70 protein-coding genes, 1 tRNA gene and 1 other annotated feature are annotated in these 86122 nt (G+C 38.5%); of the genes, 56 read left to right on the forward strand and 15 right to left on the reverse strand.

The genetic code is table 11. From position 1 onward, the window contains the following. The first annotated feature begins 592 nt into the window (after positions 1–592). The 16 genes from J7E63_RS10195 (at position 593) to J7E63_RS10270 (ending at position 20416) form a co-directional block, all read left to right on the forward strand. Positions 593–1927 (forward strand): ABC transporter substrate-binding protein, encoded by a 1335-nt coding sequence (locus tag J7E63_RS10195; RefSeq protein WP_215011738.1) that lies wholly within the window; start codon positions 593–595, stop codon positions 1925–1927. 146 nt (positions 1928–2073) lie between these two features. Beyond that, entirely contained in the window at positions 2074–2964 is an 891-nt protein-coding gene (locus J7E63_RS10200; RefSeq protein WP_214716526.1) for a carbohydrate ABC transporter permease, read from the forward strand. An 84-nt stretch (positions 2965–3048) separates the two neighbouring features. Beyond that, positions 3049–3891, forward strand: coding sequence for a carbohydrate ABC transporter permease (locus J7E63_RS10205; protein ID WP_215011740.1), 843 nt, complete (start codon positions 3049–3051; stop codon positions 3889–3891). Between the two features lie 167 nt (positions 3892–4058). Next, complete coding sequence (locus J7E63_RS10210) at positions 4059–5522, forward strand: arabinan endo-1,5-alpha-L-arabinosidase (RefSeq protein ID WP_215011640.1); 1464 nt, start codon at positions 4059–4061, stop codon at positions 5520–5522. Positions 5523–5891: 369 nt separating this feature from the next. Further along, positions 5892–7589, forward strand: a complete 1698-nt coding sequence (gene araB / locus J7E63_RS10215) for a ribulokinase (protein WP_215011641.1) — start codon at positions 5892–5894, stop codon at positions 7587–7589. After that, positions 7583–8278 (forward strand): L-ribulose-5-phosphate 4-epimerase, encoded by a 696-nt coding sequence (araD, locus tag J7E63_RS10220; RefSeq protein WP_215011643.1) that lies wholly within the window; start codon positions 7583–7585, stop codon positions 8276–8278. Before araB ends, araD begins: the two co-directional genes overlap by 7 nt. A 114-nt stretch (positions 8279–8392) precedes the next feature. Beyond that, on the forward strand, positions 8393–9877 hold the full coding sequence (araA, locus tag J7E63_RS10225; RefSeq protein ID WP_215011645.1) for an L-arabinose isomerase: 1485 nt from the start codon (positions 8393–8395) through the stop codon (positions 9875–9877). A gap of 236 nt (positions 9878–10113) precedes the next feature. After that, on the forward strand, positions 10114–11604 hold the full coding sequence (locus J7E63_RS10230) for an alpha-N-arabinofuranosidase (RefSeq protein WP_251033472.1): 1491 nt from the start codon (positions 10114–10116) through the stop codon (positions 11602–11604). 21 nt (positions 11605–11625) lie between these two features. Next, complete coding sequence (locus tag J7E63_RS10235; RefSeq protein ID WP_214716536.1) at positions 11626–11898, forward strand: DUF6171 family protein; 273 nt, start codon at positions 11626–11628, stop codon at positions 11896–11898. An 88-nt stretch (positions 11899–11986) separates the two neighbouring features. Continuing rightward, on the forward strand, positions 11987–13498 hold the full coding sequence (gene arfA, locus J7E63_RS10240) for an arabinosylfuranosidase ArfA (RefSeq protein ID WP_215011647.1): 1512 nt from the start codon (positions 11987–11989) through the stop codon (positions 13496–13498). A 113-nt stretch (positions 13499–13611) separates the two neighbouring features. Continuing rightward, positions 13612–14664, forward strand: a complete 1053-nt coding sequence (locus J7E63_RS10245) for an aldose epimerase family protein (protein WP_215011744.1) — start codon at positions 13612–13614, stop codon at positions 14662–14664. Between the two features lie 48 nt (positions 14665–14712). Continuing rightward, a complete protein-coding gene (locus J7E63_RS10250) occupies positions 14713–15957 on the forward strand; it encodes a sn-glycerol-1-phosphate dehydrogenase (RefSeq protein WP_215011649.1) in 1245 nt (414 codons plus the stop codon). A 19-nt stretch (positions 15958–15976) separates the two neighbouring features. After that, on the forward strand, positions 15977–16927 hold the full coding sequence (locus tag J7E63_RS10255; protein WP_215011651.1) for a glycoside hydrolase family 43 protein: 951 nt from the start codon (positions 15977–15979) through the stop codon (positions 16925–16927). Between the two features lie 34 nt (positions 16928–16961). Next, positions 16962–17930, forward strand: a complete 969-nt coding sequence (locus J7E63_RS10260) for a glycoside hydrolase family 43 protein (protein ID WP_251033473.1) — start codon at positions 16962–16964, stop codon at positions 17928–17930. 101 nt (positions 17931–18031) lie between these two features. After that, positions 18032–19408, forward strand: coding sequence for an MATE family efflux transporter (locus tag J7E63_RS10265; protein ID WP_215011653.1), 1377 nt, complete (start codon positions 18032–18034; stop codon positions 19406–19408). A gap of 33 nt (positions 19409–19441) precedes the next feature. Then, positions 19442–20416 carry an aldo/keto reductase family protein gene (locus J7E63_RS10270; RefSeq protein ID WP_215011655.1) on the forward strand — a complete coding sequence of 325 codons (975 nt, stop codon included), beginning with the start codon at positions 19442–19444 and terminating at the stop codon, positions 20414–20416. Between the two features lie 103 nt (positions 20417–20519). Here J7E63_RS10270 and J7E63_RS10275 read toward each other — a convergent pair whose 3' ends face one another. Further along, a complete protein-coding gene (locus J7E63_RS10275; RefSeq protein WP_215011657.1) occupies positions 20520–21407 on the reverse strand; it encodes a helix-turn-helix transcriptional regulator in 888 nt (295 codons plus the stop codon). A 248-nt stretch (positions 21408–21655) separates the two neighbouring features. On the opposite strand from J7E63_RS10275, the gene J7E63_RS10280 reads away from it, so the two are divergent. From J7E63_RS10280 to J7E63_RS10290, 3 genes are all read left to right on the forward strand, one after another. Further along, positions 21656–23425, forward strand: coding sequence for an ABC transporter ATP-binding protein (locus J7E63_RS10280; RefSeq protein ID WP_215011659.1), 1770 nt, complete (start codon positions 21656–21658; stop codon positions 23423–23425). Further along, the gene (locus tag J7E63_RS10285) at positions 23412–25193 is read left to right on the forward strand and encodes an ABC transporter ATP-binding protein (RefSeq protein ID WP_215011661.1); all 1782 of its coding nucleotides are present in this window, start codon (positions 23412–23414) and stop codon (positions 25191–25193) included. The genes J7E63_RS10280 and J7E63_RS10285 overlap by 14 nt, the downstream gene beginning before the upstream one ends. A 241-nt stretch (positions 25194–25434) precedes the next feature. Further along, on the forward strand, positions 25435–26361 hold the full coding sequence (locus J7E63_RS10290; RefSeq protein WP_214716552.1) for an ArsR/SmtB family transcription factor: 927 nt from the start codon (positions 25435–25437) through the stop codon (positions 26359–26361). 156 nt (positions 26362–26517) lie between these two features. Here J7E63_RS10290 and J7E63_RS10295 read toward each other — a convergent pair whose 3' ends face one another. Continuing rightward, positions 26518–29073 carry a LamG-like jellyroll fold domain-containing protein gene (locus tag J7E63_RS10295; protein ID WP_215011663.1) on the reverse strand — a complete coding sequence of 852 codons (2556 nt, stop codon included), beginning with the start codon at positions 29071–29073 and terminating at the stop codon, positions 26518–26520. 352 nt (positions 29074–29425) lie between these two features. Here J7E63_RS10295 and J7E63_RS10300 point away from each other — a divergent pair, with 352 nt between their 5' ends. From J7E63_RS10300 to J7E63_RS10345, 10 genes are all read left to right on the forward strand, one after another. Further along, the gene (locus J7E63_RS10300; protein WP_214730861.1) at positions 29426–30367 is read left to right on the forward strand and encodes an arabinan endo-1,5-alpha-L-arabinosidase; all 942 of its coding nucleotides are present in this window, start codon (positions 29426–29428) and stop codon (positions 30365–30367) included. Between the two features lie 574 nt (positions 30368–30941). Further along, the gene (locus J7E63_RS10305) at positions 30942–32579 is read left to right on the forward strand and encodes an extracellular solute-binding protein (RefSeq protein WP_215011665.1); all 1638 of its coding nucleotides are present in this window, start codon (positions 30942–30944) and stop codon (positions 32577–32579) included. Between the two features lie 196 nt (positions 32580–32775). Then, positions 32776–33633 carry an ABC transporter permease gene (locus tag J7E63_RS10310; RefSeq protein WP_215011748.1) on the forward strand — a complete coding sequence of 286 codons (858 nt, stop codon included), beginning with the start codon at positions 32776–32778 and terminating at the stop codon, positions 33631–33633. A 58-nt stretch (positions 33634–33691) separates the two neighbouring features. Further along, complete coding sequence (locus tag J7E63_RS10315) at positions 33692–34594, forward strand: carbohydrate ABC transporter permease (RefSeq protein ID WP_215011667.1); 903 nt, start codon at positions 33692–33694, stop codon at positions 34592–34594. 92 nt (positions 34595–34686) lie between these two features. Next, a complete protein-coding gene (locus J7E63_RS10320; RefSeq protein WP_215011669.1) occupies positions 34687–36966 on the forward strand; it encodes a glycoside hydrolase family 127 protein in 2280 nt (759 codons plus the stop codon). 51 nt (positions 36967–37017) lie between these two features. After that, the gene (locus J7E63_RS10325) at positions 37018–38013 is read left to right on the forward strand and encodes a LacI family DNA-binding transcriptional regulator (protein WP_215011671.1); all 996 of its coding nucleotides are present in this window, start codon (positions 37018–37020) and stop codon (positions 38011–38013) included. A 59-nt stretch (positions 38014–38072) separates the two neighbouring features. Beyond that, complete coding sequence (locus J7E63_RS10330; RefSeq protein ID WP_215011750.1) at positions 38073–39089, forward strand: Gfo/Idh/MocA family protein; 1017 nt, start codon at positions 38073–38075, stop codon at positions 39087–39089. Between the two features lie 58 nt (positions 39090–39147). Then, positions 39148–39774: a YesL family protein gene (locus J7E63_RS10335; protein WP_215011673.1), complete on the forward strand. Its 627-nt coding sequence runs from the start codon at positions 39148–39150 to the stop codon at positions 39772–39774. A 277-nt stretch (positions 39775–40051) separates the two neighbouring features. Next, positions 40052–40756, forward strand: coding sequence for a DsbA family protein (locus tag J7E63_RS10340; RefSeq protein ID WP_215011675.1), 705 nt, complete (start codon positions 40052–40054; stop codon positions 40754–40756). Positions 40757–40758: 2 nt separating this feature from the next. Next, a complete protein-coding gene (locus tag J7E63_RS10345) occupies positions 40759–41169 on the forward strand; it encodes a disulfide oxidoreductase (RefSeq protein WP_215011677.1) in 411 nt (136 codons plus the stop codon). Positions 41170–41227: 58 nt separating this feature from the next. On the opposite strand, the gene J7E63_RS10350 is transcribed toward J7E63_RS10345, so the two are convergent. Continuing rightward, positions 41228–41317, reverse strand: coding sequence for a YjcZ family sporulation protein (locus J7E63_RS10350; RefSeq protein ID WP_214730871.1), 90 nt, complete (start codon positions 41315–41317; stop codon positions 41228–41230). A gap of 232 nt (positions 41318–41549) precedes the next feature. On the opposite strand from J7E63_RS10350, the gene J7E63_RS10355 reads away from it, so the two are divergent. Continuing rightward, positions 41550–42533, forward strand: a complete 984-nt coding sequence (locus J7E63_RS10355; RefSeq protein ID WP_215011679.1) for a 2-hydroxyacid dehydrogenase family protein — start codon at positions 41550–41552, stop codon at positions 42531–42533. Between the two features lie 48 nt (positions 42534–42581). Here J7E63_RS10355 and J7E63_RS10360 read toward each other — a convergent pair whose 3' ends face one another. Next, positions 42582–43847 (reverse strand): FAD-dependent oxidoreductase, encoded by a 1266-nt coding sequence (locus J7E63_RS10360; protein ID WP_215011681.1) that lies wholly within the window; start codon positions 43845–43847, stop codon positions 42582–42584. Positions 43848–43986: 139 nt separating this feature from the next. Continuing rightward, a complete protein-coding gene (locus J7E63_RS10365; RefSeq protein ID WP_098930639.1) occupies positions 43987–44433 on the reverse strand; it encodes a Dps family protein in 447 nt (148 codons plus the stop codon). A gap of 361 nt (positions 44434–44794) precedes the next feature. Between J7E63_RS10365 and J7E63_RS10370 the strand changes: the two genes are divergently transcribed. The 10 genes from J7E63_RS10370 to J7E63_RS10415 all read left to right on the forward strand — a co-directional run bounded on the left by J7E63_RS10370 (position 44795) and on the right by J7E63_RS10415 (position 57521). Continuing rightward, positions 44795–45388, forward strand: coding sequence for a cell wall hydrolase (locus J7E63_RS10370; RefSeq protein WP_215011683.1), 594 nt, complete (start codon positions 44795–44797; stop codon positions 45386–45388). A gap of 377 nt (positions 45389–45765) precedes the next feature. Then, complete coding sequence (locus J7E63_RS10375; RefSeq protein WP_215011685.1) at positions 45766–47127, forward strand: APC family permease; 1362 nt, start codon at positions 45766–45768, stop codon at positions 47125–47127. A 212-nt stretch (positions 47128–47339) separates the two neighbouring features. Beyond that, positions 47340–47630, forward strand: a complete 291-nt coding sequence (locus tag J7E63_RS10380; RefSeq protein ID WP_215011687.1) for an SAV0927 family protein — start codon at positions 47340–47342, stop codon at positions 47628–47630. Positions 47631–47652: 22 nt separating this feature from the next. Next, positions 47653–47901 carry a biotin/lipoyl attachment domain-containing protein gene (locus J7E63_RS10385; protein WP_215002421.1) on the forward strand — a complete coding sequence of 83 codons (249 nt, stop codon included), beginning with the start codon at positions 47653–47655 and terminating at the stop codon, positions 47899–47901. A 116-nt stretch (positions 47902–48017) separates the two neighbouring features. Beyond that, on the forward strand, positions 48018–50141 hold the full coding sequence (locus J7E63_RS10390) for a sigma 54-interacting transcriptional regulator (protein WP_215011689.1): 2124 nt from the start codon (positions 48018–48020) through the stop codon (positions 50139–50141). A 249-nt stretch (positions 50142–50390) separates the two neighbouring features. Beyond that, complete coding sequence (locus J7E63_RS10395) at positions 50391–51884, forward strand: aldehyde dehydrogenase family protein (RefSeq protein WP_215011690.1); 1494 nt, start codon at positions 50391–50393, stop codon at positions 51882–51884. 25 nt (positions 51885–51909) lie between these two features. Then, a complete protein-coding gene (locus J7E63_RS10400; protein ID WP_215011692.1) occupies positions 51910–53283 on the forward strand; it encodes a putrescine aminotransferase in 1374 nt (457 codons plus the stop codon). 28 nt (positions 53284–53311) lie between these two features. After that, positions 53312–54682, forward strand: a complete 1371-nt coding sequence (gene gabT, locus J7E63_RS10405; protein WP_308161941.1) for a 4-aminobutyrate--2-oxoglutarate transaminase — start codon at positions 53312–53314, stop codon at positions 54680–54682. A 39-nt stretch (positions 54683–54721) separates the two neighbouring features. Continuing rightward, positions 54722–56143, forward strand: a complete 1422-nt coding sequence (locus J7E63_RS10410; RefSeq protein ID WP_215011752.1) for an NAD-dependent succinate-semialdehyde dehydrogenase — start codon at positions 54722–54724, stop codon at positions 56141–56143. Between the two features lie 253 nt (positions 56144–56396). After that, positions 56397–57521, forward strand: coding sequence for an HAD family hydrolase (locus J7E63_RS10415; RefSeq protein WP_215011696.1), 1125 nt, complete (start codon positions 56397–56399; stop codon positions 57519–57521). A gap of 45 nt (positions 57522–57566) precedes the next feature. Here the strand turns inward: J7E63_RS10415 and serA are convergent, their stop codons facing one another. Continuing rightward, positions 57567–59210 carry a phosphoglycerate dehydrogenase gene (serA, locus tag J7E63_RS10420; RefSeq protein ID WP_215011698.1) on the reverse strand — a complete coding sequence of 548 codons (1644 nt, stop codon included), beginning with the start codon at positions 59208–59210 and terminating at the stop codon, positions 57567–57569. Between the two features lie 63 nt (positions 59211–59273). After that, positions 59274–59486 (reverse strand) — a binding site (T-box leader). 285 nt (positions 59487–59771) lie between these two features. On the opposite strand from serA, the gene J7E63_RS10425 reads away from it, so the two are divergent. After that, complete coding sequence (locus J7E63_RS10425; protein WP_215011700.1) at positions 59772–61067, forward strand: homoserine dehydrogenase; 1296 nt, start codon at positions 59772–59774, stop codon at positions 61065–61067. Positions 61068–61165: 98 nt separating this feature from the next. Then, the gene (thrB, locus tag J7E63_RS10430; protein ID WP_215011702.1) at positions 61166–62083 is read left to right on the forward strand and encodes a homoserine kinase; all 918 of its coding nucleotides are present in this window, start codon (positions 61166–61168) and stop codon (positions 62081–62083) included. Here thrB and J7E63_RS10435 read toward each other — a convergent pair. Beyond that, positions 62076–64625: a bifunctional diguanylate cyclase/phosphodiesterase gene (locus J7E63_RS10435; protein WP_215011704.1), complete on the reverse strand. Its 2550-nt coding sequence runs from the start codon at positions 64623–64625 to the stop codon at positions 62076–62078. The two genes, thrB and J7E63_RS10435, sit on opposite strands and share 8 nt — an antisense overlap. Before the next feature lie 420 nt (positions 64626–65045). Between J7E63_RS10435 and J7E63_RS10440 the strand changes: the two genes are divergently transcribed. From J7E63_RS10440 to J7E63_RS10485, 10 genes are all read left to right on the forward strand, one after another. Then, positions 65046–68294 (forward strand): winged helix-turn-helix domain-containing protein, encoded by a 3249-nt coding sequence (locus J7E63_RS10440; RefSeq protein ID WP_215011706.1) that lies wholly within the window; start codon positions 65046–65048, stop codon positions 68292–68294. A gap of 155 nt (positions 68295–68449) precedes the next feature. Continuing rightward, entirely contained in the window at positions 68450–69631 is a 1182-nt protein-coding gene (locus tag J7E63_RS10445) for a substrate-binding domain-containing protein (RefSeq protein ID WP_215011754.1), read from the forward strand. A 105-nt stretch (positions 69632–69736) separates the two neighbouring features. Next, entirely contained in the window at positions 69737–70510 is a 774-nt protein-coding gene (locus tag J7E63_RS10450) for an ABC transporter ATP-binding protein (RefSeq protein ID WP_215011708.1), read from the forward strand. Further along, the gene (locus J7E63_RS10455; protein WP_215011710.1) at positions 70488–71195 is read left to right on the forward strand and encodes an ABC transporter ATP-binding protein; all 708 of its coding nucleotides are present in this window, start codon (positions 70488–70490) and stop codon (positions 71193–71195) included. Before J7E63_RS10450 ends, J7E63_RS10455 begins: the two co-directional genes overlap by 23 nt. 18 nt (positions 71196–71213) lie before the next feature. Continuing rightward, on the forward strand, positions 71214–72074 hold the full coding sequence (locus J7E63_RS10460) for a branched-chain amino acid ABC transporter permease (RefSeq protein WP_215011712.1): 861 nt from the start codon (positions 71214–71216) through the stop codon (positions 72072–72074). Positions 72075–72081: 7 nt separating this feature from the next. Then, complete coding sequence (locus tag J7E63_RS10465; protein ID WP_374193719.1) at positions 72082–73080, forward strand: branched-chain amino acid ABC transporter permease; 999 nt, start codon at positions 72082–72084, stop codon at positions 73078–73080. Between the two features lie 12 nt (positions 73081–73092). Then, positions 73093–73272: a hypothetical protein gene (locus J7E63_RS10470; RefSeq protein WP_088089358.1), complete on the forward strand. Its 180-nt coding sequence runs from the start codon at positions 73093–73095 to the stop codon at positions 73270–73272. An 18-nt stretch (positions 73273–73290) separates the two neighbouring features. Continuing rightward, entirely contained in the window at positions 73291–74313 is a 1023-nt protein-coding gene (locus J7E63_RS10475) for a 3-oxoacyl-ACP synthase (RefSeq protein WP_215011714.1), read from the forward strand. Next, positions 74306–75202, forward strand: coding sequence for an intracellular short-chain-length polyhydroxyalkanoate depolymerase (phaZ, locus tag J7E63_RS10480; RefSeq protein WP_215011716.1), 897 nt, complete (start codon positions 74306–74308; stop codon positions 75200–75202). The genes J7E63_RS10475 and phaZ overlap by 8 nt, the downstream gene beginning before the upstream one ends. Before the next feature lie 113 nt (positions 75203–75315). Next, positions 75316–76815, forward strand: a complete 1500-nt coding sequence (locus J7E63_RS10485; protein ID WP_215011718.1) for an acyl-CoA synthetase — start codon at positions 75316–75318, stop codon at positions 76813–76815. A gap of 35 nt (positions 76816–76850) precedes the next feature. Here the strand turns inward: J7E63_RS10485 and J7E63_RS10490 are convergent, their stop codons facing one another. Further along, positions 76851–77168: a spore coat protein gene (locus J7E63_RS10490; RefSeq protein WP_215011720.1), complete on the reverse strand. Its 318-nt coding sequence runs from the start codon at positions 77166–77168 to the stop codon at positions 76851–76853. Next, on the reverse strand, positions 77165–77371 hold the full coding sequence (locus J7E63_RS10495; RefSeq protein ID WP_215011722.1) for a hypothetical protein: 207 nt from the start codon (positions 77369–77371) through the stop codon (positions 77165–77167). The genes J7E63_RS10490 and J7E63_RS10495 overlap by 4 nt, the downstream gene beginning before the upstream one ends. A gap of 136 nt (positions 77372–77507) precedes the next feature. Between J7E63_RS10495 and J7E63_RS10500 the strand changes: the two genes are divergently transcribed. From J7E63_RS10500 to J7E63_RS10510, 3 genes are read left to right on the forward strand one after another with little or no spacing between them, the layout of a single operon-like run. Next, entirely contained in the window at positions 77508–77717 is a 210-nt protein-coding gene (locus J7E63_RS10500) for a spore coat protein (RefSeq protein ID WP_168245424.1), read from the forward strand. Between the two features lie 14 nt (positions 77718–77731). Continuing rightward, entirely contained in the window at positions 77732–78091 is a 360-nt protein-coding gene (locus J7E63_RS10505; protein ID WP_215002380.1) for a spore coat protein, read from the forward strand. Between the two features lie 18 nt (positions 78092–78109). Next, the gene (locus J7E63_RS10510; RefSeq protein ID WP_215011724.1) at positions 78110–79246 is read left to right on the forward strand and encodes a zinc-dependent alcohol dehydrogenase; all 1137 of its coding nucleotides are present in this window, start codon (positions 78110–78112) and stop codon (positions 79244–79246) included. A gap of 37 nt (positions 79247–79283) precedes the next feature. Here the strand turns inward: J7E63_RS10510 and J7E63_RS10515 are convergent, their stop codons facing one another. Together J7E63_RS10515 and J7E63_RS10520 are read right to left on the reverse strand one after the other, a co-directional pair. Beyond that, on the reverse strand, positions 79284–80195 hold the full coding sequence (locus J7E63_RS10515) for a selenium metabolism-associated LysR family transcriptional regulator (protein ID WP_215011726.1): 912 nt from the start codon (positions 80193–80195) through the stop codon (positions 79284–79286). A 136-nt stretch (positions 80196–80331) separates the two neighbouring features. Beyond that, positions 80332–80904, reverse strand: coding sequence for an RBBP9/YdeN family alpha/beta hydrolase (locus J7E63_RS10520; protein ID WP_215011728.1), 573 nt, complete (start codon positions 80902–80904; stop codon positions 80332–80334). A gap of 214 nt (positions 80905–81118) precedes the next feature. Between J7E63_RS10520 and J7E63_RS10525 the strand changes: the two genes are divergently transcribed. Continuing rightward, complete coding sequence (locus tag J7E63_RS10525) at positions 81119–82459, forward strand: DEAD/DEAH box helicase (RefSeq protein ID WP_251033475.1); 1341 nt, start codon at positions 81119–81121, stop codon at positions 82457–82459. A 53-nt stretch (positions 82460–82512) separates the two neighbouring features. Here J7E63_RS10525 and J7E63_RS10530 read toward each other — a convergent pair whose 3' ends face one another. The 4 genes from J7E63_RS10530 to J7E63_RS10545 form a co-directional block, all read right to left on the reverse strand. Continuing rightward, positions 82513–84051: a solute symporter family protein gene (locus J7E63_RS10530; RefSeq protein WP_215011732.1), complete on the reverse strand. Its 1539-nt coding sequence runs from the start codon at positions 84049–84051 to the stop codon at positions 82513–82515. Next, on the reverse strand, positions 84051–84377 hold the full coding sequence (locus J7E63_RS10535; RefSeq protein ID WP_215011734.1) for a DUF485 domain-containing protein: 327 nt from the start codon (positions 84375–84377) through the stop codon (positions 84051–84053). Before J7E63_RS10535 ends, J7E63_RS10530 begins: the two co-directional genes overlap by 1 nt. Before the next feature lie 343 nt (positions 84378–84720). Continuing rightward, positions 84721–84793: transfer RNA gene (locus J7E63_RS10540), tRNA-Ala, on the reverse strand. 81 nt (positions 84794–84874) lie between these two features. Further along, positions 84875–85570 carry an MgtC/SapB family protein gene (locus J7E63_RS10545; protein WP_215011736.1) on the reverse strand — a complete coding sequence of 232 codons (696 nt, stop codon included), beginning with the start codon at positions 85568–85570 and terminating at the stop codon, positions 84875–84877. Between the last annotated feature and the right edge of the window lie 552 nt (positions 85571–86122).

The following is an 86122-nucleotide window of genomic DNA, read 5'->3' on the forward strand; positions in this document are numbered from 1 at the left end:
AAATCAGTTTCTTACTCTACAAATTAATTATTAGCGACACATCCAAATTGTGGACAATTAATTAGGAATTTTAACAAACCAACTGGAAAAATAGCTGGATATAGGTGTTTTATTAGCCACGCTAAATATTATAGAAGATATTTGAACGACTGTATAAAAGTTGTACCAAAATTTTGAACTATACTTGTACCTATACCAAAATAAGATTTAAGACACGTCCGTACATAAATTTATTTTTTAACATTAAAATGATTGACATGTACGAACAGGTATATTACTATTTGAACTATAGAGAATACGCTTTCAAATTTTCACTGGAAACGAGAAAAAAGACCCAGAAATTATAGACGAGACTTGGTTAATTTAAATAATTGAGTTTTTTTAGGAGGGATTTTTATGTAATCGCAGACATATCCGTACATCTAAACTAAATAGGTTAATAGAATTACTTACCAATCACTGCAATTATGTTTTAATTTTTTTAGTAAACTGTTTGCGCTTACAATGCTTCTGTTTAATTGCTCTTCTAAGTTAGTATATCAATTTTATTGGAGGGATTTACTTGTTTAAAGCATCTAAAAAGCTAGGTACAATGATGTTGCTTGCGATTATGGTCATCAGTTCAATTCTCGCAGGTTGTTCAAACTCAAGCTCAGGCGATGGAAAGAGCGGCGGTAAAACTGAACTTACCTTTATGTTCCGTGGTCAGCCTAAAGAGTTGGACGCTTATAAAGCTACTGTTAAGAAATTCGAACAATCTCATAAGGATGTAAAAGTTAATGTTGTCTCTGTTGCTCCTGACCAATATGATACGAAATTAAAGGCAGCGATTGCAGGACACAAAATTCCAGATGTTTTCTTCTATAATCCAGCTCAAGTAAAAGCATATGTAAACTCTGGTATTCTACAAGATATCACAAAATATGTTGAAGGCTCAAAAGATGTTAAATTAGAGGATATTTGGGAAAAAGGTATTAATAAATACCGTTATGATGGTAAAACAAATGGTAAAGGTGCTATCTATGGATTACCAAAAGATCTTAGTGGATTTGCACTAGGTTACAATAAAGACATGTTTGAAAAAGCAGGTATTCCACTACCTGACAAAGATAAACCATATACTTGGGATGAATTTATTGATGTATCGAAAAAATTAACTCAAGATACAAATGGCGATGGAAAATCTGATCAATTTGCTACTGGTTTTAACGTTCAATGGTCATTAGCACCATTTGTTTGGAGTAATGGAGCAGATTGGTTGGATGAAACAAAAACAAAAGTTGCTATAGATGATCCTAAATTCATTGAAGCATTACAATGGTTTGCAGATCAACAAAACGTACACAAAATTACTCCATCTATTTCTGAAGCACAAACTCTTGATACGTATCAAAGATGGATGAAGGGTGAATTAGCTTTCTTCCCTGTTGGTCCTTGGGATATGGCAACATATGCAGAACAATTAAAGTTTGACTATGATTTAATACCATGGCCAGCTGGTTCAACTGGAAAAACATCTGCATGGATCGGTTCACTTGGAATTGGTGTAGGCGCTACTACAAAGCATCCGAAAGAAGCTGCTGAATTAGCAATGTACCTATCTGCTGACCAAGAAGGACAACAAGCATTAGTTGATGCACAAGTGCAGCTTCCAAATAGTGTGAAAGTTGCTGAAGAATGGGCTAATGATTCTTCTATTAAGCCAGCAAATAAACAAGAATTCTTAGAAATCATCAATGATTATGGCCGAGACTGGCCTGCAGAATCTACCTATACTGGTGAATGGTATGATGAATTCTATAAGAATATTCAACCTGTACTTGACGGCAAGCAAACTGCTGCTGAGTTTGTAAAAAAAGAACAACCAAAAATGCAAAAGCTTTTAGACGCAGCAATCCAACAAGAAAAACAATCAACTAAGAAGTAAAAAAACTCTCAGACATAGTGTAAATGGTGCTAGTTTATTAAAAAGAATCTAGCACCATTTATTCCTTTTATCTAACTTTTTTGTAAAAAGAAATTTAGAGAAAGGGAAATGTAGTATTTAAATGCTTATTGAAAGGGTGGGGGAAGTTGAAAACGACATCGAAGCTCTATCGAACTGAACAGAGATATGCGTACCTATTTATTGCAGCGCCAGTTATAGGATTCCTCTTGTTCGCAATGGTTCCTTTACTTTATTCGCTTTATGGAGCCTTTACCGACTGGAACGGTCTGGGACAAATGAACTTTATTGGTCTAGAAAACTTTAAGAATTTATTCCAAGATGAATATTTTTATAAATCAATGTATAACACGATTTTTATGATGATTGGAATTCCAATCGGGATTGTCCTAGCGTTATTACTAGCATTAGCGTTAAATAAAGGAATCCCTGGAACCAATACATTTAGAGTTATCTACTACATTCCGGTTATTTCATCGATTGCTGCGATCTCCATTTTATGGCAATGGGCTTACAATGGTGATTATGGATTAGTTAACCAATTTTTAGGCCTTATTGGCATTGAAGGTCCTAACTGGCTCCAAAATACATCTACTGTCAAACCTGCCTTGATCATTATGGCTGTCTGGAAGGGACTAGGATATACGATGTTGCTCTATTTAGCAGCACTTCAAAGTGTGCCGAAATCCTTTTATGAAGCAGCTAAATTGGATGGCGCGAACGCATTCCAAGCATTTTGGCATATCACCCTGCCAATGGTGAAACCAGTAACCTTCTTTATTATTGTAACGAATATTATTGGCGGTGCCCAAATCTTTACTGAGATTAACGTCATGACACCTACTGGTGGACCTGAATATAGCTCAGCATCTGTTGTATTCTACATTTGGCAAAAAGCATTTGGTAACTTCCAATTAGGTTATGCATCTGCAATGGCCTTGGTACTGGGACTTTTCATCTTTATTATTACCCTAATCCAGTTTAAGATAAATGAAAAAAATTCATTTGATTTGGATTAATATAGGTGAATATCAGAGTAATAGAAAGGGGCTTGAAAAATGGAAGTTGCAGTTGCAAATAAAAAGTCGGTTAAATCAGAACCTATGTCTGAAAAGAAAAAAAATCGAATTACTAATACAGTAGTATTTGCCTTACTAAGTCTAGGTGCAATCTTTATGGTAGCACCATTGTTATGGATGTTTTCAACATCTATTAAGACGAAAGAAGATGTATTTGCCTTACCGCCAGTATGGATTCCTAATGAAATTTCATTTAGTAAATACTCCGAAATTTGGAGTATGGGCCCACTGCTATCTGGTATTGGAAATAGTTTAATTGTCGCAATCACTGTTACTGTGATTGGAACATTTACATCCAGCTTAGCAGCCTTTGCTTTCGCAAAATTACAGTTTAATGGTAAGAATAAAATCTTCATGCTATTGTTTGCATCGGTTATGATTCCTTACCCAGTTGTTATGATTCCGCAATTCATCATGTTTTCGAAAATCGGCTGGATTGATAGTTTACTACCTCTAATCGTACCGGGACTGTTTGGTAACATATTTATGATTTTCTTTTTACGACAATTTTTAAGCAGTATACCAAATTCAATTATTGAAGCGGCCAAGATTGATGGATGTTCGTATTTTCAAATCTTTTACAAGATTATCTTTCCGCTCATAAAACCGGCAGTTGCTGCCCAGTTAATTTTATGGTTCATGGGAATTTGGAATGACTACCTCGGTCCAATTCTTTATTTGAACTCACCAGAGAAACAAACATTGCAACTCGTTATTGCAAACTTTAATGCATCATATGCCATTCAGAGTGATTACCCTCTTATTATGGCAGCATCGATGATTGCATTATTGCCGATGTTAATTGTATTTATTGTATTCCAAAAGCAAATTATCGAATCAATTGCCATCTCTGGAGTAAAAGGATAATACAACTAAATCAATTACTGGTGCATTTATAATTCATTTTTATAGTTTAATAGAACGAATGAGTAAAGGCACTTATCATCATATTTTTCTGATAAGTGCCTTTTGTTATAGGTATAAATGAATTTTAAGATTACTTATTTGGTTCAATCAATCTAGGAGAAAAAATAATGAAAAAGAAGACAAAATTTATACTGATAGGTTCACTTCTATTGGTGGTTATGATCCTAGCTAGCTTAAGTTATCAACACTTACAACAACGGAATGGTGATTTAATAGGGATTGATTTGCCAACTCCGCCTGCAACATCACCGATTAAAAATGTTAATAGTGATGTCATGTATAAAGAAAAGGAGTGGACAACTAATTTTACTCATGATGGGGCCATTTTAAAGACCAATGACTGGTATTATGTGTTTTCAACGGATTATATGGTGGGGGCACCTCCTATTCCCGGGATCCAAATTAGAAAATCCAAGGATTTAATCCATTGGGAATTTGTTGGCCGTGTTTTTGACCAAGTTTCTAAAGAGGCGTGGGAGTGGACACATGGGACTACCTTCTGGGCACCCACCGTGGTTGAGATGAACAATAAATATTATTTATATTATTCTGTCTCTGAAGTGGGGAAAAGGAACTCTTACATTGGACTTGCGACAAGTGACACAATTGAAGGACTATGGAAGGACGAGGGTGCTGTTTTTAAATCAAAAGAAGGTGATGCCAATACCGTCAATGCGATCGATCCAGATCTTACATTTGATGAACAGGGACATCCATGGATGGTATATGGTTCTTATTTCGGCGGAATTTTCATTACAAAGGTCGATAAGAATACGGGAAAATTAGCAAATCCTGATGATGAAGGTACGCTGATCGCCCAAAGAAAGGACATGAATTTTGGTATTGAAGGGCCAGAAATCATCTATAACCAAAATACTGGTTATTATTATTTAACTGTTTCTTATGATTGGTTAGAAGATTCGTACAATGTAAGAGTCGCTCGATCTAAAAGCATAACAGGACCCTTTTTAGATTATAACGAAAACAACATGATCGACATTGGTGATGATTCCTTTGATACTGGTAATAAACTTGTTGGTGCTTATTCCTTTGGGAAAGATCCTGGCTGGATCGGAACGGGACACAATGGCTTGCTGCAAGATGGCGATGATTTTTACCTCATTCACAATGCCAGGGCTGGTGAGGATAAGTATTGGTCCCATTTACATGTAAGAAAAATGTTCTGGACAGAGGATGGCTGGCCTGTTGTTTCTCCTGAACGGTATGCAGGAGAAACAGAGCAAAAAATCACAGAGTCCAATATCATTGGAAACTGGGAGCAAATTATTCTCAACCGTTTTGATGAAGGTATGCAAAATTCCAAGAAGCTTCACCTATTACCAAATGGAAAAATAAAGGGACATAATGATAAAAGTAGTTGGAAGTTAACAGGAAAGAACACCTTAGAACTGTCAATCTATGACCCCGGAGTGGCCCCGAAAGATTTTTGGAAATATACGGTAAAGGTTATTCCAGGCTGGGATTGGGAGAATTGGAATGGAAGCTTGGTGTTCACTGGGATGAATCAAGAGGGTACCGTAATTTGGGGAAAAAAACGGATTGAAAAATAGTTTAATAGGAATGTCTTAAAAGTATTTTAGTTTATGACTAATTGGAACGAGATAATAACATGAAGGTAAAAGCATTTGATCTTAATCGTGTCCGTATTACTAGTGGACCAGAAAACTTGAATTAATTTTTAAAATACCATTGAAAAAAATAAGATAGATGGTAAAATCTAATTAAGGTTATACGTACAAGTTAGAGTTATTCGAATAACTTGTAAGTATTAATGATAATATTATCATCAATTCGTCGCAATCTTGTACGTATGATAAATACTTAAAAAAGAATAATATTTTCATTGAATTAAATCGTAAAATGAAAGCCCTTTAAATTAGTTTTTGTAAACGTATTCTTATAAAGGACAGGTGATTTTGATGGCTAAGTATTCGATTGGTGTCGACTATGGTACACAATCAGGAAGAGCTGTACTTGTTGAAGTAGGAACAGGCAAAGAAGTAGCGACTGCTGTAAAACCCTATACCCATGGTGTAATGGATGAATTCTTACCGAATGGAACAACAAAGTTAGAACATGACTGGGCATTACAGCATCCGGCAGACTATCTTGAAGTTTTAGCGATTACTATTCCAGAAGTATTAAAGCAAGCACAAGTTTCTAAAGATGATGTTATTGGATTAGGAATTGATTTTACTGCTTGTACGGTCCTGCCAATTGATGCTAATGGTACACCATTATGCTTCAAAGAGGAGTTTAGCAACCACCCTCATAGTTATGTGAAACTTTGGAAACATCACGCGGCACAAGATGAAGCAAATCGCTTAAATGAAATCGCTGAAGCCCGCGGAGAACAGTTCTTACAGCGTTATGGCGGCAAGATTTCTTCTGAATGGCTTTTCCCAAAAGTATGGCAAATCTTAAATGAAGCACCTGAAATATACGATGCTGCAAACCAAATCTTAGAGGCGACTGATTGGGTTATCTCTGAGTTAACTGGAGCGATTAAAAGAAATAGTTGTACGGCTGGCTATAAAGCGATTTGGCATAAGCAAGATGGTTATCCATCCAATGAATTTTTCAAAGCACTTGACCCACGATTGGAAAATGTGGTGGAAGATAAACTCTCCACAAAGATTGTTCCAATTGGATCAAAAGCAGGGGAAATCACTGAAAAGGCTGCAAAGCTAACCGGTTTAAATCCTGGTACAGCCGTTGCAGTTGCTAATGTTGACGCACACGTAGCAGTTCCTGCCGTTGGGATCACGGAACCCGGTAAATTATTAATGATCATGGGAACCTCTACTTGTCACATTTTGTTGGGAGAAGAAGAGAAAATTGTTCCAGGTATGTGTGGTGTAGTTGAGGATGGTGTAATCCCTGGGTTTATGGGTTATGAGGCAGGTCAATCTTGTGTGGGTGACCACTTCGAATGGTTAACTGAGAATTGTGTTCCAGCGAGCTATCATGAAGAAGCAAAAGAAAAAGGGGTTAACATTCATCAACTATTAACAGATAAGGCAAGCCAATTACAAGTTGGTGAAAGCGGTCTTCTTGCGTTAGATTGGTGGAACGGCAATCGCTCAACCCTTGTAGATGCGGATCTAACTGGTGTTCTTCTTGGTGCTACTCTTTTAACAAAGCCAGAAGAAATCTATCGTGCATTAATTGAAGCAACTGCTTATGGTACCCGGATGATCGTTGAGACCTTCCGTAACAATGGTGTACCAGTAAATGAGGTATACGCTGCAGGCGGAATTGCTGAGAAAAATGCGATGATGATGCAAATTTATGCGGATGTATTAAATATGGATATTAAAATCTCAGCTTCTTCACAGACTCCAGCCCTTGGTTCTGCGATGTTCGGAGCAGTTGCAGCTGGAAAAGAGCGCGGCGGTTACGATCATATTACAGATGCAGCCAAAGATATGGGAAGAGTAAAAGATTATATCTATCAGCCAATTAAAGATAATGCAGGGGCTTACGATCAACTTTTCAATGAATATGCACGCCTTTACGACTACTTTGGCCGTGGCGAAAACAATGTCATGAAAACGTTGAAAAAGATTAAAAAGGAAAGCTCCTTAGAGAAGAAGGAGGAAGAAGCAGTATGTTAGAAAGATTGAAAAGAGAAGTATTGGAAGCTAATTTACAACTTCCAGAACATGGTTTGGTTACTTTTACTTGGGGAAATGTGAGCGGGATTGACCGTGAAACAGGTCTTGTGGTTATCAAACCAAGTGGTGTTCCGTATGATGAGTTACAAATTGATGATCTTGTTGTCTTAGATTTAGATGGAAATATTGTTGAAGGGTCATTAAGACCTTCTTCAGATACACCAACACATCTTGCTTTATATCGGGCACTCCCGCTAATCGGCGGAATTGTTCATACACATTCTCCAGGGGCTACAAGCTGGGCTCAAGCAGGGCGTCCAATTCCAGCACTTGGAACAACACATGCGGATTATTTTTACGGAGAAATTCCATGTACACGCACCCTGACTAAAGAGGAAATTGAACGGGGATACGAGCTTGAAACAGGAAATGTCATTATAGAAACATTTGAAAAAGTAGGACTTGACCCTGTTGCAATGCCTGGAATTTTATTATCAGGTCATGCTCCATTTAGCTGGGGGACAAACGCAAACCAAGCAGTTCACAATGCTGTAGTTTTAGAAGAAGTGGCCAAAATGGCGTTAAACACTTATATCCTAAACCCGCAAATTAAACCTATTGACCAATTCTTGCTTGATAAACATTATCTTCGCAAGCATGGTGCAAATGCCTATTACGGACAAAAGTAGACTTAGAGGAAAGCAACCGCTTTAATCAGAGATAACTTGTACGGATAACTGGTTATAGATTACTAATTAATTATTGCTATAAAAATATCTTGCATTTACTTAGGAGGAATTATCTTGTTAACAACAAAAGCTTATGAATTCTGGTTTGTAACAGGAAGTCAATTATTATACGGAGAAGATGTACTACGTCAAGTTGAGGAAAACTCAAAAACCATCGTAAACGGGTTGGCTGATGATTCTGCAGTAACTTATAAGTTGATTTTTAAATCAGTAGTAAAAGATTCTGATTCAATTCGCAAATTGATTCTAGAAGCAAATGCTGCTGAAAATTGTGCGGGTATCATTACTTGGATGCACACATTCTCACCATCAAAAATGTGGATTGCAGGTCTTTCTGCACTACAAAAGCCTTATCTGCATTTAGCTACACAATTTAACCGTGATATTCCTTGGGATTCAATCGATATGGATTTCATGAACTTGAATCAGGCTGCACATGGTGACCGTGAACATGGATTCATCGCAGCACGAATGAATGTAAAACGTAAGGTTGTAGTTGGTCATTGGGAAAATCCAGAAGTAAGAGAACGTGTTGGCAGCTGGATGAGAACAGCAGTAGCATTTGAGGAAAGCAAAAACCTTAAGGTTGCAAGATTTGGTGATAATATGCGCCAAGTAGCGGTAACAGATGGTGATAAGGTAGAAGCGCAAATCAAGTTTGGCTGGACAGTAAACGGTTACGGAGTAGGTGACCTCGTTCAACGCATGAACGATGTAACTGAACAAGAAATTGACCAGTTAATGGCTGAATACGAAGAGCAATACGATATTACTCAAGAAGGACTTACTGATAGTCCAGTTCGGGATTCCATCCGTTATCAAGCTAGAGTTGAACTTGGTATGAAAGCATTCTTAACTGAAGGCGGTTATACTGCATTCACAACTACTTTTGAAGATTTACATGGTATGCGTCAGCTACCTGGTTTAGCTGTACAGCGTTTAATGGAACAGGGCTATGGTTTTGCTGGTGAAGGTGACTGGAAAACAGCTGCTCTTGTTAGATTGATGAAAATTATTGCGGGTAATGAAGGAACTTCCTTCATGGAAGATTACACGTATCATTTTGAGCCAGGTAAAGAAATGGTCCTTGGTGCCCATATGCTTGAGGTTTGCCCAACCATTTCAGCAACACGTCCAAAAATCGAGGTTCATCCACTTGGAATTGGCGGTAAGGAAGATCCTGCTCGAATCGTGTTTGATGGAAGAGGCGGCTCTGCCCTAAATGCAACCATTGTTGACCTTGGACACCGTTTCCGTCTGCTTGTTAATGAAGTGGATGCTGTACAGCCGGAAAAAGATATGCCAAAACTTCCTGTTGCACGGGTATTATGGGAGACTCAGCCATCATTAAGCCAAGCGGTTGAAAACTGGATCCAAGCGGGCGGGGCGCACCATACTGGCTTCTCTTATAATGTAACAACTGAGCAGCTTAGAGATTTTGCTGAACTAGCTGGAATCGAGTACCTAGTTATTAATAAAGACACAAACACTCATGCATTCAATAACGAAATCCGTTGGAATGACGTTATTTTTCGTTAATAAGTGGCACTAATTAAGTAATCTTTTTAACTATAATAAGCAGGGCTATTAGAAAAATAATAGTCCTGCTATTAAGTTGACACATACATTTCTAGGATTGCTAAAGAATATGGATTTTCCCCTGATAGCATCATAAACAAAATCCAAGACCGTCTATAAATTTCTTTTAATAAACCAATAATACAAGAGTTGTGGACTCCTTTTAAATTCTATCAATCTAAAAAATGGAGGCGTTAATGTTGGCGAATAATGTAATTATCAACACGGATATTCAAAAAGGAAAAATCAATAAAAATATCTATGGCCATTTTGCAGAACACCTTGGAAGATGCATTTATGAAGGCATTTGGGTTGGTGAAGATTCTTCCATCCCAAATACAAAGGGTATTCGTAATGATGTGTTAGCAGCATTAAAGAACATTATGGTTCCAGTCCTCCGCTGGCCGGGCGGATGTTTCGCCGATGAATACCACTGGAAGGATGGCATTGGTCCTAAGGAAAACCGCAAGCGCATGGTTAATACCCATTGGGGCGGCGTTGTAGAAAACAACCACTTTGGAACCCACGAATTTATGCTTCTTTGTGAATTGCTAGAGTGTGAGCCTTATATTTGCGGAAATGTGGGGAGTGGTACTGTTCAAGAGATGTCCGAATGGGTTGAATACATGACATTTGAAGGCGAATCACCAATGGCTAACTGGCGCCGTGAGAATGGTCATGATGAGCCATGGGAATTAAAATATTTCGGCGTAGGTAACGAAAACTGGGGCTGCGGTGGTAACATGCGACCTGAATATTATGCCGACCTATATCGTCGTTATCAAACATATGTAAGAAACTATGGTGATAATAAAATTTATAAAATTGCCGGCGGAGCCAATGTCGATGATTATAATTGGACAGAAGTGTTAATGAAAAATGCCCACTGGTTAATGGATGGGCTAAGCCTTCACTATTACACCATTCCAGGAGATTTCTGGCTGGGTAAAGGATCTGCTATTGATTTTCCGGAAGATGAATGGTTTATTACCATGAAAAAAGCACTTCATATGGATGAGTTAATCACAAAACACAGCACCATCATGGATAAATATGATCCTCAAAAACGTATCGGCATGATAATAGATGAATGGGGAACATGGTTTGATGTAGAGCCAGGAACAAATCCAGGATTCTTATATCAACAAAATACAATCCGTGATGCGTTAGTGGCAGGATTGCACTTTAACATCTTCCATAATCATAGTGACCGTGTTCAGATGACGAACATTGCCCAAACTGTCAATGTACTTCAGGCCATGATTTTAACAGAAGGCGAAAAAATGATTCTTACTCCTACCTATCATGTATTTGATATGTACAAGGTCCACCAGGACGCAGAACTTTTGGCTGTTGATTCTTCATTTGGCTCATATGAGTACAATGGAGAAACATTACCACAAGTAACTGTATCTGCATCAAAAAATACTGAAGGTAAGGTTCATATCAGCTTTTGTAATATTGATCACCAAAATGAAGCTGTTTTGGATCTAGATCTTCGCGGCGTTCAGGCAGCAGTGACAAACGTTTCAGGTACGATTATTACAGCCGACAATATGAATGCTCACAATACATTTGAACAGCCAGAAGTGGTTAAGCCAGTTGAATTTACGGATGTAACTGTGGAAAACAACAAATTGGCGATCAAACTTCCAGCAATGTCTGTTGTTACATTAGTTATTGAATAACTAAGAAGGCGGGAAATTACAGTGAGTGAAAAAAGTCTATGCAAAGGCTGCATCGAAAGTGTAATTGTAACAGAAGATGTCATCGATGAACTCGTAAAAGAGGCTGAGGAAGATGGCTCTGTTATTGTATCGGATGAAGTCTACGAAGCAAGATTAAAAATTTGTGAAAACTGTCCTTCCTTTCAATACGGTACGACTTGCGCTCATAGTGGATGTATTGTCCGCTATCGAGCCAAGTTTAAAAACAAAAGCTGTCCATTTGCTGGTAAACCGAAATGGGAAAAGGTTAGTTAGTCGGTAATCTCTACTATTAAATTATTTTGATAATATATCTATTTGCTTGCATGATTGTATGTAGCAGGATATGAGAGGAAGAATAACAATGGCTGCCAAAAAGGCAAAGATGATCTTAGAGAAAGATTTTAAAGTATCCGAGATTGATAATCGTATATACGGCTCTTTTATTGAACATTTGGGTCGTGCAGTATATGGCGGGATTTATGAGCCAGGACATCCTCAAGCTGACGAAAATGGATTCCGTCAAGATGTAATTGAAATGGTAAAAGAACTTCAGGTTCCCCTTGTTCGCTACCCAGGCGGAAATTTTGTTTCAGGCTATAACTGGGAAGATGGAGTAGGTCCTCTTGAAAATCGCCCACGTCGATTAGAATTGGCTTGGCGTACAACCGAAACTAACGAAATGGGAACAAATGAGTTCATGAAATGGGCCCAGCTGGTAAACGCGGATGTAAACATGGCCGTTAACCTCGGAACACGCGGGATTGATGCTGCTCGAAATTTAGTCGAGTATTGTAACCATCCCGGCGGCTCTTACTATAGCGATCTACGAAAATCCCATGGAGTAAACGATCCTTATACCATTAAGACTTGGTGTTTAGGTAACGAAATGGATGGTCCATGGCAGATCGGTCACAAGACGGCTGCTGAATATGGCCGCCTTGCTCAAGAAGCGGCAAAAGTAATGAAGTGGGTTGATCCTACGATCGAGCTTGTTGCATGCGGAAGTTCACATCGAAATATGCCTACATTTACAGATTGGGAAGCAACTGTCCTAGACCATACCTATGATCATGTCGAATTTATTTCGCTTCACCAATATTACGGCAACCATGATAATGAAATTTCTAACTATTTAGCTCTTTCTTTAGAAATGGATGACTTTATTAAATCTGTCATTTCAATTGCCGACTACATTAAAGCTAAAAAACGCGGCAAAAAGAATATCAATCTATCATTTGACGAATGGAATGTTTGGTATCACAGCAGAGAGCAGGATAAACTAATTGAACCTTGGAGTATTGCACCGCCACAGTTAGAAGATATCTATAACTTTGAAGATGCTTTATTAGTAGGCTGTATGCTGATTACTTTATTAAAGCATGCCGATCGTGTGAAAATTGCCTGTCTTGCTCAATTGGTAAACGTAATTGCGCCCATTATGACAGAAGATAACGGACCTGCTTGGAAGCAAACGATTTTCTATCCGTATATGCATACTTCTGTTTTTGGCCGTGGTGTATCATTAAATCCAATCATTTCAAGCCCTAAGTATGATAGTAAAGATTTCACTGATGTTCCATATTTAGAGTCAACTGCTGTTTACAACGAAGAACATGAAACATTAACCATCTTTGCTGTAAACCGTCACCTTCAAGAAGGTTTAGAGTTAGCTGTCGACATACGTAACTTCGAAGGTTACCAAGTAGTAGAGCATATCGTACTTGAAAATGATGATATCAAGCAAACCAATTCCGCTAAAGGTACACCTGTTGCACCTCATTCTAACGGAAATGCTAAGGCTGATAATGGCGGAGTAACAGCTGTACTGCCTAAATTATCTTGGAATGTAATCCGTTTAGCTAAACGCAAGTAACTCATGCTTATTCCATCTCCTTTTGATCCCCTGATTGAAAGGAGATGGAACTATTTTTGTATTTAAATGTTATCAATACGAGCGAAAATAGAAGAATGAAAGGCAGGATTGATATGAAAGTTATCCAAGAGAAGGTTGGTCAAATAAACAATCAAACCGTTAATTCATTTACACTTGTAAACGACCACGGTATGGAACTAACATGCATCAATTATGGTTGTATTATTAGTAAAATTATGACTCCGGACAAAGAAGAGAATTATGAAAATATTGTTTTAGGATATGACACGTTACAAGAATATCAAAATGGAAGTTATTTTTTTGGAACGGTTGTAGGACGTGTGGCTGGCCGGATAAAGGGTGGATCATTTGATCTTGATGGAAAAAAATATACCCTGGCAAAAAATGAAAACAACAACCACCTCCATGGGGGGAATAAAGGGTTTGATAAAGTTATTTGGGATGCCTCCGTTACCGAGAATGACGAAGAAGTAAGTGTTCAATTTTCATACCTAAGTCCGGATGGAGAGGAAGGTTACCCTGGAAATTTAAACGTAAAGGTAACCTATACAGTCAATAATAATAATGAACTAACCATCCAATATTCTGGATTATCGGATGAAAGTACACTATTAAATATGACCAATCATTCCTATTTTAACCTAAGTGGAAATATTAAACGGGACATTCTCAACCATTCTCTATCTATTAAGAGTGATAAGTTCCTAGAATTAAATGATGAATTACTTCCAACCGGAAAACTACTGGACGTTGAAGGCACACCATTTAATTTTACTAGTGATAGATTCATTCAATCCGGGGTTGACTCCAATTATCCTCAAAATCAATTAGCCGGCAATGGGTATGATCATCCCTTTTTACTAACATCAAACCATGACCAGGAAATTATTCTTAAAGATTCCGAGAGTGGCCGTACATTGACAATTGAAACAGATGAGCCTGGAGTAGTCGTTTACTCTGGAAACCAAATAAAGTCAGAAGGTGAGATTTATGGTGTTCCTTCCCGTAAATACCTTGGCATTTGTTTAGAAACCCAGGGGCTGCCAGATGCCATCCACCATCCTAATTTTCCTTCTTGGGTCCTTAAAAAAGACCAAGTTTACACATCTGTAACAAAATATAAGTTCGGGCTAACAGCCAATTAAGTAAAGCAAGAATGAGGGTAAAGTTTTGAAGGAGCAGGAGGAACAATAATGGAAAGAGTAATAACAGAAATTATCAGTCTAGCAAACAGTTGTGACTGCGGCAATCATCATAATGGGATACCGATTGAGACAATTTTAGTTGGCAACAATGTATTAAGGGAAGCAGCAGTCTACTTAGAAAGAAAAGCTTTTAAAAAGGCAGTCATCATTGCAGACGAACATACTTTTCGTGTTGCTGGAGCAGACCTAACCAAATATTTATCAGCAACTAAGGTTGGTTATTCTACCTGTTTATTAAAGCCTGACGAGAATAATGATGTAGTGGCGGACGAAAAGTCTTTAGTGCAAGCATTGTTAGATACTTCTCAAGATACTGATGTCATTATAGCTGTAGGTTCTGGTACCATCCATGATATCGCTCGCTTTACAAGTACTAAGATAAAAATTCCGTTCATTTCTGTCCCTACTGCTCCTTCTGTCGATGGCTTTACATCAATGGGAGCACCATTAATTGTTAGAGGAATAAAGCAAACTTTTCAAATGATGGCGCCAATTGCGGTATTTGCTGATTTACACGTATTACGAAATGCACCAAAGAAAATGATTGCAGCAGGATTGGGGGATATGTTAGCCAAATATACATCCCTAGCAGATTGGAAGTTTGGAAGTCTCACTGTCGGTGAGCCATATTGCCCGCTAGTTGCAAAAATTACAAGAGAAGCACTTGATATATGCGTTGAAAAAGCAGATAAAATTGCCGCTGTAGATGAAGAAGGCATTCGTATCCTCATTGAGGCCCTCATTAAATCCGGTTTAGCCATGTTATTATTTGGCCAATCCCATCCTGCTTCTGGAGGGGAACATCACCTTTCACACTATTGGGAGATGGAATTTTTACGACAAAACCGCCCTCAAGTCCTTCATGGGGCAAAGGTAGGGGTGGCGGTTTCTCTCCTAGCGGATGTATATGAAAGGGACTTTATCCAACTAATTTCGGAATTTACAAAATTAGAGGATAATATTAAAACAACTGATGATGATAGTATCGTGAAAAATATTAAAGAAAACATTCAAGAAATTAGAGCTGTATACGGGGCTATTCCAAAAGCTTCTCAACTACGTGAGCTTATAGAACAAGTTGGAGGCGAAACAATGCCGGGACAATTGGGAATTGACGAAGATCTTGTGGTGCGTAGTTTAACCGAAGCTCATCAGCTAAGAGACCGTTTCACCGCTCTAAAGTTTCTAAATGAAGTAGTCAAAGTTAGTCATCAAGTTAAAGTTAGAAATTAAACGGAAAAGGTGATCAATTATGCCAAAGGCTGAAACATTAAATAATCCCATTGTCGAGCAGCGTGCCGATCCATGGGTATATAAACATACAGATGGTTACTACTATTTCACAGCATCGGTCCCAGAATATGACCGGCTTGAAGTCAGAAGGGCGGCAACAATTCAGGGATTAGGCGAAGCCGAACCTATAGTTGCTTGGAGAAAGCATGAAGAAGGCCCGATGAGCGCCAATATTTGGGCACCTGAGATTCATTACATCGACGGAAAATGGTATATCTATTATGCGGCTGCTAGAGCAGACGAGATTTTTGACCATCGTATGTATGTGATTGAAAATGATTCCGAGAACCCGCTTGAAGGAACTTGGTTAGAAAAGGGGCAAGTGAAAACAGATTGGGAGTCCTTTTCGCTTGATGCCACTACCTTTGAGCATAAGGGGCAAAGATATTATGTTTGGGCACAAAGAGACCCTGAAATTGTTGGAAACTCAAATCTTTACATCGCTAAAATGGTGAATCCGTGGACGATTGAAGGTCCTCAAGTAATGATTACAAAACCTGAGTATGATTGGGAGACCATCGGCTTTTTAGTGAACGAAGGTGCAGCAGTCGTAAAGAGAAACGGAAAAATATTCATCGCCTATTCTGCGAGTGCCACAGATTACAATTATTGCATGGGTCTCCTGACTACAGATGAAAATAGTGATTTAATAGACCCAACATCTTGGAAAAAATCAGAAACACCTGTGTTTCAAACAAATGAAGAAACAAGCCAATATGGACCGGGACATAACAGCTTCACGGTTTCTGAAGATGGAAGCCAAGATATTCTTATCTATCATGCTCGTAACTATCGGGATATTGAGGGTGACCCGTTATGGGATCCAAATCGCCATACTCGGGCTCAGATTTTTACTTGGAACGAAGATGGTACACCGAATTTTGGCGTTCCGGTAGCAGATGCAAAATAATTTAGAATAGCGACATCTTGTTATAGGGGAGATTATGATGGTAAAAGTAACAATCGAAGAAGCCAAAACATCAAAGGATCTGATTATTGAGCAAAGAGCGGATCCATGGGTATATAAACATACGGACGGATACTATTACTTTACTGCATCTGTTCCTGAATATGACCGTATCGAGGTTAGACGTTCAAAAACAATCCAAGGCATAGCGGATGCAGAAACCGCGGTTGCTTGGAGAAAGCATGAAACAGGACCAATGAGCGCACTGATTTGGGCACCGGAGATTCATTACATTAATGGCAGCTGGTATATATATTACGCGGCTGCGCCATCAAAGGAAATTATTGATGGACTTTTCCAACACCGCATGTTCGTAATTGAAAATAAATCTGCTAACCCGCTAGAAGGAAAATGGGAAGAAAAGGGTCAAATCAAAACCGATTGGGAATCATTTGCCCTGGATGCTACCTCTTTTGAGCATAATGGTCAACAATATCTTGTTTGGGCTCAAAAGGATCTTAACATCAGAGGTAATTCCAATCTATACATTGCACCATTAGAAAACCCTTGGACCATCAAAGGACCGCAAGTGATGATTGCAAAACCAGAATATGATTGGGAAACGATTGGCTTCTGGGTAAATGAAGGACCAGCGGTTTTAAAGAGAAACGGAAAAATATTCATTTCTTATTCGGGAAGTGCTACCGACGAAAATTATTGCATGGGACTACTAACTGCGGATGAAGACAGTGATGTAATGAATCCAAACTCCTGGAGTAAATCTACAGAACCTGTATTTAAAACTAACTATGAAGCAGGCCAGTACGGTCCTGGTCATAACAGCTTTACAGTTTCTGAAGACGGAAGCAAGGATATCCTTGTCTACCACGTGAGAAACTATACAGAGATTGTTGGAGACCCGCTCTATGATCCGAATCGGCACACATGTGCGAAAGAGTTTACCTGGAATCCGGATGGAACTCCAAACCTTGGGCTTCCTAAGTAATTAAATAAAACGGACATTCAGTGCATTTACAAAAAAGAGAGAAAAAGATTCATATCATCTTTTTGATATGAATCTTTTTCTGTAGGAGGTGAAGATAAAAAATGGGAAATTCAATTGATCAAAATAATAGAAAAATAACTTTACTTGCCATTACCTGGCCAATTTTTATTGAATTGCTGCTTCAAATGATCATGGGGAGCACCGACACCATCATGCTGTCGCATATTTCTGATGATATTGTGGCCGCTGTCGGAGTGGCAAATCAACTTGTCTTTTTTGGTATTCTAATATTTAGTTTTACTGCAACTGGGACGGCTGTACTTATTTCACAATATTTAGGGGCCGGCTTGAGGGAAGGTGCTAAACAAGCGGCTGCTGTCTCAGTATCGATCAATTTGGTAATTGGCTTAGTTGTAAGCTGTTTAATGGTCATTTTTAAAGGCCAGCTATTAGAGTTATTCCACCTTAAAGATGATATTGCAGCGATAGGTTATGAGTATCTATCGATTGTCGGCGGAACCTTATTTTTACAGGCCATCTTAATTACTGTTTCTTCTATTCTTAGGGCAAATGGATTTACCAGAGAAGCCATGTTTGTATCGATTATGATGAATGTGATCCATTTAGCGGGAAACAGTTTGGTTATTTACGGCTTATTCGGATTCCCTGAAATGGGAGTAAAAGGGGTAGCCCTTTCAACTGCTTTTAGCAGGGCGTCAGCTCTCATTATTGCCTTTATTCTTATGTATAAGCGGCTCCCAATAAGAATTAAACGAGAAGATTATTTTCATTTCGATTTACCGCTTATTAAAAAAATCCTAAAAGTTGGTATCCCAGCTGCCGGGGAACAAATCAGTTACAATACCAGCCAAATGGCCATGACAGCCATTACAGCTATACTTGGAGCAGCTGCCTTATCTACTCGTGTTTATACTTGGAATATTATGTCCTTTATTATGCTGTTTGGATTAGCGATGGGACAGGGGACACAAATCCTAATAGGATACCGTGTTGGAGCGGGAGACTATGAAGGAGCGTATCGTCAATTATTTAAGAGCCTTAAATCCAGTTTTGTTATTTCCATTTTAGTTTCCATTTTAGTTTCTTTTTTCAGAGAAGACTTAATGAGTCTGTTTACAAATAATAAAGAAATTATTCATACAGGCAGTACTTTATTATTATTATGTTTAATTCTTGAACCAGGCAGGACCTTCAATTTAATCGTAGTAAATTCACTGAGGGCAACTGGGGATGCCGCTTTTTCCGTAAAAATGGGAGTTCTCTCTATGTGGGGGCTTGCTGTTCCAATATCTTATATCTTAGGAATTCATTTTGGTCTGGGCTTAGCGGGAGTATGGATTGCCTTTATTGTAGATGAGTGGTTTAGAGGGATTGTCATGTATTTTAGATGGAAGAGCAGGGCATGGGAGAAAAAGGTATTAGTCGTAAATAAAAAAGCTGCAGCTGTAAGTTCCTAATATATGAAACAACTAAAGAAGGAGGAAGGATAAATGAAATATCGAAAACTTGGAAATAGTGGTTTAAAGATTAGTGAAATTGGTTTAGGCAGCTGGTTAACCTACGGAAAGGCTGTTAACAACCAAACCGCATATGATTGTATTCATAAAGCCTATGAACTAGGCATCAACTTTTTTGATACTGCTAACGCGTATGAAGGGGGAAAAGCAGAAGAGGTGCTGGGCGAGGCATTAAAAGCTTATCCGAGAAGCAGTTACGTCGTAGCAACCAAACTATTTTTCCCAATGGGAGCTGGGCCAAACGAACGCGGACTTTCCAGAAAGCATATCTTGGAACAATGTGATGCCAGCCTAAAACGTTTAGGGTTGGATTATATTGATCTTTATCAATGTCACCGTTTTGATCCGGAGGTGCCCGTTGAGGAAACCTTATATGCTTTAGATGATTTAATCAGGCAAGGGAAAATATTATATGCCGGTGTAAGTGAATGGAGTGCCTCACAAATTGAAAACGCGGTGGGGATTGGAAAGGCCAATTATTTAAGACCAATAATATCTAATCAGCCCATCTATAATATGCTTGAGAGATATATAGAAAACGAGATACTGCCGGTTTGTACCGAAAAAGGACTGGGGCAAATCGTCTTTTCACCATTAGCTCAGGGGATATTAACGGGGAAATATAAACCAAATACTGAAAAACCAGAAGATAGCCGGGCAGCTAATGATGCGACCAACTGGGTTATCAATAGCTATTTTAGGAATGATGTACTTGAATCTGTGCAAAAGTTGAATGAGCTGGCTAGTGAATTGGGAGTTACGTTAAGTCAGTTATCACTTGCTTGGATTCTTCGTCTTCCGAGTATTAGTTCGGCTATTATCGGAGCCAGCCGGCCACAGCAAATTGAGGAAAATGTTAAAGCGGTTGATATTGAATTAAGTAATGACGTTTTACTGGAATTTGAACAAATTCTTGGAGAAATAAAGGATTTTGCTCCTTTAAGGTAGTTTGGAAAGCCCATTATGATCATTTTCTTGATCATAATGGTGCTTTTTTTATTAAAGTATTATAAATATGAAGCTAAATCGGACGATTGCGTTTTTTCTACTATCATGAGTTATTTATCGGGATTTTTCCTATATATTGTTTTCGAAACTGATTAGGTGATAAACCCTCTAGTTTTTTAAAGGTTCTACTAAAATAGGCGGATTGAGTAAACCCACAGCTTTCTGAAATTCTATCAATATTCCAATCGGTTGAAACTAGTAAGATCTTTGCTTGATCCATTCGAATTTTATTAACATATTCAATCGGTGTGCAGCCCAATGCCTGAATCATGCATCTTGCAATATGGTTTGGATGGAATCGAAGCGCATGACCAAGATCCTCATATGTAATCTTTTTTGCATAATTCTTTCTCAAATAAACGGCAGCTTTTTCTGCAACAGCCAAGGCAGGCATAGAGTTAGCTAAGTGCAAATGATTTGAAAGTTCCTGAAGCAATTGTTGAAAGAGTACTTGTCGCTGCCATTCCCCGGAGTAAATCGATTCATTTTCGGATGTAATAATTTTTGAGCACAGCCTTTCAACAGCTTCGGGATTGGATAATTGACAAAATTTAGGTAGTGTTATTCCGAAAGGGTTTTCAGAAAAGACGTTTCTGCATTCTAAAGCTTTTTTCTCATTGTTATGAAAAGGTTTAGAGATGGTAAGATCCTTCCATCCTTTCGATGTAATGAAATGAAACCAAAAAAAATGGGTAACTTGATCACACGGTGAGATTGAAAAATGATGCCGATCTGGGGAGAGGATAAGGGTCTTTCCTTCACAAACCTGAAATTTATGATAGTCTTCACCCATGTGTAATTGTCCTTTTGTAACCACTAATAAATCAAAAACACCAATGTTGTTCCGGTTTATATGTGATTCACCAATATCGAAGGTATGTTCACCTGCCGCTAGAAGAGTCGGCAAAGGCGGGGCTAGTAATTGGAGCATTTTCTTTCTCCTCAAATGTTAGGATTGTGCAATTTTTTGTTATGATTATACATTTTATTCTTTAATTATAACACTATAATAGGTTAATGAATGTTTTTATTTTTATAATTGAGGTGAAAGAAACATGGGTGAAAAATAAACAAACTCTTACTATGGACCTAATATACTTATGTCCATACATATAATGGAAAATTCAACAATATGATGTATTTATGTTTAAAAGCTCTTCAGGGAGGAGGAAGTCGATCATGCAAAGCATGCGTTGGGCATGGGGGTATATAAGGAATTCTCGTGTTAGATTATTTTTTGGTCTTCTTTTGGCTCTTGTTGTTTCCGTATTAAATATGATCAATCCATATATCGCGGGTAAAATCATTGATAAGGTCATTTATGGACATCAGAACGGTCTATTATGGTATCTTTTGGGGTCAATGATCATAGTAACTCTAGTTAAAACCATTATCCGCTATAATTATCAATTGATTTTTGAAGTTATTTCTCAAGGTGTCATATTTACGATAAGAGGGCAGATGTATGACCGGCTTAACCAGTTGGATTTCAGTTTTTATGACCGGACCAAAACGGGAGATATTATGGCCCGAATGACCGGTGATATGGAAGCTGTAAGGCATTTTACGGCTTGGGTTATTTATATGATTTTTGAAAACCTTACCATTTTACTATTTGCGATTGGGTTTATGTTTTATATTAACCCGCTATTAGCATTGGCCATGCTGGCAGTCACGCCAATTATCGGCTTTTTTGCTACGCGGTTATCCTTTACCGTTAAACCTACTTTTTCGGCGATCAGGGGCCAGTTTGCCAGGCTGAATTCAGTAGTGCAGGAAAACATTAGCGGGAATCGAGTCGTTAAGGCCTTTGCGAAGGAAGATTACGAGATTGAAAAGTTTTCAGTAGAAAATGAGGCCTTTAAGGAGAAGAACCTTGCCTCCGCAAGAGTTTGGGAGAAGTATCTGCCCGTCCTCGATTCACTAGCGGGAGTATTAACGGTTGTCATGATTTTAGTGGGAGGCACTATGGTCATTAATCATTCCCTTACTTTAGGTGAATTAGTGACTTTTAATTCCCTGATTTGGGCATTAAATAATCCAATGCGTATGGCTGGATGGTTAATCAATGATGTTCAGAGGTTTATTGCTTCAGCTGAAAAAGTGGAAGATTTGTTAAATACAAAACCAGAGATCAAAAATGAAGGAAAAAGATTTAATGTAAAGCACATCAATGGGGTAGTGGATTTTAATCAGGTTTCGTTTAGCTATGGTGACGAACCGGTTTTAAAGGATATCAGCTTTAAAGTGATGCCAGGACAAACGGTTGGTATTATCGGACCAACCGGTGCAGGAAAATCAACATTAGTCAATCTTTTAAGCAGATTTTATGATGCAACAAGCGGGGAAGTAAGAGTCGATGGTCTTAATGTAAAAGAATGGGATATCGCTAAATTAAGGGATAGCTTGGCAATGGTAATGCAGGATGTCTTTCTTTTTTCAGATACAATTGAAGGAAATATTGCCTACGGGAACCCAGAAGCTACCTTAGACGCAGTACAATCTGCTGCCAAAATGGCAGAGGCCGATGATTTTATTTCCAAGCTCCCAGAAGGATACGACACCATTATTGGGGAACGGGGGGTAGGTCTTTCCGGAGGTCAAAGACAAAGGATTGCGTTAGCCCGGGCGATTCTAAAAAATCCATCCATCCTGATCCTGGATGATACAACATCAGCTGTGGATATGGAGACAGAGCTACGTATCCAACGAACATTAAAGTCCATTTTAAAGGAGAAAACCTGTTTTATTATCGCTCATCGGATTTCATCTGTAAAAGAGGCAGATATAATTCTGGTAATGGAAAATGGCACGATTATTGAAAGAGGAAAGCATAAAGAACTGCTTGCGAAAAAAGGGTATTACTATAAAGTGTTTAGGAACCAAAATGGGAATTTTGATGGTAAGCACGATGGTGAGGATGTGATATATCTCAATGGCGCGCAATAAATTTGATGTAGATGAAGAATTGGAGTCCCCGTTTAGTTTTATTCATCTTAAGCGGATGTTTGCTTATTTAAAACCTTACAGAAAAAAGATCCTTTTAATCGTTTTTATCATGCTGATTGCTAGCTCTGCCAATTTAATCGGTCCTTATTTGATTAAAAATGCCATTGACGAGAAGATTCCAAATAACGATGTTGCTGGTTTATGGGGTCTGGCCGGAATTTACTTAATCGCCCTCTTTATAACCGGAATTTGCATGAAATTTAAGATTAGAATGATGTCTCAGATTGGGCAAAGTGTCATCCTTCATATTAGGAAAGATTTGTTTACCCATTTGCAAAAGCTATCCTTCTCATATTATGACAGCCGGCCGCATGGGAAGATTTTAGTAAGAGTCGTAAACTACGTAAACTCATTAAGTGATCTATTATCTAATGGACTAATTAATTTGATTACTGACCTTTTCAGTCTTTTCGTGATTATCGGTTTTATGTTAGCCATTGATGTAAAGTTAACGCTTATGGCCATGCTGGGTTTTCCAATCCTTGCAGCAGTAATCCTCCTTATAAAAAATGCCCAGCGAAAGGCATGGCAAACGTTAAGTAACAAACAATCCAATATGAATGCTTATATTCATGAAAGTATCAATGGAATTAAAGTGACTCAAGCTTTTACGAGAGAAGAAGAAAATAAACGCATTTTTAATAATGTATCTGAAGGTTATCGCAGCTCATGGATGAAGGCAGTACGAATTCAGTTTCTGTTATGGCCTTCGATTGAAAACATTTCAATACTGACAACCTCATTAATATATGTTGTTGGTATATCGCTGATTGGTAATGGCGTATCAGTTGGGGCTTTGGTGGCATTTGTCGGCTATATCGGAATGTTTTGGGCACCAATCGCAAATATCGGGAATTTCTACAATGCGATTATTAATGCAACAGCCTATTTGGAACGAATTTTTGAAATGATTGATGAACAACCAACGGTCAAAGATCGTCCGAATGCTGTAGAACTTCCTTTAATCAAAGGAAAAGTAGAATTTAAAGATGTTATTTTTGGATATGAAGATGGGGAACAAATCCTAAAGAACATTAATTTCTCTGTCAATCCTGGTGAAACGATAGCTCTAGTCGGGGCAACTGGTTCGGGTAAGACAACGATCGTCAGTTTGCTAAGCCGTTTTTATGATGTAAGCAGAGGACGAATTGAAATTGACGATATCGATATTAACACGGTCACTATTCCATCTCTCAGGAAGCAAATGGGTGTCATGCTTCAAGATCCGTTTATTTTTTCCGGCACAATTATGGATAATATTCGGTATGGACGGCTTGATGCTACAGATGAAGAAGTAATCGAAGCGGCGAAAGCGGTTCAAGCACATCCATTTATTAGCGGATTGTCAGATAGATATCAAACAGAGGTCAACGAAAGAGGCACAAGGCTTTCCACTGGTCAGAGACAACTCATCTCCTTTGCCCGTGCACTGTTAGCTGATCCGAAAATTTTAATCCTGGATGAGGCTACATCATCAATCGATACGGAAACCGAGCTTGCCTTGCAAAAAGGACTTGAGACTTTATTGGCGGGCAGAACTTCCTTTATAATTGCGCATCGCCTTTCCACGATTCAAAATGCAACACGCATCCTTGTGATCGATAAGGGCAGAATTATTGAGGAAGGCTCTCATCAAGAATTAATGGATCGAAAGAGTTACTATTGGAAGCTGCATCAATCACAGCATAAATCTTTAGAAGTGGGGTAAGCTGCAGAAGAAGAGAATTATCCAACTCAAAAGTTCCATATGATGGTTCCGGGTGAAAGATTTATTTATCATAAATAATTAATAATTCATAAAATGAGAAGAGTATACAGATGCCTGTATGCTTTTTTTGTACTAGAAAAAGAAAGAAAGTTTGTCATATAGTCTTGTATAGGCCTCTTTATAGTAGTATTGTATTATTGTTAATATATTTATTAATGGTTTTTAAGGTGGAGAAGTAGAAATGAATTTAGATATTTCGGAACATTCATTGCCTGTTTTTGAGGCACTTGCCAGCAAGGTAAGGATAAAAATTATTCATCTCCTGGCTGAGCACCCGCGAAATGTAAAGGAATTGGCTGAAAGTCTAGAACTTAGCAGCGCAATCATGACCATGCATGTCAATAAATTAGAAAAAGCTGAAATCATCCATTCGGAATTAATTCGCGGCAAAGGTGGACTACAAAAAAGGTGTTTTCTGAATGTTGAGAGGTTAGAAATTGTTTTCCCTTCGAAAGAGCGTGAAATAAAGAAATTCCATGCAACAGAAGTGTCAGTGGGTCATTATACCGATTTTTATGTCGAACCTACATGCGGTTTGGCAACCGCAGAAAAAATTATAGGAGAGTTTGATGATCCTCGTTACTTTCTTCACTCTGACCGTATGAATGCAAAAGTGTTGTGGTATAGTAAAGGATTTATTGAGTATAAAATACCTAATTTTCTGCTCGGAAATCAGGAACCTAACGAACTAGAAATATCACTAGAAATATCATCAGAGGCTCCTTTTACTAATAACAATTGGCCATCTGATATTTATTTTTCCCTAAATAATACTTTATTGGGTAAGTGGACAAGTCCGGGAGATTTTGGTGACAGCCGCGGGAAATATACGCCTAACTGGTGGCCATCAGAGATCAATCAATACGGCTTGCTAAAACGCCTGAGAATTACTTCTGAGGGAACATATATGGATGGAATAAGGATATCAGATGTGAGTCTTGACGATGTAAACATCCATGACAAGCAATGGACGTTTCGGATTGCCGTCCATGAAGACAGTGAAAATGTCGGTGGAGTAACACTATTTGGTGCAGGATTTGGGAATTATAATCAGGATATTCTTTTTCGGCTCTATTACAGTGACAAAGAATTAACTAGAGCTGAATAGAAGGTTTTGTTAGGTAAACTGCTGGAAATCAGTGGTCTACGTGACTGGAAAGTGGCTGATGCAGAGTAATCGGTCACGTAACTCTCAAAAACAATAATTAACAAAGCTTAAAAGAAAAAAATCGTATGGATCAACCATACGATTTATTAAATTTTATTAGTTTGTCTTTGCTAATTCCGCAAGTTGTGACGGTGTTAATGCACCTTCATAAATCCGTAAGTCATCCATTAAACCCTTATATGGAGTATCCCACCAGTTGACAGCTAGGCTAAATTTGCCATCGGAAGTCGTAAAGATATTGGAGAAGTCTGATCCTGTATACTTTTCAACACCATTTACATAAACTTTAATCGTGCCATTATCAACTGAGAAAGCCAAATGTGTCCATTCACCAGTTTTGATGGTTGAACCGATAGGGGCATCATACCATCTTGCGCTGCGTGACCAGACCATGGTGTTATTGGCTGCCGGTCCTTGCGGAAGAAGGCTCACCCAGTTATTAGGATCTTTTGCTCCAAAGAAAGTTGTAGTGTATGTGGTTAATTGTTCAGGTTTTAACCAAAGCGATACAGAATACTGGTTGCTTTTTATGAGCCCGTCTGGTAAGCGAACGCCAGATGCTCCGTTAAATACGGCGGCTTGGCCATTTTTTCCGGCAGCATAAGTAATGCTGCCGCCTGTATTATCGATTCTATTTCCGGTTAAATTACCATCAGCAAATTTTCCATTAATGTCACTTAAATTATTATCAAATCCATAATATGCTGTTAACACAGCGTTTGTCCATGGTAACACAGTAATTTCAAAGGTTTTGGATGCTGTGACAATATCTTTCGTAATTGTTGCAGTGAGGGTTGCAGTCAAAGCTTCTGAACCAGCTTCTGGGCGATTGATTTTTCCAGTGTTAGAAACAACTGATTCGTCTGATGATGACCATGAAATCGTTGTATGTCGAGTTCCCTCAGTAGGAAGTGCCAAATTGGAAATGACTTTTGTTGTATCACCAAGTTTCAAATCATTGACAACAGCTGCTACGACTTCTTCATCGGTTTTATCTGTCAATTTACTTCCCCAAATAGATACACCTTCATTTGATAAGGCAGTAAATGTCATCACATAGCGTTCTGAAGTTGGATCCCATTGACGGACAAATACCCCATTATAAGTAATGCCATCTATTACTAGTATTACTTGATTTTGGCTGTCCTTTTCCCATGTACCAGTCACATCGCCAGTAATCGTATTATCTTTATTTAAACGAATGAAGACTGATTTATGAATAGCTGCAGAATATTCTTTGCCTTGGTTAATAAATTTATATTCACCAATTAGGTCTTGTCTGTTCACCTTATCAAGTGTTTCACCTGCATAGCGGTAAGGAGCAACCACAGGCCAGCCATCTTTGTTCATAAACATTTGGTGAACGCGCACTTCGTGATACTCACCTTTTTGTGGGAAGCGGCTATGGAAAACTAAAAATTGCTGCCCAGACTTAGAATCCAAGTAAACTGAATTATGTCCTGGGGAAAGATAACCTACTCCAATTCCTGTTCCAGGATCTCCTACTTTTCTTTCGAACAAGAAGTTACCCATGATCTTATTTCCGTATGGAGTATTTTGAACATCGCCTGGAAGAACAGCATTTTGTCCTGCAGCATCTACATAAGGACCATCAGGGCTAGTTGAGCGGAACTGTCTCATGTTATAACCGCCGTCAGCGCCTAACCAGCCATATGTTACATATAAATAATAGTAGCCAGTATTTTTATCATAGATAACGTAAGGGCCTTCGCCAGATTTATAATAACCGCCGGCTATTTTGGTTCCAAAATAACGGTCAATTAGTCTTCCGTCAGATGTTTTCCCGTCTTTACCAGGATAGATCGCTTTACCAGTGGCCTTATCAATCTCAAGTACATAAATTCCTCCGGACCAAGAACCATAGGTCATCCACAGCTTGCCATCCTTATCATAAAACACAGTAGAATCGATTGCATTGGGAAAGTTACTATTATTAAAAGAACCATTACCATTAAACCAGCCAGACCTTGGACCTTCTAATTTACCTTCATCAATAAGATTTTTAATATTAGTATTATCCCATTTCTTATTTACAGTGCTATTTGCATCGTAAGCTTCATCTCTAGTAAAACCAGAATAAACGATAGTATCCACATACTTATATGGACCTTCAACATTTTGCGATACAGCATAGCCAATAGCAGAACGGATATAAGTAGATGATGCACTATAATAAATCATATAGGCACCCTTTGTTCCATCCTCATTAACATAGTCTTTATTATAGAAAACGTCCGGAGCCCAAACGGCAAAACCGCCCTTGCTGTCCGAATCATTTTCACCGGCCCATTTAAAAGAACCAGCTATATTTTTAGATAAATCATCGTATATCTTATTCCCAGGCGTTGTATAGCCATTGGTAAATGTTTGCCAATTGATTAAATCAGTTGATTTAGCAGCTTCAATATGAGAGCCGAATACGTAAAAAGTGTCACCATCTTTTACAATAGAAGGGTCGTGAACAGATACATTTTGAAAATCAGGCGTTTCACCTTGATGGTCAAGGTGTGGCTTATTATTATTTTCGCTTGGCGGACTAATAGGATTTTCTGTACCAAGTGCAGTAGTTGGGATAATTAAGATAAGCATTAGCAAAACAAGTGAAAAACTTCGTATCAAACATTTCCTCATTAGGTTGTTCTCCTCTCTTTTTTCAAATCCATATGAAAATACATCCAATCTGCTAAAACTAGAAATCCCTCCTATAGTTAGATTTTCTTACCATCAATAAAACGCTTATGAACTAAAATAATTAATATAAATATTAATGGATTAATAATACTATGAGTGAATTAAATACTCATGGGTATATAGTCTTGTTATTTACTGAAAGACATAATGTTTAATGAATTTTGAAAGATAGTCTTCGTTTTTGTTTTGTTATTTTGTTAATATTATTATTAATGTATTAATCTAATTATTAATATTTGATAGAATTTGAGGAAATCATGACTTAAACTATTAAAAAGGATTGGTGAACAAGATGAGTAACTCGAATAACTTTGGCGGAGTTAACTTTTACGATATGGAATGGAATTTGAAGGGGGATTTATGGGCCCATGATCCGGTAATCGCAAAGGAGGGAAACCTCTGGTACGTTTTTCATACGGGAAACGGCGTTCAAATGAAAACATCTGAAGATGGGGTCACTTGGAAGCAGGCAGGACAAATATTTCCATCGTTACCGGAATGGAGTAAGGAGTATGTTCCTGAGAAAGAGGAAGATAGTTTATGGGCTCCAGACATCTATTTTCATAATGGAGTTTATTCTTTATATTATTCTGTCTCAACCTTCGGGAAGAACACCTCGGCTATAGGGTTAACGACCAATACCACCCTTGATCCGGAAAATCCCGATTATGAATGGAAGGACTTGGGGTATGTTATCCACTCGACTGCAGCAGATAACTACAATGCGATCGATCCTAATTTAATTTTTGATCAAGAAGGCCAGCCTTGGTTAAATTTCGGTTCCTTTTGGTCGGGGATGAAGCTGATCCAATTAGATCCGGCAACTATGAAGCCTGCTCCGGGAGCTGAACTGATTTCCATCTCAACACGGAACGAAGAACCAAATACAATTGAAGCGCCTTTTATTGTATATCGAGACGGGTATTATTACCAGTTTGTATCGTTTGATTTTTGCTGCCGCGGCATTGAAAGCACCTATAAGATTGTCGTGGGCCGGGCAAAAGAGATAAGCGGGCCTTATATGGATAAGAATGGGGTTTCAATGATGGAAGGAGGCGGTACGTTGATTGATGCAGGAGATGAACGCTGGATTGGACCGGGGCATTGTGCCGTTTTCTTTTCCGGTAATTCGAGCATCCTCGTTAATCATGCCTACGATGCCTTGAAAAAAGGGAAACCTACTTTGCAAATAAGACCTTTGTATTGGGACGGAGACGGCTGGCCGCATTTATAGAGGAGCGAATATAAAAAAAGGCCCTCCATCTAAGGACGTATATGGAGGGCCTCTTAGCTGATGAATTGAAAGATGTTAAAAAACTGTTCCGATAAATGGAGAGATTGTCATTTTATTTACCTCAACAACCTTAGTAATCTTTTCGATTGTTACTTAAGGTTAATATTATTGTTAATTAATAAATAAAAAAGTAATTGACCGAAATATAAGTAAGCGTTATCATTTAAATATCCTCAAAACATTTAGTTAATAGATTAATATTTTTATTAACTAAATTAACACCTCAAGAATCTGTCAATTTTACCTATTAGATAAGATCTTCTAGATAATAGTCAATCTGACTGAAGAACTTCACCTGTTTTTTTGTTAACGTACACGAACTTTTTTTTTTACCTGGCCTGTATCAAAAATAAATAACTTACTTTCGTTGTATCTCGTGAACGTTATCTTTTTCTTTTTGTGTACGTTCACGTTACATATACTTCCATTTCTTAAAAGGGGTGAACAGAGAAAGATTGTGTTTTTCTTCTGAAGGAAATGTTTTTTCAAAAATTGTAAAAATGAGGGAAATCAGATGAAAAAGAAAAAGGTTTTAAGGAGTTTACTGGCACTATCTTTATCTGCCTCAATATTAGCTGCTTGTTCTAACGATAAGGCATCTAACGAAGAAAATGCGGCAAGTGGCGGCAAGACAAAGGATGGCAAGGCACAAATAACTGCCCTTATTACAAAACATCCGTTAACACAAGATCTTTCAAAAATGGAATGGTTAAAAGAAGTAGAAAAACGTGCAGGCGTAACAATTAAATGGCAAGAGGTTACTGCGGACTGGGATCAGAAAAAGGGTGCAATGCTTGCCAGCGGTGATGTTCCAGATTTAATTATTGGACCAAACGCTATTACAGATGCAGATCAGGTACAATACCAAGGTTTGTTTGAAGATTTATCTGACGATATTGACAACAAATTGCCAAATGTAAAAAAGATGTTTGAATCAAAACCGGAAACAAAGGGAATTGCCACACAGCTTGACGGAAAAATCTACGGACTGCCTAAATATCAACGGTTTTGGCCGGCGACAGCAACAAGACAATTTATCAACCAAAAATGGTTAGACAATCTAGGGTTAAAAGCGCCGACGAATTGGGATGAATTGTATGATGTTTTAGTAGCTTTTAAAGAAAAGGATGCTAACGGCAACGGCGATCCTAATGATGAAATTCCGATGGACTTTGCTCCAACTGGAACAGGAGGCTTTGGTTTCTTCCATCCGACAGTTCTTTTGGGAAGCACTGGGATTACTTTAGCTGAAGGCAGCGGCCAAGGCTATTTTGTTGAAGATGGGAAAGTGAAAAACTTCTTAACAGACGATCGTTATAAAGAATTTATTAAATTCTTGAATAAGTGCTATAAAGCCGGGTTAATCAGCAAAGAAGTATTTACTCAGGATTACACAAAATACCAATCTGTTGCCCGCGGAAATGGTGATGTTGCAAAGGTTGGTTATACGTATGGCTGGGAAGTAACAGACAGATTCGGAAACACACTGGCTCCGCAATATACAACGTTGGCTCCATTAAAGCAGTCAGCTGACTCAACCACAAAATTATCCTGGACCTACGATTATAACGCACTAAACTATGGTGCCAATATGATTACATTGTCAGCTCAAAGTAAAAACAAAGAAGCTGCCATGAAATTTATCAATGAATTGTACGATCCAAAAGTCAGTATGCAAGTACTGTTTGGTTCAATGGGTACCAATATCGCGGATAACGGAGACGGCAGCTACAAGGTATTGCCTCCGGCGGATGCGAAAATGGACCCAGGCACATGGAAATGGACTTCTACTTGGGCCGATAACGGACCTATGTATATTGCTGATGATTTAAAGCTTGAGCTTGGTACGGATATGCAATCAGTTGGCAAGCAAACCGAACCGCTAATGGGTGCACTAAATGCTGTAGATGAGGATAAAGACGTTTACCCTGGTATGTTTATTAAATACAGCAAAGAGGACAATTCGAAATTAAGCTTAAACGATACAAACCTTATGAATTTGGCGATGCCAAAATACTCGCAGTGGATCACAAAAGGCGGCATTGACAAAGTATGGAATGCCTATGTGAAAAATGCCGAGAAAACCGGCCTGCCTGAAAACCTAAAGGTTATGCAAAAGTATTATGACGATTACAAGAAAAATCAGAAATAACATATCATTCTGGAGGATGCTATACCATCTTGAAGTGGTATAGCATCTTCTTAAAATAAAGGAGGTACTTTTTGTGGCCTTTATAAACACGGAAACCAATAAATTAAACAGAAATTTATCAAGTACACCTGGTGCCAAAACAGTAAAGAAAGCAACAATATTAAACACCTTTAAACGTGACTATCAATTGTGGCTCATGATCTTGCCTGCTATTGTTGTTATTGTTATTTTCAACTACATACCGATGTATGGCATCCAGTTGGCTTTCCGCGAATTTGATTTTACCAAGGGGCTTACCGGGGGAGAATGGGTTGGGATCAAGTATTTTGAAAAATTTGTTACTAACTATATGTTCAAAGATTTAATGACCAATACAGTCACCATCAGTTTAACAACGATTATACTAGGATTTCCGGCACCGATTATTATGGCGCTGATAATCAATCAAGTTTTTGGTAAAAGATGGAAAAAAACGTTACAAACAACTGTTTACTTGCCACACTTTATCTCCATGGTTGTTATGGTTGGTTTGTTAAATGTCTTATTATCACCAGAAACAGGAATTGTCGGCCATGTCATGAAATTGCTAGGGCTCGGGGACATCAACCTGTTGGCTTCCGAAAAAACCTTTGTCCCAGTATATGTTCTTTCTGATATATGGCAGCATGCCGGATGGAATAGCATCATTTATTTAGCGGCGCTGGCAAGCGTAGATCCGCAATTATATGATTCTGCAAAAATCGATGGCGCAAGCAGATGGCAAACGATTCGTTATGTTGATTTACCAGCCATCGTTCCTACGATGATTATCCTCTTTATTCTTAGTATGGGAAATATCTTAAATACAGGATTTGAAAAAATATTCTTAATGCAAAACCCATTGAATCTTCCGGTTTCTGAGGTTATTGCCACATATGTATATAAGATCGGTATTATTTCAAGTCAATTTAGCTACTCTGCTGCCATTGGTTTATTTAATACACTCATCAATTTTATTTTCTTATTAGCTATGAATTTTATTGCGAAGAGATTTTCAAATATTAGTTTATGGTAAATATATAAAAATAAGGGTTTTGCTAGGATGAATCTCAACCATGCAAGGAGGTAAAGTCATGGTGCTTTTTAATCGGAAAGGAAAAACTACTTCAGATTTAATTTTCGATTTTATTATTTTTGTATTTTGTCTGTTTATCTTTTTAATTGTTGCCTATCCTTTGTACTTTGTCATTATTGCATCTGTCAGTGACTCCACTCTGGTGTCTACTGGGAAAGTTCTACTATATCCAAAAGGGTTCAGCCTATTCGGATATACGGAAATTTTTAAGGATACAAGAATTTGGGTGGGTTACAAAAATACTATTATATACACACTTTTAGGTACGTTTATCAATTTACTGCTTACCCTGCCGGCAGCCTATGTTCTATCAAGATATGAGTTTAAAGCAAGACGATTATTAATGTTTGTATTTGTCTTTACCATGTTTTTTAACGGAGGTTTAATTCCAACTTATCTATTAATGAAAGATTTAAATCTCACAAATAATATGTGGGTTTTCATCATTCCTTTTTCTGTCAATGTATTTAACCTCATTATTACACGGACATTTTTTGAAAGCTCTATACCTAAAGAATTGTTTGAGGCAGCACAAATGGATGGCTGCACACATTTTCAATTTTTTGGGAAAGTGGTGCTGCCACTTTCAAAAGCGGTTATATCAGTTGTAGGGCTCTATTACTTGGTAGGGCACTGGAACGACTTCTTCACAGGTTTAATTTACATTCGCGACTATAGTTTACAACCTCTGCAAATCGTTTTAAGAGACATTCTTCTTTCCAATCAAGTATTTGCTGAAGGAGCAGGTTCTGGAGGGGCATCCGGGGGTTACGCACAAAAATACGCAGATCAAATCAAGTACGGGGTTATCATTGTATCTACTCTGCCAATTTTAATTGTTTATCCATTTATCCAAAAATACTTTGAAAAGGGCGTTATGATCGGGTCTGTAAAGGGATGATCCAAGAAATGTATATTCCTGATCCGGTATGTTTAGCTATCGATTCAATTAAATCGATAGCTATAGAAATCTAAACAGAAGGAGGGGACGTAATGGAAAACGTTACGTTATTAGATGGTATTTTTAAAGAATCGCAAGAAAAGGGAAAAGAATATTTGATTTATTTAGATATTGATAGACTTATTGCACCATGTTATGAAGCAGTTTCGCAAACACCAAAGAAAGTTCGGTACGGCGGGTGGGAATCAACTCCCATCAGTGGACATTCGATTGGTCATTGGCTTTCAGCTGCTTCTGCTATGTATACGGTTACGAAAGATGAAGAATTACTGAATAAAATTGAATATGCTGTTAACGAACTAGCTCTTGTCCAAAGCTTCGATGAGGATGGCTATGTCAGCGGCTTCCCTCGTACATATTTTGACAAGGTTTTTACAGGAGATTTCGAGGTTGAAAATTTCAGTCTCGCAGGCGGATGGGTTCCTTGGTACAGTATTCATAAAATTTTTGCAGGTCTTATTGATGTCTATTCCCTTACTGGAAACAATAAAGCATTAGAGGTTGTCACAAAACTTTCTGACTGGGCAAAAAAAGGAACAGACAATCTGAATGATGAGCAGTTTCAAAGAATGCTGATTTGTGAACATGGCGGAATGAACGAGGCAATGGCCGATCTATATACCATTACAAATAATGAAGATTATTTGAAGCTGGCCATCAGATTTTGCCATCATGCCATACTCGATCCTCTTTCTAAAGAGATCGACGAACTTGAGGGAAAACATGCGAATACACAGATACCGAAGGTCATCGGGGCAGCTAAGCTATATGAGATTACTGGGAATGAGGATTACAAGAATATGGCGGTTTTCTTCTGGAATGAAGTAACGAAAAACCGTTCCTATATTATTGGCGGAAATAGTATAGGAGAACATTTTGGACCAGTAAATAAAGAAACATTAGGTATCACAACCGCGGAGACTTGTAATACATATAATATGCTGAAGCTGACTGAGCATTTGTTCCAATGGAATCATAAGGCTGAATATATAGATTACTATGAAAGAGTACTCTACAATCATATTCTAGCATCACAGGATCCAGATTCAGGCATGAAAACATATTTTGTTTCGACGCAGCCAGGGCACTTTAAAATCTACTGTTCACCGGACAATTCTTTCTGGTGCTGTACGGGGACTGGGATGGAGAATCCTGCCCGATATACAAGAAACATTTATTATCAAGAACAGGAAGATTTGTTTGTTAATTTATTTATTGCTTCTGAATTAATCATGGATGAAAAGAAAATAAAGCTAAGGCAAGAAACCGATTTTCCAAGGTCTAATAAAGTCAGATTATACTTTGAAGAAGCAGCAGCTGAATTCTTAAACGTACATATCCGTGTACCATATTGGGTTTTTGGAGCTCTAACTGTTTTTGTAAATGGTGTAAAAACCAATTCGGTTTCAGAAAATGGTTATGTAACTATCGGCAGGAACTGGAGCGGCGGGGATACAATAGAATTTACCCTTCCCATGGATCTCCATACCTATACAGCTAAAGATAATCCTAGAAAAGTTGGCTTTATGTATGGACCTGTTGTTTTGGCAGGAGCACTTGGTAAGGAGAATTTTCCGGAAAGTGATATTCTCGAAGATCATTTAAAATTAAACAATTATCCACTTATTGATGTTCCTAGCTTTGTAGCTGACAAAGTAGAACTTAATCAATGGATTAAACCTGTTGAAGGCTTTCCATTGACATTTGAAACAGACAAAGTTGGGCAGCCTGGCAATCAAAAAATTACCCTCGTTCCATTTTACAACTTGCATCACCAGCGCTATACATTATATTGGAATCTGATGGATGAAGAGGCCTACAAAACGTTTGTAGATAAAGAGAAAGAGGAGCTTGAAAAGTTAAGAGTTATCACCGTTGACGTTGTACAACCAGGTGAACAGCAGCCTGAGATAGAGCACAGAGTTAATAGCAAGAACTCTCAAACAGGTTATTTTAATGTGGTGGAAAAATCGTGGCGTGATAGTCGCGGGGAAGGCTTTTTCAGTTTTGAAATGTTAGTGGAGCCTGATAAGAAAATGTACTTACAAGTAACTTATTTTGGCGGGGATAAGACACTTTTTGCAGATGGAAAAAAATATGAACGCGACTTTGAAATTGTGATTGATGGACAACTGGTTGCCACTCAAAAACTTGAGGGAAATCATTCTGACGGTCTTTTTAATATTTATTATGAGATTCCGTTAACAGTAACTGAAGGGAAACAACAGGTTGAAGTGAAATTTCAGTCTGGCGAAGGTAAGGCAGCAGGCGGTGTGTATGAGGTAAGAGTAATAAATTCCTTAAGTAAATGAGGTCTTAAGCTTTCAGAAATATCATGTTGTGAAATAGTGGAGGCACTCACTATGCGGGTTACGATAAAGGATTTAGCGAAATATTGTGGTGTTTCATCGGGTACGGTGGATAGAGCATTAAATAATCGTCCAGGAATAAAAGAAAAGACAAAGAAGCTTGTTTTAGAAGCAGCTCGCGAGTTAAACTACCGTCCCGATTTTACAGCCAGGAGTCTTGTAAAAGGTAAAACGATGACTTTAGGTATTGTTTTATTTGATTTATATAACCGATCTTTTGCACAATTGTTAAATGCAGTGGAATATAAGGCAAGAGAGAATGGGTACTTTATTTATATTGCATTATCAGATAAAGATCCAGAAAACGAAAAGCTATGTATTGAGTACTTAGCAAATCATAAAGTGGATGGAATTATCCTATTTACAGTCAATCAAGGTAAAGAGTTTGAGGACTATTTACAAGGGTTTTCCATACCAGTTATCACTATCTTTAATTATTTGTCAGAAAACTGGGATTATGTTGGAATTAAAGAAAAAGAAGCAATGATAGATGGAGTGGGTCACATTGTTGATAAAGGATATAAGAAATTCATCTACATTTGCCCTCCATTGACGTACCAAGGAAAAACAAATATTTATACACAAGAAGAAAGATTAAAAGGATTTTTAGATGGATTATCAATAAAAGGCATCAATGAAGTTCCATTAATTATAAAACATAATGGTTATTTAAGTGAGCTGGAAGAAGTAACGTTTGAGAAAAATAATAAGACAGCCATCGTCTGTTCCTGTGATTTGTACGCACTTGAAGTCATGAACTATTTAAAGTATAAGGATATAAAAATCCCAGAGGAGGTCGGACTGATGGGTTTTGATAATATTGATGTACTAAAATACGTTACTCCTAAATTAACAACAGTTGAATATCCAGTTGAAAAGATTGGATTTATGGCCGTGGAAAGACTAGTTCATAAAATAGAAGATGGGGAATTTTTTAGCGAAATAACCCCATCGATTGACTATAGGATTATTGTGGGAGAATCGACTTAACTAATCCAGAATAAAAAGTAATACTCTTATTCTAATAATCCATAAGAAGGTGAATGATGATGATGAAACATCGCATTGTTGTGGCAGGTTGTGGAGAAATGTCGAATACGTGGATAGATTATGCAAGTAAGCGTGCTAATACAGAAATTGTCGGGTTTGTCGATGTGAATATTGATGCAGCCAAAGCGATGGCAAAACGAAAGGGCCTAAGAGTCCCAGCATATAATGATTTATCACAAGCTATTTTTGAAACCAAAGCCAATCTAGTGTTTGATGTGACAATTCCATCAGCACATAAAGAGATTGTTACGACTGCAATCAAAGCTGGTTGTCATGTTTTCGGTGAAAAACCAATGGCAGAATCCATGGAAGATGCAAGAGATGTGTTACAGTATGCTCAATACTATGGCAAGAATTATACCGTTATGCAAAATCGTAGATACTTAAAAAAGATTCGGGCATTACAAAATTTATTAGCAAACAATGCAATAGGAACAGTAGGTTCTGTTCATGCAGACTTTTTCCTGGGCCCTCATTTTTGGGGGTTCCGTGATGTGATGGATAACCCATTAATATTGGATATGGCCATCCACACATTCGACCAAGCACGCTTAATTATTGGATCAGACCCTGTATCTGTCTATTGTCATGAATATAATCCACCTGGCTCTTGGTATAAAGGAAATGCGTCTGCTATGTGTATATTTGAAATGAGTAATGGTATCGTTTTCACTTATCGGGGATCGTGGTGCGCAGAAGGGTTAAATACCTCATGGGAAGCAGATTGGAGAGTAACAGGGAGTAAAGGTAGTATTCGTTGGGGTGGAATAAATCTACCAATCTGCGAAGTAATCGATGAATCCCAACCAAAAGATTTCATAAGTAAGGTTAAATCGATCGAAGTCCCATTTAAATGGGAAGGCCAAGAAGGTCACTGGGGTTGTTTTGATGAAATGTTTTCATCCCTTGAGGAGAATCGCATGGCTGAAACGGATTGCCGTGACAATATTAAAAGTATGTCAATGGTATTTGGAGCGATTGAGAGCGGAAAAAAAATGAAGAAAATCATTTTATAACAAATTTCACAAAATCTTAGGGACTTTATATTATAACTTTCAGAAATTTGGTGAAAAAATGAACATTTTAGATAGTAGATTTTACGCAGTAGTTGATAGACTTTCTAATCTTTTTATCCTTAATCTTTTTTGGATTATCTCTTGCCTTCCAATCGTAACGATTGCACCAGCTACTTCTGCGATGTATAGCGTTGTAAGACAATGGAAATTAAATCAAGATACGAGTGTGGTTAGAAACTACTTTCGATATTTTAAAGAGAATTTTAAACAGAGTTTTTTAATAGGAATCATTTGGATGTTGCTAGCGGTATTACTTTATTTTAACTATTTCTACCTAAATCAAGATCAATCTGGGTTAAAGTTTCTGATGATAATACCACTTATAATAATAAGTGTTGTGTTTTTAATTATTTCTACTTTTTTGTTTCCATTAATGACTCATTATAACGCCACTTGGAAAGGTGCTATTAAAAATTCATTTCTTTTGGCTATAGTAAATTTCCCGTCTACAATACTCATTCTTGGTTTTCTAGCTTTACTTACTGTTATCATAATATATGTGCCAGCAACGTCTTTAATCATTTTTAGTGTTGGTGCATACATTAATTTTTCTCTATGTAATCGTGTTTTTCATAAAAATGAACAATTTGCAATCAATAATAATAAAATTATGGAAATTAATTAATAGAAGAAAAATATATAATTTAATAGTAACTTTTTGAAAGAATTAGCATTCGTCACATTCTATTGACGAATGTTTTTGTTTTTCTAAATCGTTAAATATAAGTATTTTTTTAATTGAAACAATGTCCTTAACTACTCAAATTTAATCGGCATTAAGAAGTCAAAAGACTTTCTATTTGCATTACAGAATAAGTTTAGTAAAATTTAATATATCAATTAACAACAAAATCATTAACTAAATTTATTAATTAGCATTAATTCACTTAAAGGAGACTATTATGGCAAATAATAATAAAAATAAGAAAAAAGAAGCAAAATCATCATCTACCTTTACTTTTTGGATGATTGGATTGGTTGCAGTTTTTATTTTAGGATTCATTTTTTTAGGCAATCACTCCAAACAACAGGATAAAACCACTACTACAAAAATAGATTATAGCAATCAGCCATTCCTTGGAGAGAAATCTGCACCCGTCTCGATCATTGAATTCGGTGATTATAAATGCCCAAATTGCAAAAACTTCGCCAAGGATGTCGTACCAATTATCCAGCAGGAACTTGTGGATACTGGCAAAGCAAAATTTTACTTTATGAATGATTCGTTTATTAACGTGGACTCGACTCGATCTGCGAAATTTGCGGAATCAGTACTCCAAGAGCTTGGAAATGAAACGTTTTGGAAATTCCATGATCTTTTATTCGAAAAACAGCCTGAAGACACTAAGTATGAAAAAATCGATTTGTTTACTGAGGACTTCCTAGTAGATACATTGAAGGAAGTTGCTAGCGGTAGTGACGTCGATAAGGTTGTGAAAAACTTCCAAGCTAAGAAATCCGATAATGCTTGGAACAAGGATATGGATTATGCTGAAAAACTTGGTGTTACAGGAACCCCGACGATATTCGTTAACGGAGAAAAGTTTGATGGACAAACTATTGATGACTTAAAAGACATGGTTGAGAAAGCCTCAAAAGGTGAATAAGTATGAATAAATCCTTAGTTCTCTCTTGGATTGCTGCCATCATTGCCACACTAGGCAGTCTGTATTTTAGTGAGGTTATGCACTACATTCCTTGTACACTTTGTTGGTACCAAAGGATATTCATGTACCCACTAGCCATCATCCTTGGAGTGGCGGTTTACCGGAATGATAAAGGCATCTATAAATATGCGCTACCGTTATCCATCATCGGTCTGCTAATCGCTGGATACCATACCTTATTACAAAAAATACCGTATTTACAGCAGTTTGAAATGTGTACTACGGGAGTGCCTTGCTCGAAGGATTATATTAACTGGCTTGGCTTTGTTACCATTCCGTTATTAGCTTTCATTGCCTTTACGATTATTACTGTCTGCTTAATCATTATTTCTCGCGACAAAAAAGAACAATAAAAAAGAGCGGTGAAACCAATAGGTTTGCCGCTCTTTTCTGTGGATAGCTTAGCTGCAATTAGTACATAAAAGATGCTCCAACAATGATCAATAAAATAAACAACACAACAATTAACGCAAAGCTGCTGCTACTTCCACCATGTCCCATAAAAATCACCTCCTCTTCCTAATTATTACAATGTATGCTTGAAGGGGTTGAAGTGAAATGGACAAACGTTGACTATTAGAAAAAATGATGGGTTAATTTAATATCGCATAGCTTGTTAGCAGAATTTTAATAAATAAATAATTTTATAGGACTTTTTATTGTAGTATAATAATATACAGTTATTTGGATTATTGGAAAAGGCAGTCATTTTACTCAGGAGTGGTGATAGGCAATGGCAAAAATTTTAGTAGCAGGTGAGATTCCCCACAAGGGATTAGAACTATTATCGAAGGATCACTTGGTTGAAGTATTTACAGGAGAGAAATTGATTACTGAAGAGGAATTAAAAGAGCGCATCAAAGATAAGGATGCCCTTCTAAGTTTATTATCTACCTCTGTTACGAAGGATGTAATTGACCAAGCCCCCCATTTAAAAATCATTGCGAACTATGGAGCGGGATTTAATAATATTGATTTTGATTATGCCGCATCCAAAGGAATACCAACCACCAATACACCAATAGCATCGACAGCGGCTACCGCTGACCTAACGTTTTCCCTTTTATTAGCATCAGCAAGAAGAGTGGTTGAAGGAGATGAAGTATGCCGTACTGTTGGCTTCAATGGATGGGCACCTCTTTATTTTCGCGGTCGTGAAGTATCTGGAAAAACAATCGGGATTGTCGGATTTGGTCAAATTGGCCAAGCTGTTGCGAAAAGAGCCGCTGCTTTTGACATGAAGGTTCTATATACGAGTCCAAGTCGAAAAAGTCCTCAAGTTGAGAATGCACTAAACGCGACATATGTATCTTTTGATGAATTAGTTGCTGAATCTGATTTCATTACCATAAATTGTTCCTATAATCCAACCATGAAACACATGTTTAGCACAAGTCAATTTGAAATGATGAAATCAACAGCTTATTTAATTAACTGTGCACGAGGCCCAATCGTTGATGAAGCCGCACTTATAAAAGCGTTAGAAGAGAAACAGATTGAAGGAGCAGGGATTGACGTATTTGAATTTGAACCTGAAATTAGTGAGGGATTGAAAAATCTGAAAAACGTTGTATTAACTCCTCACATCGGTAATGCTACCTTTGAAGCACGAGATGCCATGGCGAATATGGCAGCGGGAAACATTGTTAAGGTATTAAACGGCGAAGCACCTTCTTATGTTATCAATGGAGTTGTTAAAGAAACAATTCTAGTCTAATTATATCGGGTAAAAAAAGACGGCAGCTGCCGTCTTTTTTTTGAAAGATTAACTATATTGGGGACGAAGTTTCGTGCGTTTATTGACGTGTTGCTCAGCACTTAAAGCCGCAATCGCCCCATCAGCTGCTGAAATAACTGCTTGTTTAATTGGTGTTCTTCTTGCGTCACCGCCCGCAAAGACGCCGTCAATATTGGTGCGAAGGTACTCATCTACGATCACATAGCCTTCTTTATCGCGCAGAACTGCACCTTTTAAGAAGTCCGTTCCTGGCATCATCCCGCCGAGGTATAAGAATATTCCATCGACATCCCATACCTGTTCTTCCTTTTTATCAGTAAGGACGACAATTTTCTCTACACTATCAGTCCCAATAATTTTTCTTACACGGTGACGTTTATAAATTTCAACTTTTGAGTTATTTTCTAATTGAGAAAGATCCACGTCCCCTTTTAGTTCAGTTGGAATTAACAATTTCACTGTTTTACAATACTTGGCTAATGTTTCGGCCTCGTGGATCGCTTCATCATTATCTCCAACAACCGCGACAACTCGGTCTTGATAAAAGGCGGCATCGCAGGTTGAACAATAGCTTACACCCCGTCCAGTAAATTCCTCTTCGCCTTTAATCTTGCCAGAAGGAGCTTTTGCGCCAACGCCAATAAAGACACTTTTTGCCTTGATGGTACCTTCGGCTAATTCAATTTTTTTGATTTCATCTGAAAAATCAACCGATAAAACGGTGGAACGAATGAAGTCTGCGCCAAAATCCTTTGCTTGTGCTTGCATTCTTGTTAACAGTTCAAGCCCTGTAACTTCTTCGCGCACACCTGGGTAGTTCGCAATTTTATGAGTAATTGCTAGGGTGCCTGCTTTTGGAGCTTTATCAATGACAAGTGTTTTTAATTTCCCACGTGCAGCATAAACAGCAGCAGAAGCACCTGCAGGTCCTCCGCCGATGGTGACAAAATCATATACGTCTTCAAGAATTTTTTCATTAACTGGTTGGAAAATAGTATCTGCACTTTCTTCGCTGGTTTCTGGTTTTGAATTGCTCACCGATAGAGCTAAGTCTTCTGATAATCCAAGCAGCTTATTGAATTTTTTCTCTTGAAAGCCAAGGACCAGCTTTCCATTAATAAGTGTTGCAGGAGTTCCATAAATTTTACGTTCCTTTAGTTGATCAAAATATTCCTTATGTATGGAAGCATTTCGCTCTTCATATGCAAAGCCTTGATCTTTTAGGAATGTCTTTACTTTTTCACAATAGGGGCAGCCGGTGCTGCTATAAACGATAATTTCGGGTGTTGACATTTAGGAAACCTCCAATTTGTAAGTATCTTTAATTTAATAATAGTAGAAATCCTAAATGAAAGTCAATACTTTTTAATAATTATTATAAATAACAAAACAGTCCAACAAATTGTTGGACTGTTTGCTTCTCATATGAAAATTAAATGGATCTGCCTAAGAATGCAGTTAGCATCCATACATGCTTCTCAAGCCCCGAATGAATCGCAAGCAGCATGTCTCCTGTTGTTTCATCGTTCTTCTCATCCGCAAAGCTCATGCCTTCTTTAAGTTCGCCAATGATAATAGAGAAGTCATTGATGACTGATTCAACCATTTCATCAGCAGTTTCATTACCTGTTGCTTCCTTAATAGATGAAATTTCCAAGTACTCTTTCATCGTAGCTGCCGGTTTTCCACCGATTGCTAGCAAGCGCTCGGCTAATTCGTCAACATGCAGTCCAGCTTCATTATAAAACTCTTCAAATTTGACATGTAAAGTGAAAAATTGTCCACCTTTTACATACCAATGATAGTTATGTAACTTCGTATACAAGACAGACCAGTTTGCAATTTGTTTGTTAAGTATGCTGACTAACTGATTTTCCATATAAAATAGCCTCCTTTTTATCCTCTCTTTATTATTACCAAACTTTGACGTTAAATCCTGTCCAAATTAAAGGGATTTTTTGTTAATTTGGTGAAGTTTTTGTGATATCGACGGTCTTTCTAGGCCTTTTTAGTGTTACATTCCTGATACAGGATGTAATAATCGTTCCTAAACTGTCCAAGAGAGTTATTTTTAGGAAATAAATGAGTAATGGTTATTACTTCCAATTGATAGATGAAAGCTTTCATGCAGGGCGCTACTTAAGCCGTTCGTATGTTACCACATTTTGGGTAATGAATTGGAATGTTACAACTGTTAGCCTTAATAGTAGAGACGCGAGTCAAATATTGGAGGTAATAAAATGAATAAATTTAAAAAACTAATGATTGCGACTGGCCTAATCTTGTCCATGTCAGCTTTTACATTAAATGGAACAACAGAAGCGGCCACAACTCACACAGTGAAATATGGTGAGACATACTGGAAATTAGCAAAAGGATTTGGTATTCCTATTAATAGCTTAATGAGTGCAAATAATAGTAAGCCACTTATTGCAGGTCAAAATATGACACTACCAAACTCTCTAATTTCAGTAGCAGATAAAGACCTTATGGCACGTCTTGTTCATGCAGAAGCGGTAGGGGAACCCTACAGTGGAAAAGTTGCAGTTGCGGTCGTCATCTTAAACCGAGTAAAGAGCCCCGACTTCCCTAACACAGTCCGTGGAGTCATCAATCAAATTTCAAATGGACATTATGCATTTACTCCTGTAGCAAATGGTCAGATTAATCAGCCTGCTGATGCTGCTTCTAAAAAAGCCGTTAATGAAGCAATAGCATTAATGGGCAAAGGAAATGGTTCTTTATTTTTCTACAATCCAAAAACAGCGGTAAGTAAGTGGATCTATTCACGTCCAGTAACGGTAACGATCGGTAACCACCGTTTCGCGAAATAATTATCTTGTGTAATTCTAGTATGTCATGAATTTAATAATATAGTCAGCGAAGCAGTGAATTCCTAAAAATGGATTCGCTGCTTTTTTGTTATGCAAATTAGAGTAGGTTATGCAAAATTTCATAATATCCAAGTTGTGTATTTTATAAAAACGAAATTAAAAAGTGCAAACTCGGAGTTTCGGCAGACAAACTCGATTAATCATAGTTGGCACAAAAATTGCAATAATTTTAAATAGTTAGACTTTTTGAGTAAAATGAAAGGAGGAACCTTTCTGAGTTAATTTGTTTTAATTAATTACACCATCTTTGCTTGAAACAAAATGTAAATGCTTACAATTTCTTATTAATAAACAAATATCCGGATATAAAAGGAGAGATGGTTAAATTGGAGAATACAACTCTTAAACGCTCACTTGGGCTATGGGCGATCGTTATGCTTGGATTGGGTTATATGACACCAACCATAGTATTTGATACCTTTGGGATTGTCTCTGAAGAAACAAATGGTGTGGTCCCACTAGCATACCTTGCAGCATTAGTTGTTATGGTATTTACCGCTATTAGTTATGGAAAAATGGTAAGGGTATTTCCAAGTGCCGGATCGGCCTATACGTATACACGGGAGACCATGAGCCCGCATTTAGGATTCATAGTCGGCTGGGCAGCGTTACTTGATTATATATTGCTTCCGATGGTAAATGCATTGATTATACGTATCTATATGGTTTCAGTATTTCCTAGTGTTCCAGCCTGGATTTGGGTTGTCGCTTATGTCTCGATCGTCACTGCCATTAATGCATGGAGTATGGGGAAAACATCCAGTTTAAATTCACTGCTCGTTATTTTTGAAGTTGTCTTAATTGCAGCATTTATTGTCCTTGCTATTGTCCAGCTTTCCAAAGGAATGGGGCAAGGAACGATTTTAACAACAACACCGCTTTTCCATTCAGATATCCACCTCGGAGCAATTTTGACAGGGGCAACAGTGGTTTGTTTCTCCTTTATCGGATTTGATGCAGTAACCATGTATGCAGAGGAAGCAATTGACCAAAAAACGATGCCGAGAGCGATTATGTTGACGGTTTTTATTGGCGGCGCCATCTTTTTCGTCTGTAGCTATTTCGCCCAAGCCTTATTTCCAGATGTTTCAGGTTTCAAAGTAACTGATGATACATTACCTGAAATCGGATTGTTTGTGGGTGGAACACTTTTTAAACTTATATTCCTCTCAGGTGCTTTTGCAGCAACAGTAGCTTCAGGACTAGCCTCACATGCAAGTGTATCAAGACTTTTGTACGTAATGGGACGAAATGGGGTTCTGCCTAAAAAGGCATTCGGTTATGTCCATCCAAAATTCCGGACACCGGTTTTTAATGTCATCTTAGTCGGTGTTGTTTCACTGCTAGCGATTGCCCCAAGTCTTGAGTTGATTTCCTCCTTTATTAACTTTGGAGCGTTAATTGCCTTTACATTCGTCAACTTATCAGTCATTGCTCATTTCGTTTTTCGCCAGAAGAGATATAAAACAGCTAAAGATATTTTCTCTTATTTAATTATGCCGATCATTGGAGCTGGATTAACGGGAATTTTGTGGGCAAACTTACAATTTGATGCACTCATTGGCGGGATTGTTTGGATCGGAATTGGTGTGATTTATATGCTTTTCCAAACAAAATTCTTTAAAATCAAAATTGCTGATTTAAATATTGATGACGCTGAAAAGACCTCTTCCCTTTAACAAAGAAAGTTACCTGAGCCAGGCTAATCGCCTGGTTTTTTATTTTATTAGGATAGTGGTTTGAAAGGTATGCAGAAATGAATAATTCAATCATTTTTTCATAGCGTTTAGCTCCTTTTTACTAGATCACCGTATAGTAACCGCTATTTATTAGTTGGCACGAAACTTGCTTATACTTTAAATAACACTACCAAATAGAGGAGGACGTTTTTATGAATTTGGAGATATTAGTCGAACAAAAAGAACAGCAGCTGTTACACTACTTTTGTTTAATTTCAAATAACCACCGTTATGATTTGACGATTGGTTATTCAGAGCAGTTTTTTGGGAAAGCGATGGTCACTTCGATTCAGTCTGGGAAAATGGTGTTACTTTGCCAAGAGGACACTTATTCAGACGATCATTGGGCAGAAAGACTGGGAATCCAAGCAGAGGATATCCCTGAATTTCAAGAATTCTTCAGTTTAGTATTACAGACACGGCCATTTCAAGAGCAGTATTAAACCATAAGGGAGAGGGATGTTTATGTATTATGGTGTAGTTCTTAGCCCTTGTTATGGAAAGGTGGCAAGGATTTCGATTAAGGGCGAGTCAAGAATTTATGAGTGGGAAACCTTATTTATGATCAAAACAGAATCAGGCAAATTAGAAACGGTTCAGACTAGTTTGAGCGGCGAAGTTGAATCGCTTGAAGTGCAGGAAGGTGATAAAGTTATTCCAGGGATGGTTCTCGCTTATATTAAAGAAGATTTATTTGTTAATGGTAATGATTAATTGCTAGGAAAAGAAGATGGTACGCACATCTTCTTTTTTTTTGCCATATTTAATTTAAAATATTGCAAATAAAGTGATAGTATTAGATTGATAAGGTGTTAAGGGGGAAGTAAACGATGTTTTCCGTTGCCATAGAAAAAGTGAAACCAATTATTTCAATAGACGTGGATGAAAGTGAAGAAGTTTTTCGATCTACCTTAAATAACCTTAAGGAACCCTTTTTGTTTTTAAAAAAACAAAATCACTTATTTGCTTATGTACTGCTTGAAAACCATAAAAAAGAGCATGCTTCGATTGCATCTCTACTTAATCAAGCGAAATCGCTAGAAAGCATCTGCCATCTTAGCGAACAAATTTCCTTGCCTGCTTTGTTCCAAATAATTGGCGAACCCTTTGCGATCATTAGAGGTGAGGATGGTATTCCAGCAGGCTATATTCGCAGAGAGGACGTTCTAGCAGAGCTTTTTAAGCAGGAAAATAAAAGTGTCGACTTACTTAAAATTATTCTAACTTCGATTCCGATGGGGATTTTTGTATTGGATAAGGAAAAACGGATTATTAATTATAATGAAGCCGGATTAAAAATGATTCGTTCAACAGCAGATAAGGTTATGAATCTTCCTGCAGGAGACATTTTTAGCCGCACCCATCTTGAACAGGTATTTACAACCGGTAAGACGCTTCTTAATCATCTGGTCATCAAAAATGAAATCGGGATTCTTGTCGATTATAGCCCCATCTTAAACTATGAGAATGAAGTCGATGGCATCATCATTGTTGCCCAGGATTTGCCTATGGTCGAAGAAATGGCCATGGAAATTGAATATATTAAGGATTTAAATAAGGACCTTCATGCGATTTTGTCTAGTATATATGATGAAATCCTCGTGGTGAATGACAAAGGGGAACTAATTAGGTTCAGTGAAAACATCATTCAAGATTTCTGGAAAGTAGATTTAAAAGAACTGATTGGTAAGAATATTCTCGAACTTGAGGACCAAGGGCTGTTTACACCTTCGGTCACGAGACTTGTTTTAGAAAAAGGAAAAAAGGTCTCTGTTGTTCAAGAAACAAAAGCTGGAAGAAAAATTCTTGCCGTCGGAAATCCGGTCTTTAATGAAAAAAATGAACTCGACCGGATTATCATTGCATCACGCGATATTACCGAAACTACACGATTAAAAAATGAACTGCAAGAAATTAAAAAGATATCAGAACAATATAAGAAGGAATTGGACGATTTTAAAAGTAAGGACCGCTTTTTGAAAAAGCTTATTTACTGTAGTCCGAAAATGGAGAAGATTATCAATCAAGCCAAGAAAATTGCTGACTTTTCTTCGACAGTCCTTCTTAACGGGGAATCTGGAGTTGGAAAAGAAGTAATTGCTCAGGCGATCCATCAATTAGGCAGACGCTCGACAAAGCCATTTCTTAAATTAAACTGCGGGGCGATCCCAGAAAATTTACTTGAAAGTGAACTATTCGGTTATGCGAAAGGGTCATTTACCGGAGCGGATAAGAATGGAAAAGAAGGATACTTTAAACAGGCTGATGGCGGTATTTTGTTTCTGGACGAAATCGGTGAGATGGCAATCCATCTACAGGTAAAATTGTTACGTGTACTGCAGGAGCAGGAAGTAATTCCGATTGGAACTACAACACCAATAAAGGTGGATGTGCAGATTATCGCTGCCACCAATAAAAAATTAGAGAAAATGGTTGAGGAGGGTACCTTCCGCGAGGATTTGTTCTATCGCTTGAATGTCATTCCGATCCACATTCCGCCATTAAGAGAACGGACAGAGGATATTTCGCTGCTTGCCTTTCATTTCCTTCAGCAATTGAATGAGAAATATGAGCGGAATTATCATCTTACCCCTGATGCTATTAATGTATTAGAGTTTTATCCATGGCCGGGTAACGTCAGGGAACTTCAAAACATTATTGAAAGATTAGTAGTCACTGCCGAACACCCTGCGATTGATGCTGAATTCGTCAGTCAATTTTTATCAATCGGCTTGGAACATAAAAAGATGAAGCCAGTAATTACAAGGGTCATTCCATTGCAAGAGGCTATTGATCATGTTGAGGAGCAGTTAATTGTGATGGCAATGAATCAATATAAAACGACCACAAAAGCCGCCAAAGCCTTAGGCATCAGCCAGTCATCTGTAAGCAGAAAGTATCAAAAAATATTAACCGAAAAAAATATTAAAATCGAAAACTTATCTACCTTTTAATGAAAAGCTGTTTTAGATCTTGATGATCTGAAGCAGTTTTTTTATGTCCAGCTCCAGCGCCTTTGGGCTCGGAGCATAAGCCCCTGAACAAGGCGCTTCCGCTTTTCGATTATGCAAAATAAACTAGAGTTATGCAAAGTTGCATAGTATGTATTTGGATATTTTGAAAGAAACCTATTTTGATAGTCAATAGGCGTTGGCACGCTTCTTGCAATAAAGTTAGTGAGGGTGAATAAAGGAGGAATTTAAATGGTCGAAGTAAAAAACCAAGTTGTAAACCTGAAGATGTTTATTGATGGTGAGTGGAAAGATGCCGAAAATCAAGAAACACGTCCAGTAATTAATCCTGCAACTGGTGAGGTTATTTCATATGCACCTGAAGGAACGATCACTGATGCTCGTACTGCAATTTATGCAGCACGAAGAGCGTTCGAAGAAGGTGTTTGGTCCGGGATTTCTGCTCAAGAAAGAGCCTCCTATTTATTAAAAATTGCTGACAAAATTGATGAATATGCCGATGAATTAACCCAGTTGGAAACAATGGATAACGGGAAACCATTAAGAGAAGCAGGCTTTGATGTCGGCGACGCAGCTGCATGCTTCCGCTATTATGCCGGCCTAATTACAAAGCCTGATGGGCAGACCTATCATGTCGCCGATCCCATGCAGGCTATGGTTGTCCGCGAGCCGGTGGGGGTTTGTGGCTTAATTGTTCCGTGGAACTATCCGCTGTTAATGAGTGTTTGGAAAATTGCCCCTGCCTTAGCCGCGGGAAATACAATTGTCTTTAAGCCGTCCGAAGTGACACCAGTTACCCCTAAAAAGCTATTTGAAATTTTTGAAGAAGTCGGTTTGCCAAAAGGGGTGGCTAATATGGTAATGGGCGCTGGAGCGGTTGTTGGAAATGAAATTGCTTCCCATCCTGAGGTCGATATGATTTCGTTTACCGGCGGTACGAAAACGGGCAAGCACATTATGAAAACTGCAGCTGATACGATGAAAAAAGTTTCATTAGAATTAGGCGGTAAATCGCCCAATATCATTTTTGCTGATGCTGATTTTGAAACGGCAGTCGATTATGCCTTATTTGGTATCTTTGCAGGATCTGGTCAAGTCTGTTCAGCTGGTTCAAGGATCCTTGTCGAAGAAAGTATCTATGATCAATTCGTCCAACGTTTTGTCGAACGAGCTAAGCAAATTCAAGTAGGACCAGGAAATACATCTGGAACAGAGATGGGTCCGCTTGTCAGTCAGGAACACTTAGAAAAAGTTCTTTCATATATTGAAATAGGAAAACAGGAAGGTGCGACAGTTGCTTGCGGAGGAAAGCGGATGGTTAGCAACGGGTTAGAAAAAGGTTATTTTGTTGAACCCACCGTTTTTGTCGATGTGAACCAAGAAATGAGAATTGTCCAAGAGGAAATCTTCGGTCCTGTTGTTGTAATTCAGAAGTTCAAGGACGAAGCGGAAGCTATAAAACTTGCAAATGGTACGGTATATGGGTTAGCCGGTGGTGTGTTTACCAATAATGGTGCAAAGGGCTTGCGGGTCATTAAAAAGCTGCGTGCAGGAATTACTTGGGTAAATTCCTACCATCCTACTTATAACGAAGCACCATGGGGAGGCTATAAGCAAAGTGGGATTGGGCGCAGCCTTGGAACGTTTGGGCTTGAAGAATTTCAAGAATTAAAACAGATTAATATCAATTTACAGGTTGAGCCGGTTGGCTGGTTTTCTAAATAATTCACTAGTAGGAGGAATATAAATTATGAGTATCGATTTAGAACGAGAATTAAAAAGTGAGCAAAATAAAAATGTAAGTGAATATATTAATAAGGTTCTAAGTTTAATAGAAAAAGAGGAAATTAACGAAGCGGAAGCAGCTTGGATTACAAAAGAAACCGTTGACGGCTTCCGTGAGAACGTCAACCCAGGCTTCCTAGAATACCGCAAAACAGTTACTGAAGGCGGCCAATTTGCTGCAGTGGAATGGTCTGATAATGGATCATGCTTTAAGGATGTTAATGGTAAGGAATACATTGATTGTCTTGGCGGCTTTGGCATCTATAATGTTGGTCATCGCAATCCTAAGGTGGTTAAGGCGGTAACTGACCAATTAAAACGTCAGGCGCTTCATAGTCAGGATTTGCTGGATCCGCTTCGTGCGATGTTAGCAAAAATCTTAGCCGATATCACTCCAGGCAATTTAAAGTATGCCTTTTTTACCAACAGCGGGACAGAAAGTGTGGAAGCAGCCTTAAAGCTCGCGAAAATGTACAGCGAGCGGACAACATTTATTTCTACTACTCGTGCATTCCACGGGAAAAGTTTAGGCTCGTTGTCAGGAACGGCGAAAGGGATGTTCCGTAAACCATTCTTACCGTTAATACCAGGCTTCCGTCATGTGCCTTTTGGCGATATAGACATGATGAGAAAAACATTTGAAGTCTGTGCTTCCGTTGGAGAAGATGTAGCTGCAGTTATTTTAGAGCCGATTCAAGGTGAAGGAGGAATCATCCTTCCACCGGAAAACTATTTAAAACAAGTTCGTGAGCTTTGTGATCAATATGGCACCTTGCTCATATTTGATGAAGTGCAAACAGGAATGGGCCGAACTGGAAAAATGTTTGCTGCTGAACTGTATGAGGTTGTACCAGATATTATCTGTCTAGCAAAAGCCTTTGGCGGCGGAGTGATGCCAGCAGGTGCCGTTGTAGCCACCGAAAATGTTTTCAAGAGCTGGTTTGTTAATCCATTTATGCATACAACAACCTTCGGGGGCAATCCGTTAGCATGTGCGGCTGCGATTGCGACGATTGGGGTGTTAATTGAAGAAAAGTTACCAGAAAGAGCAGCGGAAGTGGGGGCCTATTTCCTTGCAGAACTGAAAAAGGCAGCAGAGGGCCATAAAGATAAGGTTCAGGAAATCCGAGGTCAGGGCTTAATGATTGGCATTGAATTCCATCAAGATGAAATCGGCTACGAAGTTTCAAAAGGAATGTTTGACAGAGGGGTCCTAGTAGCAGGGACTTTGATTAATTCAAAAACCATTCGTATCGAGCCGGCTTTGACCATTAGTTATGAAGAGGTAAATAAAGTGGTTAGCACCTTTAAAGATGTATTAGAACATTTAGATGCCTAACGATTTTTTTAAAAGGGGGAGCACAGAGGTGGAAAAGAAATATGTTAAGCTCCAAACAGAGATACCTGGGCCGAAGTCTAAGGAAATTTTGGAGCGAAGAAATAAATATGTCCCCAAAGGAATCAGCAATAACTGCCATTCCTTTGTTAAAAAGGCGCAAGGAGCCCTGGTCGAAGATGTGGACGGTAATTGTTATATTGATTTTGCTGGTGCTATTGGAACGATAAATGTTGGCCATTCACATCCAAGAGTGGTTAGAGCTCTTCAAGAACAAGCTAGTCAATTTATCCATACGGGCTTTAATGTGATGATGTATGAATCGTATATAACTTTAGCCGAGCGGCTTTGCCAGCTTGCCCCGGGTGATTTTGACAAGCAGGCTGCTTTTTTTAACAGTGGTGCCGAAGCGGTTGAGAACGCTGTAAAAATTGCTAGGAAATATACAAAGCGCCAAGGAATAGTTTCGTTTACAAGAGGGTTCCATGGCCGGACGTTAATGACAATGACAATGACAAGTAAAGTAAAGCCGTATAAATATGGGTTTGGACCATTCGCACCAGAGGTGTACAAGGCGCCATATCCCTATGGGTACCGCCGCCCGGAAGGAATGAATGAGCAGCAATATAGCGCCATGGTTATCGAGCAATTTGAACAGTTTCTTCTGGCAGAAGTCGCCCCTGAAACGATTGCTGCTGTCGTGATGGAACCTGTGCAAGGAGAAGGCGGCTTTATCGTGCCTGATACTGCCTTTGTTAAGCGTGTAAGGGAAATCTGCACACAGTATGGAATCTTGTTTATTGCCGATGAAATCCAAACCGGGTTCGCGCGGACTGGAAAATACTTTGCCATCGATCATTTTGGAGTCGTCCCTGATTTAATTACGATATCGAAATCAATGGGGGCTGGTGTTCCGATCAGCGGCGTGATTGGCAGGGCGGAAATTATGAATACCGCTGAAGTTGGCGAAATCGGCGGAACCTATGCTGGGTGTCCGCTCGGATGCCGGGCAGCGCTGACAGTATTAGATATTATTGAAAATGAACAACTGAATGACCGCGCCAGAAATATAGGAGACCGCGTTCTCGAAAAGATGCACCTCCTTGCGGAACGTTTCGAAGGAATTGGTGATGTGCGGGGCCTAGGTGCCATGTGTGCGATGGAAATCGTCAAGGATAGACAATCGAAAACACCCGATAAAGAAGCGGCTGGAAAAATTGTAAAAGCTGCAGGGGAACGTGGCTTGATGTTACTTAGCGCGGGGATATATAGCAATGTTATTCGCCTGCTCATGCCCATAACGATTCCTGATGATCAACTGGAAGAAGGATTACAAATTCTCGAAGAAGCAATGGAAGCAGTTTATAAAAATGATCCTGCCATATACGTTGGAGGGGAATAAAATATGGATACTGTAAAGAAAAATTATCAAATCTATCCCATGTATCTTAACGGAGAATGGGTTGGAAGTGATTATGAGGTTATAACAGAAATAATCAATCCTGCAACAAAGGAAGTAATTGGTGCCGTGCCAACAGGCGGCGCATATGAAGCAGAAAAGGCTGTCAATGCAGCCCATAAAGCCTTCAAAATCTGGTCGAAGAAAACTTCGGAAGAGCGTTACAAGCTGCTGATGAAATGGTTCAATTTAATTGAAGAAAACAAGCATGATATTGCACGGATTATGACAATGGAACAGGGGAAACCGCTAAAAGAAGCACTTGGAGAGGTTCAGTATGCCAATGGCTTCATCTCTTGGTATGCCGAAGAGGGGAAACGGGTATATGGTGAAACGATACCTGCATCACATCCAAATAAAAGAATACTAGTTAGAAAAGAACCGGTAGGTGTGATAGCGGCGATTACCCCGTGGAACTTCCCGGCGGCAATGATTACGAGAAAAGTAGCGCCGGCACTTGCAGCAGGCTGTACAGCCGTTGTAAAACCGGCAAATCAAACACCGCTCACAGCATTAAAAATGGCGGAGCTAGCTCATGAAGCTGGAATTCCTGCAGGTGTGTTAAACGTGATTACAGGAAGGTCGTCAGAAATAGGCGAAGCGTGGCTGAAGGACCCACGGGTGACAAAAATTACCTTTACAGGCTCAACAGAAGTTGGAAAAACGTTGATGCGCGGTGCCGCAGAAACTGTCAAAAAGGTATCGCTCGAACTAGGCGGAAATGCTCCATTTATTGTGATGGATGATGCAAATTTAGCGAAAGCCGCTGAAGGACTTGTGCAATCAAAATTTCGTAATGCAGGTCAAACTTGTATTTGTACAAACCGAGTATTTGTTCAAGAAGGAATAGCAGACAAATTTATTAACCTTTTTCAAACAGAATTAGAAAAGCTTAAAGTCGGCAACGGACTGGAAGAGGGAACAGATATCGGCCCACTAATCGATCAAGCCGCTTATAAAAAGGTAGAAGGACTGGTCAAGGATGCAGTTGAAAAGGGTGGAAGAGTCACTTTTAGCGGGCTCAAGCCTGCGGAAGACAACGGCTATTTCTATGCTCCAACAATCTTGACCAATATGAATGACGAAATGGAATGCATGAAGGATGAGATCTTTGGCCCACTCGCTCCGATTTCCACCTTTAAAACGGAAGAGGAAGTTATTGAACGTGCAAACAATTCTTGTTACGGATTAGCTGCCTATGTGTATACAGAAAATTTAAGCCGTTCCTTTAGAATTACAGAACAACTGGAATACGGAATCATTGGCCTGAATGATGCCCTTCCTTCAGTCGTTCAAGCCCCATTTGGGGGATTTAAAGAGAGCGGTCTTGGACGAGAAGGTGGACATTACGGCATCGAAGAGTTTTTAGAAGTAAAATATATATCGATAGGTTTGGATTTATAGCAGTCATTTTTTCTTCGCGAGAAACCACGACTAAAAGCTACAATCATGCAAGGGGAGTATGCGCTCGGCTTGGCCGTTTGAAGAAAGTTTAATTAAAGGGTAAATCTATTTAAATAGGAACAAGCCGTAGAGTTTGAGAACCTCATATACGGCTTGTTCTTTTTATTTTAATTTAAACAATTTACTTCAAATTGATTGTCCTACTGTGTTACGATAGCGTATAAAAGCAAACTGGGAAATGAGGGTGGGATAAGTGATTAAAACAATTTTGTTTGACGTAGATGGGGTACTTTTAAGCGAGGAGCATTATTTTGATGCTTCCGCCTTAACCGTTTGGGAGATGTTGATTAGCTGTAATTACTTGGGACTTGAACCAGAGCAATTTATAACGGATTATAGTGAAGATCAAATCAAGGAAATAAGAGAGTTAGTATTTGAAAACGATAAAGTTCTCAAGTTTATGAAATCACGCGGCTTAAACGCCAACTGGGACATGATCTATCTATCATTCTGCCACCAACTTATCCACCTGTTGTCACAAATTAAGGATACTGAATTTGAGAAAATTACTAAATGGTGTCAGGCACCAATAACTAGAGAAGCATTATTGGAGATTGGCCGGGTGTTGAGTAATTATCGTGTAAAGTTGAATTTCAGTTTGTTTGTGGAAGAGTTTTCACGCTCAGAAGCAACGAAGCAGGAATTGTTTAGTTATTTGAATGAGTTGGCGAAGGAGAAGCTTGGGTTCGAAACTTCTATTTTTAAAAAGGGAGAACTTTGGTCCGTTTGTGAGCATGTATCCCAAGAATGGTATGTGGGGGATGAACATGTTCTTGCCTCTACGGGAAGACCCTCGGTTCAAAAGGGGAAAAAGGGCTTTCTGGCAAATGAAACCACATTAGCCCCGAGGCAGGAAATTGATGAGTTATTTCAATTCTTAAATTCATCAGGTTTCACGATTGGAATCGGGACAGGCAGGCCAGAATTAGAAACAATTCAGCCGTTCCAGCATTTAGATTGGTTAAAGCATTTTGATGTGAATCGGATCGTCACGGCTGATGAAGTGCTAAAGGCGGAAAAAGAGCTGCCCGAAAGGAAGTCGCTATCGAAGCCGCATCCATTTACATATATCATGGGACTTCTCGGAAAAAAAGCATCAGTTCAGGAATGTTTAAATACGCGTTTGCCGCTTGAAAATGCAGAGACCGTTCTAGTGGTTGGCGACTCATTGGCGGATTTGTTAGCGGCTAGACAACTGGGCTGCCCGTTTGCCGCGGTGTTAACTGGTCTGTCAGGAAAAGATGCGAGAAGTGATTTTGAAAAGCATGAAGCAGAATATATTCTTGATACGGTGCTCGATTTGAAAGGGATATTATAGGTGCAAAAAAGAGGGATTGCTTGATCGCAATCCCTCTTCCCCTGCCTAGATACTTTCTACTTTTTCTATTTCCATACGTCCCGGTTCAAAAGAATCCACATTTGATAACTCCAAGACTTGTGCTTCCTCTAGTCCATCAATTAATTTTAAGGCGTGAATGACATTAGCATTTAATGTCTTATCCAGGGTTAAAACCATGATAGCTTCGCCGCCGACCTCTGTTCGGCCAACCTGCATTGTTCCAATATTGATTTGGTGATCACCCAATAGTGAACCGACCTTACCAACCATCCCTGGTACGTCACGATGCTTAATATATAACAGGTATTTTTCTGGTTTGACATCAATCCGGTATTGATTGATTTTTAGAATTCTAGCTCCGTAGCCGTTTAAGACCGTAGCACCAATTTTGGCCGTCTCAAAATTATTGGTAACACTCAGTTCCATGTAATTTGCAAAGCCTTTATTCGAAGCATTTTTTACAACATTATAGGAAACTCCTTGTTCCTTCAACAGGTGAAGAGCATTAATTAAATTGACCGAATCGCTTAAATGATAAGATAGGACACCTTTAAGCATCGTACGAGTTAACAATTCTGTATCTTCACCGATTAATTCGCCATAATAATTAATTTCAATTTTAGTAGGTGCCTGTTTGTTTAATAATTGAATGACAAGCTGCCCCATTTGATCACCAAGCAGTAAGTATGGCTGCAGTTTCGCCTGTGTTTCCCCTGACATTTGCGGCATATTAACCGCGTTTTGAATGGATTGAGATTCGAAAATCTCAATGATTTCTGCACTTACCTCTTCGGCCACCTTTTCTTGAGCTTCTACGGTGGAAGCTCCAAGATGCGGTGTTACAATGATATTCGGATTTTGCAGTAATTCTGGGTCGGCAACAGGCTCTTTTTCAAAAACATCGAGGGCTGCTCCAGCCACATGTCCTGCCTGAATGGCTCTAACTAGTGCCTTTTCGTCGATAACACCGCCGCGGGCACAATTGACAAAACGGACCCCTTTTTTGGTTTTTTGCAAATAGTCATCATTAATAAGTCCTCTTGTGTCATTGGTAAGGGGCGTATGAATCGTAATAAAATCTGATTCTTGAGCAATTAAATCGAGACTGGCTTTCGTCATGCCCAGTTTCTTTGCGCGCTCTTCAGTTAGATAGGGATCAAACCCTAAAATGTTCATTCCAAAGCTTTTTGCTCGTTTCGCCACTTCAGTTCCAATTTTACCCATACCAATTACGCCAAGTGTTTTCTTATATAATTCCACCCCTTTAAAGGAGTTACGGTCCCATTCGCCAGAGGTTGTTTTCTGATGGGCTTGGGGAATTTTTCTTGCTAATGATAACATCATTGCCAAGGTATGCTCCGTAGCTGCAATTGTATTAGCACCAGGTGCATTGATGACTATAATCCCTTTTCTGGTTGCCGCATTCACATCTATGTTATCGACACCTACACCTGCTCTAGCGATCACACGGAGACGGCCAGCTGCTTTGAGCAGTTCTTCACTTACTTTCGTTTGGCTCCGGACAATAAGAGCATCGTATTCGCCAATGATGGTTTTTAACTCGTCTGTCGGAAGTGTTGGCTGTCGGTCTACCGTAAAATTAGGATGATCTATTAAGCTTTTCAACCCCGTATTGCTAATTCCATCGGTAACAAGGACTTTAAACATTTTTGAATCCTCCTTTAATTTCTAATAAAAAACGTCCCTCATAACAGACAGAATTGTCTTGTTATGAGGGACGTGAATAAACGCGTGGTGCCACCCTCTTTTGCTGCAAAATAAAAGCAGCCTCAACAAGTTAACGGTTTCAACCGGGCACCGCCTACTAAAACTTTCGGCGGCCAGTTCAGAAGGGCTGGGCATCTTAAGAAAACTGCACTGGTTCGCAGCAAGCACCAGCTCTCTGAAGCATTTTCTTAATACCGTCTTCGTCATTACTTTTCATTTATGGAAGATATCTAAAAGATTGAAATTTCAAAAAAATAATTGAATATAGTGATTATTCTACAACTATACCTTCAATATTGTAAAGGGATAAAAAAGAAAAAATATTTCAAATTTTGCTAAAAATTTTGTACAATAATAGTAATCCCTTTATAATGCGGTATTAAACGGTTACACTAAAATTCTAGAAACAAATCTATTGTAAAAAAATAAAGAGAATCATATAATGTCTACAACAGAGAAACAAATGTATGTCATGAGTGGACAGAAAGTGGAGGGTAAAACATGAAAGCAATCTCGATTGGGTTATTGGGTTTAGGCACTGTAGGTTGTGGGGTAGTAAAAATTATTGAAAAAAATCAAGATAAATTAATCCACCAGGTGGGCTGCCCGGTTGTAATAAAAAAGATACTTGTCCAAGATCTACATAAAATTAGACCAGTTGAAATAGATGCTAAGGTTTTAACCTCAAACACGGATGAAATCCTTTTCGATGAGGAAATTGATGTTGTAATCGAGGTAATGGGCGGAGTACAAGATACAAAAGATTATTTAATCACTGCCCTTCGTCAAGGTAAGCATGTAGTTACTGCGAATAAGGATCTAATGGCCTTGCATGGTTCGGAACTGTTAACCGTAGCTTCTGAACACGGCTGTGATTTGTTTTATGAAGCAAGTGTTGCCGGAGGGATCCCAATTCTGCGAGGATTAGTCGATGGACTTGCCTCTGACCGAATTAAGCAGCTGATGGGAATTGTAAATGGAACAACCAATTATATACTAACCAAAATGAGCGACGAAGGCCGTTCCTATGAAGAGGTCCTTAAGGAAGCACAGAACCTTGGGTTTGCCGAGGCAGATCCTACCTCGGATGTAGAAGGACTAGATGCCGCCCGTAAAATGACAATCTTAGCGACATTAGGCTTTTCGATGCATATTGATTTGGAAGATGTACAGGTGTCCGGTATTTCGAAGGTAACCGATGAAGATTTGCGCTATGGAAAACAATTAGGATATACGATGAAACTAATTGGCTATGCCCATCGTGAAGGGGAAAAAGTCGAGGTAAGTGTGGCCCCTACGTTCTTATCAAATAATCATCCACTTGCTTCTGTACAAAATGAATATAATGCCGTTTACGTTTATGGTGAATCAGTTGGTGAAACTATGTTTTATGGACCAGGTGCTGGAAGCTTGCCAACTGCAACTGCAATCGTTTCGGACTTAGTCGCGGTAATCAAAAATCTAAGGCTTGGGGTAAATGGACGAAGTGCTGTGACACCTCAATATCCAAAGCAATTAAAAGATAATGGGGAGAAATACTCTAAATATTTCTTAAGGATTCATGTGCAAGATGAGGTTGGTGTTTTCGCTGATATCACCACCATCTTTGCAAAATATGGAGTCAGCTTTGAAAAGATCTTACAGCTGCCTGTTAAGAAAAATGAAACATCAGAAATTGTTTTAGTAACACATCGAGCATCATTAACTAATTACGATCAAATTTTACAAGAATTAAATGATCTCAAGGCAGTTAAGGAAATAAAAAGTGCGTATCGGGTAGTGAGGAAATCGTTATAAGCTGGCCAGGATTATTAGAAGAATATATACGAGTAAGCCAATCCCATTACCAAATGATGAAAAGGCAGTGACTGAACATATTCGAGGAGTTGTCTATAGTGACATTAAATGATCGTTTTACCATCAAAGTACCTGCAAGTACAGCAAATCTAGGCCCAGGCTTTGATTCAATGGGACTAGCTGTTGATTTGTATTTGACGTTAGAGGTGGAGGAGAGCCAAAAGTGGGATATTCGGTCTGCTTGTGATGAATTGAAATCCCTCCCAACTGATGAGACCCATTTTATCTGTCAGATTGCTATTAAAACGGCATCTAACTATGGCATCGAATTACATCCTTGCAAAATAAAAGTCGAAAGTGATATTCCGCTAGCACGTGGGCTTGGTTCAAGTGCTGCAGCGATAGTTGCGGGGATTGAACTAGCGGATACGGTAGGAAGGCTAGGTCTAACACAGCAAGAAAAGCTGCTAATCGCAACAGAGATTGAGGGTCATCCAGATAATGTGGGTGCTTCTCTTTTCGGTGGACTGGTCATCGGCTCATATAAACAAAACGAAGTAGATATATTAAGCTTTTCTAATATTACTTTTGAGATGGTAGCAGTTATTCCAGATGAGATCCTCTTAACAAAAGACTCACGCGGGGTGCTTCCAGCAGCTTTTTCCCGTGAAGAAGCCATTCAAGCTTCTTCTACTGCTAATCTTTTGGTAGCGGCCCTATTAACTCAAAACTGGGAGATGGCAGGGAAAATGATGGAGCAGGACCTTTTTCACCAACCTTACCGAAAACCATTGATTAACTTCTATCAAGAAATAGTAGATATCGCTAAATCCAATGGTGCATTCGGAGTGGCACTAAGCGGTGCAGGACCAACTGTTCTTTGTTTTACGGAGAAGGGAAAAGGAAACCAGCTCGCACAAGGAATCCAAAGTGCATTTTCAACTATGTCAGCGAAGATAATAAATATAGATTATAGAGGAAGCAGGGTTAATATGGTGGAGAGATTTATTAAATAATCTCTCCACTTTTATTTTGATCCTTTCGAAGGTATTGCTCAAACTCCTCTGTGTTTAACGGTTTGCTGAATAAATATCCCTGCATTTGAATGCAATTTTTCGATAGTAAAAAATCTCTTTGATACTCTTTTTCGACGCCCTCTGCGATTACATTGAGATGGAGACTTCGAGCAAGGTTAATAATCGCCTCTGGGATCTCTGAATTTGCATAATCTTCATGGATATCTTGAATGAATGATTTATCAATTTTCAAGGTATCGATTGGTAAATTTCTCAAATAGCTTAAGGAAGAATATCCTGTTCCAAAATCATCAATCGAAATAGCAATGCCCATGCTTTTAAGCAATTTAAGTGATTGAATAATTTCCATTGAATTATTCAAGAGAATGCTTTCGGTAATTTCTATTTCAAAATTATTAGAACCCAATTGACTTTCCTTCAGAATCTCTGTGACATGTTTTACCATGCTAAAAGGTTCATGAAATTGATGGGCCGAGAAATTAACTGAAACTGAGATCGGGTTAGGACGGTTACGATTCCATTTGCTCACCTGATGACAAGCTTCCTTCATAACAAATTCCCATAAAGGATGGATTAAGCCAATATCTTCAGCAATCGGAATAAACAGTTCGGGTGAGACAAATCCGAGTTCATCATCATTCCATCTTAATAGTGCCTCAGCTCCATAAATTTTCCCGGAATCAACAGTAACCTTCGGTTGATAATAAACTTCTACCTTGCCATTTTCAATCGCCTTCCGTAACCTAGCTTCAAGTTTTGGTCTTTCAATGTTCGACTCTATTAATTTCTCGGTATAAACGATGACTTTGTTACCACCTTGCTTTTTCGCAGAGTACATTGCAACGTCAGCATAAACAACGAGCGCTTCCATATTTTTTGTATGCTCTGGAAATATGCTAATACCGCAGCTTGCACTGAGATAAATTTCGTTGCCATCTAATAGATAGGTTTTTTTAAGAGTATTGACAACTTTTTCTGCTGTAGCTATTGTTGCTGAGAGATCAAGATTCATTAGCAAAATAATAAATTCATCACCGCCTTGTCTAGTAATGATACTATTGTCACTAGGCAAACAAGCAGTAATCCGCTCGGCAACGATTTTCAGTATTTCATCCCCTTTGTTATGTCCAAAGGAGTCATTCACCTGTTTAAAACGATCCATATCAATGAATAAAACCGAAACCGTTTCACCGGTTTCTTTTGCGAGTTCGATGGTAGGTTTTAATTTTTCTGAAAAATATCTTCTGTTTGACAAACCAGTTAATGGATCATGATATGCCTGGTATTCAATTAATTCTTTGCTCTTATTCAAATCATTCACATAGTTCTGCAAATCATTAGATAAGGCATTCACATTTTCCGTAAGCAGGCCTAATTCATCTTTTCGTTTTAAGTGTAATTTATTATTAAAGTTACCTTGTGCAATTTCATTCACTTGCTCAACGATATAACCGATTGGCTGTGTAATCGAACGGGAAAAAATCAAACTGATAATAAATACGATAATCATAATAAAGAAGGAAAATAAAATATGAACAAAAAGTTCATGAGTGAGTTCTTTCTCAATGAGCCCATAATTATAAACAAGGCCGATGACGAATGGTTCAGAGGGTGTGGAGAAAACCGGCACAAAGGTTTTCATAATATCTTTACCCTTAAGATCATCCCTGTAGGATTGCACTTGTTTTGAATTTATCGCCTGTTTAATAAATTTTGCATCAACTTGATAGTTTTTATATCTATATGATCCGTACCATACTGGTTTGGCAGAAATACGAATATAACTATTACCGTTTAAAGTGACAACTTCTTTCTTTTTACCGAAGTTCTTTGGATTTAACACTGTTAGTTCTAAGATACCTCGTTCTTTTGTAAAACCTTTTATTACTTCCCCAGGTCCAAATCGTCGTTCATACTCTAATACTTCATTGTCACGAAAATAAGGATTGATAATATAGTTGGTCGTGCCATCAAAATAATAGCCCCATTTATCCGTATGCTTGGGATTGGAAGAAGCAATCTCAATCGGCCCAGACCAAAAGTAAGGCAAGGTTAAACCTTTTCCAACAGAAACAGGCGTTAATGCAAACAATTGGTGAAATGCATCATACCAATATCCCCATCCCTTGGTAGACATATTAATTTCCTTATGGTCTGATGACCGAACACCAATAATATCATCTGCAGTTTTCGCTAACAGGGTTATATGCGATACCCTTACTTCTTGGGCAAGTTTCTTTAGTTGCTCATTTGTAATATCTTGATAGTTAGGTGGCAGTGCATGTTTTATCGCTAACGATGCTGTCCTTAATTCTCTGGCATGAATATCTTCAACATACAATGTGCCTTCTCTTATATTCTCAACTTGGAATGACACTTCTTGAGTGATCATTTCAATTTCTCTTTCATTAGTTTCGAGCAGCTGGTTTTTTGAACGTATATAATGAAAGGCATTATTGGTTAATAAAATCAAAAAAACCAACAAACAAAAAATCAATGGCATCTTTTTTTTGATGGACAATGACGCAACACTCCAATTAAACTGTGACCCACCCATTTTTATAGGGGAGGAGTCACAGCTGTTTTGTTATAACTTCACTACCAAACAGGATTTTAACCTTTCAAACCTTCCAACCATTCTTTATAACATTCATCACAAAGTGATTCATTTCTTTCCTGGTTTGAGGATACAAATGAGACATAGTGCAACTGTCTTTCTTCAATCTCAGTGGTACAATAAAAACATTTTTCAAGCATAGAAACCCTCCTTAGTTCTTATTTCTATAGTTTTTTCCATTATTTATTTTTAATTACATAGAAAAAATCCCCACTTATGTTTAAATTAACAATTGATTGTGTTTTCCTTCCTACTCGTACACTTATTACTCCCAATATGGTAAAATAGTGTAAATATTGTGAAAATGGAAAGGGGGCCGATCATTTGAATCTGCCGATCATTCAAACAAAGCTGCGCATTCCAGTTGTAAAAGATGACTTTATCAGAAGGGCTAAGCTCACTCAGAAAATGAAGAAAATCCCTGAATACCCTTTGACCCTTATTCATTCTGGGGCTGGTTTTGGGAAAAGTACGGCACTTGCTTTATTTATGAGGGATGAAAAAATTCCAGGCTGCTGGTACTCCATTTCATCGATCGATGATGATATCCTTCCTTTTCTCACCTATATCATCCATTCCATTCGCGGAATTACTCCTGACTTTGGAACCGAACTAGTTACATACATCGAATCAATGGATCGTTATATTCGCGATGAGGAATTAGGGGTTTTGTGTTCCCTGTTTATTAATGAAATCTTATTGATAAATGAAGAGATTACTTTAATCCTCGATGACTTCCATCAAATTGAACATTCCTATGCCATCAATAGCTGGATTGAAAAATTACTTGAACACATCCCTGCCAATTTTCATTTAGTTATTTCAAGCCGGAGCTGTCCAGGATGGAAGCATTTGACGAAAATGAAGGTCTGTGGGCAATTATTAGAGATTACAAGAGATGACCTAGTCCTTACGATTGAAGAGATGGACCTGTTATTAACAGATCTTTACGGATTAGAAGTTGAATCCCAACACCTCCAAACCATCTACCAAATGACAGAAGGCTGGGTTATAGCTTTGTGCATGATTGCCACTCAGATTCCACTAAAGAATAATATATCTGAGCTTTTTGAACACTCTTCGCATTCCCTTCAAGACTTTTTTCAGTATTTAGTAATGGAAGTCTTTTCAAAGCAGCCCCTAATAATCCAGCAGTTTCTAGAACAAACTTCAATCTTTGAAGAGATGGAGGAAGAAATATGTGATGAGGTAATTGGGATTCATGGAGCCTCCAGTATGCTTGAACAGCTAAAAGATCGAAATTTATTTATCCAAAAGATTGGATTAACCCACTACCGTTATCATGCCTTATTTAAAGAGTTTCTCGAAAATGTTTTTCAAAAAAATAACCCGGGAAACTATGCTAGCCTCCACGAAAAATGTGCTCGTTATTATGAGAAAAGGAAACTGTGGGAGGCAGCACTCCATCATTATAAAAAAATCAATCACTATCAAGCGATTGCCTCCATCTTACAATTGAATGGCTTAACGATGCTTGAAAGCGGAAAATTGGAAAGCTTATATGATCAGTTAACGATGATTCCTGATTCAGATATGGATGTTTATTACCATCTTTGGTATTTAAAAGCGGAAGTCCATCGCTATCGTTCCCACTATACAGAGGCCGAGGATTGTTATAATCGGACCTATTCTATGGCAGAAAAAAGTCAAGATTATCTTGGGATGAGTAAAGCATTAGAAGGGAAAGCCAAAATTTATCTAGATACAATTCAGCCGCAGCATGCTGAGAGGTATTTATATGAGGCAATAACCTATCGAGAAAAAACCAATGGTTCAGTTGAGGAAAAGGGTAAACTTTATCAATTGCTATCGGAGAATCTGCTAAACTCGGGTAAATCATCAGAGGCAGAAAAATGGATCAAAAAGACACAGGAATCGAAGTCTTCAAGTCCGGACGGAAATTTACAAGCAAGATTGTATTTAAGAACCGGGCGTTTTGATGAGGCGAAGAAATTGCTTTATCTGTTTCAAGAGGAAAAGAACGGGGCTAAGGTTACGTCCCTGCCGCAAGCACACCGTGAAACCAATTTATTACTATCATTAATTGAAGCGTTTACGGGCGAGGGATTAAAGGCAAAAGAACTTGCACAAGCGGGAATTCAGCAAGGAATAAGCCTAAAGGCCCCATTTGTTGAGGCTTGTGGCTGGATTCGCATGGGTCATTCCGTACAGATCCTAAATAAATATGAATTAAACTTAGCTGAAAACTGCTACCAGACTGCGTTAGAAATTATGGATCAATTGAATGTCGACAGAGGGAAAGCGGAACCACTAATGGGTCTCTGTATTTTATATGGAACGAGTGGAGAACTCCAACGGGCCTTAGATGCAGGCGAAAAAGCTCTTCAAGAGACAGAGAAAGTCCATGATGTCTGGCTTTCTGCTTTAATTACTCTTTGCATGGGGATCGCCTGTATTTATAATCAACGGCTGCCTAAGGCCCATATGTTTTTAGAAAAAGCCAATTCTTTATTCGAACAATGTGAAGACTCATTTGGGCTAATGTTAAGCAATTTCTGGTTTTCCTATATTTTTTATTTACAGAAAAAAACAGATTTATTTAAGAAAACGATGACTGAATTCTTACGTTCCGTCCAAGTTCATGATTTTGAATTCTTTTTTCAGAAGAGATCTGTATTTAGTCCAAAGGATTTGCAAGTGGTTGTACCTTTGTTAATTGAATGCAGGAAAGAGGAAATTCAAAAACCATATGTCGAGAAAATCCTTCGGGAAATGGGAGTGGCCATGTTTGATGCACATCCTGGTTACACAATTCGGGTTCAAACTCTTGGTCAGTTCAAACTTTGGCTCGGTGAGAAGGAAGTTAGGGAGAAGGATTGGCAAAGAGAAAAAGCCAAGGAGTTGTTTCAGTTATTAATTACAGTAAGTGAATCGATTGCCAAGGATGAAATCATTCAGATCCTTTGGCCCTATCAAGATAAAAAGAGTGCGGACCGTGATTTTAAAGTGGCCTTAAATAGTCTGCAAAATGTGCTGGAACCATTACGGAAGGCGAGAGCTGCACCATTTTTTATCATAAGGGAAGGCTTGTTCTATGGGCTAAATCCGAATGCCGTGATGGAATTAGATACGACCCAATTTCAAACATGGATTCTAGAAGGATTACAAGAATCTGATCCTGATAAAGTCATTAACTTTTTAGAAAAGGGCTTGCAACTTTATCAAGGAGAATACTTACCTGATCGCCGTTATGATGATTGGTGTATTAACAAAAGAGAGAGCATGCTCGTTTATTTTTTACGAGGGGCCGAGAAAATGGCCCAGTTAATGGTCCGCAAGGAAAATTTCGAGACGGCAATCTTCTGGTGTGAAAAAATCCTTGAACGCGACCGAACATGGGAAGAAGCGTATCGTTTGCTCATGTATTGTTATTACCGGAAAAATAACCGTCCTCAAGCGATGAAATGGTATAAAAAATGTACAGAAGTATTAGAGGAAGAACTAGGAGTAACTCCGTTAGAACCGACCAAGCATATGTATCAGACGATCATTGAATCAGAAAAAGTCATCCATCCAATGAAGCAGCCTTAATAAGAGGCTGCTTCTATTTTTGTAACTAGTTTGTAACCTCCATCTCCTATCATAAAATCAAAGCTATGCCATTTTGATATTAAACATTTTAAGGGGGAAAAAGAGTGAAGGGTAATAGAGGGAAATGGGCAATTTTAGGTTTACTTATTTTTGTGATGATGTTTGCCAGTGCATGCAGCTCAGATCAATCATCATCAGACTCGAAAGACAATGGTGGTTCGGAAAATAAAGATCCAATCAAAATTGGCGTGCTTGCCTCCAAAACTGGGGCTTTAGAAGCCTACGGAAAGCAAACCTTAAGAGGTTTTGAGCTAGGCCTTGATTATGCAACCGAAGGTAAATTGGAGGTTGCTGGCAGAAAAATCGAATTCATTGTGGAAGATACAGAAACGAAGCCGGAAGTAGCCGTACAAAAAGCAACAAAGCTGTTAGAGGAAGATAAGGTAGATTTCCTTGTTGGATCCTCTAGTTCTGCGGATACCTTGGCGGTCTTACCGCTCGCTGAAGAATATCAAAAGATAATGGTGGTTGAACCTGCAGCAGCTGATAGCATTACAGGTTCAGAGTTTAATAAGTATATGTTCCATTCAGCACGTAACTCATCTCAAGATGCCGTAGCAGGTGCGGCAGCGATTGCAAAAAAAGGAGTGAAAATAGCGACACTTGCTCCGGATTATTCGTTTGGTCGTGATGGCGTTGCTGCCTTTAAAGAAGCGGCCCAAAAACTGGGTGCTGATATCGTAAAGGAAGAATATGCGGATCCAGCAGCGACAGATTTTACTTCTAATATTCAAAAAATAGTTGACGCAAAACCTGATTACTTATTTGTGGTATGGGCCGGAGCAAACTCCCCTTGGAAACAGTTGTCCGATATGAAGGTTCAAGAAAAAGGAATCAAAATTTCGACGGGGGCCCCGGATATTGCTGCTTTATCAACGATGGAGCCGTTGATTGGGATGGAAGGCTTTAGTGTTTATTATCATGACCTGCCGAAAAATAAAATTAACGACTGGCTCGTAGCGGAACATAAGAAGAGATTTAACAACGATGTACCTGATTTATTTACCCCAGGGGGGATGAGTGCTGCTATTTCGATTGTAGAGGCATTGAAGAAAACGGAAGGTTCTGCAGATGCTGATAAATTAATCGAAACCATGGAAGGTATGAGCTTTGAAACACCGAAAGGAAAGATGACTTACCGACCAGAGGATCACCAGGCACTGCAAACCATGTATGCAATTAAGCTAGAGAAGAAAGATGGTGTTCCATACCCGGTCCCAGTACTGATCAGGGAGCTATCTCCTGAAGAAACTGCACCGCCAATACGGAATAAATAAGTTAAAGTCATCTCAACTGATAAAAAATGACGAGGGTTTGACCGACATAAATTGCTGGTCACCCTTTTTCCTTATTTTACGCTAAGAACTTAGGTGGTGAAACGAATGTCTACACTTATTGAAACCGATGATTTATCAATTACGTTTGGCGGTCATACTGCAGTGGATTCCGTCAGTATTTCCGTTCCTGAAAAACACTTCAAGTCAATTATTGGACCAAATGGGGCCGGGAAAACAACCTTTTTCAACCTGTTAAGCGGACAATTAACTCCTACTAAAGGAAAAATATATTACCGCGGCAAAGATATTACGAAATTTTCATCTACGAATCGAACAAGGGTGGGAATCGGCCGTTCTTTTCAAATCACTAATGTCTTTCCAAATCTAACAGTCTTAGAAAATGTCAGGTTAGCCGTTCAATCGCAAGCAGGAATTCGTTACCAAATGTTTTTCCACTATAAAAAGTATCGGGTATTTGAAGAAAAGGCTCTTGAGTGGCTGAAATTGGTCCTATTAGATGAAAAAAAGAATTCACTAGCAAGTAACCTCGCACATGGGGAAAAGCGGAAGCTTGAGATTGCGATGCTGCTGGCTCTTGAAACTGAAGTACTTTTATTAGATGAGCCAACAGCGGGGATGTCGCTTGAAGAAGTTCCAGCGATATTAGAAGTTATCAAGAAAATAAAAGAACAAGCGAACCGGACGATTGTCCTGATTGAACACAAAATGGATATGATTTTGGATCTATCAGATTCAGTGATGGTGTTATTTAATGGAAGACTGCTAGCAGACGGAACTCCTGAAGAAATCATGAAAAATGAAACCGTTCAGTCTGCCTATTTAGGAGGTCATTTTGATGAACGACCTGTTGAAGCTTGATCAAGTAGAAACGCATATTGGTCAATACCATATTCTACAAGGTGTTTCCTTTGAGGTGAAAAAAGGCGAAGTAACGGTACTGCTTGGAAGAAATGGAGCAGGAAAAACGACGTCATTACGAACCATTATGGGACTAAATCCAGCTTCGAAGGGAAGTATTGCTTTTAAAGGAGAAACAATACAAACACTTCCCACCTATACCATTGCTAAAAAGGGCATCGGCTATGTCCCCGAAGATCAAGGGATTTTTGCAGGTTTAACCGTAGAGGAAAATATGCGCGTGGCGATTCAGAAAGAAAATGAAGAAACAGCTAAAAGGATGGATTCGATTTTAGAGTTGTTTCCAGACTTGAAAAAGTTTTGGAAAAAACCAGGCGGCCTTTTAAGCGGCGGGCAAAAACAAATGCTTTCGATTGCCAGAGCCTATGTAAATGAAAACGAGCTCTTGTTAATTGACGAGCCTAGTAAAGGCTTGGCTCCCATCGTGGTTGAGAAGGTGATGGAATCTATTTTACAAATGAAAGATCAAACCACCATTGTGTTAGTGGAACAAAATTTCATGATGGCAAGCACGATTGGTGATTGTTTTTACATTATCGATGATGGAAGAACTGTTAGTCAGGGAACAATGAAGCAATTAAAAGAAGATGAAGAGATGAAACGAAAATATTTAGGGATTGCGTAAGGAAGGGGGAACATCTTTGTGGAATTACTCATGAATTTAACCTTAAATGGCTTGGCAACAGGGATGCTGATTTTTTTATTAGCCGCCGGTTTAACCCTCATTTTTGGTTTGATGGACGTGCTGAATTTTGCTCATGGCGGGTTATTTGCCTGGGGAGCTTATAGTGGTCTTTGGATTTACACGAAAACAGGCAGCTTTATGATTGGAATTATTGGCGCCATCCTAACAGGATTTCTGTTAGGGATTATTACCGAAAAGTGGATCATTAAACCGGTGTATGGAAATCATGTCCAGCAAATATTAATTACTCTTGGTTTAATGCTGGTTTTATCCGAAATGCTGAAAGTCATTTGGGGTCCTAATCAAATAACCGCATCGCCCCCCGATTATTTAAAAGGAAGCTGGGAGCTTGGCGGCGTCATTATTATTAAGTATCGAGTCTTTATCATTTTTGTGGGATTTCTCATTTTTACCGGCGTTCAATTTTTACTCAAAAAGACCAAAATTGGTCTAGTGGTCCGAGCTGGCGTCATGAATAAAGAAATGGTTCAGGCGCTTGGTATCAATATTCAAAGGGTATTTATGTTTGTGTTTATGATTGGTGCCGGAATGGCTGCTCTAGGTGGTGTCCTCCTTGGACCATATTCGGGAGTAATCCATGCGGGTATGGGAATGGAGTTTGCCATTTTAGCGTTCATTGTTGTCGTCATTGGGGGGATGGGCAATTTTAAGGGCTCTGTTTTAGCCGCCATCTTAGTAGGGCTCTCCGGTTCTTTTATGGCCTATTATGTCCCGGACCTCTCACTGGCAGTTAATATGCTCCTAATGGCAATTGTCCTTATTATTCGACCGCAGGGTTTATTTGGAGCGAAGGGGTGAAAATACAGTGAGGTTTATTCAAGGGAATAGAATGACAGCGATCTTTTTAGTCGTCGCCGCTTTTCTGCTGCTATTACCTTTTGTTTATGAATCTAGAAACCTATTGATTTTGTTAACACAAGTGTTTGTGTTTTCAATTTTTGCGATGAGCTATGACCTCCTATTGGGCTTTACGGGAATCGTTTCCTTTGGGCATGCCATGTTTTTTGGAATTGGAGCTTATTCAATGGGTATTTTTATGAAACGATTTGAACCAACGCTTATTTTCTTCTTACTGGCAGTCTTAACAACAATTGTGCTTACAGCTGTGGTCAGCTTCATTGTTGGGTTGCTTACACTACGTTTGAAAAACCATTTTTACGCTATGCTAACCCTATCTTTATCTGGCCTTTTCCTCGTCCTAGCGGAAAAGTGGCGGACCTTGACCTATGGAAATGATGGGTTCACTTTTCGGGTCCCTGAATTGTTTATTGACCGAACTAATTTTTATCTCCTCAGTCTTATTGTTATGGTTGCCGTTTTTCTCATCCTGAAGCGATTTACCAATTCACCGTTGGGACGCGTGTTACAGGCAATTAGAGAAAATGAGCAGAGAACGGAATCATTAGGGTATCATGTTCTTCATTATAAAATTGCCGCAAGTGTTGTATCTGGAGTACTGGCAGGTGTTGCAGGGATTTTATATGCGATTTCGCTCCGATTTGTGAATACGAGTGTGTTCTCAATGGATATCACCTTAGATGCCTTATTAATGACGATCATTGGCGGGGTTGGAACATTAATTGGGGCAATTATCGGGGCAGGATTAATTGAATTTGCTCATGATTGGCTGACAGAATTAGCGAAAGAGCATTGGATTTTTGAGCGTTGGATAATCTTCTTCGGGATAATTTATATCTTGGTGGTGATGTTTTTCCCTCGTGGAATTGTTGGTACGTTAAGTACGCTTTCATGGAAAAGAAAAAAACAACCATCCGCAAAAAAAGAGGGGAAACTGGCGGGATAGAAGGAGGAAGGAATGGAGTTAAATCAAATTGCTTCTTTTGTTGTTCGGTTTCAGTTGGCCGCTTTTGAGAAGGAAACAGGCGAGAAACAATGGAGAATAAAAGTTACCCATGTTCAAGAGGACAGAGAAACATTATTTGAATCGATTGAAGAAGCGCTGATTTTTATGAAGGCAATGGCGGAAAAAGCATAGAGAGGTAGATGATTAGGTTTGCAAATCGGGATCCTGAGCACGGGCATTTATTTGCCTGAAGAATTTTTGACTGGAAAAGAGATTGCAGAGATGGCCGATATCCCTGTTTCAGTTGTTGAAGAAAAAATGGGCATAAAGAAAAAGTATATCCCAGGACCAGAAGACCATACGTGTGAAATGGGGATCGTCGCTGCAAAACAAGCTATTGCTAAAGCAGGAATCGATCCAATGGATATTGACCTTGTTATTTATATTGGTGAGGAACATAAGGAATACCCTCTGTGGACCGCTGGTATTAAACTTCAAGAAGCAGTTGGAGCTTTGAATGCATGGGCATTTGATGTTGCCTTAAGATGCGGGACAACTGTCATGGCATTAAAAGTGGCAAAATCTATGATGATTGCTGATCCAGGTATTCAAACGGTTCTTCTTGCAGGTGGGTATCGGAATGTGGATTTCATTAATTACGACAATCCAAGGACCCGTTTCATGTTTAATCTCGGTGCTGGCGGTGGAGCGATCCTTTTAAAAAAAGGGCATAACGAAAACCTATTAATGGAAACGGAAATAATTACTGATGGTTCTTTTTCAGATGACGTCGTCGTTGTTTCCGGAGGGACTAAGAACCCCATTACAAAAGAGGCTATTGCTCAGCGCCTTAATAAGCTCGATGTTCTCGATCCAGAAGGTATGAAGGAGCGCCTCGAACAGAAATCAATGAATAATTTTCTAAAGGTCATTCGTGAATCTTTAAGGAAAAGTGGGTTTAGCGAGAAGGATATTTCTTATCTTGGTATCCTTCACATGAAAAAGTCCGCACATGAATATGTTTTAAATGAACTGGGTTTGTCCGAAGAGCAATCTATTTATCTAGAAGATTATGGTCATATCGGGCAAATTGATCAGATATTGTCCTTGGAGTTGGCCTTATCAGATGGAAAAGTTAAAGAAGGCGATGTTGTCGTTTTAGTTAGTGCTGGAATTGGCTATGCGTGGGGAGCAACTACAATTAAATGGGGGAAGGTTGATCTGGATGATTAATGTGACATTAAAGGAAGCTAAACTTACAAATGGCGAAACACTTACTTATCGGGAGAGGGATGGAGGAGAAATAAAAGTTTTGTTAATCCACGGAAATATGACTTCTTCGAAGCACTGGGATTTGGTGCTTGAGAATTTGGATGCCAAATATAAACTATATGCGGTTGACTTACGAGGATTTGGCGGCTCAACCTATACCAATCTAGTGATGTCAATAAAAGATTTTTCAGATGATGTAAAGCTGTTTGTTGATGAAATAGGCTTAAAGGATTTTGCGGTTGTAGGATGGTCAACCGGTGGTGCGGTTGCAATGCAGTTTGTCGCAGATTACCCTGGGTATGCAAATAAACTTATTTTATTAGCATCAGAATCAACGAGAGGCTATCCATTTGACGGGAAATTTAATGAAAATGATGAGCCGCGGAGATTTGCGTTACATGAAGAGATCAAAAGGGATGTTACGAAAACAATACCTGTCCAAACTGCTTATGACACGAATAACACTGAATTATTGAAGCTCATTTGGAACGCTGTTATCTATACTCACAATCAGCCTGCACCTGAACTTTATGAGGCGTATGTTCAAGATATGAGAACCCAGCGAAATTTAGCTGAGGTGCATCATTCCAATAACACGTTTAATATCAGCCACCATCATAATGGACTTGTTGAAGGAAATGGTAAAGTGGATGATATTACGGTACCAGTACTGGTCCTAAGCGGAGACCGTGATTTTGTGGTAACTCGAGACATGACGAAGGAATTACTAGAGGACCTAGGGGAAAAAGCTAGGTTTATTGAGTTAAAGAATTGTGGTCACTCCCCATTGGTGGATGATCTTCCACAGTTAGTAAACGCGATTACACAATTTATAGATAGTGATGTTTAAGAAAAATGTGTCGATAACCATCCATATCCGATAATAGAGTCTGATTATGTAACTCCCTTGTAACCGGAAATGAGTAAGATAGTTGCATCTAGTAGTGAAGGAGCGATTATTCGGTGAGGTGGGAACTGGATTGGCTTGATAATAGAGCAAGATTATCTCCGGAAAAGGATGCAATTATAGATGAAAAAACAAACAAAGCTTGGACGTTTAAAGAAGTAAATACACGGGCAAAGTCTGTAGCAAGCTGGCTCCTGTCCCAAGGTGTTAGAAAAGGCGATCGGGTTGCCCTTTTATCACCTAATGATATTAGTTATTTTGATTTATTATTTGCCTGTGGAAAAATGGGAGCCATCTTGGTTCCTCTGAATTGGCGATTATCGCAGCAAGAGATCAGCGAAATATTGCAGGATTGTACACCCGTGTTAATTGGAATCCATCAGCAATTTGAGACGATCTACGAACAATTAACCAACGTTTGCCCGAATTCCTTTTTAATTAGAGCGGAAAATTATCTTGAAATTTCTTCGTATCCAATTAGAGATAGTTTTACAGAAGATATCATTGAAACCGACCCGTTGGCGATGATTTATACAGGGGGAACAACCGGTAAACCTAAGGGTGTAGTGTTAAGTCATCAGTCAATCTTATGGAATGCAATGAACACAATAATAAGTTGGAGCTTAACAGCTGAGGATGTTACGGTAAATTATTTACCGATGTTTCATACGGGTGGAATAAATGCGCTTAGTATCCCTGTCCTTATGATTGGTGGAACTGTTGTTATAGGCGATCAATTTACCGGACAAAAGGCAGTGGGATCCATCAATCGTCATCGCTGTACGATTATTCTCTTGGTGCCTACCATGTATCATTTGCTCATTCAAACCAATGACTTTCAAGGCAGCGATTTTCCGACAATGAAAATCTTTTTATCAGGTGCTGCGCCCTGTCCTTTACAAATATATGAGGCTTTTCAAAAAAAGGGGTTAGCCTTTAAAGAGGGGTATGGGTTAACGGAAGCAGGGCCGAATAATTTTTATATTAGCCCGGAAGATGCCCGTATAAAACGTGGGTCTGTCGGTAAACCGATGCTGTTTAATTCGATAAAATTAGTAAAACCAGATGGTCGAGAAGCAAAAAACAATGAGGTTGGTGAACTATTAATTAAAGGGAAGCATGCCTTTTCGTTTTATTGGAATAATGAACAAGCAACATCGGAAACGTTGATGGAGGGCTGGATTCATACAGGGGATTTAGCCAAAAGGGATGAAGAAGGCTTCTATTTTATTGTCGGCCGGAAGAAAGATATGATTATCACAGGCGGAGAGAATGTATATCCGCTTGAAATAGAGCAATGGCTCGCGGAACACCCAGACATAGATGAGGTCGCAGTCCTCGGATTGCCGGATAAAAAATGGGGCGAAATTGTAACCGCTTTTATTGTGTTAAAAGACTATTCAACTGTAGGAGAGGAAGAATTGAGACCTTATTGTGAGCATAAATTAGGTCGATACAAAATTCCAAAGCGATTCATTTTCTTAGAAGAACTGCCAAAAACCCATGTGGGAAAAATAGATAAAAAGAAATTAAAGGAAATGAGCACGATCATTTAAAGGGAGAACAAACCGTTCTCCCTTTTTCTAATAATCTAATTCAAGGCATTTTCCTTCTTTTGTGCAAGATTTAATGCCGTATCTGACACCGTTAGGTCCACCTGCAGCTGCTCACTTAAATCATGTGGATGATAAAAACCCTTTGCTACCATAAAGTTGGTTATTTTTTCATGTGTAGCAATGGCGTCATTTAATTGTGCTCGTAAGGCTGCTTTCAATTCTGGTGTAGCGGTTTCTGTAATCGCAACAGCATAATTTCTCACACCGGCCTTTGCGGAAATGAGAAAGTCAGTTGCAATGACTTGATCAGTCATTCCGCCCATTCCCATCATGTTTCGAATGAAATGATTCACTGCTTTTCCCTCCGATCTGTCAAAAACTGCTGCAGCTGTTGTATATGCTGGGTACCTGTAGTGACATCCCCTGAAAGTATTGTCTTCAGTTCCTCGTCTTGGGCCAAAACACTCATCGTTGTCGCCTTAGTTAAGCAAAGATTTTTAAATGATAACAATTCATGAAGGTCTAATGTTTCATGAAGGTTTAAATACTTTGTCATTTTGTTCCCTCCAACACGAACATACTTTATCCCATTATATTTTCTTAGATAATCCCAGTTTATTCACCTTATCATCTGCATAAAAGGAAACGCCAAAAGGGGAAAATACATATGTTAAGAAACTGGAGGTGTTTATATGGAGGAGGGCAGCTTGGGCTTACATGAGACGATGGAAACCCATGAAATTCTAAACTTTAAAACGGTTTGCTTGCTTAAATCAAAATTAATGCAAGGAATCTGTTTCGATAATGAACTAAAAGCACTAATGCAAAAAGATGTACAGCAAACGATTAAAGATATTAATGAACTTATCGGTTTCTATAAACAAAGCCAACTACTACAATAAGTGAGGTGGAAAAATTGGAGGACTATTTAGATCCAAGGAACGCAGAAGGAATGCCGAACTTGGCAGATTCAGCTTTTGCCATGGACTTTTTACTTGCCGTGAAAACAGGAATACGCAACTACGGTTTTGCGATAACCGAAACCGCCAATCCTGAACTTAGAAGGGCTTTACATAAACAAATGGAAGCAGCGATTGATTTGCACACGGAAATTTCTGACTTAATGGTTAAAAAGGGCTGGCTTCATCCTCATAATCTAAAGGAACAATTCCCTATTGATTTGAAGTCCGCAGAAACAGCCGTGCAAATTGCCCAATTAAACCTTTTCCCTAACGATACGGACCGCCTTGGCATGTTCGCGACACCAAACAAATAATAGGAGGGAGAAAACTGAATGAAGGCAGTTACATACCAAGGCATAAAAAATGTTCAAGTAAAAGAGGTCAAAGATCCAGAAATAAAAAATGCTGATGATATCATTGTGAAAATTACCTCTTCAGCGATATGCGGTTCAGATTTACATTTAATTCATGCGATGATTCCAAGCTTGCCAACAGACTATGTTATTGGTCACGAGCCGATGGGAGTAGTCGAAGAGGTTGGCTCAGAAGTTACTAAACTTAAAAAAGGTGACCGAGTGATAATTCCATTCAATGTTAGTTGCGGTCATTGTTGGTATTGTACTAATGACCTAACAAGTCAATGTGATAATTCCAATCCTCATGGAGAAATTGGAGGTTTCTTCGGTTATTCTGAATTAACCGGTGGTTATGCAGGGGGACAGGCTGAATACATGCGCGTCCCATATGGGAATTTCACCCCATTTAAGATTCCAGAAAATTGTGAGGTGGAAGATGAAAAACTAGCGTTACTTGCTGATGCAGCTCCAACTGCTTACTGGAGTGTTGATCATGCTGGTGTAAAAGATGGTGATACGGTTATTATTCTTGGCTGCGGTCCGGTGGGATTGCTAGCCCAAAAATTTGCATGGTTAAATGGTGCAAAACGAGTGATTGCAGTTGATTATATTGATTACCGTTTGCAGCATGCCAAACGAACAAATAAGGTGGAAATTGTTAATTTTGAACAACATGCTAACACTGGAGAATACTTAAAGGAAATTACCCAAGGCGGGGCCGACATCGTGATTGATGCAGTCGGAATGGATGGAAAATGGACACCGCTTGAATTTCTTGCTTCGGGCATGAAACTTCATGGTGGGGCGATGGGAGCGATTGTCATTGCTTGTCAAGCAGTCCGAAAATGCGGAACCATTCAAATAACAGGTGTATATGGTGGTCGATATAACGCTTTTCCACTAGGAGATATTTTCCAACGAAACGTGGATATTAAGACTGGACAGGCCCCAGTTATTCCTTATATGCCGTTCCTATACGATATGATAAATGGAGGAAAGCTTGACCCTGGGGACATTATCACCCATGTACTGCCCTTGGACCAAGCAAAACATGGGTATGAAGTATTTGATACAAAAATGGAAGATTGTATTAAAGTTATCCTGAAACCGTAATACCCTGTTCCTTGATAAAATAAAATAGGCTGAGTATTTACTCAGCCCACTTTGTGTGGTTACCGCCAACCAAATCCAAGGCACCTTCAATAAATAATTTTGATAGGAGTGATTGCGTTTTATTAATGTTGTAAACAAGATAAAAATATCTTTCGTCATCAAAGCCATTTATATCATGCATCTTTAGCATATTTTTAGAGGAATATTCGCTTGCAGCAATTTCAGATATAATCGAAATGCCAATATCCTGTAGGACAAATTGCATTAAACTCTGACCGCTTTCTATATAAGCAATGATATTTAATTTGTCCTTATGAATCTTACTTTTCTTAAGGAAACGTTCCAAAAGAGCATTCGTTCCTGAGCTAGAATTACGGATCACAAATGGATAATCTAAAATCTCCTCGATATTGACAGGTCCCACAATCTCGTTTTGGTTCGATGTAATTAAGACTAGCTTTTCTTTTAATAAAGGAATATAGTGAAGTTTGTCGTTTTCGTATTTATCACCCAGTATCCCAACATCAACAGATCCATTTAAAACCTTTTCGGCCACAATTTTTGAGGAAGATTGATTGATATGAAACGTCGCTTCAGGATACTGTACTCTAAATTGCTTGACCATTCGCGGAACCATAAATTGCCCAGGAACAGAGCTCGCTGCGATCCTTATCATTCCACGGAGGTCTGTCATCCCCTCTTTTAGGTCAAGCAATGCTTGGTCCTTAATGAGCAAAAGCTTGAGTGCCCACTGATATAAGCGTTCCCCTTGAGGAGTAAGAATACTTTCTCTTCCGACACGATCAAAAAGATTCATATTTAACATCTTTTCTAATGCTTGGATATGAGAGCTAACGGTTGATTGACTTAAAAAAATATCATCTGCTGCTTTTGAAAAGCTTTTGTGTTCAACCACTTTTGTAAAAACATACAACTGATGCAAATCCAAATGTATTTCCTCCTTGGAATATTTATATAATCGATTAATTGTGATTGATAAAATAGATAAAATTAATTTATATAATGGCTTAGAATGGAAGAAACGTCAATAAAAAGAAGGAGTGATGTCTCACTCCTTCTTTTTATCAATATTGAACAATTTCTTTACGAGAAAGACATAAATCTAAGATCCATGGCCATTCCCCGTGTCCAGACTTCGTATTAATATGACCAGCATTTGGTATGGTAACGGAAGGCAGCCCGAGATTTAAATAGTTTTTTGAATCGTCCAAACTGCAATAGGGATCATTACAAGAATGGACAAATAAGGTTTCCGCAGATGTTCGCATTAAATGGTTTCCATCCAGCGGTACCGGATAGAAGGATTTCGCTTCAGTGAGAATATGTGATGGAGATGGCGGTGCAACGAGTATAACTTGTTTGGCAATTTGTTTGTTTAGAGTAGAGGCATAATGAAGCCATAGTAAGCATCCTAGACTGTGTGTGATAATCGTTAAGTTATTTTCCTCAGGAATCGTCTTCATTGTAGCGGACAGTTCCTCCAACCAGACCTTCTTATTAGGTAAATCAAAGTTAGAGAAAGTTGGGTAACAAACTTGATGATTTCTTTGTGTTAATTCTTGAGCCAGCCATGTTTGCCAATGATCAGGTCCGCTCCCGCCTAGGCCATGCATGATGAGAAAACTGTTTTGGTTCATATTAATATTCGCCACCTCCAAAGTTTACTATTCCGATGGAATAAGTTGGTATTATATTGTGATACAAAAATTATAGTTGTTTTAAAAGAAAAAGGCAACTAATGTCTGAACATTTATATATTTTTTTGAATAACGACAGGAAAAGTATATTTGCAATTGGAATGATAAACAATCAAAATAAATGGATAGGTTAAAAATGAAAGTAGGGGTTTTTTTGTCAGATTTTTTAAAATTGGGTATTTCAGAAACATTAGTGAATAAATTACGCGGCCACGGTATAGCAAAACCGACACCGATTCAAGAACAAGCGATTCCATTTGTGATGAATGGTAACGATATAATTGCACAGGCGCAAACGGGAACAGGGAAGACGTTTGCTTTTATTCTACCGATACTTGAAAAAATTAATCATGATGCAGAACAGGTTCAAGCGCTTATCGTGACTCCAACCAGAGAATTAGCACTGCAAATTACAGATGAATTTGAAAAATTGATAGCAGACATTAACGGTGTAGATGTCCTGGCTGTCTATGGCGGGCAGGATGTCGATAAACAGTTAAAAAAATTAAAGAGGGGAATGCAAATTGTTGTTGGGACTCCTGGCCGACTTTTAGATCATATTAGAAGAGAAACCATCCGTTTATCGGAAATATCCTTCCTTGTTTTAGACGAAGCAGACCAAATGCTCCATATAGGCTTTCTTAATGAAGTGGAGGATATTATTAGAGAAACTCCAGCAAGCAGGCAAACGATGCTGTTTTCAGCAACGATGCCGCCTGAAATTCGCAAACTAGCAAAAAAGCATATGCGTGATCCTGAATATATTCAAGTAGAAAAAACACAAGGTCCGGCTGAAAATGTTAAGCAGATTGCGATTCATACAACGGATCGTGCTAAACAAGCCACGCTTATTCAATTAGTGGAAACGTATCGTCCCTATTTAGCAGTAGTTTTTTGTCGGACGAAACGAAGAGTAAGTAAACTTTTTGATGTCCTGAAAGCAAACGGCTTTTCTTGCGATGAATTGCATGGTGATTTGTCTCAAGCGAAGAGAGAACGAGTGATGAAGCGTTTTAGGGATGCCGAAGTGCAATTGTTAATTGCTACAGATGTGGCGGCGAGAGGACTAGATGTTGAAGGCGTCACGCATGTGTTTAATTATGATATCCCTGAAGATGCTGACAGTTATGTTCATCGAATTGGCCGAACAGGCAGAGCTGGAATGACAGGTCTTGCAATTACCTTTTATTCTTCGGCGGACAGGCCAATGCTCGAAACGATTGAACAAGAGTTAAACATCATTATTCCAAAACAAAATATGAGTAATAGCGAAGAGAAATCCGAAACAGAAGACGTTAAAAAAGAACGTAATACAGTTCATAAAGATAAACGTGGAATGAGTAAAGCAAGAACAAGCACATCACGAAATCGAAACGATACAGGTAGAAGGGAAAATAGGTCTGGAGGAAAAGGCAGCTCTGAAAGAAGGTCCCAAACCGTTACGTCAGGAAGAAACAGTACGAAAACAGGTCCAGGAAGAAAAGGATCAAGATAATATACATTTTTATAACAAATGGGACTGAAAATGATTCAGTCCCATTCGCTTATTTAACCACCAATTCTAATGCCAGTATTCGATTTAACCAGTACCTCCTCATATCTTTTTACATCGGCTTTTTGGCTTGAGAAAATAGTTCCAAGATAGCCCGCAATAAATCCGAGTGGAATAGAAACAATTCCTGGTGTTGTATACGGGAACCAAGGCTCACCTACAAAAATCGCTTTTCCAACTTCAGGGCTAAATACATTCGGGCTGACTAGCACCAATCCGATTGCTGAAATAAGCCCAACCACCATAGCCCAAACGGCACCGGTTGTATTAAAGCGTTTCCAGTAAATTGTATACAGAATAACAGGTAAATTTGCACTCGCTGCGACGGCAAAGGCAAGTGAAACTAAGAAGGCGACATTAAGAGTTTGTGCACCTAACGCAAGTATAATAGATATGACAGAAACTCCAACTGCTGCCCAGCGTGCCATACCCACTTGCTGCTTTTCTGTTGCTTTTCCCTTTTTAAGGATAACGTTATAGAAATCATGGGCAAACGCTGAGGCAGCTGTTAGAACAAGGCCAGCAACAACAGCCAGAATAGTTGCAAAAGCGACTGCTGAAATAAAAGCAAATAACATATTTCCACCAAGAGCTTGGGCTAAAAGCGGAGCAGCCATATTTCCTGCCGGATTAGCTGCAACAATTGTACTGTTACCTACAAAAGCTGCCGCACCGAAACCAAGAAAAATGGTCATAACGTAAAAAATCCCAATGATCCATGTGGCATAAACGACTGAGGAACGAGCAGTTTTAGCATCCTTTACTGTAAAGAAACGAACAAGAATATGGGGAAGACCAGCTGTTCCTAGAACTAGTCCCATGTTTAACGAAATCGTATCAAGGCCAATTTTGTATTTTACGCCAGGATTTAAGAAGGTCTCCTTTAATGGTGTTGCAGTTTTCATTTGTGCAAACATATCGGTAATACTCCAGTTAAATTTGGCAAAGACAATAATAGAAATGACTAAGGTACCACCCATTAATAGAACGGCTTTAATGATTTGTACCCAGCTTGTTGCATGCATTCCTCCAAAAATAACGTATACAGTCATTAGTACGCCAACAATTAAAACGGATGTGGTATATTCTAAGCCTAATAATAATTTGATAAGTGCACCTGCACCAACTAGCTGAGCAATCATGTAAAAAATCGAAATGGTTACCGTGTTCATGGCGGCAAAACCACGCACTTTTTTTGCATCAAATCTTGCAGCAATCATATCTGCAAAGGTATATTTTCCGAGGTTTCTTAGAGGTTCAGCTACCAAATAAAGTACAACAAGATAGGCAACTAGGAATCCAATGCTATAAAAGAAGCCATCAAATCCCGTTAAGGCGACTGCCCCTGCAATTCCAAGGAAGGATGCAGCGGACATATAATCCCCAGCGATGGCAAGTCCATTTTGCCAGCCAGTAAGACCTCCGCCAGCCGTGTAGAACTCACTTGCATTTTTCGTCCGTTTTGAAGCGTAGTATGTAATCACTAATGTAACAAAAACGATACATAGAAACATAGTAAATGCAGCTGTATTCATTAGTTAGTCCCCCCTTCTTTGATGACTTTATTAGCTAACTCATCAAATCTTGCTGCTTTTTTCGAGTAAAGCATACATAAAACCCATGTCATGACGAATTGTAAGAAAGCAAAGACCCATGCCCATGTTATACTTCCGATAAACTTATGATTTAACACTGTCGAATAGGAAGTTAATACAGGCAATGCAAAATAAAAACAAAAAAAGAATATGGTGATTGGCACGATGAATTTTTTCTTTTCGGAGAGTAATTTTTGAAATGATGATGATTGAACAATTGCGGTGTAATCGCTTTCAGAATTAACCTTAGTTTTTTTTGCCTCCAATGGTAGTTCCCCCTCTCATATAAAAACCCTTTGTTCAAATCTGAGGTCAAAAAAAGACAATGCTGATTGGTCAATTGTTGAGGAAAAATAGATCGTGGCGGTAATTATACTGGAAGAAATTAATTTTTTTAAAATTCACCCCTTTAAATACAGATTTTTCTAAATTTTAAAATTACATTTTCGATTTTATTATATTGAGAAGGGAATTTGCAATAGGAAATTTTAAAAAAAGGTAAAAATACCCATTAAATATTTATTAGGAGAAATAATTGAGAGGGTTGGATGTTATTTTGTAAATCAGAGAAATAAAAAAAACCCTTGCAGCGCAAAGGTTTTCGAAATATGGAGAATAGGGGGCTCGAACCCCTGACCTCTTGCATGCCATGCAAGCGCTCTCCCAGCTGAGCTAATCCCCCAGTTTATTGGTACAAGAAAAATTATATCTGTATTGCTATTATCTTGCAAGAGAAAATTTTGATTTAACATAAATTTTTTTTCTAGCCAATACTTTCGATTTCAACTTTCTGAACACCTTCTAAATTCGATACAGAAGAATACACATCGGTTGTCTTTTCACGGTAATCCACTGCAACTAAGATTTGAACAAGATGGTCCCCGTTGTCTAAATCTTTAATCTTAAGTCTACGAACAATATAATTTTTTTCTAATAAGAAAGAAATCGCTTTATCAATTTGATTTTGATCTCTAATAAATAAGTGCAACATGACTTCTTTTTCCCGTAATTGTTTGGGACCAATGATCTTCATTAAAAATGGAACAAATTCCACACTAATAATAAGTAGCGCAACACCAACAAATGCCTCTATGAAAAAACCAGCTCCGACAGCTATGCCAATTCCTGCGGCTCCCCATATCATAGCAGCCGTAGTTAATCCTGAAATACTATCATTGCCCCGTCTTAGAATTACACCCGCACCTAAGAAACCAATTCCTGAAACAATTTGTGCTGCTAAGCGAAGAGGGTCCATTGTAATTTTGACATTATCCGAATTGGGAAACATATACGCCGATTCAATTGATACAATTGTCAGCAAACAACTCACAACCGAGATAACCAGACTTGTCTTAAGTCCAACTGGTTTTCTTTTTAATTCTCGTTCTAGACCGATAATAAGGCCAAAAACAGCAGAAACACCTAATTTAATTAATATATGGATATCGATACTACTCATCTCAGGTTCACGTCCAATTACATAGTCTGTTGACTGAAGTTTTGTTTGTTGTGGTGGTAGAAAATATAGAACGATTGGAAAAAATTAATGGTTTCTCTATGTTGATTCTACACATAAATGAGTACCTAATGGAAGAACAAGTGGGAACTTATATTTTTATGATTTAATGCACTTTTTGACTATTAATCAATAACTGTCTATTTATTATATGATAAAAAGGATCAAAAAAGGCTATAACAATTAGTTTTACATGTCCCTGTTTTTTATATGGTCCTTGCTTTAGTAATAAGAATGAGCTTTTTAAAAAAAACTTTTAAAATTATATTGCAAACATTAATTTATCATGTTATATTAAATCTCGTCCTCATCGAGAGAGTCAACTAACGAAAAAAAGATTTTAAAAAGTTGTTGACATTAAGATGTTGGATGTGATAAATTAATAAAGTCGCTTACGAGCGAATGAGAAATTGATCTTTGAAAACTAAACAAACAAAATCGTGCAAACAAACAAAATTTTTAGTTTCAATTACGAAACTAAGCCAACGTAACAAA

It is taken from the genome of Bacillus sp. ISL-75, from assembly GCF_018613095.1.

Excerpts from the sequence above, each read along its gene's own strand:
- J7E63_RS10195 (WP_215011738.1), top strand. The coding sequence starts at position 593 with ATGATGTTGCTTGCGATTATGGTCATCAGTTCAATTCTCGCAGGTTGT.
- J7E63_RS10205 (WP_215011740.1), top strand. The coding sequence starts at position 3,049 with ATGTCTGAAAAGAAAAAAAATCGAATTACTAATACAGTAGTATTTGCC.
- J7E63_RS10210 (WP_215011640.1), top strand. The coding sequence starts at position 4,059 with ATGAAAAAGAAGACAAAATTTATACTGATAGGTTCACTTCTATTGGTG.
- araB (WP_215011641.1), top strand. The coding sequence starts at position 5,892 with ATGGCTAAGTATTCGATTGGTGTCGACTATGGTACACAATCAGGAAGA.
- araD (WP_215011643.1), top strand. The coding sequence starts at position 7,583 with ATGTTAGAAAGATTGAAAAGAGAAGTATTGGAAGCTAATTTACAACTT.
- J7E63_RS10230 (WP_251033472.1), top strand. The coding sequence starts at position 10,114 with ATGTTGGCGAATAATGTAATTATCAACACGGATATTCAAAAAGGAAAA.
- arfA (WP_215011647.1), top strand. The coding sequence starts at position 11,987 with ATGGCTGCCAAAAAGGCAAAGATGATCTTAGAGAAAGATTTTAAAGTA.
- J7E63_RS10245 (WP_215011744.1), top strand. The coding sequence starts at position 13,612 with ATGAAAGTTATCCAAGAGAAGGTTGGTCAAATAAACAATCAAACCGTT.
- J7E63_RS10250 (WP_215011649.1), top strand. The coding sequence starts at position 14,713 with ATGGAAAGAGTAATAACAGAAATTATCAGTCTAGCAAACAGTTGTGAC.
- J7E63_RS10255 (WP_215011651.1), top strand. The coding sequence starts at position 15,977 with ATGCCAAAGGCTGAAACATTAAATAATCCCATTGTCGAGCAGCGTGCC.
- J7E63_RS10260 (WP_251033473.1), top strand. The coding sequence starts at position 16,962 with ATGATGGTAAAAGTAACAATCGAAGAAGCCAAAACATCAAAGGATCTG.
- J7E63_RS10265 (WP_215011653.1), top strand. The coding sequence starts at position 18,032 with ATGGGAAATTCAATTGATCAAAATAATAGAAAAATAACTTTACTTGCC.
- J7E63_RS10270 (WP_215011655.1), top strand. The coding sequence starts at position 19,442 with ATGAAATATCGAAAACTTGGAAATAGTGGTTTAAAGATTAGTGAAATT.
- J7E63_RS10275 (WP_215011657.1), bottom strand. The coding sequence starts at position 21,407 with ATGCTCCAATTACTAGCCCCGCCTTTGCCGACTCTTCTAGCGGCAGGT.
- J7E63_RS10280 (WP_215011659.1), top strand. The coding sequence starts at position 21,656 with ATGCAAAGCATGCGTTGGGCATGGGGGTATATAAGGAATTCTCGTGTT.
- J7E63_RS10285 (WP_215011661.1), top strand. The coding sequence starts at position 23,412 with ATGGCGCGCAATAAATTTGATGTAGATGAAGAATTGGAGTCCCCGTTT.
- J7E63_RS10290 (WP_214716552.1), top strand. The coding sequence starts at position 25,435 with ATGAATTTAGATATTTCGGAACATTCATTGCCTGTTTTTGAGGCACTT.
- J7E63_RS10295 (WP_215011663.1), bottom strand. The coding sequence starts at position 29,073 with ATGAGGAAATGTTTGATACGAAGTTTTTCACTTGTTTTGCTAATGCTT.
- J7E63_RS10300 (WP_214730861.1), top strand. The coding sequence starts at position 29,426 with ATGAGTAACTCGAATAACTTTGGCGGAGTTAACTTTTACGATATGGAA.
- J7E63_RS10305 (WP_215011665.1), top strand. The coding sequence starts at position 30,942 with ATGAAAAAGAAAAAGGTTTTAAGGAGTTTACTGGCACTATCTTTATCT.
- J7E63_RS10310 (WP_215011748.1), top strand. The coding sequence starts at position 32,776 with ATGATCTTGCCTGCTATTGTTGTTATTGTTATTTTCAACTACATACCG.
- J7E63_RS10315 (WP_215011667.1), top strand. The coding sequence starts at position 33,692 with ATGGTGCTTTTTAATCGGAAAGGAAAAACTACTTCAGATTTAATTTTC.
- J7E63_RS10320 (WP_215011669.1), top strand. The coding sequence starts at position 34,687 with ATGGAAAACGTTACGTTATTAGATGGTATTTTTAAAGAATCGCAAGAA.
- J7E63_RS10325 (WP_215011671.1), top strand. The coding sequence starts at position 37,018 with ATGCGGGTTACGATAAAGGATTTAGCGAAATATTGTGGTGTTTCATCG.
- J7E63_RS10330 (WP_215011750.1), top strand. The coding sequence starts at position 38,073 with ATGATGAAACATCGCATTGTTGTGGCAGGTTGTGGAGAAATGTCGAAT.
- J7E63_RS10335 (WP_215011673.1), top strand. The coding sequence starts at position 39,148 with ATGAACATTTTAGATAGTAGATTTTACGCAGTAGTTGATAGACTTTCT.
- J7E63_RS10340 (WP_215011675.1), top strand. The coding sequence starts at position 40,052 with ATGGCAAATAATAATAAAAATAAGAAAAAAGAAGCAAAATCATCATCT.
- J7E63_RS10345 (WP_215011677.1), top strand. The coding sequence starts at position 40,759 with ATGAATAAATCCTTAGTTCTCTCTTGGATTGCTGCCATCATTGCCACA.
- J7E63_RS10350 (WP_214730871.1), bottom strand. The coding sequence starts at position 41,317 with ATGGGACATGGTGGAAGTAGCAGCAGCTTTGCGTTAATTGTTGTGTTG.
- J7E63_RS10355 (WP_215011679.1), top strand. The coding sequence starts at position 41,550 with ATGGCAAAAATTTTAGTAGCAGGTGAGATTCCCCACAAGGGATTAGAA.
- J7E63_RS10360 (WP_215011681.1), bottom strand. The coding sequence starts at position 43,847 with ATGTCAACACCCGAAATTATCGTTTATAGCAGCACCGGCTGCCCCTAT.
- J7E63_RS10365 (WP_098930639.1), bottom strand. The coding sequence starts at position 44,433 with ATGGAAAATCAGTTAGTCAGCATACTTAACAAACAAATTGCAAACTGG.
- J7E63_RS10370 (WP_215011683.1), top strand. The coding sequence starts at position 44,795 with ATGAATAAATTTAAAAAACTAATGATTGCGACTGGCCTAATCTTGTCC.
- J7E63_RS10375 (WP_215011685.1), top strand. The coding sequence starts at position 45,766 with ATGGTTAAATTGGAGAATACAACTCTTAAACGCTCACTTGGGCTATGG.
- J7E63_RS10380 (WP_215011687.1), top strand. The coding sequence starts at position 47,340 with ATGAATTTGGAGATATTAGTCGAACAAAAAGAACAGCAGCTGTTACAC.
- J7E63_RS10385 (WP_215002421.1), top strand. The coding sequence starts at position 47,653 with ATGTATTATGGTGTAGTTCTTAGCCCTTGTTATGGAAAGGTGGCAAGG.
- J7E63_RS10390 (WP_215011689.1), top strand. The coding sequence starts at position 48,018 with ATGTTTTCCGTTGCCATAGAAAAAGTGAAACCAATTATTTCAATAGAC.
- J7E63_RS10395 (WP_215011690.1), top strand. The coding sequence starts at position 50,391 with ATGGTCGAAGTAAAAAACCAAGTTGTAAACCTGAAGATGTTTATTGAT.
- J7E63_RS10400 (WP_215011692.1), top strand. The coding sequence starts at position 51,910 with ATGAGTATCGATTTAGAACGAGAATTAAAAAGTGAGCAAAATAAAAAT.
- J7E63_RS10410 (WP_215011752.1), top strand. The coding sequence starts at position 54,722 with ATGTATCTTAACGGAGAATGGGTTGGAAGTGATTATGAGGTTATAACA.
- serA (WP_215011698.1), bottom strand. The coding sequence starts at position 59,210 with ATGTTTAAAGTCCTTGTTACCGATGGAATTAGCAATACGGGGTTGAAA.
- J7E63_RS10425 (WP_215011700.1), top strand. The coding sequence starts at position 59,772 with ATGAAAGCAATCTCGATTGGGTTATTGGGTTTAGGCACTGTAGGTTGT.
- J7E63_RS10445 (WP_215011754.1), top strand. The coding sequence starts at position 68,450 with ATGATGTTTGCCAGTGCATGCAGCTCAGATCAATCATCATCAGACTCG.
- J7E63_RS10450 (WP_215011708.1), top strand. The coding sequence starts at position 69,737 with ATGTCTACACTTATTGAAACCGATGATTTATCAATTACGTTTGGCGGT.
- J7E63_RS10455 (WP_215011710.1), top strand. The coding sequence starts at position 70,488 with ATGAACGACCTGTTGAAGCTTGATCAAGTAGAAACGCATATTGGTCAA.
- J7E63_RS10470 (WP_088089358.1), top strand. The coding sequence starts at position 73,093 with ATGGAGTTAAATCAAATTGCTTCTTTTGTTGTTCGGTTTCAGTTGGCC.
- phaZ (WP_215011716.1), top strand. The coding sequence starts at position 74,306 with ATGATTAATGTGACATTAAAGGAAGCTAAACTTACAAATGGCGAAACA.
- J7E63_RS10495 (WP_215011722.1), bottom strand. The coding sequence starts at position 77,371 with ATGACAAAGTATTTAAACCTTCATGAAACATTAGACCTTCATGAATTG.
- J7E63_RS10500 (WP_168245424.1), top strand. The coding sequence starts at position 77,508 with ATGGAGGAGGGCAGCTTGGGCTTACATGAGACGATGGAAACCCATGAA.
- J7E63_RS10510 (WP_215011724.1), top strand. The coding sequence starts at position 78,110 with ATGAAGGCAGTTACATACCAAGGCATAAAAAATGTTCAAGTAAAAGAG.
- J7E63_RS10520 (WP_215011728.1), bottom strand. The coding sequence starts at position 80,904 with ATGAACCAAAACAGTTTTCTCATCATGCATGGCCTAGGCGGGAGCGGA.
- J7E63_RS10530 (WP_215011732.1), bottom strand. The coding sequence starts at position 84,051 with ATGAATACAGCTGCATTTACTATGTTTCTATGTATCGTTTTTGTTACA.
- J7E63_RS10545 (WP_215011736.1), bottom strand. The coding sequence starts at position 85,570 with ATGAGTAGTATCGATATCCATATATTAATTAAATTAGGTGTTTCTGCT.